Genomic DNA, 114,322 nt, shown 5'->3' with positions numbered 1-114,322 from the left:
GGCCCACCAGGTGACCGTCGTCCCGGTCCCCTCCGCCTCGTCGAGGGGGCGGACCTGGCGCAACGGGTAGTCGGGCACGCCGAGGGAGAACTCCTGCTCCCACAGGTAGCCGCGGTTCTTGACCTGCAGGTGGAGGCGGTCGGACAACGCGTTGACGACCGAGGAGCCCACGCCGTGCAGGCCGCCGGAGACCTTGTAGCCGCCGCCGCCGAACTTGCCGCCGGCATGCAGCACGGTCAGGGCGAGGGTCGCCGCGGGCAGCTCCTGGCCGGGGGCGGTGTCGGTCGGGATGCCGCGACCGTTGTCGACGACGCTGACCGAGCCGTCGGCGTTGAGACACACCTTGATGGTGTCGCAGAAGCCGGCGAGCGCCTCGTCCACCGCGTTGTCGACGATCTCCCAGATCAGGTGGTGGAGACCCCGCTCGCCCGTCGAGCCGATGTACATGCCGGGCCGCTTGCGGACCGCTTCGAGACCTTCGAGGACCTGGATCGCGGAGGCGTCGTACTCCGGAAACACGTCGGGTGTCGCCCCGGAAAGCTCGGACACGACCTCGGGGGACTGGTCGTCAGTGGACACGCGGTACCTCATTCACTTGGTCGTTCGCGGACGCCCTGGCCCGACAGCTGTCGAAGGCATGGCGAAGGCCGAGTCGTGCGTCCCGAGACGCGCTCCCGGCCGATAACCCATTCTAGCCACCTGAGGGCCTCAGGACACGTCTGATGGCGCCGTCCTGGGGACAACACCGGATGAAATAGGTCCCTAGGCGGCTCAGAAACGGCGATCGGAGCGCCGCGGAGGGGGTCGGATGAGTCCCCGTACGTCGCGAGGGGCTCCGTCGCCCCGGCCGGCAGCGTGTCGCCCGGCCCGGCCCGACCGCGCTCAGCCGTAGGTGTCGCGGGGACCGCGACTGCCCGGCGCCTTGCGCCGGCCGTGCTTCCAGCTCGGCGCGTGCGGCCCGAGCACCTCCACGATCATCACCGTCCCGTCGCCGAGCTCCTCGTTGAGGCGCTTCACCACGGACGCAGCGAGCAGCTTGAGCTGGGTCGCCCAGGCGCTGGAGTCGGTGCGGACGACGAGGGTGCCGTCGGTGAGCGACTCCGGGGTGCTGTGGGCGCCGATCTCGGGGCCGACGATCTCGGTCCAGCGGGCGAAGACGCCGCGCACCTTCAGGTCAAGCGCCCAGCCGCGGTCGCTGATCAGCCGGCCCAGCTCGGAGGTGAGCGCCTGGGGGTCGCGGCCGTCGGGGTAGGCACCGCTGAGCTGGGGCTCACCCCGGCCCCCGCCACGGCGCCGGAAGGCCTTGCGCTTGGCGGCGTCGGAGCCCACCCGCGGGATCCGGCGCGCGGGCGTCGTACTGGAGCCGGCGGTGCCGAGCGTCAGGGACCGGGCCAGGTCGAGTCCGTCGGGGCGGTGCTCCTCGGGCTCCTCGGGCCCCTCGACCGGCTCGGTCTCCTCGGGCAGGTCAGCCACGGGTCACCTCCCCCGCGGCGACGTGGAAGGTGACCCCGGACAGCTCCGCCGGCACGTCCTCGGCGACCGCGGCGGTCACCAGGACCTGCTCGGCACCCGCGACCAGCGCCGCCAGCTGCGCCCTCCGCTCGGAGTCGAGCTCGGCGAACACGTCGTCGAGGATCAGGATCGGGTCGTCGCCGTCGGCCCGCAGCAGGTCGTACGACGCCAGCCGCAGCGCGAGCGCGAAGGACCACGACTCGCCGTGGCTGGCGTAGCCGCGCACCGGCAGCCGGTCGTCGTCGCCGGGACCGAGGCTGAGCACGAGGTCGTCGCGGTGCGGGCCGACCAGGGTGACCCCGCGGCCGATCTCGTCGGACTGGCGACGGGCGAGCTCGGCCCGGAAGGACTCCGCGGTCGGCTCGGGCACGGTCGGCTGGTACTCGATCCGGGCGTCGTCCCGCGACGCGCCGCGGGCGACGGCCTCATAGGCCTTGCCGACGTACGGCGCCAGGTCGGCGGTCAGCGCCAGGCGGGCGGCGTAGAGCTCGGTGCCGGTGGTGACCAGGTGGTCGTCCCAGACCGCGAGCGTCGCGAGCGCGGCCTCCCGGCTCGACCCGCGGGCGGCGTACAGCGTCTTGAGGAGGGTGTTGCGCTGCTTGAGCACCCGCTCCTGGTCGGCGATCACCCCCGCATAGCGGGGCGTGCGCAGCACCAGCAGGTCGTCGAGGAAGCGGCGCCGGCCGCCCGGGTCGCCCTTCACGAGGGCGAGGTCCTCGGGGCTGAACACGACCGTGCGGACGATGCCGGCGAGCTCGCGCACCCGCGGGAGCTGCGAGCGGTTGATCCGCGCCCGGTTGGCCCGGCCCGGGTTGAGCTCGACCTCGAGGACGGCGGTGCGGCCCTCCCGGACCACGGCGGCGCGGACGATCGCCTGCTCGGCGCCGGCCCTGATCAGCGGGGCGTCGGTGGCGACCCGGTGCGAGGACAGCCGGGACAGGTAGTCGACCGCCTCGACCAGGTTGGTCTTGCCCTGACCGTTGCGGCCGACGAAGGCGGTGACCCCGGGCTCGAGCTCGACGTCCACGTCGGCGTAGGAGCGGAAGTCGTGGAGGCTCAGTCGCGCGACATGCACTCCGCCCACCTCCTTCGACGCGTCCTCGTGACGATTGTCCCCCGAGAACGGTCTCGGGAGTGGTTTGCGGGCCGCGGGAAAACCCTAGGCTGAGCCGCATGACACAACCACCCACCCCTCCCTACGGGGCACCCGAGCCCTACCAGCCGCCGCCGGGCTACGGCGCCCCGGCCGGCGGCTCGTTCTACATCAGCCACCTCGGCCAGGAGCAGGGACCGCTCGACATGTCCACGCTGGCGCAGATGGCGCTCAGCGGGCAGATCCGGTCCGACACCCCGGTGCGCACCGCCGAGAGCCCCCAGTACTTCGCGGCGAAGGACCTGCCCGGTCTCTTCTCCGACAAGGACTGGACCACCACCCTGATCCTGTCGATCCTGCTGGGCCAGCTCGGCGTCGACCGCTTCTACCTCGGCCAGGTGGGCCTCGGCCTGCTCAAGCTCTTCACCTGCGGCGGTCTCTACATCTGGTGGATCATCGACATCGTCTCGGTCGCCACCCGCAAGATGCGCGACGCCCAGGGCCGTCCCCTGCGCTGACGATGCCCGACCTCCACGCACCCGCCGCCCGGCGGCCGCGGACCACCGAGGTGGTCGCGGCCGTCGGCGTCGCCGCCCTGGGGGTGAGCCTGTTCCTCTCCCCCGAGCACATCGAGGACGGGCCGATCATCTGCCCGTTCCGCCGGCTGACCGGGCTGCCCTGCCCCGGCTGTGGCCTGACCCGCTCGTGGGTCTATCTCACCCACGGCTGGTGGCGCGAGTCCTTCCTCGCCCACCCCTTCGGCCCGCTGTTCGCGACGGTCATGGTGGCGCTGGCCGTCGTCGCCGTCCGGGCGCGGGTACGCCGGAGCGCGACGCCGTCGCTCGATCGGCTGGTCCGGCACCCGGTCGCGGTCGTCGTCCTCGCCGCGTGGCTGGGCTTCGCGCTGGTCCGGGCTGTGCTCGCGGCCTGACCCGGTTGCCCACGCACCGACCAGAATTGTCGTCGTCGGGCGCGATCCGCGACGAATCCGGTAGGTGGGCCGTGGTTCAGGCGTCCGGGTTGGCCTCGCCGCCGGGCGGCGGATCGGTGTGCACGGCGTGCCCGCCGAACTGGTTGCGCATCGCGGCGATCGCCTTCATCGCGGGGCTGTCGTCCTGCCGGGACGTGAAGCGCGCGAACAGCGACGAGGCGATCACGTGCATCGGCACCGCGTTGTCGATCGCGGCCTGGACGGTCCACCGCCCCTCGCCGGAGTCGTCGGCGTAGCCGCGCAACTGGTCGAGGTGCTCGTCGTCCTCGATCGCCTCGGTGAGGAGGTCGAGCAGCCAGGAGCGGATGACCGTGCCGTGGCGCCACGACTCGAAGATCGCCGGCACGTTCTCGACGATGTCGACCTTCTCGAGCAGCTCCCAGCCCTCGGCGTACGACTGCATCATCGCGTACTCGATGCCGTTGTGGACCATCTTGGCGAAGTGCCCGGCGCCCGGCGTCGGGCCCGCGTGGACCGCGCCGCCCTCCTCGGGCTTGAGCGCGTCGAAGGCGGGCTGGACCTTGGCGATGTCGTCGGGCGCGCCGCCGTACATCAGGGCGTAGCCGTTCTTCAGGCCCCACACCCCGCCGGAGACGCCGCAGTCGACGAAGCCGATGCCCTTCTCGGCGAGCGAGGCGGCGTTGACGGCGTCGTCGGTGTACTTGGAGTTGCCGCCGTCGACGACCAGGTCGCCCTCGCCGAGCAGGTCCTTGAGCTCGGCGATCGTCGAGCGGGTCGGGTCACCCGCGGGGACCATCACCCACACGACCTTCGGCGAGGGCAGGGCCTCGACCATCGCGGCCAGGGTCGCGACGTCGGCGAGGTCCGGGTTGCGGTCGTAGCCGACCACCGTGTGGCCGGCGTCGCGCAACCGGGTGCGCATGTTGCCGCCCATCTTGCCGAGTCCGACGAGTCCGATGTGCATCACGCATCTCCCTCTTCGATCGCTGGCGGGATTGGGCCGGCCGGTCCGTCTCGGGCCGATCAGCCTCAGCTGAGCAGGCGGCGCGGCATCAGCAGGTAGCGGAAGGAGCCGGTCTCGGCGTCCTCCGCACCCTCGTCGGCCGTGCCGCTGATCACGACCGGCTTGGACGGCTGGGTGAAGGCGAGCTCCACGACCGCCTCGTCGATCGCGCCGAGGCCGTCGAGCAGGAAGTTCGGGTTGAAGCCGGTGACCAGCTCGTCGCCCTCGATCTGCGCGGCGACCGACTCCGAGGCCTGGGCGTCGTCGCCCGAGCCGGCGTCGAGGATCAGGGCACCGTCGCGGAAGCTCAGCTGGACCGCGGTGTTGCGGTCGGCGACCAGCGACACCCGCTTGACCGACTCGATCAGCTCCTGCCGGTCGATCTTGGCGACGGTCAGCTTCTCCGACGGGAACAGGCTGCGGACCTTGGGGAACTCGCCGTCGAGCAACCGCGTGGTGGTCCGGCGTACGCCGCCGGGGCCGGTGCCCTCGAAGCCGATGATGCCGTCGCCCGAGCCCGAGGCGGACAGCGCGATGGTGACCTCGGGTCCAGCAGTCAGCGACTTCGCGGTGTCGCCGAGGACCTTGGCCGGGACCAGCGCGGCGACAGTGGCGTCGGGCGTGCCGGGGTTCCAGGTGAGCTCGCGCTGCGAGAGGCGGAACCGGTCGGTCGCGAGCAGCGCGATCGTCGAGCCCTCGATCTCGAGGCGGACACCGGTGAGCACCGGGAGCATGTCGTCGCGGCCGGCCGCGGTGACCGCCTGCGCCACCGCGTGGGCGAAGGCCTCGCTCGGCACGGTGCCGGTCGCGGCCGGCATCTCGGGCATCGTCGGGTAGTCCTCGACCGGCAGCGTCTGCAGGGAGAAGCGCGACGAGCCGCAGGTCAGCGAGACCCGCGCGCCGTCGAGGGCCAGGTCGACCGGCTTGTTGGGCAGGCTGCGGCAGATGTCGGCGAGGAGCCGGCCGCTGACCAGGGCGCGGCCCTCGTCGCTCACCTCGGCCGCGAGGGTCGCACGCGCGGAGGTCTCGTAGTCGAACGTCGAGAGCACCAGGCCGTCGTCGCCCGCCTCGATGAGGAGTCCGGCGAGCACGGGCGCGCTGGGCCGGACGGGCAGGCTGCGCGCAGCCCAGGCGACGGCGTCGGCGAGGACGTCGCGGTCGACACGGAACTTCACGTCGTCGTACCTCTCACGTGGTGGGTGGGAGTTGCATCCTGCCACGTCGTCCCTGAGGGCGGCAGTGCGGCCGGTAGGCGAGGGAATGATCCACAGATCGGGGGTCCGGAGGAGTTCCTGCGATCGAGGTCCGCATGTCCTCAGGGAGTGGTCATAGCGCCGGTGGAAACTGTGGAGAACGTGTGTTTCCGCAGGTGAACCGCATGATGGCCGGTGGATGACGGTTGTGGACGAACTCGGCGTTCACAGGCGCCGCTGTGGATGACCGGGGCCGTGTGGAAAGCGGCGTACGTGCCTCCACGGAATCCTCCCCGTGTAGTTCGCACAATTCCACCGGACTTCTCCACAGGCTTCGGCTCGGTGCGTGGCAGCGTGGCGCATGCCGGTGGAGTCGGATCGAGGTCGGGCGTGGGCCGTATGCGCGGCAGCGTGGCGCACGGCGGCGGAGCCGCATCGACGGCGAGCGTGGGCCCGAAGGGTCCGCGCGCTGCCGCCGATATGCGACCCGCTCGCGCCGATCAACTCTGCCGGGCCTGCATCTTGACCCGGTTGGTCAGCTCGCTCACCTGGTTGAAGACGGCGCGACGCTCACCGAGGAGCTGGTTGATCTTCCGCTCGGCGTACATGACCGTCGTGTGGTCGCGGTTGCCGAACTGGGCGCCGATCTTGGGCAGGGACAGGCCGGTGAGCTCGCGGCACAGGTACATCGCGATCTGCCGGGCCATGACCAGGTGCCGGCCGCGGCTGGGGCCGGTGAGCTCGTCGATCGAGAGCCCGAAGTACGCCGCGGTCTGGGCGATGATCAGCGACGCGGTGATCTCCGGCTCGCCGCCCTCGGGGATGAGGTCCTTGAGCACGATCTCGGCGAGCGTCATGTCGACGTCCTGCCGGTTGAGGTTGGCGAACGCGGTGACCCGGATCAGGGCGCCCTCGAGCTCGCGGATGTTGGTCTGGATCTTGGAGGCGATGAACTCGAGCACGTCGGAGGGCGCGGTGAGCCGGTCCATCGCGGCCTTCTTGCGCAGGATCGCGATCCGGGTCTCGAGGTCGGGCGGCTGCACGTCGGTGATCAGGCCCCACTCGAACCGGTTGCGCAGCCGGTCCTCGAGCGCCTCGAGCCGCTTCGGCGGGCGGTCGGAGGTGAGCACGATCTGCTTGTTGGCGTTGTGCAGCGTGTTGAAGGTGTGGAAGAACTCTTCCTGGGTCTGGGTCTTGCCCTCCAGGAACTGGATGTCGTCGATGAGGAGCACGTCGATGTCGCGGTACTTGCGCTTGAACCGGTCCTGCCGGTCGTCGCGGATCGCGTTGATGAACTCGTTGGTGAACTCCTCGCTGGAGACGTAGCGCACCTTGGAGCCGGCATAGATCGTGCGCACGTAGTGGCCGATCGCGTGCAGCAGGTGGGTCTTGCCGAGGCCGGACTCGCCGTAGACGAGGAGCGGGTTGTAGCTGCGCCCCGGGGCCTCGCTCACGGCGACGGCGGCCGCGTGGGGGAACCGGTTGGACGAGCCGATGACGAAGGTCTCGAAGGTGTACTTGGGGTTGAGCCGGGACTCGCCGCTGCGCGTGGCCGACGGTCCGGCCCCCGTGCCGCTGAGGTCCTGGCCGCCCAGCGGCGGCATCGACGAATCGACAAGGGGATTTGTCGACATGGCGACTTGTCGATCCGGGAGTGCGTCGACGGGGGCGTCATCCTCCCGGGGGCGCTCGAAGACGGGTGGCGTGTCGAACGTGCCGTACGTGCCGACCGGCTCATAGGTGGGGCCGGCGTCGTAGGAGGTGGACGTCGGCTCCTGCCCGAGCTCGTGGCGCAGTGAGCCGTCGACCGTGACCGCGAGCTGGACGTCGTGGCCGAACCGGTCGCTCAGGGCGTCCTCGAGCTCGCCGCGCAGCCGGCCCTCGAGGCGCTTGCGGGTGAAGTCGTCGGGCACCGCGACGATCGCGGTGGTGCCGTGCAGGGTGACCGGGCGGCTGGCCTGGAGCCAGGCCCGTTGGTGGGTCTGCAGATCGCCGACGACCAGCGTCCACTCCTGGACGAGGCGCGCGGTGGCCGGATCGAGGGGCGGGGCGTCCGGGGCGGGACTGCCGGTGCTGCCGGTGCTGCGGGGGGTGCTCGTCTCGTCCTGGGGCAGATCCGGGTTGCCGGTCACGCCACTCCCTCTCGCTGGTCGGGTCTGGCGGAGTCGCGACCGAACCGTTCCCGGTGCTGGCTCCACAGGTTTGTCCACAGGTTGTGAACTCTTGCATCATCACGGTGACGATGCCGAACCGAGGCCTGTCCGACCGCCCGTGGAAGCACTGTTTGCGCAGGTCAGAGGAGCGTTCCCGAGAAGGAACGGGCCACTGCGCGACGTACGTCGACCACGAGGTCGGCACCGGCGGGGAATCCCGGATCCGTCGAACCTAACCGCCCAGGTGCCCGGGGATCAACCCGCTATCCACAGGTTTTGACCTGCCGCGCAGGGAACGTCCGATCAGGGCCGGGGGCCACGTCGGTTTGACCCCCGATCCGGCGTCCGCGTACCGTTGATTGGTCAACCGGTGTCGACCGGTGCCGCATGTCCACGACGCCCCCGGGCCCGCCCGGTCTTCGTGGCTGCGCGGTGCCGGCCGACGTGCTGTGCGGGGTCCCGATCGGACTCCGTTGCCGGCTGCCGGAGACCCTTCCCGACATCTGCATCATCTGAGAGGCCGATCGTGAGCAAGCGGACGTACCAGCCCAACAACCGACGTCGCCACAAGGTGCACGGTTTCCGACTGCGCATGCGTACCCGCGCCGGTCGCGCCATCCTGGCGAACCGTCGCCGGAAGGGCCGCTCGAGCCTGTCCGTCTGAGGACGGACCAGCGTGTCCGCCCAGCGGTTCCCGTGGGGCTGACGTGCTGGCTGCCGACCAGCGGCTGACCGAGCCGGACCTGTTCCGGGCCGCCAGCCGTCGGGGTCGTCGTGCTGGTTCGCGCACCCTCGTCGCCCACCTGCTGCTCCCTGAGGAGCGGCAGGTTGTCGGCATGTCCGGGGCAGCCGCGCCGGTGCGGGTCGGCTTCGTCGTCAGCAAGGCCGTCGGCAAGGCCGTCGTCCGCAATCGGGTGAAGCGCCGGCTGCGGCACGCCGTGCGGCCGGCGCTCGCGGGCCTCCCGGCCGGATCCGTGCTCGTGGTGCGGGCCCAGACGGCCGCGGCTGCCGCGTCGTACCCGGAACTGCAGGCCGACCTGGCCCGTTGTCTGGATCGCGTGGGCACGCAGGGTCAGGAGGCACGATGAACCCGGTGACGTGGGTGCTCGTCGGTCTGGTGCGCGGCTATCAGCTGCTGGTCAGCCCGCTGCTGGGACCGACCTGCCGCTACTACCCGTCGTGCTCGGCGTACGCCGTCCAGGCGCTCCAGGTGCACGGAGCGCTGCGCGGCAGCTGGCTGGCGGTACGCCGGCTGCTCCGCTGTCACCCCTGGGCGCCGGGCGGGGTCGACCACGTGCCGCCGCGCCGGGTGCACCCGCACGACGAGGACCCCGGCACCCGCGCCGAGCGCGACTCCGAACTTCGCCCGGCGACCGCCGCGCGCTATCCCTTCCAGCAAGGAGCCTGATCAGTGGGCATCATCGGCGACATCGGCAACTTCATCATGGTGCCGCTGTACTACATCATCTCCGCGGTGCTCATCGGCTGGCACGAGCTGCTCTCGGCGATCGGGCTGGATCCGGCCGGCGGCCTGTCGTGGGCGCTGTCGATCATCGGCCTGACCCTGGTCATCCGCGCGGCGCTGATCCCGCTGTTCGTCAAGCAGATCAAGTCCAGCCGCAACATGCAGCTGCTGCAGCCCAAGGTGAAGGAGCTGCAGAAGAAGTACGGCCACGACCGGCAGAAGCTGGCCGAGGAGACGATGAAGCTCTACAAGGAGGCCGGGACCAACCCGTTCGCCTCCTGTCTGCCGATCCTGCTCCAGATGCCGATCTTCTTCGCGCTCTTCCGGCTGCTCGACCAGGCCGCGCGCAGCGGCAAGGCGCACGGCTTCCTCGACGTCGAGCGGGCCAAGCAGTTCGGTCAGGCCGACATCTTCGGGAAGATCCCGATCGCCGACTCCTTCTGGGGCTCGCGCACCTGGGGCGAGGACCCCAACGGCACCGTCATGGTGGTCGCGCTGATCCTGGTGCTCGCGATGACGGCGACGACCTTCTTCACCCAGCGCCAGCTGATGGCCAAGAACATGCCGGCCGAGGCGATGAGCGGCCCGTACGCGCAGCAGCAGAAGATGCTGCTCTACATCCTCCCGGTGGCCTTCGGTCTCGGTGGTGTGGCGTTCCCGATCGGCGTCCTCCTCTACTGGACGACCTCGAACCTGTGGACGATGAGCCAGCAGTTCTACGTGATCCGCAACAACCCCGCCCCCGGCACCCCGGCGTTCAAGGCGAAGGAGGAGCGGGACAGGGCCAAGGCGGCCCGGCACGGCCACGGCGCGACCGACACCATCGTCGAGGACGCGGAGGCCGAGGAGGAGCGCCGCCCGTCGACCCGGCAGCAGCCGCGCCGACAGAGCCGCTCCCAGCGCAAGGGCGGCCCCCAGAGCAAGCCCGGCGGGCAGGCGAACCAGACGCCGCCCGCGGGCCAGGACGAGACCACGAACGACGAGGGAGACACCAAGTGAGCGCCGAGATCGAGACCGATGTCGTGAGCGAGGCCGGACCCGAGGCCGGGACCGACGAGGTCGCCGGTGAGACCAGCGAGGACCGGACCGACGAGGACCGGACCGACGAGGACCGGACCGACGAGGACCGGACCGACGAGGACCGGACCGACGAGGACCGGACCGACGAGGACCGGACGGACGAGACGGAGCCGGCGGACGCCGAGCAGGACGCGGCGTCCGGGGGCGGCGACCGGGTGAGCCGCCTGGAGCAGGAGGGCGACATCGCCGCCGACTATCTCGAGGAGCTCCTCGACATCGCGGACCTCGACGGCGATCTCGACATCGACGTGGAGGCGGACCGGGCCGCGGTCTCGATCGTGGGCGCCGACCTGAGCCAGCTCGTCGGTCGCGACGGCAAGGTGCTGGAGGCGCTGCAGGAACTCACCCGGCTCGCGGTCTACCGGGAGACCGGCGAGCGCTCGCGCCTGATGCTCGACGTGTCCGGCTACCGCGCGGACAAGCGCACCAGGCTGACCCAGCTGGGCGCTGAGACCGCGGCGGAGGTCGCGAAGACGGGCGAGCCCGTTTCCCTCGACCCGATGTCCCCGTTCGAGCGCAAGATCGTGCACGACGCCGTCGCAGCGGCCGGTCTCCGCTCGGAGTCGGCGGGCGTCGAGCCCCGTCGCTACGTCGTGGTCCTGCCGGCCTGACGGACACGACCATCCTCGACGGTCGACGTTTCACGTGAAACACGACGACACCGCACCCCCGGTGTCCCCCGGTCCCGAGGACCGGGCGGACCCGGGGGTGCTGCGTGCTGCCCTCCCCGCTCCCCCGGCAGTCCTGGCGGAGGTCTTCTCCGCCGACCGCCTCCCGCTCGTGCAGGAGTACGCCGAGCTGCTCGCGACCGACGGCGTCGTGCGCGGTCTGATCGGCCCCCGCGAGACGCCCCGGCTCTGGGAGCGTCATCTGATCAACTGCGGCCTGCTGGCCGCTGCCCTGCCCGCCGACGCGACGGTCGCCGACGTCGGCTCCGGAGCGGGGCTGCCCGGCCTGGTCCTCGCGATCGCCCGCCCCGACCTGCAGGTGACGCTGATCGAGCCGCTGCTGCGCCGTACGACGTTCCTCGAGGAGGCGGTCGCGCAGCTCGGTCTCGACAACGTCACGGTGGTCCGCGGCCGCGCCGACGCCCTCCACGGCGTCGCGACGTACGACGTCGTCACCGCGCGCGCGGTCGCACCCCTCGACAAGCTGGCGACCTGGTGCCTGCCACTGGTGGCGCCGCACGGCGCGCTACTGGCCATGAAGGGCAGCAGCGCCGCCGACGAGGTCGCCGCGGCGGCGGAGACCTGCCGCCGGCTGGGCTGCGCGCCGGCCGTGGTGGAGGAGCTGGGTGCCGAGCTCGCGGCCGAGGGTGCCGTCGAGCCGATTCGCATCGTCCGTCTGTCGTGGGCCGACCCGGCCCGCGTATCGTTGCCGCTTCGTGGCCGGCGTGGTTCTCGGGATCCACGCGGAGGCTCGTCGCGAAGGAAGAGGAGGAAGTCGTGAGCGACTCATGGGGTCCCGGTTCCGGGTTTTCCACCGGTCCGGAGGCAGGTGCTGAGCGTGAGTCTCCACAGAACCTCCCTGGTTATCCACAGGGCACCCCGGCGCCGGGCTCGCCGGGCGACGACTCGGTTTCACGTGAAACCGGCGCCCGCGCCGACGACGTTTCACGTGAAACGGCCGTGGTGACGGGTGGACCGGTCACGGCTGCGCAGCTCGCCGAGCGTGCCGCCGGCTTCGACGACGACCTCACTCCCCTGGCCCGGGCTGCGCAGGCGACGGTGATGGTGCGGGCGGGCATCCCCCAGGAGGAGCTGGACCGACCCGCCGAGACCCGGGTGTTCGTGGTCGCCAACCAGAAGGGCGGCGTCGGCAAGACGACGTCCACGGTGAACCTGGCGGCCGCGCTGACGCAGCTCGGCCAGCGGGTGCTGGTCATCGACCTCGACCCCCAGGGCAACGCGTCGACGGCCCTCAACATCGAGCACCGCCAGGGCACCCCGTCGTCGTACGAGCTGCTCGTCGACGGTACGGCGATCGCGGATCTGGCACAGGCCTGCCCCGACGCCGCCGGCCTCTGGGTGGTGCCGGCGACGATCGACCTGGCCGGTGCCGAGATCGAGCTGGTCAGCGTGGTGGCCCGGGAGCAGCGGCTGAAGAAGGCGCTCGACGCCCACCCGCGGATCGGCACCGCCGCGGCGGTCGGCCCGGACCGCTTCGACTACGTCTTCATCGACTGCCCGCCCTCGCTCGGCCTGCTTACCCTCAACGCGCTCGTGGCGGGCGCGGAGATGCTCATCCCGATCCAGGCCGAGTACTACGCGCTGGAGGGTCTGGGACAGCTGCTCGCGACGGTCGACATGGTCCGCGCGCACCTCAACCCCGAGCTCGCGGTGTCGACGATCGTGCTCACCATGTTCGACGCCCGCACCCGGCTCGCGGCCGGTGTGGCCCACGAGGTGCGCGAGCACTTCGGCGACCAGGTGCTCAAGACCGCGATCCCCCGCTCGGTGCGGGTGTCGGAGGCGCCGTCGTACGGCCAGACCGTGATGACCTACGACCCGGGCTCCCCGGGCGCCCTGAGCTACCTCGAAGCCGCGCGCGAGATCGTCACCCGAGGGAGCATGACGTGAACAGCAATGCACCTCGCCGGGGTCTCGGTCGCGGCCTCGGCTCGCTGATCCCGACCGGACCGCCGGCCACTGTCCCCGAGCCGGCTGCGGGCGAGGATGTCAACCGCGGCGCCCAGGATGCGGACTTTGCCGCTGGAGCGACTTCCGGCGCACCGGCGGACCCGGGGTCCACGGGGCCGGCGAACGGCGCTCAGATCGCGGATTCGGGTCTGCGGCCCGTCGAGGGTGCCTACTTCGCCGAACTCCCCGTCGAGCAGATCGCGCCGAACGCGGTCAACCCGCGGACCGTCTTCGACGAGGAGGCGATGGCCGAGCTGGTCCATTCGGTCAAGGAGATCGGCCTCCTGCAGCCGGTCGTGGTCCGCAGGACGGGTCCCGACAGCTACGAGCTGGTCATGGGCGAGCGCCGGTGGCGGGCCACCCAGCTGGCCGGGCTCACCGCGATCCCCGCGATCGTCCGCGAGACCGACGACACCGACATGCTCCGCGACGCGCTGCTGGAGAACCTCCACCGCAGCAACCTCAACCCGCTCGAGGAGGCGTCCGCGTACCAGCAGCTGCTGGAGGACTTCTCCTGCACGCACGACGAGCTGGCGCAACGGATCGGGCGCTCGCGTCCGCAGATCAGCAACACGCTCCGGCTGCTCAAGCTGTCCCCCGCCGTCCAGCGGCGGGTGGGCGCCGGTGTGCTGTCCGCCGGTCACGCCCGTGCCCTGCTCGGCGTGGCGGACGCGGAGCAGCAGGATCGCCTGGCCCAGCGGGTCGTGGCCGAGGGCATCTCGGTGCGCGGCCTGGAGGAGATCGTCGCGGTCGGCGACGGCGTCGGCGTCCCCGCGTCGCGTCCCCGCCGGGCGCGGCCGAAGGCGCCGGGCCTGAGCGAGCTCTCCGAGCGTCTGGGCGACCGCCTGGAGACCCGGGTCAAGATCGACCTCGGTAAGGCGAAGGGGCGGATCAGCATCGAGTTCGCCAACACCGGCGACCTGCAGCGCATCGTCGACCTGATCGACCCGCGCAACCGCGACGACCGCCCGATCTGACGAGCGCCGACCGGCGCGGCCAGGGCGCGACCCCACCGGGTCGCGCCCTGTTTCACGTGGAACGCCGGGCGGGCGGGGGAGCCGCTGCAACACGCCGTCCACTGGACTGGTCGCCGGTTCTCAGCACAAATCCCCCGAATTCGCCGGGTCCGCTGCGGAGAACGGCCGGGTAGTCCGGCGGACGGCGTGCTACTTGCCCCGGCAGGCGACCCGGCCCGCAAGCGACATGTCGACAAAACGACAAGGTGACAAAGCGATATATCGGTACGTCGCCCGGGAGGTCGGTGGTGACTGTGAGGGTCCTGTGACCTCCGTGCCGGCCTGGTGTGAGGCGGACCCGCGATCCTGGTCGGGCCGGCGACGTCCGCCGGTCGAACCAGCAGAACGAGCAGAACGGACGACGATGAACCACACCCGCACCCGCCGTACCGCCGCCCTCGCCGGCAGCGTGCTTCTCGCCCTCGGCGCCTTCGCCGCCTGCGGCGTGGAGGACGACGAGCCGGTCACGGCGAAGCCCGGTGCCGGCTCCGGCACCGAGTCCGGAGCACAGACCGATCCTGCCGTCGCCGCTCGCGCCGCGGTCACCTACATCCTCGACTGCGTCGGCGAGCCGGTGGCCAGTCCGGCCACCTTCACCGTGGCCTGTGCGGACGGCAACCAGAGCCTGACCGACCTGGCGTGGGCCGACTGGGGCGCCGACGAGGCGACCGCGACGGGCACCATGGTCGCCAACGACTGCGAGCCCAGCTGCGCCGAGGGCAGCGACGTGTCGGTGCCCGTGAAGGTGCTGGTCTCCGACATCGTGCTCGGCGAGGCGACGGTGAACTACGGCGCGCTCACCATCCGGGTGCAGGGCGACGTGCCCGAGGGGATGGAGGCGACCCAGACCTACCCGCTCAAGACGGTCGACCCGGTCGACCCGGAGATGGGTCCGGGGTCCTGAACTCCACGCTGACCTCCGCGCCCCCGCCGTCCGGGTTCGCCATGGTCACGCTCGCCCCCATCGCCCGTGCCTGACCGTGCACGATGGTGAGCCCGAGCCCACTGCCCTGTCCGGTGCTGTGGAACCGGATCGCGCCCGCCGCGAGTACGTCGGCCGGGAACCCCGGCCCGCCGTCGCGTACGACGACCCGCGGGCCGTCCACGACCAGGCCGGTGACGCCGCCGCCGTGTCGCTCGGCGTTGGCGACCAGGTTGCCGACGATCCGCTCGACCCGGCGGGCGTCGACCAGCACCTCGGCGTCGTGGCGCACCTCTGCCCCGGGGACGAGCGGCCCGAGCGGCTGGGCGGTGAGGGCGACCTCCTCGGCGCCGCTGTCGAGGCGGGCCACCTCCAGCAGGTCCTCGACCAGATGCCGCAGTCGGGTCACCAGTCCCCGCAGCAGCTCCGTCGCCTCGCCGGGCGGCAGCAGCTCGCTCGCGCTGACCAGGCCGGCGACGGGCGTCCGCAGCTCGTGGGCGACGTCGGCCGAGAAGGCCTGCTCCACCCGCAGCCGGCGGTCCAACGCGTCGGCCATCTCGTCGACGGCCCGGGAGAGCGCGGCCACCTCGTCGCGCCCGCCGACGGTGCAGCGGGCCGCTCCCCCGCCGCTGATCACGGCCGCGGCGGCCGCCGCCCGGCGCAGCCGCCGGCTCAGCCCGGCCCCGACCACCAGGCCCAGCAGGGCGGTGAGCGGCAGGACCGCGACCGCGGCGACGAGCATCCGCTCCCGCAGGGACGACCGCGCCTCGCGGACGGGAGCATCGTCGAGGGCCACGCTGGCGATCCGGTCGGCGGTGATGCGGCGGGCGGCCCACATCCGCCGGTCGGCGTAGTACGTCGTCGCCGGCTCGTCGGCGAAGCCGGGCTGTGCGGCCGGCAGCGCCGCCCGCAGCTCGGCGGGCACCCGCTCGGGGTCGAGCGAGAGGCCGTAGCGCAGCGTCGAGGTCACCTCCAGGACCGCGATCCCGGCGTCGAGCTCGGTCAGGGCCTGGACCCGCAGGCGTTCCCGGGCGTCGGCGGCCGACTGGTGGTCGACGACGATGCCCACACCGAGCAGCGTGGCCAGCGAGGCGCCGACGACGGCCACGGTGATCCGGGTGCGCAGCGAGTGGCGCCAGCCGGACGTCGCCGCGGGTCGCGGGGCCGGCACGGTCAGGCCCGCGCCATCTTGTAGCCCGCGCCCCGCACGGTCTGCACCCGGTCGGCGCCGATCTTGGCGCGCAGCCGCTGCACGGTCACGTCGACCACGTGCGGGTCCCCCCAGCTCGCACTGCCCCAGACGATCTCGAGCAGCCGCACGCGGCTGAGCACGACGCCGGCGTTGTCGAGGAACGCCACGAGCAGCCGGAACTCGGTCGCCGACAGATCGACCGGCACCCCAGAGCGCTCCACGGTCATCCCGTCGACGTCGACGCGCAGCCCGTCGTGGTCGAGGACCCGGGTGGCCGTCCCTCCCCCGCGGCGGCGCAGCAGGGCGCGGATCCGGGCCTCGAGCACGTCGCCGTCGAACGGCTTGACCACGTAGTCGTCGGCGCCCGCGTCGAAGCCGACCACCTGGTCGCGCGGCAGGTCGCGCGCGGTGAGCAGCAACACCGGCAGCTCACCGTCGGCGCGGATCCGCTCGGTCAGCCGGATGCCGTCGAGCTCGGGCAGCACCACGTCGACGACGGCGAGATCGACCGGCTGGGTGAGGTACGCCGTCCAGCCGGCCTCGCCGTCCGCCGCGGTCACCACCCGGAACCCGCGCGCCTCGAGGACCAGGCGCGTCGTCGTCCGCAGGTCGTCGTCGTCCTCGACCAGCAGCACCAGCGGCGCGTCCACCACGGACTACTCGCCCTGGCCCGCCTTCTTGGCAGCCGCCTTCTTCTCCGCCGCCTTGGCGGCTCGCTTGGCGGCCCGGGCGCGCAGTTCCTCCCGGTCGAGGCGGTCGGCCTCGTCGGGCGTGGGCGCGGAGCCGCCTAGGCGGGCGGGGGTCCACCAGCTGCCGGGGGCCTTCTCGGCCTCGGGGTACTCGGCGAGGACCTCGTCGAGCAGCCGCTTCATCGCGACCCGCAGCGCCTCGGTCTCCGCCGCGGTGTCCTCGCCGGTGGGGTGCAGCGGCTCGCCGACCTTGACGATGATCGTCTTGGGCGAGCGGGAGAAGTCGCGCGGGTGGTCCTTGGTCATCAGCCGGTGCGCGCCCCAGACGATCACCGGGATGAGGGGGACGCCGGCGTCGGCCGCGATCCGCGCGGCACCGGACTTGAGCTCCTTGATCTCGAAGGAGCGGGAGATGGTGGCCTCGGGGTAGATCCCGACGACCTCGCCGGCCTTGAGATAGGCCAGCGCGTCCTTCATCGACTGCACGCCCGAGGCGCGGTCGACCCGGATGTGGTGGAAGGAGCGCAGGAGGTGACCGACGCCGGGAGCGTCCATCATCTCCTTCTTGATCATGAACCGGACCAGGCGCTTGCGGGGCTCGGCCCCGGCGCCGGCGTAGATGAAGTCGACGTAGCCGGTGTGGTTGATCGCCAGCAGCGCCCCGCCCTTGCGGGGGATGGACTCCGAGCCGCTGACCACGACCCGTTGGCGCATCAGCTTGAAGAGCACCTTCGCGGTGACGATGACGGGCGGATACGTGATGTCGAGCACCGGTGCAGTCTGACAGGCCGACCCAGCACGGTGCGACTGCGTGTCACGCAGACCTACCCTCGAAAATTGCCTCCGGCGAACAAAAGCCACACCGACCCGGTGCGTTTGAACGCGCCGGGTCGATGGTCGGATGACTCAGCGCCGGGTCGCGAGGAAGTCGGCGATCCGGCCGATCGCCTCCTCCAGCACCTCCACGTCGGGGAGCGTGACCAGGCGGAAGTGGTCGGGGGCCGACCAGTTGAAGCCGGTGCCGTGGGTGACCAGGATCTTCTTGGCCCGCAGCAGCTCGATGACGAAGGCCTCGTCGTCCTCGATCGCGTAGACCTCGGGGTCGAGGCGGGGGAAGCAGTAGAGCGCGCCGCGGGGACGGACCGAGGAGACGCCGGGGATCTCGTTGAGGAGCTTGTCGGCCAGCATCGCTTGCTCGTAGAACCGGCCGCCGGGCACGATCAGCTCGTTGATCGACTGGTAGCCCCCGAGCGCGGTCTGGATCGCGTGCTGCGCCGGGACGTTCGCGCACATGCGCATGTTGGACAGCGTCGTCAGGCCCTCGAGGAAGTCCTCGGCGAGCTCCTGGGGACCGGAGATCATCACCCAGCCGGCGCGGTAGCCGCAGACCCGGTAGGCCTTGGACAGGCCGCTGAAGGTGAGGCAGAGGACGTCGTTGCCGGCGGCCTCCGCGGCGTGGTGGTGCACCGCGTCGTCGAACAGGATCTTCTCGTAGATCTCGTCGGCGAAGACCACGAGGTCGTGCCGCCGGGCAATGTCGACCAGCTGGGCGACCATCTCCTTGCTGTAGACCGCGCCCGTGGGGTTGTTGGGGTTGATGATCACCAGGCCGTGGGTGTTCTCGGTGATCTTCGACTCGATGTCCTCGAGGTCCGGCATCCAGCCGTTCTCCTCGTCGCACCGGTAGTGGACCGGCGTACCGCCGGACAGCGACACGGCGCCCGTCCACAGGGGGTAGTCCGGCGACGGGACGAGGATCTCGTTTCCGTCGTCGAGGAACGCCTGGAGGACCATCGAGATCATCTCGGAGACGCCGTTGCCGATGAACACGTCCTCGACGGCGGTGTCCTTCAGGCCGCGTGCCTGGTAGTACTGCGCGACCGCGGTGCGGGCGGAGTAGATGCCGCGGGAGTCGGAGTAGCCCTGGGCGTCGGGCAGGTTGTGCACCATGTCGGCCACGATCGCCTCGGGTGCCTCGAAGCCGAACGGTGCCGGGTTGCCGATGTTGAGCTTGAGGATCTTGTGACCCTCGGCCTCCAGCCGCTGGGCCTCGACGAGGATCGGCCCCCGGACGTCGTAGCGGACGTTGCGGAGCTTCTGACTCTGGCGGATCTTGCGCACGGACGCCATTCTCTCAGGTCCGCGCCACCCCCTTTCCGGCCGCTCACGCGGCGTACCATCGAGGCGTGGCCCGGACCACGGTCCCCCTCACCCTGGACCTGCTCGACGCTCTGTTCCACGACGCGGGCGCGCCGTGCCGGACCTGCCTGTTCTGGGAGCGGGAGCCCGTCCACCGCCAGCGTCTCGAGCCCGGCGAGCTGGCGAGCGAGAAGGAGGCGTGGGTCTCCGAGCTGCTGCGCGAGTGGGGCTCGTGCGGGCGGGTCGCGATGATCGAGGGCCGGCCGGTCGGCTACCTCGTCTACGCCCCCGCGTCGTATGTGCCGGGGGCCGCCGCGTTCCCCACCGCCCCGGTGTCCGCCGACGCCGTGCTGCTGACGACCGCCTGGGTCCGACCGGAGTACGCCGGCGGGGGGATCGGCCGGCTGCTCGTGCAGGGCATGGCCCGGGATCTGGTCGGCCGCGACGGCATCCGGGCGGTGGAGGCCTTCGCACGCACCGGCCGAGCGGGACCGGGCCGGGTCCCGGAGTGCGTGGTGCCCGCGGACTTCCTGGCCCGGACCGGGTTCAAGACCCAGCGCGCGCACCCGCGGACGCCGCGGATGCGGATGGAGATGCGCTCGCTGGTGACCTGGCGCGGTGAGATGGAGGCGGCCTGGGAGCGGATCGTCGGCGCGGTCCGCCGGCCCCGGCACGTGCCGCGACCGGTGCCGCGGGAGGCGGACCCGCCGCGCCCCTGACGTCCTGGACCGCGAGCACGGTGCGGTGCGGAGATGACGAGAGCCCCCGGCCGGGGCCGGGGGCTCTCGCGGGTGAGGTCGACCGCCGAGGCGGATCGTCCCGTCGGCTCAGATGAAGTCGGCGAGCTCGTTGAGGATCGCGGCCTTGGGCCGGGCGCCGACGATGGTCTTGACGACCTCGCCGCCCTGGTAGACGTTGATGGTCGGGATGCCCGTGACGCGGTACGACGCCGGGGTGACTGGGTTCTCGTCGACGTTCATCTTGAGGAACGTGATCTTGTCGCCGTGCGCACCGGCGAGCTCGTCGAGGATCGGGGCGACCTGACGGCAGGGGCCGCACCATTCGGCCCAGAAGTCCACGAGGACCGGCTTGTCGGACTTCAGGACCTGCGCGTCGAACTCGGCATCGGTGACGGCGGAGATGTTGTCGGCCACGGTGGCCACCCCTTCGGTTGGTTGGACGAGACGTCTGTGTGCTTGAACCTACGCGCCGGCGCTGGCATTCCCGGCGAGGGCGTTCCCGGCGGTCGCGGCCGCGTGGTCGAGCCCGGCGAGGTAGCGCTCGGCGTCGAGAGCGGCGGAGCAGCCGGTGCCGGCGGCCGTGATGGCCTGACGGTAGGTGTGGTCGACCAGGTCGCCGGCGGCGAACACGCCCGGGATGTTGGTCGCGGTGGAGCCGGGCCGGACGAGGACGTAGCCGTCGTCGTCGAGGTCGACCTGGCCCACGAGGAGCTCGGAGCGCGGGTCGTGGCCGATGGCGATGAACAGTCCGGTGGCCGGCAGCTCGCTGGTCGCCCCGGTGACGGTGTTCTCGAGGGTCAGCGACTCCAGGGAGTCCGCGCCGTTGATCGACCCGACCACGGAGTTCCAGACGATCTCCAGCTTCGGGTCGGCGAAGGCCCGCTCCTGCATGATCTTCGAGGCGCGCAGCTCGTCGCGGCGCACGATCAGCGAGACCTTGGAGCCGAACCGGGTGAGGAAGGTGGCCTCCTCGACGGCCGAGTCGCCGCCGCCCACGACCGCGATGTGCTGCTCGCGGAAGAAGAACCCGTCGCAGGTGGCGCAGTACGACACGCCGCGTCCGGAGAGCCGCTCCTCGTCGGGGAGGCCGAGCTTGCGGTAGCCGGAGCCGGTGGACAGGATCACGGCGCGGGCGGCGTAGGTGTCGGTGGCCGTCTTGACGATCTTGACGTCCCCGGTCAGGTCGACCTCGACGACGTCGTCGGCGACCAGCTCGGCGCCGAACCGCTCGGCCTGGGCCCGCATCTCGTCCATCAGCTCGGGGCCCTGGATGCCGTTGCGGAAGCCGGGGAAGTTCTCGACCTCGGTGGTGTTCATCAGCGCACCGCCGGCGGTGACCGAGCCCTCGAAGACGAGGGGGTTCAGCTGCGCCCGCGCGGCGTAGATCGCGGCGGTGTAGCCCGAGGGCCCGGACCCGATGACGATGACCTCGCGAATGTCGTTGCGGACCTCGGACGTGGCGGACTCGGACATGGAACTCCCCGGGTGGATCTGGTGGTGGGCGGCTGCGGTGGAGGCGACCGGCGGACACCTGGACAACGAGATCGTAGGCCGCGAGATTCCCGGGGGCGCGCTCCGGTCCGGCGGCGGGCACCGGAGCGGCGGTCAGCCGGTGGCGGTGAGGGTCGTGGAGTGGATGACGTCACCGGTCCCGCAGGCGAGCACCTCGGCCTCCTGGGTCGACCCGACGGGCCTCCGGAACGCGACCACGGCGGGCTTGCCGTCGTAGAGGACGCCGACGAGGTATCCGCGGCCGAAGGACGCCGGCTCGCAGATGAAGCCGGCCGGGATGGTGAGCGTGGCGCCGGCGTAGTCGGCGGCGGCCGGGTCCGGCAGGGTGACGTGTTGGAGCGCGACCAGGTCCTCGCGCAGGTGGTCGGCCCGCACCTCGCGGACCGGCTCGTCGGTGGGGACCCGCTGCGGAGTGACGTACGGCTCGGCGAGCTCGGGCGACGACGCGGCCGTCGGCGCCTCCGCGGGAGGGGCGGCCTTCGAGCCGCTGTCGGCGGCGTCCCCCTGGCCCCCGGCCACGGCGCTCTCCCGGGCGGAGTCGTCTTGGGCGAGCCGGTGGGCGGTGGCCAGGTCGTCGTCGCCGGGCCCGGGGTCGGACACGACGCCGACCCCGACGGCGACGGCCGCGGCCGCGGCGGCGGCGCCGAACAGGAGCCGGACCCGGCGGCGGCGGCGCAGGGCCGCCGGGTCGAGCGGGACGACGACGGCAGGCGCCTCGGGATGACTGTGGTGGACGCCCCCGGGTGGGAGCGAGGCGGCGGTGCGCTCGGCGGCGAGGTCGGCGATCACGACGTCGAGCCGCTCGGCGACCTCGCCGGGTATCGGCACCGGTCCGCCGGCGTCCGCGAGGACGCGGCGGACCGCCTCCTCCTCGGCGGAGGTCGGCGGCGTGGCGGCCGGCTCGGTGGCGTCGTTCATGTGGGAGTTCCTGGCACGGAGGCCCGGTGGGACGGGCGAGGCGGGGTGATCAGTCGACGGTGGTGCCCGCGGGCGGTCCGCGCGGCGTCATGGATCCGACGTCCGGGGTGCCGGACGGGTTCCCCGCATCGTCCACGGGGCGGCCGGCGGTGTCCAGGTCGTCGGCCGCGGCGAGGTCCAGGACGTCGGCGAGGAGGACGGCCAGCCGGGCCCGGCCGCGAGAGCATCGGCTCTTCACCGTGCCCTCGGCGCAGTCGAGGATCTGGGCGACCTCGGCGACCGGGTAGCCCTCCATGTCGACCAGGACGAGTGCCGCCCGCTGCTCCTCGGGCAGGGTCGCCAGCGCGGCGAGGACCCGCTCGCGGCGCTCGCGGACCAGACTGTGCTCGACCGGGTCGACCGCCGGGTCGCCCGGCGTGCCGGCCGTGGCCCGGACCCGCCGGTGCCCGGCCTCCACGGTGTCGAGGTCGTCGGGCAGCGGCTCGGCCCGGCGTACCGACTCCTTGCGCAGGCGGTCCAGGCAGGCGTTGACGACCACCCGATGCAGCCAGGTGGTCACCGCGGCGTCACCGCGGAACGAGCCGGCGCGACGGAACGCGGACACGAGACCGTCCTGGAGGCCGTCGGCCGCCGTCTCGGGGTGGCCGCAGGTGCGCAGCGCCACCGCCCAGAGCCGGTCGCGGTGCCGGGTGACGAGGACGCCGAACGCCTCGGGGTCGCCGGCGACGTGCGCGGCGAGCAGCTCGCGATCACTCGACGTGTCGCGGGCCTCGCGCACCTCACTCACCACGGACCACCACCTCGGCGACCTCGGCCCGGAAGTCGCCGTCGACCTCGGGCAGAGCCGTCCACCACAGGACAAGGTAGCGAGCCTGGACCGGATCCGTCGCCGCGAGGGTCAGGATGCCTCCGCCCGTCCGGGTGGCGACGGGGGCGCCGGTCGGCGCGCCGGTGGGGGCGGTGGTGCCCGGGACGGCATAGAGGGACACCTGGTTGGGGTCCATCGAGCCCTCGTCGACCATCCGCACGGTGACGCTGTCGACGGAGCGGACCTCCCCCACGTCGATCACCAGTCCGACCCCCGTCTTGAGGCCCGGCGGCGGACCCAGCTGGTTGTCGTAGTAGGTCTGCGTGCTCCAGGTCGTGCGTGCGTCGCCGTCGACCAGGTTCGGGAGCGACCCGGGGTCCTCCTCGCCGTCGCCCAGGGGATCGAGGTCGTCGAGCGTGAGGTCGTCGATGACCGCGGCCCGGGCGAGGCTGGTCTCCTCGGTGGTCGGGGTCTCCTCGGGGTCACCGCCGAGCGCGGTGCGGCCCCGGCCGAGGTTGAAGGCGATCGCGATCGCGACCAGGAGCAGCACCGCGAGCGCGACCGCCATGGCCAGGCGCAGCCAACTGCGGCCCGGCACCTTCTCGAGGTTGTCGGTCGAGCCGCCGTCGTCCGGGCCGGTGCCGGTGTCCCAGGGCCAGAAGCCACCGGGCGCCGGCGCGCCGGGGGCCTCGCCCGACGGGACGGGTGGCAGCCGTGGGCGTCGTACGCCGCCGGGCGGGTCGGGCGCGAACAGCGGGCGCTCCGGTGGTTCCTCGAACGGTGGTGGCGGTGGTGGCGGCGTGCTGCGGGTGCGCAGCCAGGTGACGTCCTCCTCGCCGAAGACCGGCATGCCGGCCTCGGTGGGCAGCTCGGTCACCAGGGGGATGGGCGGTTCGTCGGGGTCCGGGTCGGTGGGGGGCTCCGGCTCGGGGCCGATCCCCGCCTCGGGACCGATCCCCGCCTCGGGACCGACCGGCTCCTCCGAGCCGGCCTCGGTGCCGGCCTCGGGGTCGGCTGCGGCGCCGGTGCCGGGCGAGGCCGGTGGCACGACGGGGATGTCGTCGCGCGACGCGTCGTGCGGCAGCGGGTCGGCCAGCGCCGGGAGCCAGACCGGCCGCAGCTCGTTGATGGGCGGCACCGCCCGGGCCAGCTGCTCGGGCATCCCGGTGGGGTCGCCGACGAAGGCGACCAGCTCGGCGGCGATCGACGCGGCCGACGACACGTCCGGGTGGTCGCTGCCGCGCCGTCGGCGCCGCGACGGAGCGGGCGCCCCCGCGCGCTGGTCGAGCTCGCGCCACAGCATGTCCAGCGGCTGCGGGACGCCCGCGACGACCTGGCGGGGACTGAGGGTGGTGTCGTTCTCGCGGGGCGCGGCCGGGACGATCGAGCCGGACGGGCCGGGCCAGGTCGCGGTGAGCGCGCAGTGGAGCAGCCCGCCCAGGTCCTCCAGGTCGCCCTGGACGTCGCCGGGCGAGAGGCCGTGCAGGGCGGCGTCGACGCACATCCCGATGATCCGCACCGCGCCGTACCGGTCGATGAGGACGTTCTCGGGGTTCAGCCGGCCGTGGGTGACGCCGGCCGCGTGGGCGCGGGCCAGGGCGTCGGCGACATCGGCCACCAGCCAGGCCGCGTTGCGCGGTGCGAGCGGCCCGTCGTGGGTGACCAGGATGTCGAGGGAGATGCCGGTGCCCCACTCGTTGACCACGAAGCAGCGGCCGTCCTCCTCCTCGGCGTCGAGGACCCGCAGGATCCGCGGGTCGAGGACGCGCGCGGAGGTGCGGGCCGCCTCGACCAGCTCGTGGGCGCGGGCGTCGTCCTGGGAGATGACGTGCAGGGCGACGAAGCGCTCGAGGATCCCGTCGTGGGCGCGCCAGAACCGCCCGCCGCCGCTCTCGCTCAGCAGGTCGATCAACCGGTAGCGGCCGGCGAGGACATCGCCCGACCGCGTCGACGTCGCCACCTCGACCCCCTGCTCGCCCTCGTGTCCCTCAGCTGTCCCTCTGCGTCCCTGTCCCTCCGGGTCACCTTAGACCGGCTCAGCGCCGCCGCAGCCGCCCGGCGACGGTGTCGGCGACGGAGGTCACCTCGGTCAGCCGCAGCGGTCCGGCGACGGCCAGCAGCATCGCCCCGGCCCCGGCGCCGACGAGGGCCACCTCGACCGCCGCCAGGGTCCAGTGCGGGTTGCTGCCGACGAGCTCGACCACGGTGTCGGTGACGACGATGTCGAGGAACCGGCCGACCACGAACACGACGACGCTCGCGACCAGCAGGCGCAGCACGAACCCACGCCAGCGGCGTACGGCGCCGCGCGGCGCGCCACCGCGGCGCAGCAGCCGGACCAGCACCACCGAGGAGAGCGTCGCGCCGACGGCGTACGCGCCGCCGTAGGCCAGCACCAGCATCGGCGAGGTGTCCCACGGGTCGACCCGGGACACGAAGAGGACCGCGAGGCCGATGTTGGTGGCCGCGATGACGCACTGGACGTAGAAGACCAGCCGGTTGAGCTCGAGGGCGTAGAAGCCGCGCAGGACGAGGTAGTGCACGGTGAAGGCGACGACCGCGAAGCCGAAGAGCACCATCGACGACTCGAACCGGTAGAAGTACGCGGCGGTCGCTCCGTGCCCCCACACCACCTGGGCCAGCGGGAGCGCGATCGACGGCAGCAGGGCGGCGAACGGTACGACGACGACGAGTGCCGTGCGCAGGGTGCTGCCCAGGGTGGCGGCCAGCCGGCCCAGGTCGGCGTCGGCGGCCGCGGCGGACAGCCGCGGCAGGATCGCGGTGGCCAGGGACACGGTGATGATCGAGTGCGGCACCATCACCACGAGCATCACGTTGGAGTAGATCGTGATGCCGGTGCCGTCGTCGGCCGCGGCGGTACCGCCGGAGGCCAGCCGCACGACGACGACGTACGCGATCTGGTTGACGATCACGAACAGCACGGTCCACAGGCCCAGCCGGAGGGTGTGGCCCAGGCCGACGCCCCGCCAGTCGAAGCGGGGCCGGATCCGCACGCCGCAGCCGCGCAGGTACGGCACCAGGACCAGCAGCTGGGCCGCGATCCCGACGGTGGAGCCGATGCCGAGCAGGCGCTCCTGGCCGGGCGAGAACGCCGCCTGCTGCTCGGTGGGGCTGGCCGGGCCGAACGCGACGAGGTAGGTGACCAGCACCGCGATCGAGATCAGGTTGTTGGCGATCGGCGCCCACATCATCGGCCCGAAGCGGCCGCGGGCGTTGAGCACCTGCCCGAACAGCACGAACATGCCGTAAAAGAAGACCTGCGGCAGGCAGAACCGCGCGAAGTCGATCGCGGACTGGCGCTGCTCGGCGAGGTGCGGCGCGTCGTAGCTCGGCACCAGGACCTGCATGACGAGCGGCGCGGCCACCACCAGCAGCACCGTCACCAGGCCGAGGAAGCAGGCCGCCAGCGTGACCACCCGGTTGACGTACGCGGCGCCGTCGTCGGCGTCGTGGGTCATCGCCCGCACGATCTGCGGCACCAGCACCGCGTTGAACACGCCGCCGGCGAGCAGGATGTAGAGCATGTTCGGAACCGTGTTCGCCACGGTGAAGATGTCGGCGTGCAGCGAGATGCCGAGCGCGGCCGCGAGCAGGGTGGAGCGGATGAACCCGCTGAACCGGGACACGACGGTGCCCGCGGCCATCACGGCGGTGTTCGCGAGGATCCGACGCTGCTCGCCGGCGGCGGCGCCCTCCGTGCTGTCGCCGTCGCTCACGAGGAGGCCTCGCCGCGCGCGGCCCGGAACCGGCGGACCAGGCGGATGCCGATGGCGACGAAGAGGATGCCGGCGCCGGTGGCGATGATCGCCCAGATCACGACGCCGACCTGGCCGGAGCGGATCGGGAGCTCGTCCTCGGCGCCGAGCGGGGTGCCGTCGGCGTCGGTGAGACGCAGTCGGATGTTGTGGACGCCGGTGCCGCTCATGTCGGCACTGACCGGTACCGACGAGCGGCTGTTGGCCGCCAGCACGATCGGGTTGGCCACGGAGATGGTCGCGCCGTCGTCGGTCGCGACCTCGATCCGCACGGTCACCGCGTGGTCGAGCGTGTTGCTGACCGCGACGTTGAAGCTGCCCGAGCTGCTCGACAGGGTGACCCCCTGCGGCGCGTCGAGGTCGACCTGCCCGAGCTGCTCCTCCACCCACGCGCGGGAGCGACCCAGACGCGGCCCGGCGTCCGCGTCGTCGCGCATGGCGTACGACGTCCCGGCCAGTGCCTCGCCGACCACGGTGTCGCCGATGGCGTAGCCGTCGCCCAGGATGCTCTGCAGCGACCGGCCCGCGCGGATCAGGCTGCCCGCCTCGTTGAACACGGTCGCGTCCAGCTGTGCGGCGAGCTGGCCCTGGGGGTAGGTGAGGTCGTCGGGGTCGAGCTGGCGCTCGGCGGCGTCGTCGGTGTCGGTCGCGAGGTCATTGGTCCGGGTGACGGTCGGCAGGTCGACCAGCGTGACCAGGTCGTCGTCCAGGCCCGCCCAGAACTCGCGGGCGCCGGCGGCGTCCAGGCTCGACGGGAGGACGACCACGAGCGGGTCGGGGCGCGCGTCGCCGGCGCGCAGGATCCGGATCACCGCGTCGCTGAGCAGTCGCTGCCGCAGCGCGACGGGCGCCAGGGCCGGGTCGGGGCCCGGGCCACCGCGGGCGGTCGCGGTGCTGGTGGCCACGATCGGGCGGTCCCCGACCAGGCCGCCGACCGGGGCGCCGTCGGGGAAGTCCTCGGCCGGGAACATCTGCTCGCCGAGCAGCACGGTCGCCGCGTCGTCGACGTCCCCGATCGCCGCGGCGTCGAGGTAGCCGTTGCGGGACGCGACGACCGGGGTCGACTCGATGCCCCAGGCGGCCAGCGTCGGCGACGCGTGCTTGCGGGCGGTCGCGTACAGGCTGGGCAGGGACCGCGCCGCGGCGGCGAGATCGGGGTCGCCGTACGGGAGGGCGGCGACGGTGTCGTCGGGCAGCACCGTGGCGGCCCGCTGGAGCCAGGTCTGGGCCGCGCGGACGAGCGGGTCGTCGGGGTCGAGGGTCGTGGTGCCGACGTCGGCCGCGTCGTCGGCACCCTCGCCGGCCCCGTCGGACCCGCCCTCGTTCGCCGACCCGCTCGGCGACGGGTCCTCGCTCTCCGACGGCTCGCCGTCGGGCGCGACCGGCGTGATCGCGCGGACCGGGTTGCCGGCCGCGAGCTGGTTGACGGCGTCGGCGACCGCGGGGTCGAGCAGCCAGGTCAGCGGGGCGGTGGTGCTCGCCGCACCGAACGCGAGCGGGCCGCCGAGGACGCCCTCCGGGGAGAGCGCCTCCTCCCACCAGTCGGTGCGGCCGAGCTCGCCGTCAGCCGAGTGGGCCACCCGTCCGCGCAGCGGTACGACGACCGCGGTGTCGACCCGGGCGGAGGTGCCCGGCGCGACGTACGGGAGGAAGGTGCGGGCCCGGCCGTCGGCCAGGGTGTCGCGACCGTCGGGGTTCTCGCCGAGAGCATGCACACCGAACCAGTAGACGCCCGTGGTCGGGTTCGCGAACACCTCGCGCAGCACCCGCTGCGGGATGCGGAGCGAGAAGGTCTGGGACTCGCCCGGCCCGAGCGTCTCGATCTGCGCCTGCACGGCCGGCTCGTCGGTCTTGCGCACGCCGACCTGCGCCTCGGGGTCGGTGGCGGCCGCATCGGCCAGCTCGTGCTCGGTGGTCATGGCCGGCGGGCAGCCGACGCAGTCGTCGCCGGCACCGAACATCGGGTAGAGGTTGATCCGCTGCCACGTCTCGAGGTCGACATTGGTGACCTGACCGCGGACCACCAGCGGGCCCTTCCGGGGCAGCACGCCGGGCGTCAGCTCGTCGATGGTCACCTCGAGCGGCGGGTCGTACTCCGCGTTCTTGGGTGCGGCCGCCGGCGCGGGTCCGGCCGGGGTCGCGGACGCGGCGGGTGCCCCGGCCAGCGCGGGTGTGGCGAGGCCGAGGAGCAGAGCGGTCGCCAAGCCTGCGCGCAGGCGGGAAGGACGGCGGACCACGCACCGAGGGTAGTGGGGGCGCCGGCGGCGGCCGTCCCCGACGACGGAAGAGGGACGCGAGAGGGCGCTGCATTTCAAACAGGCTAGAAGTTTTCCGCTACCTCTTGCGCTAGACAGGCTTACAGTTCAATATTCATGAAACGCTGGTGCTCGTGGCGCCGGTCAGCCGATCGCCCGGAGCGACCATCCCCAAGTGAGGTGCCTGTCATGGCCCATCAGCCCACCACGGCCACGTCCTCGTCCTCGTCCGACGCCGCGCCGATCCTGACGGTCGGTTTCGAGGAGCGGCTGAGCGTCCCGAGAACCGGACTGTTCGGCGTGCAGCACCTGCTGGCCCTGACCGGCATCTGGCTGTTCCCCAGCATCATCGGGGCGACGCTCGAGCTCTCGGCCGAGGAGACCGGCTGGATCACCCAGGGCTGCTTCTTCATGACCGGCCTGATCACGGTGCTGCAGTCCTCGCGCCTGTTGCGCCTGCCGATCGTGCAGGGCCCGACGGCCGCGTTCATGCTGGCGATCGTCTCGTCGGGGCTGGCCTTCGGCCTGGACACCGCCTTCGGCTCGATGGTCGTCGCCGGCCTGATCTTCGCGCTGCTCAGTCTTCCCAGCCGGCGCTTCGGTCTCTTCGGCCACGTCGCCCGGCTGGCGTCGGACCCGATCCTGTTCGGCACGCTGTTCGTGATCATCGGTGCCCAACTGGCCGCGATCGGGCTCAGCGGCTGGTTCGGCACCCCCGGCGCGGACGGCTTCGGCATGCCGTACTTCCTGATCAGCGTGGTCACCGTGCTGGCCGTGGTCTGCTTCACCATCTTCGGCCGGAACACCGTGCTGCGCCGGGCCTCGATCTTCTTCGGCATCGTCGTGGGCACGGTGGTGGCGGCGCTCGCCGGCCAGTGGGACCTGCCCAGCCTCGGGGGCGCGTCGGTGGTCGGCACTCCCGAACTCCTCGGGTTCGGCTTCGACGTCGAGTTCTCCGTGGTCGTGCTGATGCTGCTCGCCTTCTTGCAGGCGGGCACCGAGTCGGCCGGCATGTACCAGATGATCGGCGGCTGGGGTGGCCAGCGGATCAGCGTCGAGCGCACCAACCGCGGCGTGTTCACCGAGGTGGTCGGGACCTCCGTCGGTGCTCTCTTCGGCGGCATCGGCACCACGTCGTACCCGGAGAACGCCGGCATCGTGCGGATGTCGGGCATCGGCAGCAGGTTCGTCACCATGACCGCCGGCATCACCGCGATCGTGCTGGCCTTCCTCCCCAAGGTCGGCCTGTTCGTGGCGAGCCTGCCGATGCCCGTCCTGGCCGCCGCCTCGACCATCCTGTTCGGCATCATCGCGATGTCGGGGGTGCAGATGATGGCGACCGTACGCTGGGACGAGCTGAACATGATGGTGGCGGCGCCGGCGTTCATCGTCGCCCTCGGCACCCAGTTCCTGCCGGCCGAGATCGTCGACGACCTGCCCGAGGAGGTGGCCAGCATCGTGACCTCGCCGATGATGGTGGGCGTGATCCTGTTGCTCGTGCTGCACCTGGTGATCAACTACGCCATCCGGCCGCTCCTGGAGAGCGGGTCGAGGGCGTGAGCGTGATCCGGCTCGGTCTGGCCCAGGTGGAGGCCTCCTTCGGCGACCAGGAGCAGCAGAACCTGGTGCGGGCGCTGGACCTGGTCCGCCAGGCCGGCGAGCGGGACGTCGACCTGCTCGCCTTCGCCGAGAACTTCCCGGGACCGTTCACCGACGCGAACCGCTACGAGGTCGCCGAGCCGATGGCGCGCGCGGCCCGTGAGCACGGCGTGGCGGTCGCCTACGGCACCTCACTGCCCGACCCGGACCGGCCCGGCTCCTTCAACATCACGACCGTCGTGGTTGACGACCGCGGCGAGGAACGGGGCGCCTACCGGCGCACGCACCCCGTGGGCCCCTACATCTACCGCGACAGCCCGGAGTGGAACTTCGACTACGTGGCCGCCGACGACTTCCCGGTGATCGACATGCCGTGGGGGAAGCTGGGCATCTCCATCTGCTCGGAGGTGCACCTGCCGGAGGTGACCAGGATCCTCGCGCTCCGGGGGGCGGAGGTGGTGCTCTACCCCAGCGGCCTCCTGATCGACGAGCTCGGCTACACCGAGGCGTGGCAGACGCTGGTCCACGCCCGGGCGATCGAGAACCACCTCTACACGGCGACCCTGGTGAACCTGATGAGCCGCAGCGTCGCCGAGCAGTTCGCGGGCGAGAGCTTCGAGAGCTCCGGCCCGGGCCTGACCCGCGGCATCGGCATGGTCGCCTCTCCCGAGGGGATCCTGGCGCGGTCGCCCGAGCCGGGGATCCTGGTCGCCGAGCTCGACCTGGAGCGGACCCGCTACCTGCGGCGCACCACCGAGGAGCTGATCGTCCCCGCGCCGTATCGCACCATCCCCGGTCACCTCGACTGGCGTCGCCCCGAGCTGTACGGCACCCTCCTCGAGGCCGCCCGAGAAGCCGCTCCGTCCGCGCGTCAGGGGTGAGGTGGCACCGCCGGGTACCGCGTCCGGCAGTTGACGACTTTCACTCTCGCTGAAAGTCTTCGACGGCACGCCACGGCCACGCCACGACAGGAGACCCCGGGATGGCATCCAGCAACGACGCTCGGACGGCGGTCGCCGCCGGCGATGCCGCGGACCAGGCCATCGCGCAGATCGGCGCCCGGGTGCGGCTGCTGCGCTCACGGCAGGGCCTGACGCTGAAGGAGGTCGCGTCCCGCACCGGCGTCAGCGTCTCGATGCTGTCCATGCTGGAGCGTGGGGTGGCCAGTGCCTCGGTCGGCACCCTGGTCTCGGTCGCCTCGGCGCTGGGCGTGCACATGTCCGACCTGTTCGACCGCGACGAGCCCGAGCACTCCGATCCGGTCCGGCGCCTGGCCGAGCAGCCGTCGGTGCGCACCAACGAGGGCGCGCGGCGGCGGGTCGCGCACAACGACGTCGAGTCCGGTGTGGAGCTGGCGGTCAACGAGTACGAGCCCGGCGGCGCCAGCGGACCGGTCGCGACCCACCACGACGGCCGTGAGTTCGGCATGTTGATCTCCGGCACCCTCACCGTCGAGCTCGACGGCCAGACGCACACCTTGAAGCCGGGCGACCTGATCGCCTACCCGTCCGACCGGCCGCACCGGATCATCAACAGCGGCCGCAAGAAGGCGGTCGCGGTCTGGGTGAACATCGAGGGACCGTGATCCACCGGTCGAGCGGGTGGGTGTTTCAACCGCATGAAGACTCGATGAACTAGTTCAATCTCGTTGACACTGTTTCAATCACAGTGCACGCTGGGGCTCCCGAAACCCTCAAGGAGCCCCCGATGAAATCCTGGCGAACCTTGGCCGCGACAGCCGCAGCCGCCTCGTTGATCCTGACCGCGTGCGGCAGCGAGGGGTCGGCGACGAACGACGACGGCGACCTCCTGGTCATGCTGTCGTACAAGAAGTCCATCTACTGGCTGCCCCTGCTGGTGGCGGAGGAGAAGGGCTTCTTGGCGGACGAGGGAATCAGCCTGGACCTGGAGGAGACGAACGGCTCGGGCTTCGTCACCCAGCAGCTCCTCTCGGGCAACACCGCCGTCGGGTGGGCCGGTGCGCCGGACACGGTGGTGGCGTACTCGAAGAACGACGAGGTCCGGGCCCTGATGTGCAACCCGCCGCAGAACATCTTCCGCATCGTGGTGCCCGAGGACTCCGACATCACCACGGTCGCGGACCTGAAGGGCAAGACCCTGGGCATCGCCGAGGCCGGAGGCGGCGAGGAGCCGATCGTCAACGCCTCCCTCGCGGACGCCGGACTCGAGCGCGATCGCGACGTCACCGTGCAGCCGATCGGCGACGCCGGTCCGGCCTCGCTGAACGCGATCCTCGACGGCCAGGTCGACGCGTACGCCGGCAGCTACCCCGACATCTCCACCCTCAGTGCCGACGGACGCCTGGTCACCCGCGACATCACCCCGTCGGAGTACAACGCGATTCCGGGCGACTGTCTGATCACGACCGCCGAGCACCTGGCGGACGAGGAGACCCGCGGGCAGCTGGTGGGTCTGGCCCGGGCCTGGGCGAAGGGCGCGATCTACGCCGCGGCCCATCCCGAGGAGGCCACCGACCTCGCCTGCGCGCAGGTGCCCCAGGAGTGCGAGGACATGGACTTCGCCGCGCAGTACACCAAGGACACGATCGCGCTGTCCGGCGTGACGGCCGAGGGCGACGAGCCCTTCGGCGCGGTTCCCGTCGAAGCCTGGGAGACCACCATCCAGGTTCTCAAGGACTCCGGCGCGGTCAGTGGCGACCTCGACGGGGAGAGGCTCGGTGGCGGCGAGACGGTCGCGGACTTCGTGGCCGACTACTCCGACTTCGACGTCGCCGAGCTCCGGGCGGCCCCGTGAGCGCGGCGGCCACCCTCGCGCAGGACACCGAGCAGGGGATCAGTGTCCGCGGGGTCAACAAGCTCTACGACACCGCTGACGGTGGCCAGGTGCAGGCGCTGGTCGACGTCGATCTCGACATCGCGCCGGGAGAGTTCGTCTCGTTCCTCGGGCCCAGCGGCTGCGGGAAGTCGACCCTCCTGCACATGGTCGCGGGACTGCTGGAGCCGACCGAGGGCGTGATCGAGGTGCGGGGCACGCCCGCTGCCGCGGGACGGCCCGACCTGGCGATCATGCTCCAGTCCCCGGTGCTCTTCCCCTGGCGCAGCGTGATCGACAACGTGATGCTGCCCGTGGAAATCCTCCGCCTGGACCCCGTCGCCGCGCGTCGCCGTGCCGAGGACCTGCTCGAGCTCACCCACCTGACCGAGTTCGCGAAGAAGAACGTGTGGGAGCTCTCCGGCGGTATGCGCCAGCGGGTGAGTCTGGTCCGCGCTCTGGTCACCGACCCGCCGCTGCTGCTCATGGACGAGCCCTTCTCGGCGCTCGACGAGTTCACCCGCGAGCGCCTCAACGTCGAGCTGGCGAGCATGCACGACCGTCTCGGGCGCACCACCTTGTTCGTCACCCACAACATCGCCGAGGCGGTCTTCCTCTCCGATCGGATCGTGTGCATGCGCCCCCGGCCGGGCGAGGTCATCGACGTCATCGACGTCCCGCTTCCCCGTCCCCGCACGCGGGGTCTGGTCGGCGCCGCCGAGACGGTGGCGCTCGAGGGCCGGGTCCGCGCCGCCATCGCCGAGTACATCTGAGACGAGGGGACACCATGACGACCACCACCGCCACCCCGGCCCGGTCCGTGCGCACCGCCACCACGAAGGCGCGCAACCGCCGCCGCCGGGCCGCCGGCGCCGTCGGCCTCCCGGCCCTGGTCCTGGCCATCTCCGTCGGCATCTGGGAGGCCGCCGCCCGCGGCGGCCTGGTCAACGAGATCATCGTGCCCGCGCCCAGCGACGTCGCCGTGGAGCTGTTCGGGATGCTCGACGAGCAGTACTTCTGGGACGCCACCTGGGTCACGCTGGCCGAGACGCTGGCCGGCTTCGGCATCGGCGTGGTCCTGGCCTGGGTGCTGGGCACGCTGCTCGGGATGTTCGGCTGGGCCCGCACCGCCTTCTATCCCCTGGTGGTGGGCTTCCAGATCACCCCGCGCGTCGCGCTCGCGCCGCTCTTCCTCACCTGGTTCGGCTTCGGCCTCACCTCCAAGATCGTGATGGCGGCGACCATCTGCTTCTTCCCGGTCCTGCTGAACGTGATGGTCGGCATGAGCGGTGTCGACCCCGCCGCGCGGACGCTGATGCGCTCGCTGGGCGCCAGTCGCTGGGAGGAGTACGTCAAGCTCACCCTGCCGTCCTCCCTCCCCCTCATCTTCGCCGGCATCAAGAACGCGATCACCCTGGCGCTGATCGGTGCGATCGTCGCCGAGTTCGTCGGCGCCTCCCGGGGCATGGGCGTGCTGATCAAGTCCCTCAACTTCCAGCTCAACGTCGCTGCCGGCTTCGCGGTGATCGTCGCCCTGATGATCTTCGGTCTCATCCTCTACTGGCTGGTGGAGCTCCTCGAGGCGCGCATCGTGCGCTGGCGGCACCACGCGGTGTGATCCGGCGTGGACGCCGGCGGCCGGGGGCTGCCGGCGTCCACGCGACCCCTTTCCGGCGGCGGACGGGCGGAACTCGCGTCGAGCGAGTACAGTATGATTGAAATCAAGTACGACACTATTGAAGGTAGATACCACCGTGACTGAGACCCACTCCCCGGCGCCCGCCGTGGCCGGCCTTCGCGTGATCTCTCCCGAGCAGTGGGGCCCCGACCTCGGGCTCGTACGGGGCGGGACCTTCCGCGAGATGGTCGGGCCGGCCTCGGGTGCGCAGCGCCGGAGCATGCACCACGTGCGGATCGACCCCACCGGGACGACGGTGCCGCTGCGTCACGACGGCGAGGCCGTCTACTACGTGGTCGAGGGCACGCCGGTCGTGACCGAGCTGCTGCGCCACCGGCGGGACAGCCACCGGCTCGGCCCGGGATCGATGATCCACCTGCATGCCGGCGCCACCTACACGATCGAGGCCGACCAGGGGGCGGTGCTCATCGGTGGGCCGTGCCCGGTCGACCCCGCGCTCGGCGCCGCCGCGGCGCCGTACCTCGAGGAGTCGGGGCTCTCGCTGTACCACCGCGACCGCCCGGGCCTGATGGTTCCCTTCATCTCCCGTGACGCCCGGCTCGTCGTGTGGCTGGGAGCCGGCGCGGTGGACGCCAACATGAACTACGTCGTCCTCGAGCCGGGCGAGCGGAACAAGGAGCACGTGCACGCCGAGTCCGAGGACACCATCCACATCCTCGAGGGCCGCGGCACGGCCGAGAACGTCAGCACGGGCGAGCGCTTCCCGATCGGTCCCGGCGACACCGTGCACATCGAGATCGGCACCTGGCACGCCGTCGCCGCCGACCGCGGCGAGCGGGTGGTCAGCGTCGGTGGCCCGTGCCCGGCCGACACCGACATGCTGCGCGCGGCCGGGGTCGACGTCGCGGACATCATGGAGAAGATCGGTCGATGACCTCCGTTTCCGACAGCGTCGTGATCGCGCTCGAGCAGGTCGAGGTCGTCCCCGGTCGCCCCGAGCAGAACCGCGATCTGTGCCTGCGGCGTGCCGAGTCGGCCTTCGCCGCAGGCGCCGATCTCGTGGTGCTGCCGGAGCTGGCCATCGGCGGCTACGTGGTCGATCCCGGCCGGGCGCGGGAGGTCGCGGAGCCACTCGACGGGCCGACCACGGCCGCGTTCTCCACCCTCGCGGGGCGGACCGGCGGCATGGTCGCCTACGGCTTCTGCGAGTCCGCCGGATCCGGTCGGCAGGACACGGAGCTGTTCAACACCGTGGTGGTGGTCGACGGCGACGGTCCGGTGCTGCACTACCGCAAGCTGCACCTGTTCGACCGCGAGCTGGAGGCCTACACCCCGGGCGACCGCGGTCTCCCGATCGCCCCGACCCGGTACGGAGTCCTCGGGGTCTGCATCTGCTACGACCTGCGCTTCGTCGAGGTGCTCCGCGCGATGTCCCTGCGCGGCGCCGAGATCGTGCTGGCGCCGGCCGCCTGGGTCGGTGGGTACGACGCGCGGGTGCCGACCGTGGGTGCCACGCGGCACGCGGAGTCGGTGATCGCGCAGGCGAACCTCGACCAGGTCGCCGTCGTCGCGGTCTCCCAGGTGGCCGGGGCGGGCGCCGGTGGTCCGGCCACCCTCGGCGGCTCGGTCGCGGTCGACGCCTACGGCGAGCTGCTGGCCGGACCGTTGTCGCGCACCGGTGCCGACGCGGCGGTGGTGCGGGTGGACCTGGCGGCCGTCCGCGCGGCCCGGGTGCGGAGTGCGACGATCCGACCCAGGGAGGATCGCCGTACCGATGTGTACGCCGTGCAGTACCGAGGGGAGACCTGGTGAAGCCCGCAAACTTCGAGTACGTGCGTCCGGCGAGTCTGGAGGAGGCTCTCGTGGAGCTGGCCAAGGACCCGGACGAGAGCAAGGTCCTCGCCGGCGGGCAGAGCCTGGTCCCGATGATGAACTTCCGGTTGGCCCGCCCCGAGCGACTGATCGACATCAACCGGATCCCGCTGCTGGAGGGCGTCGAGTCGGTCGGGGACCGCGTCGTGATCCGCGCCCGGACCCGGCACCTCGCGTTGCAGAACCTCTCGATGTCCACCCCACTGGGCAGCCTGCTGCGCACGGGCGCCGCCCACGTCGGACACCTGCCGATCCGCACCCGCGGCACCTTCGGCGGATCGATCGCGCACTGCGACGCGGCGTCCGAGTGGTGCCTGGTCGCCGGGCTGCTCGACGCCGAGATGACGGTGCGCAGCCAGGCCCGCGGCACCCGGACCATCCCGGCCTCGGACTTCTTCTGGTCGATCTTCACCACCGCCATGGAGCCGGACGAGATCCTCACCGAGGTGTCGCTGCCCGCCCTCGACGACAGTTACCGCACGGGGATCGCCGAGTTCGCGCGGCGGGCCGGCGACTTCGCGATCGTCGCGGCGACCGGGGCCGTCCAGGTCGTCGACGGCGTGGTCCGGGACGCTCGCGTCTGCCTGGGCGGGGTCAGCGAGGTGCCCTTCCGCAGCGCGGCGGCCGAGCAGGTCCTGCTCGGCCAGGAGTGGAGTCCGCGCCTGCTGCGCGACGCCGCCGAGGCGGCCGCCGACGAGGTGGACCCGCCCTCGGACAGCCATGGCGACGGCGAGTACCGGCGCGACCTCGTCCGAGCACTCCTGCCGCGTGCGCTCGCCGGAGCGGTGAGATGACAGCCGTCGAGCCGCCGAGCTGGACCGGGCGGAGCCTGCCCCGGGTCGAGGATCCCTCGATCCTGCGCGGCCACGGGCGCTACGTCGCCGACGTCGCGTCCCAGGACCGCTGCTGGTACGCCAAGTTCGTCCGCAGCTCGATCGCCGCGGGGCGGATCGTGGGGATCACCGCTCCGCCGGGCGTGCGGATCTACACCGCAGCGGACCTGGACGGCGTGGGTGAGATCGTCGCGTCCCTCGCGCGCCCGGACTTCGTCACCACGAGCCAGCCGATCCTGGCTCGTGACGTGGTCCGGTTCGTCGGCGAGCCGGTGGCCATGGTGCTGGCCGAGACCGAGGCCGAGGCGGAGGACGCGCTGGAGCGGGTGGTCGTCGAGATCGAGCCGCTGCCGGCGGTGCTCAGCGTCGCCGACGCCACCGCCGACCAGGCGCGACTGGTGCACGACGTCGACTTCCCCGGCGACCCCAACACGGTGGTCGACGGGCGGATCCACACCCCGGGCTTCGACGAGGTCTTCGCCGCCGCGGCGCACCGGGTCAGCGTCCAGGTGGGGTCGGCCCGGCAGAGCGCGATGCCGCTCGAGGCCCGGGCCAGCCACGCGGCCTACGACCCGGCGACGGGACGCACCACGCTGCACGTCACCACGCAGATGCCGCACGTGATCCGGACCGGCCTGGCCGACGTCCTCGGCATCCGGGAGGACGACCTGCGGGTGATCGCTCCCGACGTCGGCGGCGGGTTCGGCGCCAAGATGGCGCTCGCGCGCGAGGACGTCATGGTCGTCCACGCCGCCCGTCGACTGCGTCGCAACATCGCGTGGATCGAGACGCGCGAGGAGAACTTCATGGCGGCCTGGCACAGCCGCGAGCAGGTCTACGACGTCGAGGGCGCCTTCACCGAGGACGGCGACCTGCTGGCCGTGCGGGCCGACCTGCGCTGCGACGTCGGCGCCTACAGCTGCTACCCGGTCACCTACGGCGTCGAGCCGCTGATGGCGATGGCCGAGCTCACCGGCCCCTACGCGGTACGCGAGTACTCCGTCCGCTCCCGCGCGGTGCTCAGCAACAAGTGCCCGATCGCCCCGTACCGCGGCGTCTCACGCCCGGTGCAGGTGCTCGCCATGGAGCGACTGATGGACGTGGCCGCCCGGCAGCTCGACATCGACCCCGTCGACCTGCGGATGCGCAATCTGGTGCACGAGTTCCCGCACCGGATCCCCAGCGGCCTGGTGCTCGACAACGCCTCGCACCGCCAGACCCTGGCGGTCGCCGCCGAGATGGCCGACGTCGCCGACTTCCGCCGGCGCCAGCGGGCCGCGCGGGGCGAGGGGCGGCTGCTGGGCATCGGGTTCTCCTCCTTCGCCGAGCGCACCGGCTACGGCACGCCCGCCTTCGCCGCCCGCTCGGCGCCCTTCGAGCTCAAGCCGAGCGCGGTCGCGGACGTGATCACCCCGGGCTTCGAGCGGGTCGTGCTGGCCATGGACAGCTCCGCCGGCGTCACCGTTCGGATCGGCGCATCCCCGCACGGGCAGGGGCTGCGCACCGCCCTGGCCCAGGTGATCAGCGACGAGCTGGGGGTGTCTCCCGGCGAGGTCCGGGTGATCCACTCCGACACCGACGCGACGCCGTACGGCTGGGGCAGCTTCGCCAGCCGGGCCATGGTGCTGGCCGGCGGCGCCTCGATGCTCGCCGCCAGGGAGCTGGCGGGCCGGCTGCGGACCCTGGCCAGCAGTCGCCTCGGCGGCCTGCCCGGCGACATCGACCTGAGCGACGGCGAGGCCCGCCACCGGGAGACCGGCGAGTCGGTGCCGCTCTTCGTGCTCGCCCGCGACACCTACCACTCCTCCCACCTGATCCCCGACAAGGGCGAGCCGGCGCTCGAGGCGACGGCGACCTACGATCCGTCGGGCACGTTCGCCAATGCCTGCCACGTCGCGGAGGTCGAGGTGGATCCCGCGACCGGCGCCGTCGCCGTCACGAGATTCCTGGTCGCCGAGGACGCGGGCCGGCTGGTCAACCCGGCCATCGTCGACGGCCAGATCCAGGGCGGGGTCGTCCAGGGGATCGCCAACGCCCTCTTCGAGGAGCTGATCTACGACGACCGCGGGGTGCTGGTCACCACGTCGCTGATGGACTACCTGCCGCCGACCCTGCACGAGGTCCCGGACATCGAGATCGCCCACCTCGAGACCACGTCACCGCAGTCGGTGACCGGTGCCAAGGGTGTCGGCGAGGGCGGCACCATCGGAGCGCCGGCGGCGATCGCGAACGCCGTCTCGGACGCGTTGGGCCACCTCGGCATCGCCGTCGACCACATCCCCGCCACTCCCCACCGCCTCCGCACGGCCATCCGATCAGCACAGGCCGCGCAGGCCGCCGACAAGACCGACAGAGAGACCGCCTCATGAGCCAGACCGTGCCCGTCCGTCTCTACGTGAACGGCGATCGCCACGACATCGACATCGAGCCCCGTCGTACCCTCGCCGACGCGCTGCGCGACGACTGCGGGCTGACCGGCACCCACCTCGGCTGCGAGCACGGGGTGTGCGGCGCCTGCACCATCCTGGTGGACGGCAAGCCGGTCCGGGCCTGCCTGATGTTCGCGGTCCAGGCCGAGGGCACCTCGATCCGGACGGTCGAGGGCCTCGCGCCCGACGACCAGCAGCTGCATCCGGTGCAGCGGGCGTTCTGGGAGAAGCACGGCCTGCAGTGCGGCTTCTGCACGCCCGGCTTCCTGATGCTCGTCGCCGGTCAGCTGGAGGAGAAGCCCGAGACCGACGAGGAGGAGATGCGCGACGTGCTCTCCTCCAACCTGTGCCGCTGCACCGGCTACCAGAACATCCTGAAGGCGTCGATGGCGGCCGCGGAGGAGATGTCGGGATGATCGGGGCCCGGGCGCTCCGGCTCGAGGATCCCGTCCTCCTGCGTGGAGCCGGCCGCTACGCGGCCGACACCTATCACGCGGGCGAGCTGCACATGCGGGTCGTGCGCTCGCCGGTGGCACACGGCCGGGTCCGCGCGGTCGACGTCGCCGACGCGCTCCGGCTCGACGGGGTCGTCGCCGCGTGGACCTACGACGACGTCGCCGACCTGCCGGCGATCGGGTTCCGGCTCACGCCGCGCGAGGAGCTGCTCCCCTACCGCCAGCCGGTACTGGCCCGCGGTGTCGTCCGCTACGTCGGCGAGCCGGTCGCGGTGGTCTTCGCGACGTCGGCCTATCTCGCCGAGGACGCCGCGGAGCGGGTGGTGGTGGAGATCGACCAGCTGCCGGCGCACATCGACCCGGACGCGGACCCCGTGGCCTGGGTCGACGCCGAGCAGGCCACCTGGGCCGCCGGGCTCGGCACCCCGCTGCCGGAGCAGGACTCCGAGGCCACCCGCTTCGTGACCGAGTACGGCGACGTCGAGGCCGCCTTCGCCACCGGGGCCGGGCGGATCATCGAGCTGGACGCGGTCATCGGCCGCCACACCGGCGTGCCGATGGAGTGCCGCGGTCTGGTCGCCCACTATGTCGAGGCCGATCAGGAGCTGGTCATCGACGGAGCCGCCAAGGTGCCGTTCTGGAACCGGGACGCCATCGCCGACGTGACCGGCCTCGCGCCCTCCCAGGTGGTGGTCCGCGAGACCCACGTGGGCGGTGGCTTCGGCCCGCGCGGCGAGCTCTATCCGGAGGACGTCCTGGTGGCCCTGGCCGCGATGCGGCTGCGGGCACCGGTGAAGTGGATCGAGGACCGCCAGGAGCACCTGCTCGCGACCAACCACTCGCGCGGCCAGCACCATCGGCTGCGGGCGCTCGTCGAGGAGGACGGGTTCATCCGGGCCCTCGACGCCACCTTCACCCTGGACCAGGGCGCCTACGTCCGCACCCACGGGGCGACGGTCGGGTCGCTGACCTCCTCGATGCTCCCGGGCCCGTACGTGATCCCGAACTTCCGGGTGGAGGCGCACGTGCGGCTCACCCACAAGACACCGCACGGGACCTATCGGTCCCCGGGACGGTACGAGGGCACCTTCGCCCGCGAGCGGCTGGTCGACAAGATCGCCGCCGAGCTCGGCCTGGGCCGCGAGCAGGTCCGGCGCCGCAACTTCATCGCGGTCGAGGACATGCCCTACGAGCGGCCGATCCAGGCCATGGGCACCTCGATGGTCCACGACTCCGGCGACTACCGGCTGCTGCTGGACAAGATGAGCGAGGGCTACGACTTCCCCGGCATCCGCGCCGAGGTCGCCGCCCGGCGCGCGGCGGGCGAGGCGGTCGGCTTCGGGTTCGGCTACTTCGTGGAGAAGAGCGGGATCGGCCCCGTCGAGGGCGCCCGGATCTCGGTCGACACCCGGGGCCGGGTGAGCGTCACCTGCGGCGCGTCCTCGGTCGGTCAGGGCGTCGACACCGTGCTCGCCCAGGTCGCCGCCGAGACGCTCGGCATCCCGCACGACGAGATCCGGGTCGTGCGGGGGCGCACCGACCGGTTCGGCTACGGGCGCGGCGCCTTCGCCACGCGGCTCTCGGTGATGGCCGGCTCGGCCGTCGCGAACGCGGCGGCGGCGCTGCGGGACAAGGCGGTGCGGGTCGCCGCGCACGAGCTGAAGGTCAGCGTCGAGGAGCTCGAGCTGGCGGATGGCGCCGTGCGGCTGGTGGCCGATCCGGGCAGGGGCCTCTCGCTCGCCGAGATCGCCCGCCTGCTCGAGCCGGTCTGCGCGGTCGAGATCAAGGAGGACCCGGGTCTCGACGCCGACGGGTGGTTCCGCTCCGACCACATGACCTATCCCTACGGGCTGCACGCGGCTGTCGTCCGGCTCGACCGCGGCACGGGTCAGACGGTGGTCGAGCGCTACCTCGTCGGGTACGACGTGGGCCGGGCGCTCAACCCGACGCTGGTCGAGGGACAGATCGCCGGCGGTGTCGCCCAGGGCCTGGGCGGTGCGCTCTACGAGGAGTTCCTCTACGCCGACGACGGCACACCGCTGTGCACCACCTTCATGGACTACCTGATCCCCACGGCGCACGAGGTGCCGCCGATCGAGATCCTGATCACCGAGGACGCCCCGAGCCCGATCAACCCGCTCGGGGTGAAGGGCGCCGGGGAGGGCGGCGTGACGGCCGTCGCCGCCGCGATCGCCTCCGCCGTCGACGACGCCCTGCAGCGCCCGGGCGCGATCACCTCGGTCCCGATCCGCCCCCAGGCGGTCCACGACCTGGCCGCCCGGGCCACCGGCTCCCGGGCCACCGGCTGACGCGACCGCCGGTCCGCCGTACGTCCTCCACCCACTCCCACCGAGCTCGTCCACCCAGAAGGAGAACACGCAATGCGCATCGTCGACCTGACCCATCCCTGGGGCATCCACACGCCTGGCTGGGTCGGCTACCCGGGCGGGAAGCTCTACTACACCCAGAACCTGCAGACCAACCAGATCGTCTCGCAGAAGATCGAGACGTCCCTGCACTCGGGCACCCACCTCGACGGCCCGATGCACGGCACGGACGGTGGCCTGGACATGGCCTCGCTGCCGCTGGACAAGCTGATCCATCCCGGCGCGATCGTCGACGTGTCCGACACCTGCAAGGACTGGGACTTCATCGAGCCCGAGCACATCACGTCGAAGGTGGAGGTGAGGAAGGGCGACATCCTGATCATCCACACCGGGTTCATCGACTACTACCAGGGCATGCCGAAGCAGGACCTGGTCCGCTACTTCACGATGCACCCGGGCGGCAGCCCGCGCCTGGCCGAGTGGATGGCCGACATGGAGATCCGCTGGTGGGGCATCGACGCCGGCTCCGGCGACCACCCCATGAACACCACGATCCGCAACATGCGCCCCGACCTGCTCAAGAAGTTCGAGGAGCACGTGGGCATGCCGTACCAGGAGTTCCTGGGCGAGTACTCCTACACCCACCACCTGTCCGGTCGCGAGATCACCTCCGACATCTTCCCGATGCACCACCTGGCCTTCCAGGACGGCTGCATCCACGCCGAGAACGTCGGCGGCGACCTGAAGACGGTGCTGAACCAGCGCGCGATCATCGGCGCCTTCCCGTGGAAGATCGAGGGCGGCGAGGCCTGCCCGTGCCGGATCATGGCCTTCTTCGACTGCGGCGCCGACGAGGTCATCGAGGGCTTCGCGGGTGCGGGGAGCTGACATGCTGCTGCAGAACGAGTTCGAGATCGACGCGGACCTGGAGCGCACCTGGAGCCTGCTCACCGATCTGGAGCAGGTCATGCCGTGCATGCCCGGGGCGACCCTGGAGGGTCGCGAGGGCGAGAACTACCTCGGCGCGGTGAAGATCAAGGTCGGTCCGATCGGCGCCCACTTCCGCGGCACCGCGCACTTCGCCCACCAGGACGACGCCGCCCACTCCGCGGTGATCGCCGCCGCGGGCACGGACCCCAAGGGACAGGCCACGGCCAGCGCCCAGATCCAGGCCCGGCTCGAGCCGGTCACCGGCACCCGGACCCGGGTCGTCATCGACACCGACCTCGACATCACCGGCCGGATGGCCCAGTTCGGGCGGGGCGCGATCGCGGATGTCAGCAACCGGCTGATGGGCCAGTTCGCCGCCAACCTGGGCGAGCTGCTCAGCGCGCCGGGCACCGCGGCCGAGCAGGCGACCGACCTGCCGAGCGTGCCGCGGCCCGCCGCGTCGCGCCCCGCGGCCGCTCCCCTCCGGCCGGCGGCCGGGGGCGACGAGGCCGGCATGGACGTCCTGGCCCTGGTGCTGCCGATGGTGCGGGAGCGCTACGGCCAGGCGATCGCCGGCGGCCTGATCGGCTTCGTGCTGAGCTGGCTCGCCTTCGGCCGGAAGCGAGGCACGCGGTGAGCGCCCGCCTCGCCTCGCTGCGCCCCGAGGACCTCGACCCGGACCAGCGCGCCGTCTACGACGCGATCGCCGGCGGCGATCGGGCCAAGGGGGTCCAGCACTTCCCGCTGGCCGCGGACGACGGATCGCTGAACGGGCCGTTCGGGATCGTGCTGCACGCCCCCGGGGTCGGGGCGGTGCTGCAGGAGCTCGGCGCCACCATCCGCTACCGCACCGACCTGACCACCCGCGCCCGCGAGATCGCGATCCTGCTGGTGGCGCAGGCGAGCGGCAGCGAGTTCGAGTGGTGGGCCCACGAGCGGGTCGGACGTGCCGCCGGGCTGACCGACGAGGAGCTGATGCAGCTCTCGATGGGCCGCTTCGCCGGCCCGGACCCGACCGAGAACGCGGTCGCCGCGTTGTCCGTCGTCCTGCTGACCTCCGCGACCGTCACCGACGAGGAGTACGCCGCCGCGGGGGCGGTCCTCACCGAACGCCAGATCGTCGAGGTGACCACGCTCGTCGGGTACTACCGCCTGCTCGCGCAGCTGATGACGGTCTTCGACATCCGGGTGCCCGGTGGCGAGCAGGACCCCCCTCCCGCACACCGGCACGCCCACTGAACCGTCCACTCCCCGAGGAGCACGCCATGCCACGCGCCGCCGTCCTGACCGAAGGCCGACTCGACGTCCGGGACCTGCCCACCCCCGAGCCCGCCGCCGGTGAGGTGCGGGTCGGGGTCATCCTGGCCGGAGTCAACTACTGGGAGATCATGCAGCGCGACGGCCGGGTCCCCGCACCCGAGCGTCGGGTGCCCGGTCGTGAGGGCGTCGGCGTCGTGCGCGAGCTCGGGCCCGGCGTCGAGGGACTCGTGGTGGGACAGCGGGTGGCCTGGTCCTCGGTCGGCGGCAGCTACGCCGAGGAGGTGACCGGGCCCGCGGACGGCTTCGCCCCGGTGCCCGACGGCCTGGCCGACGAGACGGCCGCCGGGCTGCTGTTCCAAGGCGTCACGGCGCACTACCTGGCCACCGACGCCTGGCCGCTGGGCGAGGGGGACGCGGCCGTCGTGACCGCCGCGGCGGGTGGTGTCGGGCTGCTCCTGACCCAGCTGCTGACCCTGCGCGGGGTCCGGGTGACCGGTCTGGTGTCGACCCCGGACAAGGCCGCGGTGGTGCGCGCGGCCGGCGCCGTCGACGTACGCGGGTACGACGACGCCCTCGCCGAGCGCAGTGTCGCCGCGGTGTTCGACGGAGTCGGTGCCGACGTCCCGCGACGACTGTTGGCGTCGTTGCGGCCGCGCGGCGCGATGGTCCTCTACGGCGCGACCTCGGGTCGGGAGTCCGACCTCGGGACGTCCGATCTGGGCCAGGGCTCGTTCTTCCTGACCCGGACGGCGGGCCGCGACTACCTCGGCGACGCCGCCGCCCGTGCCGCGCGGGCCGATGAGCTGCTCCGGGCCGCGGCCGCGGGATCGCTCACCGTGCATGTCGGCGGCCACTGGCCGCTGGCGGACGCGGAGGGCGCCTGGGAGGCGATGGAGTCGCGGGCCAGCAGGGGCAAGCTGCTGGTCGGTGGCTGAGGCCGGTGCCGCCCCGGCTGCGCGCGGAGCCGACCAACTAGACTCGCCCGCCGTGACCGAGTCCGCGGATCCCGCAGCCGACGCCAGCCGAGTCCGGGCCGGCGAGCCGCTGCGCCTGGTCGACGTCCAGGCCGCGGTCGCCGCGGAGCTGGACCGGATCGCGCCGGTGATCGACGACCTCGGCGCCCGGTTCGCCGCGGCCGGCCACGAGCTGGCCCTGGTCGGCGGACCGGTGCGCGACGCGATGCTCGGCCGCCGCTCCAACGACCTCGACTTCACCACCTCGGCCCGCCCGGAGCAGACCGACAAGATCCTCAAGGCCTGGGGCGACGCCTGGTGGGACATGGGCCGCGACTTCGGCACCATCGGCTGCCGCAAGGGCGACTGGGTCGTCGAGGTGACGACCTATCGGTCCGAGTCCTACGACCCCGACTCCCGCAAGCCCGCGGTCCAGTACGGCGACGCGCTGGCCGGTGACCTCGGCCGCCGCGACTTCACCGTCAACGCGATGGCGGTCCGGCTGCCGGGCCGCGAGCTCGAGGACCCCTACGGCGGGGTGGTGGATCTCGCGCACGGGGTGCTCCGCACGCCGGGGACCCCCGAGCAGTCGTTCTCCGACGACCCGCTGCGGATGATGCGCGCGGCGCGGTTCGCGGCGCAGCTCGGCTTCGCCGTCGACCCGTCGGTCGTCCGGGCGATGACGGACATGGCGGACCGGATCACGATCATCTCGGCCGAGCGGGTGCGCGACGAGCTGGTGAAGCTGGTGTGCGCGCCGTACCCGCGGCGGGGCCTGGAGCTGCTGGTCGAGACCGGGCTCGCCGACCAGGTGCTGCCCGAGCTGCCGGCGCTCAAGCTCGAGCGCGACGAGCACCACCGGCACAAGGACGTCTACGAGCACACCCTCACCGTGCTGGAGCAGGCGATGGACCTGGAGCCGCGGCTCGCGGAGCGGGCCGAGCTCCCGGCGCCCGACTTCGTCTCCCGGTTCGCCGCGCTCATGCACGACGTCGGCAAGCCGAAGACCCGCCGCTTCCAGGACGACGGCGTGGTGACCTTCCACCACCACGACGTGGTCGGCGCCAAGCTCACCCGCAAGCGGATGAGGGCGCTGAAGTTCAGCAACGACCAGATCGACGCCGTCGGCGACCTGGTCGAGCTGCACCTGCGCTTCCACGGCTACGGTTCCGGCGAGTGGACCGACTCCGCCGTGCGCCGCTACGTGCGCGACGCCGGCGACCAGCTCGAGCGGCTGCACGTGCTCACCCGCGCCGACTGCACGACCCGCAACAAGAAGAAGGCCGACCGGCTCCGTCGTACCTATGACGACCTGGAGGCCCGGATCGACCGGCTCTCCGCCGAGGAGGAGCTGGCCTCGATCCGGCCCGACCTCGACGGCAACCAGATCATGACGATCCTGGGCATCGGCCCGGGCCGCGAGGTGGGCGAGGCGTACAAGTTCCTGCTCGAGCTGCGCCTCGACAACGGCCCCATGGCCGAGGACGCCGCGGCTGCCGCGCTCCGGGAGTGGTGGGCCGCCCGCGGCTGAGGCCGTCCGGACGGGGGCTCCGCGCTACCAGGGCACCGGGCCGTCAGCATCGAAGAAGCCGCCCGACGGGCCCGCGTCGTCCAGGAGCGCGGCCCGCACCACGACCTTCGCCGCCTCCTCGGCCGCCGTCGGCGCCGCCGCGCGGTTGTCCGCGCCGCCGAGGTCGGTCTGCACCCAGCCCGGGCACACCGAGTTCACCTTGACCCGGGTGCCCGCGAGCTTCTTCGCGAGCGCGACGGTCAGCCCGTTGAGCGCCGCCTTCGAGGACTGGTAGGCCGGCACCACCAGCGCGTGGTACGGCGACGCCGGGTCGAGCTGGTCGCTCAGCGAGCCCATCCGGCTCGAGACGTTGACGACCCGTCCTCGCTCGGAGTGCACGAGCAGCGGGAGCACGGCCGCCGTCACGGCGACGGCACCGAGCACGTTGGTGCGGAAGGTGCGCAGGAAGAGATCGGGGTCGAGCGGGTCGAGGACCTGGGGTGCGGTCGCCTCCGGCAGGATGCCGGCGTTGTTGACCAGGATGTCGAGGCGGCCGTGCTCGCGGCGGATTCGCTCGGCCGCGGCGCGGGTGCTCGCCGCGTCGTCGACGTCCAGCGGAACGGCGCTGGCCCACACGCCCTCCGCGCGCAGCCCGGCCACGGCGGCGCGGGCCAGGTCCGCGTCCCGCGCGCCGATCACCACGGTCACGCCCTCCCGTCCGAGGCGCCGGGCAGTCGCAAGACCGAGGCCGCGGTTGCCGCCGGTGACGAGGGCGACGCGCGGGTCGCTCTGGGGGTCGTGGTTCGTCCGGTTCCGCTGCTGCGTCGTGGTCATGCGCCCAGCCTGGCGGGGTCCGACCCCCGTTGCTGGCGGCAATCGGACCTCGCGTCCGGCCCGTCCCGCCCGTGTGTGTCTGTGACCGGGGTCACGTACCATCGGTACGCTACCTGCCGGTAGGTTGCCGGGAACGACCCTGTTCCCTCCGGAAGGCACCGCCATGGCCGACACCTACGAGAAGCTCCTCGAGGACTCCATCGAGATCGCCGCTCCCACCGACAAGGTGTGGAGTCTGGTGACCGACATCCCGGCCATGGCCAAGTGGAGCCCCCAGGTCGTGAAGTCGACCGTCAAGGGCGGGGTCGTCAAGCAGGGCGCGATCTTCAGCAACCTCAACAAGCAGGGCATCAAGCGCTGGCCCACGGGCGGCAAGGTCGTCCGGTTCCAGCCGCCGAGTGGGTCGACCGCGGGGGACTTCGCCTTCCGGATCCGCGAGAACCGGACCGTCTGGTCCTTCCAGCTCGAGCCGACCGCGGACGGCGGGACCCGGTTGACCGAGCGCCGCGAGACCCCCGACGGCGTCTCGGGCGTCTCGATGGTGCTGACCAAGCTGGTGCTCGGCGGCCAGCGGCCGTTCACCGACGAGCTGCGCCGAGGCATCCGGCAGACCCTCGAGCGGATCAAGGCCGAGGCCGAGGCCTGAGCCGATCGGCCGTACCGCCGGCACCACCGGCCCGGCTCCTGAGGCCGACCGGGCTCCCGGTTCAATAGGCGCGTGACCGAGGGCAGCCGCGCGACGAGGATCGCGACCGTCGCGGTGGCGATCGTCGTCCTGGTGGCGGTGGCACTCGTGCTGCTGCTCCAGGACCCGAGTGGACCCCCGGACGGCCCGGGCGGGGGGCCGGGCGAGCCGACCACCGTCCCACCGCCGCCCTCGTCGGGCGCGACGCCGACCCGGACCGAGCCGCCTCCCCCGCCGCCCACCCCCACGGCACCGCCCACCTGCCCGACGCCGGCGCCGATCCAGCTGACCGTGCTGACGTTCAACATCCACTTCGGTGCCGGTCACGACGGGCGCAGCGGATTGGACCGGATCGCCGAGGAGATCACCACCTGGCAGCCCGACATCGTGCTGCTGCAGGAGGTCGACAAGGGCCGCCCCGTCAGCGGCAACGTCGACCAGGCGGCCGTCCTGGGCGCGAAGACCGGCCTCCACCACGTCTACGGCGGCAACTCGCGTAACACCGGCGCGGGACCCCGGGGCAACGCGATCCTCAGCCGGTTCCCGATCGTCGCGTCGGCCAACACCCACCTGCCGATGGCGGGCGGTCGGGAGCTGCGCGGTCTGCTGCACGCCCAGGTCGACGTCGGCGGCGTCCCGGTCAGCGTCTACGCCACCCACTTCGACCACCGCTCCCGCCAGGCCCGGACGGTGGCGGCGCGGACGGTCGTCCAGCTGATGGCCGCGGACCCGCTGCCCAAGGTCGTCGGGGGCGACCTCAACACCGGCCCCGACGCCCGCGCGATCGCGATCCTGCGTCGCTCCGGCCTCGGCGACGCGTGGGCGGTCGGGAAGGGCAAGGGAGCCACGGTGCCCGCGGACCGCCCCGGCAGCCGGATCGACTTCATCCTCCACGACGGCTGGTTCACGCCGCTCCAGGCCGAGGTGCTCTTCTCCGCGGTCTCCGACCACCGCCCGGTGTGGACCCGGATGCAGCTCCAGCCCCCGCCCGCCTGCTGACCCGCCGCCCGCCTGCCGACCGCCCGCCTGCGGACCGCGGGGCACTCAGGCCGCGGCCGGGACCAGGCGCGCCTGCAGCGGGGCGGACCACCGCCGGACGAGCACGACGAGCACGACGCCGCCCAGGAGACCACCGAGGGCGACCGGCCACGACTCCTCGAAACCGTCGTGGAGGAGCAGCCACGCCGGCAGCGCGGCGGTGAGCACACCCTCGACCGCCGCGACCGCCCCGGTGATCGGGCCGAGCGCGGCGCGGTCCAACCCCAGCAGCAGGAAGAACAGGGTCCACAGGACCGCCCAGGACAGCCAGATCACCCCGAAGACGGGGGCGTCGGCGCGGAGGCTGTCGATCCCGTGCCCGGCCGCGAACACCGCCACGAACAGGGAGAACCAGCCGAGCCCGTGCCCGGGCAGGCCGGCCAGCGCGTTGATGCCGACCCACAGGTAGGTGAAGCCGAACAGGTACAGCGCGGAGGCGCCGAGGATCGCCGGCGGGTCGCCGCCCGCGGTCATCACGAGGTACGTCGGCGTGATCACCTGCATCGCGCCGACGAAGAGGTTGAGGGGCGCGGCGGCGCGCGGGGTCAGCCAGCCCAGCAGCATGACGCCGTTCACGATGAGCACCGCGCCGACGTAGAAGAGCCCGATATCGCTCATGGTCGATCACCTTTCGAGGGAGCGCCGCCGCCCGCCCGGCGCGGGCGGGCGGGCGACGGGTCGGTCACTTCGGCTGCGGCAGGATGTCCTGGTCGAAGATGTCGAGCGGGATCTTCAGGACGACGGCGGCGTTGGGGATGTCCACGACGCCGCCCACGTGCATCTCGCAGGGCGCGACGGAGATGATCGTGTAGGCCTGCTCGGGGCTGTAGCCGAACTTGCCGAGGTACTCGATCGCCTGCTCGACGACCTGGGTCACCGCCATGGTCGTGTCGAGGTAGCGCTGCTCCTTGCCCCCGGCGGAGAGACCGGTGAAGGAGAGGTACCGGGTGCCGAACTGCGGGTCGACGGGCGAGGGCCGGAACATCGGCGTGCGGACGCCGTACCGGGCCATGCCGTCCTTGATCACGCCGAAGCGGTACCAGCCGACACCGTCCATCTCGATGGCGTTCCAGGTGATCTCTCCGTCGCCCTCCGCGAAGTGGAAGTCACCGCTGGAGAAGAGCGCGCCGTCCACGAAGACCGGGAAGTAGACCCGGGAGCCGCGGGAGAGGTTCTTGATGTCCATGTTGCCGCCGTTCTCGCGCGGCGGGATGGTGCGCGCCGCGGTCTCGGCGACCCGGGCCCACTCGTCGCCCTCCAGGTCGCGCAGCACCGCGGTGTCGCGGGCGTCGGCGCGCGGGGCGGCGAGGCCGTCGGCGATGAACGGGTCCTCGCGCTCGTTCCAGGTGCGCAGCAGGTCGTGCGACGGCGCGACGCCGATGATGCCCGGGTGGCTGATCGCGGGGATCTCGACGCCGGGGATCTGCCGGCTGGTCGCGAACAGGCCGTGCAGGTCCCAGACCGTCTTGTAGCCGTCGGGGAAGGAGGACGCCAGCGGCCCGCCCATGCCGGGCAGGATGTTGGAGTAGCCGACGCCCGAGAGCGGCTGGACGTCGAGGATGTCGACGACCAGCAGGTCGCCGGCCTTGACCCCGTCGACCTTCACCGGCCCGGTGAGCGGGTGGGTGCGGGTCAGGTCGAAGGTGTGGATGTCCTGGTCGTCGTCGACGTCCCGGAGCTGGTAGTCGTCGTAGCCGCCGCTCTCCAGGATCAGCTCGTCGCCGAGGCCGACCTCGATGAGCGGCGGGATGTCGGGGTGCCAGCGGTTGTGACCGAGGTGCTTCTGCTCGGCCAGCGGTACGCCGACCTCGCAGCGGAACCGCTGGACGCCGAGGTCGCGGTCGGGGAATCGGGATACGCCGGACCGGGTGAAGTCGGTGCTGTCGGACATGGGCTCGTGCCTCCGTTCGTCGGGTGTGACGCGGAGCACGTTACTTCCATTTGGAATTAAATCAAGAGGTGCGCGTCAACAACCCGCGCAACGCCTCGCGCTCCCAGTCGGCGAGCTCGGTCAGCTCGGCGGCGATCGCGTCCTGCACGGGCACGCGCAGCTCGTCGTACGTCGTCCGACCCCGGTCGGTGAGCCGGACGAGCACCCGTCGCCGGTCCAGGCCGTCGAGGGCGCGGTGCACGAGGGCGTGGTCGACCAGCCGGTCGACACTGCGCGTCAGCGTCGGTGCGGGCAGGCTGACGGTCTGGGCGAGGTCCGTCATCGTCTGCCCGTCGGGCCGTGTCTCGAGCGCGGCGAGCACCAGCCAGTGCGGGGTCTTGAGGGGGGTCCCGGCGAGCGCGGCGCCGATCGCGCGCTCCAGCCGCGACGCGCGCCCGATGAGCAGCGTGGCCAGCTCTCCATGCCCGGTCGTCATCGGCGCCTCCTGTGTCCCTTGACCCCTCCGGGGTGACGATCCATACTCCCAGAATATTCCATTCGGTGATATTGGCGCGGGCTGGCCGGAAGAGAGGTGCGGTGTGGACACGTTCCGCGTCGGGCTGGCGATCCCGCTGCAGGGACCGGGCGGGATCTTCGGGCCGTCCTGCGAGAAGGTCGCGGAGCTGGCGGTCGCCCAGCTCAACCAGGGGGCCGGCATCCTCGGCCGGCCGGTCGACGTCGAGGTGCTCGACGCCGGCGCGCCGCTCGAGCAGTTCTGTGACAGCACCGCGGCGGCGGTCGCCGCCGGCCGGATCCACGCGGTCGTCGGGTGGCACATCTCCTCGGTGCGCCAGCACATGGCGCCGGTGCTGGCCGGCCTCGGCGTGCCCTACGTCTACACCTCGCTGCACGAGGGCGCCGCCCGGGAGGCCGTGCTCTGCCCCGGCGAGACGCCGTCGCTCCAGGTCGCGCCCGGCCTGCGCTGGCTGCGCGAGCACCTCGGCGTGCGGCGCTGGTCGATCGTCGGCGCCGACTACGTGTGGCCGCGCCGTACGGTCCGGGCGATCCGCACCTACGCCCGGGCGACCGGCCTCGACATCGTCCACGAGCAGTTCGTCAGCTACGGCTGCCGGGACTTCCGCGGCGTCCTCCAGGACGTGCGCGGCAGCACCGCGCAGGGCGTGATCATGCTGTTGGTGGGCCGCGACGCCGTGCTCTTCAACCGGCAGTTCGCGGCCGGGGGGCTCCAGGACCGGCTGGTCCGGTTCAGCCCGCTGATGGAGGAGAACATGCTCCTCGCCTCCGGCGCGGGCGCCACCCGCGACCTCTACGTCGCCGCCGCCTACTTCAACAGCCTGGTCACCTCGTCGGCGATCGACTTCACCGGCTCCTACGCCGACCGGTTCGGTCCCGGCGCACCGGCGCTCAACAACGCCGCCGAGTCCTGCTACGAGGGCATTCTCGCGCTCGCCGCGGCGGCCAGCGCCGTCGGCAGCGCCGACCCGGCCCGGATGCTCGCGGCCATCGAGGAGCGCGGTGTCACCTACGACGGCCCGCGCGGCACCGTCCGGCTCGGCGCCGGGTCGTCGTACCAACAGGTGCACATCGCGCGGGCCGAGGACTACGAGTTCGACGTGCTCGGCCCGCTCGCCCAGGACTCGCTGGCCGGCTGAGCCCGGCCGTTCCGCCCCGGACGCGACGAGACCCCGCACCCGAGCGGGGTGCGGGGTCTCGCGTGAGCTGGGCTCAGACGCCCTTGATGAAGGCCTCGAGCTGCGCGCGGCCCTCGGTGTCCTCGATCTGCACCGGCGGGCTCTTCATGAGGTACGCCGAGGCGGGGATGATCGGGCCGCCGACGCCGCGGTCCTTGGCGATCTTCGCGGCCCGGACGGCGTCGATGATGATGCCGGCCGAGTTCGGGGAGTCCCAGACCTCGAGCTTGTACTCGAGGTTGAGCGGGACGTCGCCGAACGCGCGACCCTCGAGGCGCACGTAGGCCCACTTGCGGTCGTCGAGCCACGCGACGTAGTCGGACGGGCCGATGTGGACGTTGCGGTCGTCGGCGCCGACGCCCGCCAGCGGGCCGTTGAGGTTGGAGGTCACGGCCTGGGTCTTGGAGATCTTCTTGGACTCCAGGCGCTCGCGCTCGAGCATGTTCTTGAAGTCCATGTTGCCGCCGACGTTGAGCTGGTAGGTGCGGTCCAGCGTCACGCCGCGGTCCTCGAACAGCTTCGCCATCACGCGGTGGGTGATGGTGGCGCCGACCTGCGACTTGATGTCGTCACCGACGATCGGGACGCCGGCGTCCTCGAACTTCTTGGCCCAGACCGGGTCGGAGGCGATGAAGACGGGGAGCGCGTTGACGAAGGCCACGCCGGCGTCGATCGCGCACTGGGCGTAGAACTTGTCGGCCTCCTCGGAGCCCACCGGGAGGTAGGAGACGAGGACGTCGACCTGGGCGTCCTTGAGCGCCTGGACGACGTCGACCGGGTCGGCGCCGGACTCCTCGATGGTCATCCGGTAGTACTTGCCGAGACCGTCGAGCGTCGGGCCGCGCTGGACCTCGACACCGAGCGTGGGGACGTCGGTGATCTTGATGGTGTTGTTCTCCGAGGCGTTGATGGCCTCGGACAGGTCCTTGCCGACCTTCTTGTCGTCGACGTCGAACGCGGCGACGAACTCGACGTCGCCGACGTGGTAGTCGCCGAACTGGACGTGCATGAGCCCCGGGACGGTGCTCGCGGCATCGGCGCCCCGGTAGTACTGCACGCCCTGGATGAGGGACGTGGCGCAGTTGCCCACGCCGGCGATCGCTACTCGAACCGAACCCATGGGGTTTCCTTCCTTGCTACTCATGACATCTCGTGAATGATCAGGTGGCTGACCTGTTGGGTGCTGCGGTGCCGGTCAGGACGGCGTCGACGGGGCCGCCGGCGTCTCCGGTCCGGGTGCTGCCTGTTGCACGCTGCGTTCGGCGTTGATGAGCTCCGAGAGCCAACGGACCTCACGCTCGACCGACTCCACGCCGTGACGCTGCAGCTCGGCGGCGTACCGGTCGGCCTCGGCCTGCGTCATGGCCAGCTCGCGCTGGACGCGGTCGAGCCGCTCCTGGAGCCGCGAGCGACGTCCCTCGAGGACGCGCAGCCGGATCTCCATGTCGGTGGAGGAGAAGAACCGGAACCGGATGTCGAAGTTGTCGTCCTCCCAAGCGGTCGGACCCACCTCCGACATCAGGCGCGAGAACTCCTCGGTGCCCAGGTCGGTCACCTGGTAGACGATCCGCTGCCGGCGGGTCTGGGGACCCGAGGGCACGGTCTCCTCGATGAGGTTGCCGCGGAGCATCTTCTTCAGCGCGGGATAGAGCGAGCCGTACGACAGCAGGCGGCCCCAGCCCAGCATCAGGTTGAGCCGCTTGCGCAGCTCGTAGCCGTGCATGGGTCCCTCGTGCAGCAGTCCGAGGACTGCGAGCTCGATGGTGTCCCCGCGCCGTGCCATGCGACCTATCGTAGCGATATATCCGCGGGACGTGAACTTCCGATGGATCGAGGGTGTCGTGCGGTGGTCGAGGCAACCGATCGCGGGGTTCCTACGTAGGAGGGTCATGAGCACCGACGTGGAGCACCTGATCGCCACCGCCTTCGAGGCCGGGTACGACGACGAGCCGGCTCCGCGTACCGCGGACGGCTACGTCGCGGCCGGTCGCCGTCGGGCCCGGCAGCGCCGGCTCCGCGTGACCGCGGCGGTGGTCGGCGTGGTCGGCGCGGTCGCGGTGGCCGGCGCCCTTGTCGCCGGGGGCGCCGGTCCGGTGCGGTCCACTCCCGACCGCACGCCGGTCGCCCAGTCGCCCTCCCCGACCGCGGGTGCCACCCCGGCACCCGCGCCGGACCCGGCCCCGACCCAGCGGATCTCCGACGTGCTGAGCCCCGGTCAGCACGTCGGCTACGACGGGCGGGGTGCGGTGGTCCTCCGGCCGGGCTGGCGGATCGTGCGCGAGATCCCCAACCCGCTGCACCGGGTCGCGCCGGAGGCGTCCGTCGGGCTGGTCGTCACCAAGGGCACGGCCTCGTTCTGGTACCTCCTCGACCACAGTCCCGACGGCGGGAGTGCGTCGTGGGACCCGGCGGGCAAGGCGTACCAGCGCTTCGAGCAGTGGCTCGACGTCATGGTCGACCTGGACCGCGGGGAGGAGCCGGAGCCCTATGTGCGGTTCGCCGGCGAAGGCGACCTGCTCGAGGCGGGTGTCGGCGTCCGGATCCTGCGTCAGTGGGCGGACCCGGACGTCCCCGGCTTCGCGGCACCCGGCGACGACACCGCGGTCGCGAAGGTGGCTGCCGACGGCCGGGTCTACTTCGTCCTGGCGCGTCGCTCCCCCGGCGGGCCGACCGACACCCTGCCGGTCGACGCCGGCGTGCTGCCCGCGCCGACGCTGGCCGCATTCCTCGCCCACGCACGCGACCGGTACGCCTCCGGTGAGGGCCTGCGGTGACCTCCCGCCGGGAGCGCGAGCGGCACGACGCCGCGTTCACCGCCTTCGTGGCCGCGCACCAGGTCCTGCTGCGCCGGATCGCGTACGCCGTGTGCGGTGATTGGAACCGTGCCGAGGACGTGCTGCAGACCGCCCTGGCGAAGCTCTACGTGAGCTGGTCCCGCGTGCACCGCACCGGCACCGAGCTGGCCTACGTCCGCCGGATCATCGTGAACGCCGATGTCGACGACCGCCGTCGGCCGTGGCGCCGCGAGCGGCCCGGCCTGGACGGTCACGACCCCGCCGCGCCGGCCGGGATCGGGCCCGACGAGCGGGCCGACCTCTTCGCCGCCGTGCGTGCCCTGCCCACCCTCCAGCGCCGCGTCGTCGTGCTGCGCCACTGGCTCGGGCTCTCGGTCAAGGAGACCGCGGCCGAGCTCCGGATCGCGGAGGGCACGGTCAAGAGCCAGTCGTCCCGGGCGCTGGCGACGCTGCGCGCCCAGATCACCGGAAATCGGGTCGGCTGACCAGGGCGCCGTACCCTGTCCTGCGTGGTTCAGGGAAAACGGAAGTCCGCAGCGAGCTCCGCGGGGTCGAAGGGCCGCGCGAAGTCGCGCCCGAAGGACCGTACGCCGCGGACCTGGAAGCAGCGGCTGAAGAGGTTCACGATCTGGGGTCTCGTCGCCTGCGTGGTGATGGCCCTGCTCGGTGCCGCTGCCTTCTTCGTGGCCTACCGCTCGATCGACATCCCCGACCCGAACGCTGAGTTCCTGACCGAGACGACGCAGGTCTACTACTCCGACGGCAAGGGACAGCTGGGCCAGTTCGCCGTCCAGCGCCGTGACTCGATCGACTACGACGAGATGCCGCAGTACGTCAAGGACGGCGTCGTCGCCGCCGAGAACCGGACCTTCTGGACCGACAACGGCATCGACCCCAAGGGCATCCTGAGCGCGGCGTTCAGCAACGCCCAGGGCAACACCACCCGCGGTGCGTCGACGATCACCCAGCAGTACGTCAAGATCCTCTACCTCACCCAGGAGCGCACCTGGAAGCGGAAGCTCAAGGAAGCGATCCTCTCGCTCAAGGTGAAGAACCAGCTGAGCAAGCAGGACGTCCTCGAGGGCTACCTCAACACGATCTACTTCGGCCGCGGCGCCTACGGCATCCAGGCCGCCTCGAAGGCCTACTTCGCCAAGGACGCGGCGGACCTCAACCTCAAGCAGTCCGCGGCCCTGGTCGCGATCCTCAACAATCCCAACGGGCTCGACCCGGACAACGGCGACGCCTCGGCCACGGCGCTGCTCGGGCGCTACCAGTACGTGCTCGACTCGATGGAGGAGACCGGCACGGCCGAGGCCGGCGAGGTCTCGCAGGCCCGGACGGCACTGCCGAAGTTCCCGGAGATCAAGCAGAGCGAGCAGTACGGCGGCCAGCGGGGTCACGCGTTGACCATGGTCCGCAAGGAGCTCGTCCGGATGGGCTTCAGCGAGCAGGAGATCGACGGTGGTGGTCTCCAGGTCACCACCACGTTCACCAAGAAGGCGATGACCGCCGCGGCCCAGGGCGTCGCCGAGCAGCGGCCCGAGGGCTTCGGCCCCAAGGACCTCCACGTCGCGGTCGCCTCGGTCGAGCCCGGCACCGGCGCCGTGCGCGGCTTCTACGGCGGCCAGGACTACCTCCAGTCGCAGATCAACTGGGCCGTCGCGGGCGGCCAGGCCGGCTCGACCTTCAAGCCGTTCGCGCTCGCGGCCGGCATCGAGTCGGGCTTCGAGCTCAAGGACACCTTCGACGGCAACTCGCCGTACGACCTGCCCGGCGGTGGCCGTCCCATCGAGAACCAGGGCGACCAGAGCTACGGCCGGGTGGACCTGATCCGCGCGACCGAGGACTCGATCAACACCGCCTACATCGACCTGACCCTGGCGATGCCCGACGGACCGACGCAGATCATCGAGACCGCCAACGCGATGGGCATCCCGCCGGAGAAGGCGGCGCCCAAGGCGTACGGCATCCCGACCTCGAGCCCGGGCCTGCAGGCCAATACCGGCGTCTCGCTCGGCTCGCAGACGGTCAGCCCCATCAACATGGCCAACGGCTACGCGACGATCGCCAACCGCGGGGTCGCCGCCGACGCCTACATCATCGAGAAGGTCGTCGACCGCGACGGCGTCGTGCGCTTCACCCACGATGCCGACGCCGCCACGCACGAGGCGATCCGGGAGGGCGTGGCCGACGACGTGGGCTACGCCCTGCAGCAGGTCGTCCGCTCCGGCTCCGGTACGGCGGCGCTGGGTCTGCGGCGTCCGGTCGGCGGCAAGACGGGCACGGCCACCAACGGCCTGGGCGAGGTGTCCTCGGCCTGGTTCGTGGGCTACACGCCGCAGCTGTCGACCGCGGTGATGTACGTGCGCGGCAAGGGCAACGAGCAGCTCAAGGACTGGCTGCCGTCGTACTTCGGCGGCGCCTATCCGGCCGACACCTGGACCGCCGTGATGACCCGCGCGCTCGACGGCGAGGACGTCGAGGACCTGCCGCCCGCGGCGTGGGTCGACGGCGAGGCGCCGTCCGACGGGCACGACAAGCTGCCGCCCCCGCCGCCGCCGAAGCCGAAGCCGACCAAGAAGCCGAAGAAGGAGAAGACGAAGGAGCCCCTCACGGATCCCCTGCCGCCTCCTCCCCCGGTGACGACGGAGATCCCGGTGCCCCCGACGACGCCTCCCCCGTCGACCCCGCCGGTGACCACCCCGCCGGCGACGACACCGCCGGTCGTTCCCCGTCACCGCTGACCCAGTGCCGCGGTGACCCGGTGAGCGACGAGGCCCACGTCCACCCGACCCGCGACGACGCCGTCGTCGCGGCCCTGAGCGAGGTCGTCGGCGGGCCGATGGGCGAGCGGGCGCGCCCGCACCGGTGGTGGACCCCGACCCGGGTGCTGCTGCTGCTCACCGCGGTGGTGTTCGCGGCGGGTCTGGTGCAGAAGGCGCCGTGCTCGCTGGCGCAGGGTCGTGACCAGAACTGGGTCTACTCCCACATGTGCTACACCGACCTGCGCCCGCTCTATGTGCCGCGGGGCCTGGTGGAGAAGGCCTGGCCGTACTCCGACGACGAGCAGGTCCGTGACCGCTACGACGTGATGGAGTACCCCGTCGGCATCGCCTACTGGGCGTGGGGCACGGCCTGGGTCACCCAGTGGCTCAACGGCTCGCCGGATCTCGACCAGCGACAGCGCACCCCCGTCGACCTGCTGTACGGCGATCCGGAGGTGGAGGACGAACAGACGATCTTCCTGCTGGTCAACGCCGTCGGCTTCGGGGCGTTGGCGCTGTTGGCCACCTGGCTGCTGGCGGGCGTCCACCGCACCCGGCCCTGGGACGCCGCGGCGTTCGCGCTCTCACCGGCCCTGCTGCTCACCGGCCTGATCAACTGGGACCTGCTCGCCGTCGCCCTCGTCGCGGGCGCGCTGTGGGCGTGGTCGCGTGACCGGCCGGTGCTGACCGGCGTCCTGATCGGGCTGGGGACGGCGGCCAAGCTCTACCCGCTGTTCCTGCTCGGCGGGTTGCTGGTGATCTGCCTGCGCCGCCGGCAGCTCGGCCGGTTCGCGATCGCGGCGGTGTGGGCCGCGGCCGCCTGGGCGGCGGCCAACGCGCCGGCGTACCTCACCGGTCCGGAGCAGTGGAAGGTGTTCTGGTCCTTCAACTCCGAGCGCACCGCGGACCTCGGGTCGCTGTGGATGCTGATCGACCAGGCCGGCGACATCGGGTTCTCGGCGCACACGATCAACCTGTGGTCCTGGATCCTGTTCGGGGCCTGGTGCGTCGTCGTGTTCGCGATCGGCATGACCGCCGGGCGACGGCTGCATGAATCCCCGGTCAGCCGGCGATTCATGCACTTAGTGGGGGTTGCAAACCCCGACAAGTGCATGAATCCCCGGTCAGCCGGGGGTTCATGCAGCTTCGTCCCCCGCCTCGCGCAGCTGGGCTACCTGATCGTGGTCGGCTTCCTGCTGGTCAACAAGGTCTACTCGCCGCAGTACGTCCTGTGGCTGCTGCCCCTCGCCGTGCTGGCCCGGCCGCGCTGGCGCGACCAGATCGTGTGGCAGGCGAGCGAGGTCTTCTACTTCTGCACGGTGTGGTGGTACCTCGGCGGCTACCTCGCGCCCGCGGGCGGCGGGGACGCCGGGTTCTACTGGGTCGGCATCGCGGTGCGGGTGCTCGGCGAGCTCTACCTCGCGGCGGTCATCGTGCGGGACCTCTATCAGCCCGCGCACGACCCGGTCGCGATCGAGCGGATCGAGCCGGGCGGCCCGCGCGGCGGCGCTCAGCCGGCGACGACGACCCGGTCGAACGACGTGGCGGTGTAGCGGACCCGGACGTCGACCTCCTCGCCGACCTCGGGCACCCGCGCGCCGTGGGGCAGGAACAGCATCGAGGCCTGCATGTGCGGCGGCTCGGCGAAGAGCCGCAGCTTGGCGTCGATGGAGTACGGCGAGCGCACGAAGCCGACCGCGTCGAGGCCACCGCGGGCCAGGGTCGCCGCGCGGGCCTTGATCGACTGCTCGCCGGTGGGCGCCTCGAGCCCGATGCCGTGGGCGGTGCCGCCGCTGACGACGAGCACGTGGCCGGGCTTGGGCGCGGTGCGGCCGCGGTAGCCGAACGCCTCGCCGCGCTCGACCGGATGCACGTCGAGGACGGTCGCCGTCACCCGGAGCGCGCCGCGGTCACCGAGCCACAGGCCGGTGCCGATCCGCGGGCGGACCGTGAAGTCGCCGTACCGGCCGCGCAGGGTGGTCAGCTCGGCATCCGTCAGGTGGCTGACCCACACCTCCGGTGTGCCGCGGGTCGGGATCTCCGCGCCGACGAAGTCGTTGACCAGCCGGGTGACCTCACCCAGGTGGGTGCCCTGGCCGAGCGGCAGGTGCAGGGCGAGGCCCTCGACCCGGGCGCCGGGGTGCTTGCGCAGCAGGTCGCCCGCCTCCCACAGCTCGCGCGCGGCCATGCCGTGGCGGCGCATCGACGTCATCCGCTCGAGCACGATCCGGGCCGACGGGTCGCGGTGGAGCAGGTCGCGCAGGTCGGCCAGCCGGCTGACGGTGTGGATCAGGCGCTTCGCGACGGCCGGCTCGGGGTGCGTCACCCAGGGCCGCCACGGCGTGAGGACCAGCAGGTCGCCGTGCCAGCGCTGGACGACCTCCGGGAGCTCGTCGTAGGTGCCGACGGCGAGGGTGCGCACGTCGTGGCCGCGCCCGGCCAGCCACTGCGCCTTGCGGGCCAGCCGACCGAGCGTGAAGCCGTAGCCGTTGCCCTTCGCGACCGGCACCAGCCCGGCGTGCGCGTCGGCGACCGACTCGAGGTGGGCCCGCCAGCGCGGCCCGTCCACGGTGAGCGTGAGGCTCATCGGATCACCCCCTCCGCTGCAGGTAGAGCTGGAACGCCTTGTACAACGGGCGGTTGATCGGGAGGTCCCACTCACCGGCGTACTCGACGGCCTCGCCGCCGGTGCCGACCTTGAACTGGATCAGGCCGATGTGGGAGTCGTCGGCGTCGAGCGTCTCGGTGATGCCGCGCAGGTCGTAGACCGCCGCGCCGGCCGCGATCGCGTCGCGGATCATCGCCCACTGGATCGCGTTGGAGCCGCGCACCTCACGCTTCTCCGTGGACGAGGCGCCGTAGGAGTACCAGGCGTGCTCGCCGACCCGGATCGCGATCGTCGAGGCGACCAGGTCGCCGTCGTGCCGGGCCAGCCAGAGGGTGAGCCGCTCGTCGCTGTCGGCCTGCAGGGCGTCGTACATCGTCTCGAAGTAGCGCAGCGGGCGTGGCGTGAAGTGGTCGCGCTCCGCGGTGTGGACGTAGAGGTCGTGGAAGGCCTTCAGGTCCGCGCGGTCGCCGCGGGAGACCTCGACGCCCTCCTTGGCGGCCTTCTTGATGTTGCGGCGCCAGAGCTGGTTCATGCCCTTGAGGACGTCGTCCTCGGAGCGCTGGGCGCCGTCGGCGTGGCGCAGCGGGATCTGGAAGACGAACTGGGGCTGGCCGGCGGCGAACCCGCCCTCGACCCCCTGGTGGCGCCAGCCGAGCTCGTGGAGCTGGGCGACCACCCGGGCGCCGGCGGGGGTGCGCTCCGCGGGCGGGATCTCGCCGAGGAGGCGGACCGCCGGATCGGCGATGCCCTCCTTGACCTGTGCGGTCGTCCAGCGGCGGGTCACTACCGGCGGCCCGATCCGCACGGCGAACGCGCCCTGCTTCCTGAGGTGGGCGACCATCGGGGACAGCCAGCCGCGGAGGTCGTCGCCGCCCCAGTCGATGACCGGTCCCTCGGGCAGGTAGGCGAGCGAGCGGTTGAGCCTCGGAAGCCTCCGGTACAGCACCAGCGCGGCCCCGACCTGCCGTCCGGCGTCGTCGAACCACCCGAGTGACTCGCTGCGCCACTCGCTCTTCACCCGCGCCCAGCCCGGGGTCTGCAGGAAACTGGCCGAGGGCCGGGAGGAGAGGTACTCGCGGTGCTCGGTCGGGGTGATCGGGCGCACGCTGGGCATGCGGCCAGGCTATCGGGCGCGGGTTCCCCCGGGAGATCCAGTCATCGGCCGGTGGCTCCGAACGGGCGGCCGCGGTCCACCGGCTCCACCAGAGCGGCGTAGGTGTCCGGACGTCGAGTGGTGAGGAACGGGAAGAGCGCCAGCCAGTCCTGCCGCTGGTCGAGATCGAGGTCGGTCACGAGCACCGCCTCCTCGTCGCGGGGGGCCTGGACCAGCACGCGGCCGTACGGGTCGGAGATGAACGAGGAGCCGTAGAACGTGAGGTCGCCTTCGGTTCCGGTCCGGTTGGGGACGACCATGAACGTGCCCGCGGAGATCCCGTTCCCGACGATGACCTGCTGCCAGAGGGGCCGGGTGTCGAAGTCGGGGTGCTCCGGCTCCGATCCGATCGCCGTCGGGTAGACGAGGACCTCGGCCCCGGCGAGCGAGTAGGCGCGGGCCAGCTCGGGGAACCACTCGTCCCAGCAGGTCGGCAGGCCGATGCGGCAGCCGGCGAGCCGGGGGATCTCGTAGACCGGGTGCGGGTCGTCGGCCGGGCCGGGGTGGAAGTAGGTGTCCTCGTAGTAGCCGTCGGTGACCGGGATGTGGAGCTTGCGGGTGCGTCCGACCATCGCTCCGGAGGGGTCGACCAGGATCGCGGTGTTGTAGCCCAGCGCGCCGCCGTCGTCCGCTCGCTCGTAGAGCGAGGCGTGGACGAAGATGTCGAAGGTCGTGGCGGCCTGCCGGGCGAACGTCGCGGTGGGTCCGTCGGTCAGCGACTCGGCCTGCTCGCTCGCCGCGGGGCCGCCGCGCACGAAGGCCGGGTATCGCTGCAGGGTGAGCTCGGGCAGGAACACGACGGCGGCGCCCGCTTCGGCCGCCTTCCCGATGGCGGCGTGCAGTGTCGAGCGCAACCGGGCCGGGTCGGGGTCCCAGCGATGCTGGACGAGGGCGACCCGTAGTGCCGGCCGCGCGCTCGGTCGCGTGCGGGCCGGTGACGGGGGCAGGTCGTCGACCCGGCTGATCAGTCGCACGGGGGTCACTCCTCCTGAAGAACCGGAACCAGACGGCACCGTACTGGTGATAGTCCGATCATATACTACCGGTACTTCAACGGTGGACCGGTCAGCGGAAACGACGCAGGATGTGCACGTTGACCGACTCCACGTGCTCGCGCATGGCCCTCTCCGCGCGCGCCGGGTCGCGTGCCTCGAGCGCCTCGAGGATGACGCCGTGCTCGTCGAAGGACAGCTTGTAGCGCCGCTGGTCGTTGCCGATGAGCTCCTTGATGCCCCGGTTGACCTGGTTGCGGACCGTGGCCAGGATCTGCTCCATCTTGGCGTTGCCGGCCGCCTGCAGGATCGCTCCGTGCAGCAGGCCGTTGAACCGCTTCATCGCCTCGATGTCGGCGACATGATCCTGTCCGAGGGCGGCCTCGGTCTGCGTGAAGACCTCGCGCAGCTCGCCGAGCGCCACGTCGTCGATCCGGTCCGCCGCCAGCATGGCGAGATATCCCTCGATCGCCTCGCGCACCTCCAGTGCCTCGCGCAGCTCCGAGTACGACAGGTGGGGGATCAGGTAGCCGACGTGCGGGATGGGGGACACGAGCCCCTCCGACTCGAGGCGGAGCAGGGCCTCGCGCACCGGCGTCTTGGACATGCCGAGCGTCGTGGACAGCTCGGCCTCCGACAGCCGGGACCCGGCGGGCAGGTCGGACACGACCAGCTCCACGAGGCGCTCGTAGGCCTGGTCGGCCAACCGCGGCTTGGCGACTCGGGCGGCGGGCGTCTTGGCGGTCTGTCTCGGCATGGTGGAACTCCCTGGTGCAGGCGACGTGGCCGCAGTGCCGCGAGCTGGTGCCGCTCTGCGTTCCTCGCCGTTCGGGCCGCGCGGCTTCGCGCTGGCGATCCAGGATAGCGGCTCGACATCACCGGCCTATCAGCACCCACGCCGGCCGGTCGTGGACCACCCGAGTCCGCGCCGCGGGTAGGCACTCGAGGACCATCTGTCCGACATGTAATACACCAGTGACATACCACTCGCCTGATGGCTATATTCCACCTACACCCCTGAGAGGAAGCTCACGTGTCCCACTCGTCGCAGTCCGGCCGATCGCTCGGCAACGCCTTCCCGTCGCAGGGCATGTCCCTGGATGACGTGGCCGACAGGCTCGACTCCCTCTACGCCCAGGTCCCGCCGATCCGGCAGGGCAGGTTCGGCATGTTCTCCCTGCGGGGCAACGATCAGATCCAGGAGGCGGCTCGTCGCGGCTACGAGCGGTTCTTCAGCATCAACGGCCTCTTCGCCCGCGTGCTGCCCAGCCTGAAGACGATGCACGACGAGGTCCTGTCGTCCTGGGCCGCGGAGCTCCACACGACCGCGGAGTGCGGCGTGCTGACCTCCGGGGGCTCGGACAGCATCTTCAACGCCGTCCACTCCATCCGCGAGTGGGCCTACGAGCGTCGTGGCATCCCCCGCGGCGAGGTGGAGATCATCGCGCCCTTCTCCGCGCACGCCGCGTTCACGAAGGCCTGCCACTTCCTGGGCGTACGACTGGTCCGGGTACCGCTGACCGGGGAGTACCGCGTCGACCTCGACGCGATGGCGGCCGCCATCACCGACCGGACCGCGGGCCTGGTCGCCTCGGCGCCGTCGTGGCCGCACGGCGTCTACGACCCGATCGAGGCGGTCGCCCGCCTGGCGAGCGAGCGTGACCTCTGGCTGCACGTCGATGCCTGCGTCGGGGGTTGCCTCACGCCGTTCGCGCGTGACCTCGGGTACGACGTGCCGTCCTTCGCCTTCGACGTCCCCGGCGTGTCCTCGGTCAGCGTCGACCTGCACAAGTACGGCTACGCGCCGAAGCCCTGTTCCACGCTGTTCTACGCCGACCTGGATCTGCGGCGGTTCCAGGGCTTCGAGACCGAGGACTGGTCCAACGGCCTCTACCGGACCGACGCGTTCGTGGGCTCCCGTCCGGCCGGCGCGATCTCGGGGGCCTGGGCGGTGCTGCGCTACCTGGGGCGTGAGGGCTACCTGGACACCGCGCGTCGCACGATGGCCGTGCGTGACCGGGTGATCGCGGGGGTCGAGAGGATCCCCGAGCTGCACGTCGTCGGCAGCGAGATGTCCCTGGTGGCGATCGGCGCCAAGGACCTGGACATCACCGAGATCGGCAAGGGTCTCGCCGGGCGGGGCTGGTCGGTCTTCGGGGTCGCCCATCCGCCGCTCGTCCATCTGACCTGTGACGCCGTGGACGACGCGCTGGTCGACGAGCTGCTCCTCGACCTGGTCGCCGTCATCTCGGACGTGGCGCACGGGACCGGCGTCGCCGACGGCGACATCGGCTACACCTGACCGGCCGCACGGGCCGTCAACGCATCACCGACCGGTGTCGAGCCGACCCCGCTCGGACCACACGAGAAGGCGGAGGTTTCCGTGAGCAACAACGATGACGTGAGCACTGAGGTGCCTGGGGCCGTGCTGTCGCGGCGTTCCATGCTCTTTCGCCTGGGAGTCGGCGGCGCTGTCGTCGCCGGTCTGCCCACGCTGCTGGCCGCCTGTGGCGACTCGGGATCCTCCGGGTCGAGCTCGTCGACCCTTCGGATCGGGTTGACCTCGGAGATGGACTCGCTCAATCCCTTCGTCCAGCAGAGCGCCGCGGCGGTGATCGCGACCCACATGCTCTACCCCACGCTGCTGCGGTTGGAGGGCGACGACTTCACGGTCGAGCCCGACCTGGCCGACGACTACGAGGTGAGTGCCGACGGCACCTCGATCACCTTCCGCCTCAAGACGAAGGCCGCGTGGTCGGACGGCAAGCCGGTCACCGCGCGCGATGCGGCCTTCACCATCAACACCCTGGTCCAGCACAGCGGATCGGCCGCCGCCCTCCTGGCGCAGTACGTCGTCGGCATCACCGGGGCCGAGGCGCCCGACGATCGCACCCTGGTCGTCCGCTACAGCGAGCCCATCGCGAACGCCCTGGGCCTGCTCACCAGGGTCGTGATCCTGCCCGAGCACGTCTGGACCGAGCCCGCGTCGGGCGACGGTGCGGGTCTCAAGACGGTGGCGTACGACGAGGGCACGGTGTGCGGCGGACAGTTCGTCCTCACCAAGTACACGCCCAAGGAGATCGTGCTGCTGAAGGCGCACGCCGACTGGTACGGCGAGAAGCAGTCCATCTCGACCCTCGGCTTCGTGACCTACGGCGCCCCGGACGCGATGATCAAGGCCCTGGAGGCCAGTGAGATCGATGCGGTGGCGCTGCTCTCCCCGAGCACCGTCGGTGGCAGCCTGGAGCGGCTCGCGGACCGCGGGCTGCGCACCCAGCAGGCTCCCGGGTTCGTCATGAACAACCTGTACTTCAACGTCAACCCCAAGAAGACCCAGCACCGCGAGCTGCTCGACCCGCAGGTGCGCCGAGCCCTGTCGATGGGCATCGACCGGGCCCGCATCGTCGAGGTCGTCCTGTTCGGCATGGGCGAGGTCGCGGGGTCGCTCGTGTATCCCGCGATGGGTGCGTGGCACGACGACAGCGTGGTGCCCGACGCGTTCGACATCGCGGCCGCCAACGAGATCCTCGACGGCCTGGGCCTGGCCCGCGGGTCGGACGGCGTCCGGACGGCCGGCGCGGAGAAGATGTCCTACAAGGTCAATCTCGCCAGCGGCCTGGCGGGCGGGGACCGGATCCTGCAGATCATCAGTGACGGCTGGAAGCAGCTCGGCGTCGAGGTGAAGCCCAACACGCTGGATGCCGCCGCGATGATCGACGCCATCAGTGCACCGGACGGCAAGTACCTCACCAACGACATCGCCGTGTGGGGCTTCCTGCCGGCCTCGCCGGATCCCTCGGCGGTGCTGGATCACTTCATCACGGACTCGATCGGCGGCTTCAACAACTGCCACTACTCCGACCCCGACTTCGACCGGGCGTACGTCGAGCAGAACGCGACCCTCGATGTCGACGAGCGCCGGAGCCTGGTCTACGACATGCAGAACCGCTTCTTCGAGGCCCGGGCCATGCTCGCGTTGGTCTACGTCAACGCGCTGGCGGCGTCGGGCCCCAAGCTGACGGGGTACCAGATGTCCGGCTTCGGTCCGTTCAACGCAGTGTCGCGTGACCAGGTCACGCAGCTGCGCCTCGCGTAGGGGACCGGGCGGTGGCACCTCTGCGCGTGATCGGCAGACGACTGGCGGGAGCCGGTGTCCTGATCTGGCTGGCCGTGACGTTCGACTTCTTCCTGTTCCGTCTCGCGCCCGGCAATCCGGTCGACCAGATGAGCCGGATCCCTCAGGGCAGTCGGCAGCTCCAGGACCAGCTGACCCGTGAGTTCGGACTGGACCAGCCGATGGTGGTCCAGTACGTGCGCTACCTCGAGCAGCTGTCCCAGGGGAACCTCGGCGTGTCCTTCGTGAACCGTCAGCCGGTCACCGACAACCTGATCGATGCCATCGTCAACACCCTGCCGCTGGTCGGGCTCGGGCTGCTGATCGCGATCGTGCTGGGGATCGGGCTCGGGATCCTCGCCGGCGCCTACCGGGGCCGGCCGATCGACCACGGGGCGGTGACGCTCGCGACGTTCATGTACTCGCTGCCGCCGCAGTGGATCGGCATGGTCCTGCTCTTCCTGTTCGCCGGCACGCTGCCCACCGGCGGCATGGTCGACCAGTTCCTGATCGACCCGACCCCGACGCAGTACCTCGCCGACCTCGGCCGGCACCTCCTCCTGCCCGCGCTGACACTGGGGCTGGTGATGTTCGGCCAGTACACGCTGATCATGCGCTCGTCGATGGTCGAGACGCTGAGCGACGACTACGTCCTCACCGCTCGCGCGAAGGGCTTCCGGCCGCGCTACGTCCTGCGTCGCCACGCGCTGCGCAACGCGCTCCTCCCGACGGTGACGCTCATCGGGCTGTCCATCGGGGCGATGGTGGGAGGGGCGATCCTGATCGAGGTGGTGTTCTCCTGGCCCGGGGTCGGGCGGACCATCTACGACTCGATCGTCGCGCGGGACTATCCGATGATGCAGGGCGCCTTCTTGGTGTTCACCGTCTCGGTCGTGCTGTTCAACCTGCTCGCGGATGCCGCCTACAGCCTGCTGGACCCGCGGGTCCGCAGGGCGGGGGCGGCCCGGTGAGCGCGGCGGCCGAGGTCCTGGCCCGGGGCCGGCGCCGGACCCGGCGCCGGACCCGGCGCCTGCCGTCGCCCGGGCTCGCTTTCAGCGTCGCCCTCCTGGGGGTCTTCGCCGTCGGCGCCCTGGCGGCACCGGCGCTGTTCCCGGACGGATCGGGTGCCCAGGTCGGGGCGCCCTACGCGACCCCGTCCGGGGCACACCTCCTCGGGCTGGACGACGCCGGGGCCGACGTCGTGGCCGAGCTGCTCTGGGGGGCGCGGGTGTCCCTGCTCGTGGGCGTGCTCGCCGGGGTCATGACCGTGATCCTGGGGGGCGTGGCCGGGCTGGTGAGCGGCTACTTCGGCGGGTGGTTCGAGGCGCTGCTGATGCGCGTCACGGACTTCTTCCTGGTGATTCCCGTGCTGCCGGTGATGATCGTGGTCGCCGCGCTCTACGGCACCCGCCTGGTCAACACCATCGTGATCATCGCGCTGCTGTCCTGGCCGGGTACGGCACGGGTGGTCCGGTCCCAGGCCAAGACGGTGCGCCAGCGGCTCTACGTCCGCCGCGCCCGGGCGATGGGCGCCAGCCACGGACGGACCCTGGTCCACCACGTCCTGCCGCAGGTCGCGCCCCTGCTCGGCGCCAGCACGGCCCTCGCGATCGGACACGCGATCTTCTTCGAGGCGGCACTGCGGTTCCTCGGCCTGGCGGACCGGAACACCACGTCGTGGGGCCAGATGATCGCGGACTCCTTCGAACGGGGCGCGATCACCGCCGAGGCGTGGTGGGTCCTCCTGCCTCCGGGCCTGGCCATCGGCCTGGTCCTGCTCAGCACCACCGTCATCGGACGGCGTTTCGAGCAGCGGACCAACCCCCGGCTGGCGGTCTCGCACCTCGGCCTGCGCTCCTTCCGCCGCGCGGCCGCAGCCAAGGAGGCATCGTGAGCACCACGACGACCGGGTGTCTCGACGTCCGCGGGCTGGACGTGACCCTGCGGTCGGGGGAGGGACGCGACCTCCACCTGGTCCGCGACGTCACCTTCAGCGTGGGCAGCGGTGAGCGGTTCGGCCTGATCGGCGAGTCCGGCTGCGGCAAGACCACGACACTGATGTCGCTGATGGGCCTGCTCGGTGCCGACGCCACCGTAGGTGGCGAGGTCCGCATCGACGGCACGGAGATCCTCGGCTCGGGGGAGCGGGACGTGCGTCGCCGTCGGTGGAGCGAGATCGCCGTCGTCTTCCAGGGGGCTATGAACTCGCTCAACCCGGTGGTGACGATCGGACGCCAGATCGCGGAGGCGGCCCGACGCGGTGCCGGGTCCGGCTCAGGGGTGCGCGAGCGGGTCCACCGCGTCCTCGAGCTCGTCGGCCTGCGCGCCGAGGTCGCGCGGCGCTACCCCCACGAGCTGTCCGGCGGCATGCGCCAGCGAGTGGCGATCGCGATGGCGGTCGTGTGCGAGCCGCGGGTGCTGCTCGCCGACGAGCCGACCACCGCGCTGGACGTGATCGTGCAGGCGCAGGTCCTCACGGCCCTGGAGAACGCGTGCGCCGAGACCGGGGCCGCACTGGTGCTGGTCTCCCACGACATGGGGGTCATCGGCGAGGTGTGCGACCGAGCAGCGGTGATGTACGGCGGAGAGATCGTCGAGACCGGACGGATCGAGACGCTGCTGCACGAGCCTGCTCATCCGTACACCCGGCTCTTGGTCGATGCCAGCCCCCGGCTGTCGGACCCAGGACGAGAGCTGGCCTCGATCCCGGGCGCACCGCCTCGGCCCGGCGTGGACCACGCGGGGTGCGGCTTCGCCCCACGCTGCCCCGATCGCTTCGAGCCGTGTGGTTCGCACGGCCCGGCCCTGTTGCCCGTGGCGACTGCTCTGCAGCAGGCCCGATGCCACCTTCACCACCCCCCGGCCGAGGAGGCTCCGTGAGCGAGGATGCGCCGGCGTTGGCGATCGACCGACTCGATGTCCGCTACGGCGCACGCAAGGCGGTCGACGACGTCTCGGTCACCGTGCGGGGCGGCGAGCTGGTCGCGGTGGTCGGTGAGTCCGGATGCGGCAAGACGTCCACCGCGATGGCGGCCGTCGGGCTGGTCAGACCGGCGGCCGGCTCGATCCGGGTGAACGGCGTCGACCTGGTCGCCACCCGGGGACGGCGGCGCCGCGAGCTGCTCCGGTCGATCCAGCTGATCTGTCAGGACCCCTACGAGGCACTCGATCCGCGCTTCACCGTCGAGGACGTGGTGAGTGAGCCGTTGCTGGTGCACCGGGTGACCACGAGCGGGGCGGAGCGCCGGAGGTTGGTCGTGGCCGCGCTGGAGCGGGCCGGCATCCCGTCCGCGGACAGCTATCTGGGGCGCTATCCCCACCAGCTGTCGGGCGGTCAGCTGCAGCGGGTCGCGATCGCCTCGGCGATCGTCCTCGAGCCGGAGGTCCTGATCGCGGACGAGCCCGTCTCCATGCTCGACGTCTCGATGCGGGCCGGCGTGCTGCGCCTGTTCGCGGACCTGCGGGATGCGGGCATCGCCATCGTGATGATCACCCACGACCTCATCACGGCCGCGCAGTACGCGGACCGGGTCGTGGTGATGTACGCGGGGCGCGTGGTCGAGGAAGGGCGCCCGGACGTCGTCCTCTCCTCGCCGCTGCACCCGTACACGCAGGCTCTGCTGGCTGCCGTGCCGGATCCGGAGCGCTCGCGGGACACGGCTCGGCCCGCGCTGCCCGGAGAGCCACCGGACCTGGCGGCGCTGCCGCCGGGGTGCCGCTTCCGCCCGCGTTGCGCGGCGGCGATCGATGCCTGCGCCACGATCGACCCGGAGCTGGCCCCGGCCGGTCAGCGAGCGAGCCGCGATCTCCATCGGGTGGCCTGCATCCGCGTCGAAGCGGCTCGGAGCGAGACCGCGTCGGGCCGCGCCGGTGCGGCGCCCGCCGAGGCGGACGGGACCCGGCCCCGGCTCCCGGTGCGCTCGACGGAAGGACCGGTGTCGTGAGCCGGGATCGGCCGGCCCTGCGGGCCGCTCGCCACGCGCCCGGCGACGGGTCGATGCCGCGCTATGAGCACTACATCGCGGGATGCTGGACGCCACCGGAGCAGGGTGAGTATCTGGCGAGCACCGATCCGAGCACCGCCGAGCCGTGGTACGAGTTCGCGCGGGGCCGCGAGGGTGACGCGCACCGCGCGGTGCGGGCGGCCCATGACGCCTTCCACGCTCCGGCGTGGCGTGAGCTGTCCCAGGCGCGACGTGGCGCGTTGCTGCGCCGTCTCGCGACGCTCGTCGCCGAGCACGCCGAGTACCTGGCCGGCATCGAGACCTGCGACAACGGCAAGCTGCTCGCGGAGATGCGGGGACAGCTGACGGGCCTGCCCGAGCACCTCCACTACTACGCCGGTCTGGCGACCCAGCTGGGCGGGGAGACGATCCCTGGCCCGCACCCGGCCGTGCTCAACTACACGCTGCGCGAGCCGCTCGGTGTCGTGGTGGCCATCACGCCGTGGAACTCGCCCCTGCTCCTGACCGTGAGCAAGATCGGCCCGGCGCTGGCGGCCGGCAACACGGTGGTGGTGAAGCCGTCGGAGCACACCTCCGCCTCGGCGCTGGAGCTCGCGCTGCTGGTCGAGGAGGCCGGATTCCCGCCGGGCGTGTTCAACGTCGTCACCGGGTTGGGGGCGGAGGCGGGCCGGGCGGTGGTGGAGGACGCCCGGGTGGCCAAGGTCAGCTTCACGGGCGGCACGAGCACGGGTGCCGGACTGGCCCGGAGCTGCGCGGGCCGCTTCGTGCGTACGACGCTCGAGCTCGGTGGGAAGTCGCCGCACCTCGTCTTCCCCGACGCCGACCTCGATCAGGTGGCCACCGGGATCGTGGCGGGAGTGTTCGCGGCCGCCGGCCAGAGCTGCGTGGCGGGCAGCCGGGTGCTGGTCGCCCGCGCCCTGCACGACGAGCTCGCCCATCGGGTGGTGGAGCGGGCACGGGCGATCAGGGTCGGCGATCCGCTGGAGGCGACCACGCAGCTGGGCCCGCTCGCGACGGAGCAGCAACGTGTGCGCGTCGAGGAGTACGTCGCGCTCGGCATCGCAGAGGGTGCGCGTGTCCTGACCGGTGGGGGGAGGGCGTCGGTACCCGGTCTCCCGGGCTACTTCGTGGAGCCGACGGTCTTCGTCGGAGGTGACAACGCCATGCGGCTGTGCCAGGAGGAGATCTTCGGGCCGGTCGTCGCCTTCCTGCCCTTCGACTCCGAGGAGACGGCGGTCGCGCTGGCGAACGGCTCCCGGTACGGCCTGGCGGCCGGTGTCTGGACCGCGGACCTGTCCCGGGCCCACCGCGTCGCGGCGCGTCTCGATGCCGGGACGGTCTGGATCAACAGCTATCGGTCGACCTCGCCGATGTCGCCCCGCTCGGGCTTCAAGGACAGCGGGATGGGCATCGAGCACAGCCGCCACGTGATGGCGGAGTACACCCGCCTGAAGAGCGTCTGGGTCGAGACGCGCGCGGGGCACGTCGACGATCCGTTCATCCTCCGGACATGACCTCGATCGCGAACCGGTATATGAGTAGTATCCTAATTCAAGCCATTGGAACACCTGTAGTACTTCACCGTGAGGAGCAGTTGACGTGTCATTGAGCCAGAGTCCGGACGTCGTGGTGGTCGGTGCGGGGGCGGTGGGCACCTCGTGCGCCTATCACCTGGCGGCAGCCGGCCTGAAGGTGATGGTGGTCGAGCAGGATCGGGTGGCCGCGGGCTCGTCGACCTGTGCGACGGGAGCGATGTACTCGATCTCGGCCGACTTCGACGACGCGGAGTACCTGCGCTGGGGAGTGCGTGGCCACCACTCGACGAAGGCGATCGTGCCGGTGCTGGAGGATCTCTCCGGCGTGCGGACCGGCTACCAGTGCCGCCCGGCGATGCGCCTGGCCATCGACGACGAGGAGGAGCGTCAGGTGCGCGCCGACCTCGAGTGGCAGTCCGAGGTGATGAGCGTGCGCTGGCTCGACCCCGACGACGTGCGGGCGATCGAGCCGTCGATCACCCGCGACGTGCGCGGCGCCGCGTTCGAGCCCGAGGCCCTCCAGGTGCCGGCCGACCGGCTGTCCCATGCGTTCATGCGCTCCGCCGAGCGATTCGGCGCCGCTCTGTTCCCGACGACCATCACCGGTCTGGCCCGGCGTGGCGACCGGGTCGTGGGCGTGACCCACAAGCAGGGCACGATCGCCTGCGACAACGTGGTGCTCGCGATGGGCGCCTCCGCCGCGCTGGCCTCGGAGTGGACCGGCTACACGGTCCCGGTGCGTCCCCTGCGCGGGGAGCGCCTGATGCTGCGCTGGCCCTCGCAGCCGCTGCAGGCGATCTTGTCGACCCCCCGCCGGGGACACCTGATCAGCCGGGTCGACGGGTTCCTCAGCATCGGCAGCACCGGTGGCCGCGACTTCGACGATCGCGAGAACTGGATCGTCGACCAGAACGAGGCGGTGGCCGACCCCCATCCGCCCCCGAGCCCGGAGGCGCGCGAGGAGCTGCTGCGCCAGGCCACCGAGGTGCTGCCGACGGTCAAGTTCGCGACCGTCGGCCAGCACATCACCGGCATCCGTCCGCTCTCGCGCGACACCCGGCCGCTGGTCGGAGCGGTGCCCGGCCTGCGCGGCGCCTACCTCGCGACCGGTCACACCCATCGCGGGATCCACCTCGCCGCGGCCACCGGCGAGCTGGTGCGTGACCTGCTCGTGCACGGTGGGTCCCTGCAGCCGAGCTGCGATCCGGCCCTCTTCGATCCGGCTCGTTTCCTGTGAGATCCCCGGACAACATGCTCAGGGCGGCCGTCGAGGGCTATGTCGGCGGTGGGCGGAGCTTCGTGGCGGGTCAGACCGTGCGGGTGCACTGCAGCGCGGAGCGTTCGCACTTCGACGTCCAGATCGCCCGTCGCGGTGCCAACCGCCGGGTCGTGTGGGCGCGCAGTGGCATCGAGGGCCATCGCCGCGAGGTGCCCGACGACGTCGGGGAGCGTGGCTGCGACTGGCCGGTCTCCTTCGAGATCGAGGTCTCGCCCGACTGGACCCCGGGCTACTACGAGGTCCGGTTCAACTGGGCCGACAAGTCGCTCGACGAGCTCGATCAGCCGGCGTACTTCGTGGTCCGCAGCGCCGAGCCTCCGGCCACGCGTCCCCGCACGCTGATCCTGCTGACCGACACGACCTACAACGCCTACAACGACTGGAACCACAGTCGCAGCCTCTACACCGGCGGGGTACGGGTGTCCTGGGAGCGACCCTTCGCGCCCGGCTTCCTGGCGCGCCCGCCGGACATCCAGCTGCGCGCCGCGACGGCGATGGGCCGCTACGACCCCGACTTCGACGAGCAGAGCGGGATGGTCGACGCCTATCGCGTGTCCGGGTGGTGCTACGGCTCGGGATTCCACCAGTGGGAGCGGCCCTTCATCTCGTGGGCCGAGCGTGAGGGCTTCGCGTTCGACTACGCGGTGAGCTCCGATCTCGAGCTGCGCCCGGAGATCCTCCAGGGCCGGCAGCTGGTGCTCAGCGTCGGACACGACGAGTACTGGTCGGCGGGCATGCGCGACACGATGGAGGACTACATCGCGGGCGGCGGGAACGCGGCCTTCCTGACGGGCAACGCGGTCTTCTGGCAGGTCCGCCTCGAGGACGACGGTCGCGCGATGACCTGCTACAAGTACGCCGCCCCGACCGCCGACCCCGAGCGGGGCACGCCGCTGCAGAGCGGGATGTGGTCCGACCGCGTCGTCGGCCGGCCGGAGAACCGGCTGACCGGGGTCAGCTTCACCCGAGGCGGCTACGTCCGCGCGGGGCAGGCGACCCCGCGCGGCTCCGGCGGGTACCACGTGTGGCGACCCGGGCACTGGGTCTTCGAGGGGACCGACCTGAGGTACGGCGACCTGCTCGGTGCCAAGCACGGGGTGGTCGGCTACGAGGCGGACGGGTGCGAGCTCACCTACGGCCCCGACGGGCTGCCCGCCCCCACCCATGCCGACGGCACGCCGACGTCGTTCGAGGTGCTGGCGACCTCGCCGGCCCGGCTCTGGGCCCAGCGCGATCTGCCGCCCACCACGCAGGGTGTCAACGGCGGGATGTCCGACCTCGCCTACACCCGTTGGCGCGTGCTCGGCGTCGACCCGGAACGGGCCGAGGAGGACGACGACCCGGCGGCCGCCCGGTTGGGACACGGCCAGGCGGTGATGGGGGTCTATACGGAGGGAGGCACGGTGTTCACCACCGGCTGCACCGATTGGGTCCACGGGCTGGAGGGTGGCGACCCGCTGGTGGCGCGCATCACCCGCAACGTCCTCTCTCGGCTCGGCGGCAGCGATGGCTAGCGCACCGAGGTCGCGCCAGCTGGGTCTGCTCACCTCCTCGGTCGACCCGGTGCTGGTCGACTCCGTCGCGCAGGCCGGCCTGGACTTCCTGTGGCTCGACGCCGAGAACACCGGACTCACGCCGGTCCAGGTCGGTGAGGTGGTCGGCCGTCTGTCGGGCAGCGCCACGCGGACCGTGGTCCGCGTGCAGAACCACGAGCCGGACGTGTTGTTGACCTTCGCCAACATGGGCGTGGACGAGATCGTGGTCCCCCGGGTGCGTACGCTGCGGGAGATCCAGCAGGCGTGCGCCTGGCTCACCTACCCCCCGGCGGGGAGGCGACCGCGCCAGGTGATGCCGGCCACGGCGTGGGGCACCTCCTACGCGCGGGAGCCCGCGGTCAGCGTCGTCGTCGAGACCATGGACCTGGTCCGGTCCCTCGAGCAGGTCGCCGCCGCGCGGTGCGTGACGACCTTCTGGCTGGGGCCCAAGGACCTGCGCGACGACTACGAGCAGGAGGGCGGCCGGCCCGACGGGTTCGACGAGGTGATGCACGACGTGATCACCAGGCTGGCGGGACTCGACGTGGCCTTCGGCTGGGGTGTTCCCGATCCCTCCGACGTCGCGTCGGTGTGGCAGGCCGGAGCCAGCTGCTGCGCGCTGTACTGGGACGTCCATCTCGCCCGTCATCTGAGCAGGTCGGCCAGGACCGTGCTGACCGCCGATCCGCTGCCGTCCCCCGTCCCCCTCCCGGACGGCGGCCTGGCGGGTGGGGCGTAGGCATGGGCGCGTCCACCCGCCGGCACGTCGCCCTGGCCGACCGCTACGAGCGGCGATCGGGCGAGCTCCACCTGTCGGGCCTGCAGGCGCTGGTCCGGATCCCTCTCGACCAGCACCGCATCGACGCCGCCGCCGGTCGTGCGACGCGGACCCTGGTCGCCGGCTACGAGGGCTCACCCCTGGCCGGCTACGACCTCGAGATGGCCAGGCGCTCCTCCCTCATGGAGGCGGCGGGCGTCGTACTGCGGCCCTCGGTCAACGAGGAGCTCGCGGCCGACGCGGTCCTGGGCTCCCAGCTCGCCTCGGCCTCGCCCGACCGGACCGCCGACGGCGTCGTGGGGATCTGGTACGGGAAGGCGCCCGGCCTGGACCGGGCCACCGACGCGCTGCGCCACGGGAATCTCGCGGGTGCCGATCCCGACGGTGGCGTGCTGGTCCTCGTCGGTGACGACTCGATCGCGAAGTCGTCGACCGTGCCCAGCGCCTCCGAGGTCGCCATGGCGGAGATCGGGATGCCCGTGCTGGCTCCCGCCGACCCGCAGGACATCTTGGACCTGGGTCTGCACGGGATCGCGATGTCGCGGTTCTGCGGCCTGTGGACCGGCCTGAAGCTGGCCACCAATGTCGTCGACGGGGCCGCCACGGTCCGACTGGGCGAAGCTCCGTTCCAGCCGGTGGTCCCGAGCCGGGAGATCGACGGCACCGAGTTCGTCCACGAGGTGTCCGCGCACTTCCTGCAGCCGCAGCTGGGCCGGCTGGAGCGGTCACTGATGAACGAACGGGTCGAGCTCGCCCGCCGCTACGCGGCGGCCAACGGGCTCGACGTGATCTCCGGCGATCCGGACGCGCGGGTGGGCATCGTCGCCGCCGGGGCGACCTACCTGGACGTGTGCCAGGCCCTGACCCTCCTCGGCCTGGACCCCTCGGACCTCGCCGGCACCGGGATCCGCTTGCTCAAGCTCGCCATGATCTCCCCGCTGGAGCCGGGGATCGTGGAGCGGTTCGGGCAGGGGCTCGACGAGCTCGTGGTCGTCGAGGAGAAGCGCTCCTGCATCGAGGCGGCCGTCAAGGATCTGCTGTACGGCCGTGCGGATGCTCCGCGGGTCAGCGGCCGCAGGACCCCCGAGGGAGCGGAGCTGTTCCGCGCCCATGCCGACCTCCCACCCGCACTGATCGCGCGGGTGCTGGCTCCCCGGCTCCCCGGCGACCGGCGGATGCCGGTGGCCGGCGGCCCCGCGGGCGGCCGTCCGCTGCTGCCGATGGCCAGCCGCACGCCGTACTTCTGCTCGGGATGTCCGCACAACCGCTCGACGCAGGTGCCCCCGGGCACGCTGGTGGGGATGGGGATCGGCTGCTCGGCCCTGGCCGCGCTGATGCCCGAGGAGCGGGTCGGCACCGCCATCGGCTTCACCCAGATGGGTGGCGAGGGCGCGAGCTGGATCGGGATGGCTCCCTTCGTGCGACAAGGGCACCTGATCCAGAACGTCGGCGACGGCACCTTCCACCACTCCGCCAGTCTGGCGATCCGGGCCGCGATCGCCTCCGGCGTGCGGATGACCTACAAGATCCTCTACAACGACGCGGTGGCCATGACCGGTGGCCAGGAGGCGGTCGGCGTGATGTCGGTCCCGGACCTGGTGCGCTCGCTGGCCGCCGAGGGCGTCGCCAGGACGGTCATCACCACGGACGATCCCGCGAAGTACCGACGCAGTCGCCTGCCGCGTGATGTCGAGGTCGTGCACCGGGACAGGTTGGTCGCGGTGCAGGAGGAGCTGGCCGGCGTCGACGGTGTCACCGTGATCGTGAACGACCAGGAGTGCGCGACCGAGCTCCGCCGCAAGCGGAAGCGAGGCCGCGTCCCCGAGGCGACGACGCGGGTCATGATCAACGAGCGGGTGTGCGAGGGCTGCGGCGACTGCGGGGTCAAGTCGAACTGCCTGTCGGTCCAGCCGGTCGAGACGGAGTTCGGCCGCAAGACCCGGATCCATCAGGCCTCGTGCAACACCGACCTCTCCTGCCTCGACGGGGACTGCCCGTCCTTCATCGGCGTCAGGCCGGGCTCCTCCGGCGGACTCCCGGCGTCGGCTCCGGGCTCCTCCGGCGACCTCGCGGCGGAGTCCCTCCCGAATCCCCAGGTGCGTGTCGGGGTGAGCCGGTTCAACCTGCGCATCACCGGGATGGGCGGCACGGGCGTCGTCACCATCGCCCAGGTCATCGCCACCGCCGCGTCCATCGAAGGCCTGTACGTGCGCGGTCTCGACCAGATGGGCATGGCGCAGAAGGGCGGTGCCGTCGTCTCCGACGTCCGCCTCGGGCTGACCCCCTTCCAGGGGGCCAACAAGGTGGACCCCGGGCAGTGCGACCTCTATCTGGGCTGTGACCTGCTCGTCGCGGCGGACGACGCCCACCTCGAGGCGGCCGCCGTGGACCGCTCCATCGCGGTGCTCTCGACGTCGCGGGTGCCGACCGGGCGCATGGTGAGCGACCCGAGCTCCGCCTTCCCCGAGATCGGCGCCACGGTGGAGCGCGTGCTGAGCCGGACCCGCCGCGAGCATGCCGTCGTCGTCGATGCCCGGGAGGCGGCGCTCGCGCTGCTCGGTGACGACCAGTATGCGAACGTCTTCCTCGTCGGAGCGGCGGTCCAGGCCGGTGCGCTGCCGATCAGCCCGGCCACCATGGAGCAGGCCCTCACGCTCAACGACGTCGCGGTCGCACGCAACCTGCAGGCGTTCCGGTGGGGGCGGCGCTATGTCGCCGATCCGGACGGCGTCCGCGCGGCGATGACCGCCAGGGCGAGGACCCCGGAGCGGGAGGCGCTGATGCCACCCGACGACCCGGGCGACGACGACCTGGAGCGACTGCTCGACGCGCGGGTGCGGGATCTGACGGCCTACCAGAGCAAGGACTACGCCGCCCGCTACCGCCACGACGTCGAGAGGGTGGCGCGAGCGGAGCGGGACGCCTTGGGCACCACCGGGCGGCTCGCCTACTCCTACGCCCGTCAGCTGTACAAGCTGATGGCCTACAAGGACGAGTACGAGGTCGCCCGGCTCTCCCTCGACCCCGAGCTCGCCCAGCAGGTCCGGGAGACGTTCGGTGCGGACGCACGCTTCACCTACCGCCTGCATCCGCCGATCCTCCGAGCCCTCGGCGTGCGGCGCAAGATCGCGGTGGGACCGTGGTTCCGGGTCGTCTTCCGGGTGCTGTACGCGCTCCGGGGCCTGCGGGGCACCAGCTTCGATCCGTTCGGACGCGGCGAGGTGCGACGGGTCGAACGGGAGCTTCCCGGGCTCTATCGTGACCTGGTGGAGCGGGCCGTGGTCCAGCTGCGGAGCTCCACGTCGGACGTCGTCCAGGAGCTCGTGGACCTGCCCGACGGCATCCGCGGCTACGAGCAGATCAAGCTGGACAGCGTCGCCGGCTTCCGGTCCTCCGCGGCGGCGCTCGAACGACGGCTCGACCTGATGACCGGCCGGTGACGACCGGACAGGCTCAGACCCGCTCGCGCAGCCAGGCGAAGTCGGCGACGTGCTCCTCGGCACCGCCCGGGGTCTCGCACACGACGGGAGCGCCGGCGTCGCGGACGACCTGCGCGAGCAGGTCGGGGTCGATCCGGCCCGTGCCGAAGTTGGCGTGCCGGTCGGCCCCGGAGTCGAACGCATCACGACTGTCGTTGGCGTGGACCAGGTCGATCCGGCCGGTGATCGCGCGGATGTCGTCGACGATCGTCTCCAGCGCGTTGCCGCCGGCGTGGGCGTGGCAGGTGTCCAGGCAGAAGCCGACCAGGTCGGCGCCCTCGGCGGAGGCGATGGCGTCCCAGGTGCCCTTGATCCGCTCGAGGTAGCGGGTCATCGCGTTGGTGCCACCCGCGGTGTTCTCGATGAGCAGCGGGATCTTGAGGTCGGTGGCCTCGATGGCCTTGCGCCAGTTGTCGAAGCCCTTCGCCGGGTCGTCCTCGTCGGTGACGTGGCCGCCGTGGACGATCAGTCCCTTGGCGCCGAGCTCGGCGGCGGCGTCCATGTGCTGCTGCAGCAGCTTGCGGCTGGGGATCCGCTGGCGGTTGTTGGTCGTGGCGACGTTGATGAGGTACGGCGCGTGCACGTAGAGGTCGACGCCTGCCGCCTCGGCGGCGGCGCGGAGGGCGGCCGGCCCGCCGTCGTACGACAGGACGGGGCCCTTGTAGGACTGCGGGTTGCCGAGGAAGAACTGCACCAGCGGCGCGTCGCGGGCGACCGCCTCCGCGACCGGATCGGCCTGGTCGACATGGGCTCCGATGCGCAGCTCGCTCATGGTCGCCACCGTATCGACCGGCGCAGACACTCGTGGATCGGGCGTCCGGGGCATTACCTTCCTCGCGTGAGCACCCTCCACGTCTCCGCGGGCGACCGGACCTGGTCCTTCGACGAGCCCCGCGTCGTCACCATCGGTCGCGACGCCGGCGCCGATATCCTCCTGACCGCGCCCTCGGCGTCCCGTCGGCACGCCGAGCTCCGCTCGGACGGCTCCGGCTGGGTGCTCGTCGACGTCGGCTCCAGCGGCGGGACCTTCCTCCAGGGCAACCGGGTGACCGAGGTCCGGCTCAACGGCCCGATCGTGGTCCGGTGCGGGGGCGTCAACGGCGAGGAGCTGACGCTGACCCCGGCAGCGGCCCCCCGCCCGGTCGCGCCCGCCCCGGTCATGCCGCCGCCCGCCCTGGAGCAGACGATGCTGCCGGGCGCCGTCGGCCCCGTCGGTCCGGGCCCCGGCGGTGCCCCGGGCTTCGGCGGCGGACCCGGGCTGCTCGTCCGGGCCGGCGGCACGTCGCGCCGGTTCCCGCCCGGGGTGGTCGTCCGGATCGGGCGCGACCCGGGCAACGAGGTCGTGATCGACGACCCGTCCGTCTCCCGCCTGCACGGCGTGGTCGAGGGCCGCCCCGACGGCTGGTGGTACGTCGACCGGTCGAGTGCCGGCACCTTCCTCGAGGAGGACCGGGTCACCCAGCGCCGGCTCGAGGACCCGACCACGCTCATGCTCGGCCACCCGACCGCGGGCGCCGAGGTCGAGGTGGTCCCGATCGTGGCCGCCGGCGCCGCGCAGAAGTCCATCGCGAAGAAGAAGCGCCGGCGTACCGCCGCGGTGGTCGGCGGGGTGGTCGCCGCCCTGGTCCTGGCCGGCGGCGGCGTCACCGCGGCGGTCCTGCTGGGCGACGACGAGTCGGGCGGCGGGGGCGGTCCGTCCGAGACCGCGGGACTGAGCACCCAGGAGCTCGACCGGGCCAAGCTGGCGAGTGTGCTGATCATCGCCGTCGACGACAGCGGCGATCCGCTCTACACCGGCTCCGGCACGATCATCAGCGAGGACGGCCTGATCCTCACCAACGCCCACGTCGGCAAGCCCAGCGCCCCGGGCCAGCTGCCCCCGAGCGACGACCCGGCGGGTCTGCTGGTCGCGCTCACCTCCGCCGAGGACGACAAGCCCGCCGCGCCGTCGTACACCGCGGAGGCGATCGTCGCCGACGGCGTCCTGGACCTCGCGGTCCTCCGGATCACCGCCGACGCCGACGGCAAGGAGATCGACGAGCAGGACCTCGACCTGCCCACGCCCGTCCCGCTCGGCGACAGCGACGACCTGCGCACCGGCGACGAGCTCACCGCGCTGGGCTTCCCCGCGGTGGCCCACGTCGCCTCCGGCGACGGACTCGACCGGGCGCTCACCGTCACCCGGGGCGTCGTGTCGACCTTCCTCACCGAGGCGGCCGTCCCCGGCAACCGGGCCTGGATCGACAGCGACATCCGGATCGGCTCCGGCAACTCCGGCGGCGCCTCGATCAACGACGACGGCGAGCTGGTCGGCGTCAACAGCGCCGTCGTCACCGAGGCGACCATCGGCGACAGCGGCGAGGGGGGCGCCTTCACCGGCGGCTCGGCCCGGATCCGGCCGGTCAACCTGAGCGGCGACATCGTCCAGATCGCCCAGGATGGCGGCGACCCCGACTACGTGTCGCCGTACCTCGACGACCTGCCGGAGCCGCCCGCCGACCCGATGGGCCAGGCGACGGCCTCGCCCGCCGGCTGGAGCGCCGACGGCAACAGCGACTGCTCGACGACCAGCACCCTGGACGACCCGCAGGTGCTCAGCGGCGTGGTGCTCCCGACCACCCTGTACGCGCACTTCGCGGTCAGCGGGCTGCCCGACGGCACACCGTTCACGATCGAGCTCTACAACCCCGCCGGGGAGCTGCTCGGCTCGCTGGACGGCGCCTGGGACCTCGGCTCCGACGACGTCTGCGCGGCGGTCTCCCTCGACGTACCCGAGGGGTTGGCGGGCGCGGTCGCGGTGCTCGTCATCGACGACTCGTCGATCCGCAACCCGGTGCTGTTCGGGTAGGCCCCGCCGGCCCGCGACCCGGCGCAGATTGAATCTCACATCGCACCGACCCGGCGCGGACTGAACCCGAGAATGCACCGACCCGGCGCGGACTGAACCCGAGAATGCACCGACCCGGGCACTAAGCGGACGCTGTTCGAGTTTCATCTGCGCCGGGTCAGCGTGTGTTGCCACTTCATCTGCGCCGGGTCGGTGGCGATTCGGCCCCGTTGCCCGCGCGCTGTTAACCTCTCCTGTCCGGTGCCGCTGGCGCCGTACCGTCCGCTGGGCCGAACCAGCGGGCAAGCAAGGCCCTCCTGCCGTGGAAAGTCCGCGGCCGCCTGAGTCCAGAGGAGGTGGAGACCGCTTTGCGCAACTATGAAGTCGTGGTCATCCTCGACCCGAGCCTCGACGAGCGGACGGTCCAGCCGTCGCTCGACAAGTACCTGAACGTCGTCCGCAACGACGGCGGCACGGTCGACAACGTCGACGTGTGGGGCAAGCGTCGCCTGGCGTACGAGATCAAGAAGAACGCCGAAGGCATCTACGCGATCATCACGCTGACGGCCGCTCCGGCGACCGTCGACGAGCTCGACCGCCAGCTGACCCTCAACGAGTCCGTCCTGCGGACCAAGGTCCTGCGACCCACCGTCTGAGGCAGCCCGGCCCCTTTCCTGTGGAACGCGACTGTTCATTGTCGGAACCACGGGACACCATGGGGGCCGTTGCCCGGGACTGACCCGGGCGGGCCACTCGAACCCACCCTCACAGGAGACCACCATGGCTGGCGACACCGTCATCACCGTCATCGGAAACCTCACCGACGACCCGGAGCTGCGCTTCACCCCGTCGGGTGCGGCCGTCGCCAACTTCACGGTGGCGTCCACGCCGCGGTCCTTCGACCGTCAGACCAACGAGTGGAAGGACGGGGAGACCCTGTTCCTGCGCTGCTCGGTCTGGCGCCAGGTCGCCGAGAACGTCGCCGAGTCCCTGCAGAAGGGGATGCGCGTCGTCGTCCAGGGCCGGCTCGTGTCGCGCTCGTACGACGACCGTGAGGGTCAGCGACGCACCGTCAACGAGCTGCAGGTCGACGAGATCGGCCCGTCGCTGACGTGGGCGACTGCCAAGGTCACCCGCGCGAGCCGCTCCGGCGGTAGCGGCGGCTACGGCAACCAGGGCGGTGCCCAGGGTGGCGGCCAGGGTGGCGGCAACCAGGGCGGTGGACGTCCCGCGGGTCAGGACCCGTGGGGCGGTGCCCCCGCCGGTGGTGGGCAGCAGCAGGGTGGCGGTTCCAACTACGGGGGCAGTGCCCCGGCCAATGACCCGTGGGCCGCGCCGGGCGTCGCGTCGAGCGACGAGCCCCCGTTCTGATCAAGCATCACAACCCAACCATTCCGGCCGTCGTTGACTGACGCGGCCGGGCTCTGAGGAGGAGCACCACAATGGCGAAGGCAGTCGTCCGCAAGCCGAAGAAGAAGGTTTGCCAGTTCTGCAAGGAGAAGGCCACCGGTGTCGACTACAAGGACACCGGCCTTCTGAAGAAGTTCATCTCCGACCGCGGCAAGATCCGCGCCCGTCGGGTGACCGGCAACTGCGTCCAGCACCAGCGGGACGTCGCGATCGCGGTGAAGAACGCCCGCGAGGTCGCGCTGCTGCCCTACACCTCCGCCGGTCGCTGAGCAGAGTCAGAGAAGGAGAGCTGAACTCATGAAGATCATCCTGACCCAGGAGGTCGAGAACCTCGGCGCTGCCGGTGACGTGGTCGAGGTCAAGGACGGCTACGGCCGCAACTACCTCATTCCCCGCGGCTTCGGCATCCGGTGGACCCGGGGCGCCCAGGCGCAGGCCGACTCGATCAAGGCCGCCCGCTCCGCGCGTGCGGTCCGCGACGAGGCCCACGCCGCCGACCTGAAGGCCAAGCTCGAGGGCTCGCCGGTCGACGTCAAGGTCAAGGCGGGCCAGGGCGGCCGCCTGTTCGGTGCGGTCACCCCCGCCGACATCGCGGCCGCGCTCGGTGACGCCGCCGGCGAGGCGATCGACAAGCGGACCATCGTCCTCGGCAACCCGATCAAGTCGCTGGGCAACCACGCGGTGTCGGTCAAGCTCCACGACGACGTGTCCGCCGCGGTGGCGCTCAACGTCATCCCGGCCTGACCTGATCGACGTACGACGGCGTGGCCGGTCCCCTCGGGACCGGCCACGCCGCTACTTTTGACCCAACTCCTTCCTTCCCCCTGCAACTCAGGAGCTTCCCCATGCGTGTACGACGGCTCTGGCCCGCTGCCCTCCTCCTGCTGACCCCGGTCCTGGCGGCCTGCGGCGACGACGACCCGGACGCGGACGACACCCCGACCGCCGCGTCCAGCCCGACCGAGGAGACCTCGCCCACCGAGGTGCCGCCGAGCGCGGCGCCCACCGCTCCGTCGACCCCCGCCTCGACCCTGCCCGCCGCGTGCGACGTGGTGAGCGCCGACGACCTGGCCGAGGCGTACGGCATGAGCTTCGGGGCGCCCGAGGTCGGCGGTGACGACTCCGACGAGCAGGGTCTGGCCTGGACGAGCGACGACTGCTCGTTCGAGTCGGCCGGGCTGGCCGAGGTCACCGTGAAGCTGACCGGCCCCGAGGACTTCACCCGGGGCGCCTTCGGGTGCCCGCAGCCGGCCGACGACGACGGCATCGTCGAGCCTGCCGCCGACATCGCTGGTGCGACCGGTGGCTGGTGGAAGGTGAGCAACCCGCCGGAGTTCGAGGGCGAGCTGCGGGCCTGCACCGACAAGGTCCTGCTGCAGATCGACCTCGACTACGAGGACGGCGTCCAGTACGAGGGCGACCCGCTCAACCAGTCGGTCGGCCTCGCCGAGCGGATCCTCACCGCGATCGCGGGCTGACCTCTCCAGCGGACCCGACGGACCCGGCGGACCCGACGGACTCAGGCCGCCGGGTCCGGCGCGGGCGGCGCGCCCGCCCAGGTTCGTCCGGCGACGACGAAGCAGAGGATCACGAGGGCGAGCTGGACCGCCTGGGCGGCGACCTCGCCGGCGGTTCCGACGCCGGTCCAGTCGGCGCCGAAGGCCAGCGGCGGCGCGGCGAGCACGAAGAGCAGCGTCAGGGCGGCCATGCCGAACGCGCTGGCGCCACCCGTGCTGCGCGCCCGCAGCGCCGCCTGGCTGAGCTGGTGGCACAGCAGCGCGAAGAAGCCGAACCGGGGGACGTCGGCCGCCCAGCCCAGCGACGGGTCGGTGGCGACCCAGCGCGCCACGGCCGGCACGACCAGCGCGACCGAGATGGCGAGGGCGAGCCCACCGAGGAACCGGAGGGCGGGCATCCGCCGTGCCTCGAGGGCGCCGTTCAGGCCGTGCAGGCCGATCAGGATCAGCAGCCAGCCGAAGGGGTCGGGCAGTGGGTCGAAGGTGCCCGGCTCCGCGTCGGCCGGACCCAGTGCGAGCAGCACGAGACCCAGCCCGACCGCTTGGAGCGGCTTCACGCCCCGGCCACCAGCCAGGCGTCGCCCCGCGCACGGCGCACCAAGGTGACCAGCCGGCCGCCCATGAACACCACGGAGAACACGACCCACAGCCAGGGCAGTCCGGCACCCAGCCCACTCGTCAGCAGCACGACCGGAGCGTAGCCCGCGAGCACGATCACGCCCGCCCAGGCCAGGTAGCGACCGTCGCCGGCCCCGATCAGGACGCCGTCGAGGACGAACACGACGCCCGCGACCGGCTGCGCGAGGGCGGCGACCAGCAGCACGGGCACGAGCGCGTCGCGGACTCCCGCGTCGGGCGTGAACAGGGCGCCGAGCCACGGGCTCGCCGCCGCCAGCAGCAGTCCGGTCGCGATGCCGCTGACCACCCCCCAGCCCACCATCCGCCGCGTGACCTCGCGGGTGCCGGCGACGTCCCCGGCCCCCAGGTAGCGGCCGGTGATGGCCTGCGCGGCGATGGCGATCGCGTCCAGGACGAAGGCCAGGAAGCCCCACAGGGTCATCGCCAGCTGGTGGGTCGCGACCGGGACCGCGGCGCTGTCGAGATCCGGGTCGGCGGTCGCGGTGAGGACGACGGCGTACGTCGTCACGAGCAGGGAGGCCCGCAGGGTGAGGGTGCGCACGATGAGGGGGACGCCGGCCCGCGCGGCCGCGCGCACGCCGGGCAGGTGGGGGCGCAGGGTCGCGCCCTCGCGGCGGGCGGCCCGCACCACGGTCAGGACCAGGGCGAGGGCCATCGCCGTCTGGGCGAGCACGGAGCCGAGCGCGGACCCGGCGATCCCGAGCCCCGGCACCGGACCGGCGCCGTACACGAGGACCACGTTGAGCACGATGTTGGCGACATTGCCCGCCACGGCGACCACGAGCGGGGTGCGGGTGTCCTGGAGGCCGCGCAGCACGCCGGTGCCCGCGAGGATCAGCAGGAGTGGGAGCAGGCCGAGGGCGGCGACCCGGAGGTACGTCGTGGCCGGCTCGACCACGTCGGGGGAGGCCCCGAACACGGCGACGAGCGGGTCGGCGGCCAGCGCGGTGAGCAGGGTGGCGGGCACGCCGATCAGCACGGCCAGCCACAGCCCGTCGAGGCCCTGGGCGAGGGCGGCGTCGCGGTGGCCGGCGCCGATCTGGCGGGCGACTCCGGCGGTGGTGCCGTAGGCGAGGAAGATGCACAGGCCCACGACCGTCGTCACCACGGTGCCGGCGATGCCGAGGCCGGCCAGCTCCGGGGTGCCGAGGTGGCCGACGACGACGGCGTCGCCGAGCAGGAACAGGGGCTCGGCGACCAGCGCGAGGAAGGCCGGGAACGCGAGCCGGGCGATCTCCCGGTCCAGCGCCCGTGCCGCGCTCACCACGGTCGCTCCCGCGCCGGTGGATAAGTGGGGTCCCCCTGTGGAAATGAGGGCCTTAGGTGTGGTAGCGGGACCCGTGCGGCGGGAGACGGCATCCGACCCCCCGATGGCCGGAAGGTGAACAGGATCACATCCCAGTTTTTTGCCATCCACAGGCGTGAATCGACGTTTCCGCAGGTCAGCCGCACATCGGGCCTCTCTGGCCGCTTCGCCTCCACAGGTTCCTCCCCACCCCGTGCACACCATGTCCGCGTGTCGTCCACGCCCTACCCCGAGTTATCCCCAACCCTTGTGGATAAGGCGCTTTCGGCGAGCCCGTCCGGCCCGTAGGTTGCCGCACTGGTGGCACGTGCGGTCGACCCGCTCGGCTGATTGTGTCGGACCCGGTCGAGACGCTGGGTACCGCACGACCCCGGGCGACCGGGCCGGAGCGAGACCGCGACGAGACGGTGACGAGATCAGGAGGTGGGAGGACCGTGAGTCTCACGGACGACCCGCCCGCCTGGACCGCCGAGCCGCCCAGCAACTGGGGCGACGGCCCCGCGTCGTACGCACCGGGCGAGGCGCCCAGCGGCGGCCGCACCCCGCCGCAGGACATGGCCGCCGAGCAGTCCGTGCTCGGCGCGATGATGATCTCCAAGGACGCCATCGCCGACGTGGTCGAGGTGCTCCGCGGGCCCGACTACTACCGGCCCGCCCACGAGGAGATCCACGAGGCGATCCTCGACCTCTACAGCCGCGGCGAGCCCGCCGACATGGTGACCGTCGCGGGCGAGCTGCAGCGGCGCGGTCAGCTTCAGAAGATCGGCGGCGCGCCGTACCTCCACACCCTCGCGGCCAACGTGCCGATCGCGGCGAATGCCGGCTTCTACGCCGAGATCGTCTACGAGAAGGCGATCCTGCGCCGCCTGGTCAACGCCGGCACCAAGATCGTCCAGATCAGCTACGCCGGCGAGGGTGAAGTCGACGGCATCGTCAACGAGGCCCAGTCGGAGATCTACAAGGTCACCGACCGCAACAAGTCCGAGGACTACGCACCGCTCAGCGACATCATGGACGGTGTCCTCGACGAGATCGAGGCGATCGAGAACCGTGAGGCCGGCATCTACGGCGTCCCCACCGGTTTCGCCGACCTCGACGAGCTCACCAACGGCCTGCACTCCGGCCAGATGATCGTCGTCGCGGCGCGTCCCGCTATGGGCAAATCAACGCTGGCTCTCGATTTTTGCCGCGCGGCCTCCGTCGGGCACAACCTGACCAGCGCCTTCTTCAGCCTGGAGATGACGCGCGCCGAGATCGTGATGCGCCTGCTCTCGGCCGAGGCGCGGATCCCGCTCAACCACATCCGCAACGGCAAGATGGGCACCGAGGAGTGGGACCGCCTGGCCCGCCACGTCGCGAAGGTCTCGGCCGCGCCGATGTTCGTCGACGACTCGCCCAACATGACGATGACCGAGATCCGGGCCAAGGCCCGCCGGCTCAAGCAGAAGCACGACCTCAAGCTGATGGTCATCGACTACCTCCAGCTGATGTCCTCGGGCAAGAAGGTCGAGTCCCGCCAGCTCGAGGTCTCGGAGTTCTCCCGGCAGATGAAGCTCCTCGCCAAGGAGCTCGAGATCCCGATCATCGCGCTCTCGCAGCTCAACCGTGGTCCCGAGCAGCGCGCCGACAAGCGTCCGGCGATGTCGGACCTTCGCGAAAGCGGCAGCATCGAGCAGGATGCGGATATGGTGATCCTTCTCCATAGAGACGACGTCTACGAGAAGGAGTCGACCCGCCCCGGCGAGGCCGACCTGATCGTCGCCAAGCACCGCAACGGCGCGACCCGCGACATCGTCGTCGCCTTCCAGGGTCACTACAGCCGATTCGTCGACATGGCGCACTGACGGCGACCTGTTGTTGTCGAGATGCAGCGAACTTTGACTTTGCCTACGACAGGTTTGACTGTCTGATTACGTCAACCCACACGGGCGGCCCTGAGTGTCGAGGCCGACGATCCTGGACGTCATCGCGAGCAACACCGCGCCCCGCGCCGAGTTCGCCTACATCGACGACAGCGGTGACCCGGGAAGGAAGTCGGGTTGGACGGACGCCCGGGTCCAGCGCTGGTTCGTCAAAGTTTCCTGCGGCGAGTTCGATTGAGATTTGCCTATGTGCTGTTTGACAACCTTGTTTCAGCGTGTCGGGGTGATCCGCGATACTCGATGCCGTGACTATCGAGCCTGAGATGGATGAGAACGGCCAGCCGATCTGCGAGCACGTCGGCTGCGAGAGCAACTCCGGCATGTTCGCTGTTTCCGGCGCACCCGGTCCGGAGCCTAAGCACCACTGCTGCGATGAGCACGGCTGCACACCCGCCTAGTGCTGCCCCTCGCGAGGCCGCTGAGGAGACGGGCCTCATCGAACTGCCGGTGGGTGCTCCGGTGTGGACTCGAGACCACACCTACAGATTGAAGAGTCGCTGCTCCATCGAGCCCGACACGTCGAGCCGGCTCCCCACTGACCTGATCGAATACGAGAGCAGGACCATCCGGCGATTCCTCTGATGGCCGATCGACGGCCTCGCCCCACAGCGGACACCGTCTTTCCTCCCCGGCTGCGCCATCGCGGTGCCTCCCTCCTCGCGAACGGGGCGCCTTCCACCCGATCGACAGCTCAGAGTGACGTCGCCGGATGTCGCAGCGCTCCTCGCCGCAACCCGCCAGTCAGCCTGACAAGCCGAGCTCGGCGCACTTTGGCTAGCCCCGTCTGGCGGGCCGGTCTCGTCAAAGTAGCCCACCGTGGGGTGCACCAATCTTGCTTGCATCTCGACATGTTGATCGTCGAGATGCAGCGAACCTTGACTTTGCCTACGACAAGTCAATCTGTTGCGTTACGTCAGCCTGTGGGTTGCCGTGCCCAGACCTGCAGCCTGGGATCTGGTACGGGCGAGGAGGATCAGCCGGCACCCGTACCCGAAGGGGGTCCGCGTGGTGAGGAGCCGCAGGACGACATGTTCGGTCGCACTTTCGTGATCACCGGTCCGGGCGGCGACCTGATCCGGACTTCTCCGGTGGCCTGACACACACGTCGGCCGGAAGTTCGACCCCGCTCTCCGGGCCGCACATCGCACATGCGGGCCGCCTGCGGCGGTGGTAGGCGAGGGCAGCCACGAACAGTGCCGCTCCCCAAACCGACCAGAACACCTCGGGCAGGGTAAGTGCCCAGTTCTCTGCCGTGAGGCCGTCGATGAGCACGATGCGCAGGTACATGAACGACGCCGAGGTCACCAGCACCGAGACGAACACGGCCGGCACGACGGCCATCATCGGCGGGACCCGTCGGCCGTGCAGGCCGACGATCCAGCGTGGGAACACCTCGCCCCAGCGCTGGATCAGCCCGAGCGTCAGTACCGCCCCGACGATGCCGAAGGAAGCCAGTGCGGCGCCCGCGATCCACAAGCCTTCCTCCTTGCCCTCCTGGTACGCCTCCGGGTCCATCCCGAGCGAGAAGCCGAGCGCCCACGCCCATCGGGTGCCGCAGTAGAGCAGCGGTGCTGCCACCGCGATCCAGACGGCGCGGCGTCCCCACCGGTCCACGACGGTGCGCTCGGCGGTGCCAGCACGCCCGCAGGATCCACACGCTCCGGCGATCCGGCGGCGGAAGGCGACCGCGAGCAGTGCCCAGCCCACCCCCGCGAGCAGGCACATCAGCAGGTTCAGCCGCGGCGCAAGGTAGAGATCGCCCCACCCACTGCCGTCCGGCCAGACCCCCAGGACCTTGCCGATCGCCAGGATCGGTGTGTACGCAACCACGATCAGCGTCCGGTAGTCCTGGATGCCGACGGTCAGTGCGGTCGCCAGCATCCAGGCGAACGCCGGCAGCAGGCGTCGAAGCCATCCCCGGACCGGAACGCGGGTCATCGCGGTCGCCACGACCGCGCCGGCGAGCCCCAGCACGGCGATGACCGGCCCGGCGACCTCAGGTGTGGTCCGCCCCAGCAAGGAGACCTTGAACGCCACGTCCGGCTCCGCCACCAGCTCAGGGTCGCCGGTCCCGAACGGGAACCCACCGCCACCGAGGGCCCACCACACGCCGGCCGCGCCGTACGCCGCCGACCATGCGGCCACGACGTATCCGATCCATGAAGCCCACGTTGTCGTCATGGTTCGAGCCTCGCCCCGCCCGACGTCGTGTGCCCAGATGCCGATCGGCACGTCGAGGCGGCTGCCTGCGCCCGGGCCCATGCCGATCGGCACATCGACCCCTCGTCGTTGAGCGCCTAGGCTCCGAGAAGTGGATGGACGAACGCTGGCTGCGGCCACCGCGGCCGCAGCCGGTTCGATCTCGATCGCCGTCACGGCGCTGAGCCGGACGACAGATCGGGCCATGACTGGTCAGGACCAGGACGCCGGGACGTGGCTGCTCGCCGAGCCACTCGTGCTCACTGCCCTGGTGTTCGTCGTCGTCCGCTGGTCGGAGCCCCGGCCAGCGGTTGTGTCCGGGGCACTTGCTGCCGCCGGATCGACGCTGTGGGTGCAGCGCTTCGTGCCCGACGAACCGGTCCTGACCGCAGCGGCGGCAAGCGCGGCCTGGCTCATCCCGCCCGTCGTCCTGGGAGCCGCAGCCCTGTACCTGCGTTGGGTCGCCGCCGAGCGAGCGCGGGCGATCACCACGGCGAGGACCGAGCAGCGACTGAGGCTCGCGGTGGATCTCCACGACTTCGTCGCCCACGACATCAGCGAGATCGTCGCGCGCGCCCAGGCCGGTGCCGCTGTGCTCCCCCTGGGCGATCCGAGGGTTGCCGAGCTGCTCGGACAGATCGAGGCTGCCGGGATCCGCGCCCTCGAGTCGATGGACCAGACCGTCCACGGCCTGGGCGACGACGGGGACCCGGTCCGCATCACCCGCGGCGGCATCGACGACATCGACGAGCTGGTGCGGAGGTTCGCCGCTGCCGGCGAGGTCCTGGCCGTCGTCGAGCGGACACTGACCCGGGAGGTCAGCGCGATCACAGGGGCCGAGGCATATCGCGCTGTGGTCGAGGCACTGACGAACGTACGACGCCACGCCGTCCGCGCCACGGCGGTGAGCGTGGTGCTGACGGAAGCCGACGGTTGGCTGGTGGTCTCGATCGCCGACGACGGTGACGGGCGGTCCGGGGCGTCACGCCGTGCGACCGCTGGGCTCGGTCTGGCCGCGATGACCGAACGTGCGCAGCGTCTCGGTGGCAGTGTGGAGGCCGGGCCGCGTCGATCGCGCGGCTGGGAAGTGACCGTCGCCCTTCCGTTGTCCCGCACCACAGAGCAAGGAGCGACGGCGTGACGACCCGGGTCCTGATCGCGGACGACCAGCCAGGGATCCGCGACGCCTTCCGCATGGTTCTGGATGCCCAGCCCGACATGACGGTCATCGCCGAGGCCCCCGACGGCAACTCGGCCCTCGACCAGGCGCGGCGCCTCCGGCCCGACGTGGTGCTCGCCGACATCCGCATGCCGGGTCTCGACGGCCTGGAGCTGACCAGGGCGCTCGCCGGTTCCGGGGTCGCCGAGCCCACGCGCGTGATCGTGGTGACGACATTCGATCTCGACGAGTACGTCCACACCGCCCTGCGCAACGGCGCGGTCGGGTTCCTCCTCAAGCGATCCGGGCCGGGGCTGCTCGTCGAAGCGATCCGCGCGGCCATGTCCGGAGACACCCTGATCAGCCCGCAGCTCACCGTCCGGCTGCTGCGCCACGTCGTTGCCGCGACCGGTCACAGCGCCGAGGGCCCGTCGCTCAGCGCCCGCGAGCTCGAGGTGGTGCGACTGGTCGCCCAGGGCCGGACCAATGCGGAGATCGCCGACGAGCTGTTCATCAGCGCCGGGACGGTGAAGAACCACGTGGCCAACATCGGACGCAAGCTCCACGTCTCGAACCGGGTCGCGATCGCGGCCTGGGCTTGGTCGACAGGACAGGCCAGCACGTAGACAGCGGGTCGGCATCAAGGACGCCACGGGTGCCGAACGACACGGCGCGCACCGGACTGACCACGGGAAGGCTCGGCTTCCGCCACCACTCGCCCGCCGAGCCGGGACAGCCAGCCTGGACGGTGAGCGGCGTAGGACGGATCACCTGCCTCACCGCGGCTGCGAGGTCGTCCTCCGAGTCGGCACCGAGGTCGACCGGGCGGACTATTTCCGGCGTGGTGAGGCCGTTTCCAGCGATCAGCCGACCGGGTCGCGGGCGTCGAGGAGGTCGTCCCAATGTTCGGAAGCCCACGCGCACCACACCTCGAGTTGGGCCAGGAGGCTCTCGCCCAGCGGCGACAGCGCGTAGGTCACCGAACGTCCAACAGCCGAACGTGACACGAAGCCGTCACGTTCCAGGCGCCGCAGGGACGTGGTCAGCGCCTTCGCGCTCGCCCTGATCGGGACCCGGAGCTCGGAGAAGCGACGAGGCCCCTCCTCGAGGCAACGGATGACCAGCGGGGCCCACTTGTCAGCCATGCGGAGCGGGACCAGGGTCGACGGGCAGATCTCATCGAACATGTCGGCTCGCAACGGCGTCATGGCCCCACTGTAGGTATCCGATCGGTAACCGACGGTCGATCTAGCCTCACCCCCATGGCAGCAACGAAGAGGATCGTGGTGATCGGCGCCCGCGGGCGCGCGGGGAGCGCCGCAGTGGCCGAGGCAGTGGCCCGAGGCCACGAGGTCACCGCGGTGGTGCGGGACCCAGCAGCGTACGAGGCCCCGGCGGACGTGACAGTGAGGGCCGGTGACATCACCGACCCTGCGACGCTGGCCGCTACGGTCAGCGGTCAGGATGCCGTGATCGCCGCCGTCTACGACGCGTCCAGCGACCCAGCAGTCTTCCTTCCCGCCGCCGCACAGGGACTGGCTGAGGTCGTGGGGAGTGCCCGGCTGGTCTGGGTCGGCCTCGCATCGCTGCTTCCGGACGCGACCGGGACACCGCTCATGGACACCTTCGAGTACCCGCAGGAGTACCGCTCGTTCTATCTGAGCCACCTCGCCGCCCTCGACGTACTGCGCGCGTCGGGCCTCGGCTGGGTGGCGATCAGCCCGAGCGGCGACTTCGATCATGGCGGCGCACCTACCGGCGGATACCAGTTGGCTCCCGGTGACGCCGCTGCGCGGATCACGTACGCCGACCACGCCATCGCCCTCGTCGACGAGGCAGTGGACGCGTCGCACCACCAGACTCATCTGGGGGTGGTCGCTCAGGCGTGACGGGGAGGAACGTACGCCGCGTGTTCGACGAGCCCGTCGCGCACGTCGACCCACTCAGCGGCGCGCTGCGGCTCACCGGAAGTTGGGATCGGTAGCTGGGGCCAGGGGATGGACTCCCTGCATGACGACGCCACTCGGGCGACGTAGTGAGAAGGGACAACCCATGAAGCTCAAGAACCTCCTGACCGCTGGCATCGCCGTCCTCGCTCTGGCCGGCACGATGACCGCCTGCTCCGAGGACGAGGGCGACACCACGACCGACTCCACCAGCCAGGGCAGCACCGAGGACTCCGGGTCGAAGGACGACGCACCGGTGGATGAGGCGGACGAGGGCGACGCCGCGGTGGACGAGGGCGACACGAGCGTCAGCTCCGGCGGCGACACCTCCGTCAAGGTCGAGGGCAAGGACCTCGAGGGCCTCGACCTCAGCACCGTCACGTGCGTCAGGCAGGGCGGCAAGATCACCATCGCCAGCGGGGCGGCCGGCGGTCAGCAGGGCCTCGGCATCGTGCTGACCGACGAGGACACACCGAAGGTGGAGGCGTTCTCGATGGTGGTCGACGGCACCGCGCTCGCGGTCTCCTCGATGGGTGGCATGGAGGTCGGCTCCGCCGAGGTCAGCGTCGACGGTGACACCTACACGCTCACCGGCGAGGCGGCCGGCGCCGACATGACGGACCCGACCGGCGAGATGATCACCAAGGCGTTCGAGATCACGATCAGCTGCACGTGATCGCGCCGCCCCTTCCGGCGCAGCCCTCCCCGGCACCGTGGCCCACGGTCGCGATGCCGGGGAGGTCGCCGTTTTCGCGACCCCTAGGTTGGAGCCATGCGTGCTGACCTGGATCGGGCCCGGCAGCTGGCCTTCGCAGGCAACGAGGAGGCCGCCCACGCCCTGCTGATGCCCCTCGTGCCGACGATCGAGGAGGCCGATCGCGACGACTGGATGTCCGCGGTGTTCGCCCAGCTCGGCGAGATCTTCCTGGTCCGCACCGCCCACGACCGGGCCGCCGACTGTGCCCGCCAGCTCGACCACGTCCTCACGCAGTACGCCGCCATCCTGGCCGGCACCCACCCCGACCCGCCTGCCGAGCTCACGCTGACGGTCCCGGAGATCCAGGCCATGATCGAGCAGTACGCCGGGTGGCCCCCCTATCTGGAGTCCGGCCTGGCCGCGGCCCGGGGCGATCACGACGGGGCCCGCGCCGCCTTGGCCGCGCTGGACGCCGTACCGATGACCGGGCACGCGCGCGAGCGCCGGCATCTGATGGCCCATGCGCGGATCCGGTGTGCCGACGCACTGTGCGAGGACGACCGATATGCCGCCGCGATCCCCTTGTGGGAGGAGGTGATCGCCATGGTGGAGGAGTCGGGGGACGACGACCTCTGGGGCGATCGCCTGCTGGTGAGCGCGGGCCTGGGCTACGGCCGCTTCTGCGTCGAGACCGGCCGTCTCGCCGAGGCCGAGCCCTGGCTGCGCCGGGCCGGGGCGCGCGCCGAGGCCCGCGGATGGCGCCTGGACGCCGCCCGCTCCCAGCTGGAACGCGGCATCATCCGGTGGACCGACGGCGACCTGATCGCCGCCGACCAGCTGTACGTCGAGTGCTACCCGGTGATCGCCGAGCACGCGCGCGCCCACGAGGTGTCGCGCGTCTGGTACCAGCGCGGGCTGGTCGCGCTGGCGTGCGGCCACCTGGAGATGGTCGAGCAGTGCTGGGACGAGGCGGAGCGGCACTGGCGTGAGGTCGACAAGTCGCTCCAGGTGCATCGCCTGTTGCTGCAGCGCAGCTGGGCGCCGATCTTCCGCAGCGACTTCCCGGCGGCCGTCGAGTACCTCGCCCAGGCGCGCGAGGTCCTCGACGGGTGGCCGCGCAGCACGTGGGTGCAGTACGCCCGGCTCGACTTCCAGCTCGGCATGGTGTGGCGCGCTGATGCCCTGGCCGACCTGGGGTTCGACCCCCAGGGCGAGCTCGCCGTCTACTCCTCGCGCCCGGGGTCGCGGATGCACCGGCGTGCCATGGGCAAGCTGGAGCAGGCAGCGGAGCTGATCGTCCCGGCCGCGCTGGCCGTCGACGCCGAACGGCACGCCATCGCGGACCCGGCGGCCCGCGCGCGATGGGCCACCAGCATCTCCGCGCCGATGTACGCCGGCGCGTTCGCCATCGCACACGCGTGGGAGAACACCGCCCTCATCGCCGAGCTGATCGAGCACCACGCGGTCCGTGGCGCCTTCGACACCGCCGAGCCCGAGCACGGTGGACCCGTCCCGGCGACCACCGACCTGCCCTTCGCCGTCCTCCCGGAGCACCCGGGCGACATGCTGACCACGTCCAGGAGATCGGTCTCGTTGACCCGGATCGGCCCGGCGCCCGCGTTGCAGATGGACCCCGGCGCGCCGCCGATCCTGCGCCACTACCGCGAGCTCGCCACCTCCCGCTACGGCCGCACCATCACGACCGACGAGCCGATGTGGCGGACCTGGCCATGACCGGGCCCACCGTCCTCGTCCTGCGGTACGCCGACGTGGGCGTGGCGACGTACGCCAGCCTGCGGGTGGTCGGAGCGCCCGAGCGCAGCGTCACCTGGACCCTCGAGGAGCCGCTGCTCCTCGCCGCGCTCGACGAGCTGGCCGACGCCCTGCCCGAGCCACGGGGAGGCGAGACCACCGCCGAAGCCGTGGCGCGTGCCCGCAACCACGGTGGGTTCAGGGATCCGGACGCCGAGCTCACGCTGGCCTATCGCCTCGCCGTACTCCTGATCCCGATGGAGGCGTGGAAGCTGGTCCTCGACTGCGTCGCCGAGCCGCGGCCGTCCCTCTTCGTGGCGCCCAGCGCCCGGCTGGGCCGGGTGCCGTGGGGACAGCTCGCCGTGCCCACGTCGGCGCCGGACTTCCTCTCGATGCTGCGCTCGAGCGCCGAGGCGATCACCACCGCCGGCACCGGCGCCGCCCAGATCGAGTGGCCGGACGCACGCCGGCACACCTTCCGCGAGCGGTTCCGGCTGATGGAGCTGGCCGACGTCGCGATGGCGGTGCCGGCCAACATCGCCGCGCACCACCGGTCGACGGGACCGGTCGACGAGGAGCGTCCGCTGCTGGTGCTCGACCCGCGGGTGCCCGGGCAACGCGCGGACGGCGCGCTCGGCTCGGTGCTCGGCCGGCCCGCTCCCGACACCAGACTCAGCCGCCACTACGCAGCGGCGGTCGCCCGGGCGGCGACCCTGCCCGTGGTCGCGGACCCGGTCGAGCTCTTCCGGCGCACCGACACCGATCGCCGGTGGCTCGCCGATCAGCTCGCGCAGCGCCCCAGCCGGATGGTGTTCGTAGGACACGTCAGCGCCGCCCCCGACGGAGGCGGTGCGGAGGGCACGGCGTTGCACCTGGCGTGCCGGGCCGACGTCGAGGGGGCGGCTGATCCGGTCGGCGAGCACCGGCCGCTCCAGGTGCGCGACCTGCTCGAGCTCGGCGCGCCGATCCCGCCGCGGGTGGCCCTGCTGGCCTGCGCGTCCGGTGGCGACTACCGCTTCGACGAGGCGGCCGGACTGGTCGCGGCGATGGTGCTCGGTGGAGCCGAGGTGGTGACCGCGACGTTGTGGTCGCTGCCGACCGCCGCCGGCTTCCGGCAGGCTGCTCCGGATCCGTCGGCGCTCCCGACCGCCGGCAGCGAGGACCTGATGTCCGAGCTGGTCGAAGCGGTCGACACCGCCCATCGCGCCGCCGATCCGGGGCGAGCGGTCAACACCTGGCAGCGGGCGCAGATGCGGCGCTGGCGGGAGGGGGACCTCCGGGTCAGTCCGATCTACTGGGCCGCAGTGGTGACCTACCGGTTCAGCGAGGGGGGCACTCGATGACTGCCCCGGCCCGGTCCCCGTCAGCGGTCCCGTCACCGGCGTCGGGGCTGCCCCGACGGGCCGTGATCGATGGCGCGTGGCGCGAGATCGGCGCCGGCGTCGAGGTGTTGAGCGGTCGCGACGGCGGACCGCTGAGCCGGACCGTGAAGCGGATCCTCGATCCGCTGGTGTTCCGGCTCCGGGTGCATCCGGAGTTCTCCGCGCCCCTGCTGAGCGCCGATGTCGCCCAGGACCTGCACACCGAGCTGCTCGCGCACGCCGACACCCTGCGCGCCTGCGCGGCCTGGTTCGCCGTCCTCAAGGCGCGTCGGCGCGCGCTGAGGATCACCGACGGGAACGCACAGGAGCTCTACTTCACGGTGTGCTTCGAGCTCGCCGTCACCCGCGGCGAGCCCCGCGGCGGTGACACCGACGGACCGGACGCGATCCTGCGCGAGGTCCACGGCGGCCGCGACACCCATGCGGTCGAGGCCCTCGACGCGCTCCTCGCCGATCCGGCCGGCCTCCGCGAGCTGGCCGCGCAGGTCGAGCGGGCCTGGGCCGACGTACGACCGGCACCGGCCGACGTCGACGGATTCCTCGACCGGTTGCGGGCGGTCCACGGCGACGCCTCCACGCGTCGGGCGCGCCACGAACGACAACAGGCGTGGAGCGCACTCGTGACCGAGGACGCCCCCTACGAGCTGGGTGTGCGGATCCGCACCGCGGGCACCGCGCCGTGGTCCGTCGTCGACCTGGGGCTCTGCGCCACCGCGCCCCAGCAGCGCCCCGACGTGGTCGACGATCGGTCGAACCGGCCGTTGGATCGCAGCGTCGCCGAGCGGGTCCGGGCCACCTTGCGCCGCTCGCGCGACCGCGAGCACCTGCCCGCGGTGCCCGAGCTGTGCGCCGAGGAGGCCGACCGGGCCTGTGCGCCGTGGGGCCTGCTGGCCGAGGACCTCCAGGCGACGATGGTCAACGGCGTCGTCGTCGGCGTGCAGCTGGCGCCGCTCGAAACGCACGCCGAGGCCGACACCGCACTGGTGGCGGGCATCCAGGCCCGGCTCCGCAAGGAGGCCTACGTGCTGCATGCGCGCCGTCTCCTCGCCGACGACCAGGCACTGCATCCCCGCCAACACCACGTGGTCACCGAGCTCGCCGGCTTCGTCCGGCCCTACCTCAGCCGCTTGTGGGCCCGGCTGCACGGCCGTGACGTGTGGCAGGAGCCCTGCACGGACGCCGCCGACATGTGCGCGCTGCTCACCGGGATCGCGCGGTCGGTCAGCCTGGACCACCGGCAGCAGATCAAGGCGATGCTCGACCCGGAGGCGGCATGAGGCTCACGGCGCGACAAGGACTCTGGACCGGCGGGCCCGACGTGGACCCACCGCCACTGGCTGCCGTGCTCGAGGTGAGCGGCGCCGTACTCGAGTGGACGGTCGACGAGCCGGACAGCCCGCCCCGGATCACCCTCACCGACCTCGACGCCGCGGACTGGCTGTGGCGCCTGGTCGGTGTGGAGGGCCACGCCCGGTTGCTCGAGGCCGACAGCAGCACGCCGCTCGAGGTGGACCTCGACCACCAGGCGCTGGCGCCGTTGCGCCGACTCGCCCTCGGGCACTGGATGAGCCGGTGGTGGCCGGCGAGTGCCCGCGACGGCATCGTCGCCCTGGACGGGGCGGTGCTCGGCGCCGAGCTCGCCGTCCTGACGGCCGCTCTCGAGGAGTACTTCGCCGAGGAGACCTTCGACTCCGACGTCGACGGGCTGCTGGCGGGACTGGCCGGCCTGATGTCGTACCCCGCCGACCCGCGGGTCGCCGACCTGCTCGACGCGTGCGCCGAGCTCGGCGACCTGCCGGACATCGGTACGACGCCCACCCGGTGGCGCGCCGACTTCGCGCTGGTCGCCGGCGGGGATCCTCGCCTCGACCCGTCCGCCGCCCTCGCCTCGGGCACCGACTCGGTGAGCTGGACCGCGGTCCCCCCGGGGCTTTTCGACGCAGCGGAGGACACCGTGACGTGGTCGGTCGCCATGACCGGACCGGCCGGGGAGGGCCTCGTCGCCCGGGTACGGGCCGCGCTCGCCGACCCGGCCGCCGGTCACCCGCTCAGCGCCGGCATCCGGGTCGCCCTGCGCAGCGGCGACGTCGCCGCGGCGGGCGAGCTCGGCGCCGGCGGGGACGCCACCTTGCCGCTGCCGCTCACCGAGTCCGCGGCGTGGAACCACGACTGGGCCGCGACCAGCATTCGGGTCGGGGTCGGCGACGGCGAGACCCGCGAGACCCGCGATCGGGTCCGCAGGTTCGTCCGCACGCGGCTGGCCGCACCGCCCGACGACGCCTTCGTCGCCGAGCTGCTCGCCGCGGACGACGACTTCTGAGCCGGATCGGCGATGTTGGGATCGGTAGCCCCGCCCCTGCGATGAACTTCCGTCGTACCGAGGAGCGAGGGAGCCGGGAGCGAGGACAACGATGGACGCGGACCAGATCGTCGCCGTCATCCTGTTCCTCGTCGCGGCGCTGGTCTGCCTGATGGTCTGGGGCTTCGAGATCGCGGCGTGGCGTGAGTTGAAGGCAGGCCCGCCCGCACCGCACGATCCCGCGAGCTACTTCGACGCCGTGGTCTCGCGCTGGGCGAGGGGCCCGATGGCGGTGCACGACTGGCTCGCCGGCGGACCCTATCCCGACGACCGCGTCTGTGCCGTCGATCCGGTGGTGGCCGAGCTCGTCGAGCTGCCCGATGGCAGCGGCGCGGACGAGACCGGGACCGTCCCGACGGCGTTGCGTCTCCGGCTTCCCGACGGGGAGCGGACGACGATTCGGCTGGATGCGAACGACGCCGTCAACCTGCGCCCGGGCACCTTCTTGCCGGTGTATCCGGAGCCACCGGGCTTCTCGGACCTGCGGGGCAACACCTGGCGTCCGGCCTGGCACCTGGATGCGGTCGCCGTCGCCCGGGTGATGTTGGGGCACCGTCGTGCGCTCGGCCTGCTCGACGATGGAGCCGAGGAGCTGCTGCGCGATCCCCACCCCGAGCGGTTCCCGATCTCGAGGATCCGGCCGACCGGCACGGTTCGCGCCGGTCAGGTGGAGGTCGTGGTCACCTTCATGCGTACCGGCTCCGCGCTGAGTGTCCAGGGCTTCCTGAGGGCCGAGGAGATCGCCGCCGTACGCCACTCCGGTGACGTGGTCGTGACCGAGCTGACCGTGCGGCGGTCGGGTCGGGATGGGCGCTGGGCGTTGTGGCCCATGTGGTTCTGATGAGCATCCCGCGAGACACCGGCGAGCCCGATGCATTCATGAAGGCGGTCCACGCGCGGCAGCTGCAGCGGGTCCGCCGGCGCATCCGCGTCGCACTGCCCCTCGAGGTCCTCACCGTCGTGGCGACCGTCGCGATCCTGCTGCTGACCGACGCGCACTGGTCGTGGGTGCTGTTCGGCGCCGCGACGGCGTCGAGCCTGGTCGGCACCGTGCTCGTCGTCTCCGACGACGACGCGGAGCGACCGCGACCCGGGACGGAGCTGGAGGTGGCCGTCGTGGTCGGGGTCGAGATCGCCGACTGGGGAAATGCCGGCGCGGACGATCAGCACCGGGTCCGCGTGATCGCCCGGCCTCTGGGATCGGCGACGTCCGAGCTGGTCCACGGCGATCACCGGTTCCGTGCGGGTGATGGCTGGTCGGCGAGGCCGGGGACCCTGATCGGCATCCGCAGGTTCCCGACCATGAAGCACCTGGTCCGGCTCGAGCGTGGCGCGGACCCGGTCGCCCTGGTCCGCCTCCGCGAACCGTTCCGGGGCGGCAGCGTGCTGGAGGACGCCGTCGTGGTCTCGCTGCGCGTCACCGGTGAGCCCGATGGCGACTGGTGGCCCACGGAGGTCACCGTCCGCACGACGGATCGCCTGCTCCTGGTGAGCGAGTGTCGGCGACTGCCCGAGGAGCTGGGCCCGCTCGAGCCGGGTGCAGCAGTCCGGATCGTGCGGGACCAGCGGGACCCGTTCACCCGGCCCACCCGCTGCGCCATCCTCCCCAGCGGCGACACGGCCTGAGCACGCTTCCTCGAGGCCCGGGCGGAAGGCCGCGCAGCGGCGTGAGTTCAGGACCGGCTACTTGACCTCCGAGCGGCGCAGCAGCACCAGCCCGACGACGAGCGGTACGACGATCCAGAGCATCGTGGTCGCTGCGAGCTGGACCCACTCCTGGACCGAGGAGGTCTCGCCCTCGAACAGGACGACCTGCGTGTGGTTCCAGTCGAGCCAGGGCTGGAGGTCGGTGAACCCCTCCCGTACCTGGGCCAGCAGCAGCAGGATGCCGGAGAGGACGAAGGACAGCACGAAGTAGCCGACGATGGCGGCTGCGGAGCTGCGCAGCACCACGCCCAGGGTGAAGCCGATGGCCATCCCCACCAGGTCGCCCAGGACGATCTGGGCGGCGTGGGCGGGCCCGATGTTCCACACCGCGTCGTCCCCGGCGAGGGCGGAGCCTACGACATTGCCGACGGCGCCGATAGTGAAGGCCACCAGCATGGACACGATCCCGACGACGATGGTCGCGATCGCCTTCGCGCCGATGACCCGCCCCCGGCTGGGGACGAGCGTGAACGTCGTCAGTCCGCTGCGCTGGCTCCACTCGCTGGTGACCGCGAGGATCGCGATCATGGGGAGGAGCAGCGTCATCGGAAAGCCGAGCGCGGTGGTGAGGGTCTCGTAGCTGAGGGAGCGCTCGGGGGCGAAGACGATGGCGGCCGCGGTCGCGACGACCGACAGGACGCCGATGCTCAGGAGCAGCCAGAAGCCGGAGCGGGTGTCGAACATCTTGCGCAGCTCGACGCCGACGATCCGGCTGGTCGGGATCGGAGGTACGGCGCGCCGGGCGGTCGCGGTGGTCGTGGCGGTCTGAGCGGCCTGGGTGGTCATGCTGCTGCCCCTCCTTCGGGAACGTTGCCGTCGCGCTGGGACTCCGCGGTGAGCTCCAGGAACATCTCCTCCAGACCGGCGCTGTCCGCGGAGCGCAGCTCGGTGAGGGCGATGCCGGCCGCCAGGGCGATCCGGCCGACGAGGTGAGGATCGGCGGGGGTGTGCAGCGAGCCTCCGCCCGAGGGTGACGCGCTGATGCCGGCGTCCGCGAGGGCGCCGGCGAGCCGGGTGTCGTCCGCGGACGAGACGACGGTCCCGGCCGTCGAGAGCAGGTCCTGCTTGCTCCCCTGGGCGACGATCCGGCCGTTGCCGATGACGACCAGGTCGTCGGCGACGACCTCGATCTCGTGCAGCAGGTGCGAGGACAGCAGCACGGTGCCGCCCTGGTCGGCGAAGTCGCGCAGCAGGTCGCGCATCCAGCGGATGCCGGCGGGGTCGAGGCCGTTGGCGGGCTCGTCGAGGATGAGCACCTCGGGGTCCCCGATCAGGGCCGTCGCGATGCCGAGCCGTTGCCGCATGCCGAGGGAGTAGTTGCGGATCCTGCCGTCGCCCTCCGTCTCCGTCAGCGACACGCGGCGCAGCATCTCGGGCACTCGGCTGGTCGGCAGCCCCATGGTGCGGGCCGCGATGGTGAGCACCTCGCGGCCGGTCCGGCCGGCGTGCTGGGCCGAGGCGTCGAGGAGTACGCCGATCGCGAGGCCCGGGTTCGGCAGGTCGGCGTACCGGCCGCCGAGGACCTCCACGTGGCCGGAGGTGGCCGGGCTCAGGCCGACCATGACCCGCATGGTGGTCGACTTGCCGGCCCCGTTGGGGCCGAGGAAGCCGGTCACCCGGCCCGGGCGGGCGGCGAACGAGACGTCGTCCACGGCGGTCGCGCCGCGATATCTCTTGGTCAGGTGGTCGACGGTGATCATGACCGGAAGCCTCGCGGCGCCCGGGCCTCCGCCACATCGTCATCGAGGCCGGACCCGTCTCGTTCTTTCGGCCGATACTCGACATGCCGGCGATCCCTAGGCTGGGTGGGTGATCACGACCGCCCTGCGCTCGCTCTGGGACGAGCCGCGTGCCGCCGACCCGCCCCCGCCGGCGCGGCGTGACCGGGTGCTGGTCGGCGTGCTGATGGTGGCGGCGCTGCTCGAGGGCGTCTTCGTCGAGGACGTCACCTGGCGCCCGGTCGCGACGGTCGTGGCGATCGCACTCGCACCGGTGCTGCTGTGGCGGCGTACGCACCCGTTGGCCTGCGTCGTGGTGGGCCTCGGCACCGGCCTGTTCCTGGGACTGGCGAGTCAGCTGGCCGGGGTCTCGGGGGTGGGCCTGACCACGATGACCTACGTCCTGGTGCTCGTCTACGCCCTGGTCCGCTGGGGATCGGGACGACAGATCGTGGTCGGCCTGGTGGTGGCCGCGGCGGTGTCGGGGTTCAGCGCCGTGACCGACTACACCGGGCCGGCTGAGCTCTTCGGCGGGCTCGCCGTCCTGGCCGCGGTCGTGGCGGGCGGAGCGGCGTTCCGCTACCGCGCCGAGAGCCGGCGCCGGGCGTTCGACCAGGTCCGCAGCCAGGAGCGGGTCGGCCTCGCGCGTGAGCTGCACGACTCGGTCGCCCACCACGTCTCGGCGATCGCGGTGCAGGCGCAGACCGGCCGGACGATGGCCAGGAAGCGACCCGAGGCGGCGATCGAGGCGCTGGAGGTCATCGAAGGGGAGGCGTCGCGGACCCTGGCGGAGATGCGGGCGATGGTCCGGGTGCTGCGCGACGGAGCGCCGGCGGACTACGCGCCCCGACCCGGCGTCGCCGACCTGAGGTCCCTCGCCCGCCGTGACCCGGTCCCGGTCGTCGACGTCGAGCTGGCCGGCGATCTCGCCGGGATCCGGCCCCAGGTCGACGCAGCCGGGTACCGGATCGCGCAGGAGGCGCTGACCAACGCGCTGCGGCACGCCCGCAACGCCTCGCGGGTGGAGATCAGGGTCGCCGAGGACGCCGGACGTCTGCGGCTCCGGGTGAGCGACGACGGCCAGGTCGACCCGGCGCGGCCGGCGAGCCACGGCTTCGGGCTGCTGGGGATGAGCGAGCGGGTGAACCTGCTCGGCGGTACGCTGCGCGCCGGGCCGGCGCCCGGGGGCGGGTGGGCGGTCGACGCGGAGCTGCCGGCGGAGGCAGAGCGATGAAGGTGGGCCGATGACGGTGCGCGTGCTGGTGGCCGACGACCAGGACCTGGTGCGCACCGGCCTGTCGATGATCCTCGACGACCAGCCCGACATCGAGGTCGTCGGCCAGGCCGCCGACGGCCGGGCCGCCGTCGAGCTGGCGCAGCGGCTCCGGCCCGACGTGTGCCTGGTCGACATCCGGATGCCCGGGCTGGACGGCATCGAGGTGACCGAGCTCCTCGCCGGGCGGGACGTCCCGGACCCGATCGCGGTGGTGGTGATCACGACGTTCGACCTCGACGAGTACGTCCACGGCGCGCTGCGCGCCGGCGCCCGCGGCTTCCTCCTCAAGGACGCCGGGCCGGAGCTGCTGGTGCAGGCAGTCCATGCCGCCGCCGTCGGTGATGCCCTGATCGCGCCGAACGTCACCCGGCGGCTGCTGGCGACCCTCGCCGCGGGAGCGCCGTCGAAACGCCGTACCCGACCGGTCGAACGGCTCACCCAACGCGAGGAGGAGGTGCTGAGACTGGTCGCGGTCGGCCGCACGAACGCCGAGATCGCCGCCGAGCTGTTCATCAGCCTGACCACCGCCAAGACCCACGTCGCGAGCCTGCTGACCAAGATCGGCGCCCGGAACAGGGTCGAGATCGCGATGTGGGCCTACGACACCGGCCGGGTGGGGCCGACCTAGTCCGCAGCCGGGGGCCGCCCGGCCAGCCGCCGGAACCCGACGACGAGGCCCATCGCCACGAGCACGCACAGTCCGCCGGCGACCACGTCGAGGAGGTAGTGGTTGGCGGTGCTGATCACGACGAGGACCTGCACGGTGGGGTAGAGCACGGCCGCGACCCGCCACCACGAGCCGGGGAAGCTCCACATCTGGATGGCGCACCACAGCGACCAGCCGAAGTGGAGGGAGGGCATGGCGGCGTACTGGTTGGTGGCGTCGCCGATGCCGCGCGGCGCCGACGCGGCGTCGCCCCACCAGCCGTAGTCGGCGTACGCGCGCATCACGTCGATCATGCCCAGGTCGGGCAGGAGCCGGGGCGGGGCGACGGGAAAGCGGGCGTAGATCACCAGCGCGATGGCGGAGGCGATGATCAGGGTCCAGTAGCCGCGCTGGTGGACCCAGCCGCCGAGGCGCCAGGAGCGGTAGAGGACCAGCGGCGTCGCGGCGTAGTGGAAGACGGCGTAGAAGTAGCAGGCCGGCACGGCGAGCACCGGGATCGACGCGAGCCAGCTGTTGGCCGGGCGCTCGAGGTGCTGGATCAGCCAGTGCTCGACGTCCGCGATCGCGCGGGAGTGGGCGAGCGCGCCGGCGACGTCTTCCCCCTGGGCCGCGCGGATGAGCGTGTAGGCCACGGCCAGGACCAGCAGCGCGCCGCCCTCGACGAGCGTGATGGTCCACCGCCCGGCGACCCGGGACCGCGTCGCGGCGGCCGCGGGCGTGGCGTCCGGCGCGCCCCTGCCCCCCGTCGCGAGGTCACGAAGTGTCATCGGCCGTGCGCCCTCCTGTCGTTGCCAGTCGCCACCGCAAACACTGTCCTACAGGAATGATTGCGCGTGCGCAATGAATTAGGTAGCGTCTCGGCCCGTGAGGGAGCGCGACGAGTTGTTCGAGGGGCTGGAGCAGTTCCTGCAGTCCCTGTGGACCCTCGCGGAGCGGGAGGGGCTCACCTACCTCGCCGATCGTGACCTCTCGCTGACCCAGATCCGCACGCTGCTGATGCTGACCATGGCCGACGCCCCCCTGCCCGTGAACCGGATCGCGGAGCGGATGGAGCTGTCCGCGCCCGCGGCCTGCCGCAACATCCACCGGCTGGTCCGGCTCGGCCTGCTGGAGCGGCGGGAGAGCCGCGAAGACCGACGGGTCCGGCTGGTCTCGATCACCCCCAAGGGCCGCGACCTGGTCGACCGGCACCAGGAGCCCCGCCGGGCGGCGCTGCGGATGTTCATCGGCCGGCTGCCCGACGCGGAGGTCGGGGAGTTCAACGCCGTGCTGCACCGCCTGCTCGCCAGCGCCGACGTGCTCGGCCAGGGCAGCACCCACGGGGCCAACGCCGACACCAACGCCGACACCAACGCCGACACCAACGCCGACACCAACGCCGAGATCGTTGCCCGCTGACGGCGCGGCCCCGGCCCAGGAAGCACCAGAGGAGACCTGATGAGCAGTACCGCCAGCGCGCCTGGAGGCCCGACCCCGGGCCTGGGCGACGAGGACGACCGGATCACGCCCGACATCCTCAAGGTCGCGGCCGTCGTGGTCCTCGGCTCGATCATGGCGATCCTGGACACGACCGTCGTCAACGTCGCGCTGCCGACGTTCCTGACCGAGTTCGAGGTCGACGCCTACTCGACCGTGGCCTGGACCATCACCGGCTACACCCTCGCGCTGGCCGCGATCATCCCGGTCACCGGCTGGGCCGCCGACCGCTTCGGCACCAAGCGGCTCTACCTGATGGCGCTGGTGCTGTTCACCCTCGGCTCGGTCCTGTGCGGCCTCGCCTGGAACATCGAGGCGCTCATCGCGTTCCGGGTCCTGCAGGGCCTGGGCGGCGGCATGCTGATGCCGCTCGGCATGATGATCCTGACCCGGATCGCCGGCCCGCACCGGCTCGGCCGGCTGATGGCGATCATGGGCATCCCCATGCTGCTGGGCCCGATCCTCGGCCCGATCCTCGGCGGCTGGATCATCGACAGCGTCTCCTGGCACTGGATCTTCATGATCAACCTGCCGCTCGGCGTGGCGGCGATCGCCTACTCGCTCTACGCACTGCCCAAGGACGCCCCGCAGCCGGGCGAGCGCTTCGACTTCGTCGGGATGGCGCTCATGTCGCCCGGCCTGGCCCTCTTCCTGTACGGCGTCTCCACCATCCCCGAGGAGGGGACGGTGGCGGCCACCAAGGTCCTCGTCCCGGGGCTGATCGGGCTGGCCCTCATCCTCGGCTTCGTGGCCTGGTCGTTCCGGCCCGAGCACCCGCTGCTGGATCTGCGACTGTTCCGCGACCGGAACCTGACGGTCGCCACCCTGGTGATGTTCTTCTTCGCCGGCTCCTTCTTCGGCGCGATGCTCCTGGTGCCGACCTACTTCCAGCAGGTCCGGGGCGAGGACGTCCTGCACGCCGGGCTGCTGGTGGCGCCCCAGGGACTGGGCGCGATGCTCACCATGCCCCTGGCCGGAACACTCGCCGACAAGTACCCGGTCGGCCGGGTCGTGCCGTTCGGCTTCATCGGCATCATCGTCGGCGTCGCCGGCCTCGCGTTCAGCACCGATCCCGACACGCCGTACTGGCAGCTCATCACCTTCCTGTTCATCATGGGCCTGGGCATGGGCGGCACGATGATGCCGGTCTTCACCTCGGCGCTGAAGACGCTCCAGTCCCACCACGTCGCCCGCGGCACCACCCTGATCAACGTCATCCAGCAGGTCGCGGCCTCCGTCGGCGTGGCCGTCATGTCGGTGGTGCTGACCAACCAGCAGAACGCGTCCGAGGCGCTCAAGGCGGTCCGGTCCCTGGCCGACGCCGAGCGGCTGGGCATCCAGCCGCCCGCCTGGGCCACGGAGACGATGCAGCGCCTCGGCGATGCGGCGCAGGGCCTGGCGCTGAACGACCTCGCCGACTCGTTCTCGTCGGCCTACGGGGTGGCGACGGTTGCGCTGGTCCTGACCCTGATCCCCGTCGCGTTCCTGCCGCGCCGGCGCGAGGAGTCCCATCTCCTCGACGACCAGGACGGGGCCGGACCGGGCACCACGGGTGCCCCGGTCATCATCCACTGAGCCGGCCCGGGGCACGGGGACTCAGCCCGGGCCGTCGGGGTGGGTGAGGTCCCAGGCGCGGGACACCTTGAGCGGCACGACCATCCGCCACGCGTCGACGACGAGCTCGCGGGCCTCGGCCGGCTCCAGGGCGGCCAGCTCGGCGTCGACCCAGTTGAACCGGAGGTCGGACTCCCCGGGCAGCCGGAACCGCTCCGGCGCGCCGGCGACGAGTGCGGCCCGCTCCTCCTTGGGGAACGCGAAGCCCATCACGGTCTCGTCGCGGGAGAACGCGACGTACACGAGCTGCCCGACCCGGAACCTGAGCCGGTCGCGGACATAGACGGGGTACGACCGCTCCAGCTCGTCGCCGAGCGACCGGACGTCATCGAGCACCGCCATGCAGGGTCGACCGGTACGGCGTGGCGGAATCATCGCTCACGTCTCGAGTCGCTCGATGCGGGTCCACCCCGCCCACCCGCGCTCGGCGAGGAGCTCGCGCAGCCGCCGGACGGGCGGGTGCTCGTTCGCCATCGAGTCCAGCAGACGGATGAAGGCGGAGTCGTCCATGAACTCGTCCTGCTGAGCGAGCTGGCCGGCCGCGGCGGCCTCCTCGAAGAGCTCCACGAGCAGGTCCGCCATCTCGTGCACGAGCCGCTCGTGGTCGGCGCCGTCGTCGCGGACCAGCTCGCCGATCAGCTGGTAGAACCGGACGTTCCGCTCGTCCTCCAGCTGGGCCCGCTTGTCGGCCATGAACGCGGGGATCTGGTCGGGGTAGCGGGCCGCGATCAGGATCCAGGCGTCCCGCTCGCCCTCGAGCAGCACGTCGGGCGCGCCGATGCTCCGCACCCGGTCGAGGTAGTCCGCGACCTCATCCGGCACCGCCAGGGAGTCGCCGGACCCCAGCTGGGCGATCCGCCGCCGGTGCTCCTGCAGCTCGCGGATCTCCGCGCGCAGCCGCCGGTCGATCTCGTCGATCGCGACGCTGAACGTCGCCGGGTCGGCGGCGAGCAGCTCCTGCACCCGGGCCAGCGGCACCCCGGCGTCGGCGAGCGTGCGGATCCGGATCAGCCGGACCACCGCGTCGGCGTCGTAGGACCGATAGCCGGACCGGTCCCGCTCCGGCTCCGGCAGCAGCCCCACCTGGTGGTAGTGCCGCACCGCGCGGATGGTCACCCCGGCGTACGACGCCAGCTGTCCGATCGTGAGCATGACTCCAGCCTGCCCTCAGGCGAACCGGCGGCGGTAGACCCGCGCCGCGATCCCGTACGCGAGCACCAGGAGGCCGACGCACCACGCCAGCGCGATCCAGGCGTCGTCGCCGACCGGCTGCTCGTCGAGGAGGCCGCGCAGCGTGTTGACGATCGAGGTGACCGGTTGATTCTCGGCGAACCAGCGCACCGGGCCGGGCATGCCCTCGGTCGGCACGAACGCCGAGCTGACGAAGGGCAGGAAGATGATCGGGTAGGCGAAGCCGCCCGCGCCGTCGGGCGACTTGGCGGCCAGCCCGGCGATCACCGCCAGCCAGGTCAGCGCGAGGGTGAACAGGACCAGGATGCCGGCGACCCCGAGCCAGGCGAGCACCCCGGCGCCGGACCGGAAGCCCATCAGCAGGGCGACGAGCACGACCAGCACGACCGACATGAGGTTCGCGACGAGCGAGGTCAGCACATGGCCCCACAGCGCCGCGGACCGCGCGATCGGCATCGACAGGAAGCGCTCGAAGATCCCGCCCTTGAGGTCCAGGAAGAGCCGGTAGGACGTGTAGGCGATGCCCGAGGCGATCGTCATCAGGAGGATGCCGGGCAGCAGGTAGTCGACGTACTCGCCGTCGCCGGCCTCGATGGCGGCGCCGAAGACGTAGACGAACAGCAGCATCATCGCGATCGGCGTGATCGCGGTGGTGATGATGGTGTCGGGGCTGCGCAGGATGTGGCGCAGCGACCGGCCCAGCAGGGTCCGGGTGTCGCTCACGACATGGGTGCTCATGACGGTCTCCTCAACGCTCGGCGCCGACGAGCGCGAGGAAGATCTCCTCGAGCGACGGCTGCTTCTCGACGTACTCGACGCGGGCGGGAGGGAGCAGCGCCTTGAGCTCCGCGAGCGTGCCGTCGACGATGATCCGGCCCTCGTGGAGGATGGCGATCCGGTCGGCAAGCTCCTCGGCCTCGTCGAGGTACTGGGTGGTGAGCAGGACCGTGGTGCCTCCCGCGGCGAGCTCCCGGACGGCCTGCCACACCTCGATCCGGCCCTGCGGGTCGAGACCGGTCGTCGGCTCGTCCAGGAAGATGACCGGCGGATCGCCGATCAGGCTCATCGCGATGTCGAGGCGCCGCCGCATGCCGCCCGAGTACGTCGCCGTCCGCCGCCCGCCCGCGTCGGTCAGGGAGAAGCGCGCGAGCAGGTCGTCGGCCACCGTCCCGGGATCCGGCAGGTGGCGCAGCCGCGCGACCAGGATCAGGTTCTCGCGGCCGGTCAGGATCTCGTCCACCGCGGCGAACTGACCGGTGAGGCTGAAGGACTCGCGCACCTCGGCCGGCTGGGTGGCGACGTCGTAGCCCTGGACGGAGGCCGTCCCGGCGTCCGCCCTGGTCAAGGTCGTGAGGATCCGGATCAGGGTCGTCTTGCCGGCGCCGTTGGAGCCGAGCAGAGCGACGATGCTGCCCGCGGCGACCTCGAGGTCGACCCCGCGGAGCACCGGCAGCTCGCCGAACGACTTCTCGGCGCCGGCGACCCGGATGGCGATCGCTTCGTGTCGTGTCATGGCTGTGCTTCCCTTCCTGGTGTGAGGCCGGACGGCCTCAGCACGAGGGTGCGGGGTTGACGCCGCGTCAAGGTCAAGCGTGAGGGCCAACGAGTTTCTGGTGAGCCGTCGTACCGTGCTCGGGTGACGGCCGCCCAGCGGCCACGGGTACCGTGAGCCCATGACTCGGGCACAGGGCTACGGAGCGCACTACGGATCGGCGACCCAGGTACAGGACCGGGACGGGTTCCGGACCTTCACGGTGCGTGAGCTCGTCGCGTACGCGCGGCTGATCGTCAACCGGGAGCGGGTCGACCCCGAGCAGGTCGTCCACGAGTTCATCCGGGCCAACCCGGACGTCGACCTCGACGCGCGCAGCACGATCACCGACTGGCAGGACGGCCACCGGCCCGGCGACACCGCCGAGCGCCCCGGCGGCTACTTCTGAGTCGACTGGTCGAGCGCGTCTTCGGCGCTGGGTAAGGCAGCAAGCTGCCGGAGAGCGCCTCTCGCCTGGGAGGATCGAGCCATGGACCTGGTGCGCTCGATCCCGCTGTTCGTGCTGGCCGCCGTCGCCGAGATCGGCGGCGCGTGGCTGGTCTGGCAGGGCGTGCGGGAGCACCGCGGCTGGCTGTGGATCGGGGCCGGCGTGATCGCGCTCGGCCTCTACGGGTTCGTCGCGACCCTCCAGCCGGACGCGCACTTCGGCCGGATCCTGGCGGCGTACGGCGGCGTGTTCGTGGCCGGCTCGCTGCTGTGGGGGATGGCGCTCGACGGCTTCCGGCCCGACCGGTACGACGTCACGGGCGCGCTGGTCTGCCTCGTGGGCGTGGCGATCATCATGTACGCGCCGCGCTCGGCCTGAGGCTCCTTGTGCGACCCGCCCTATCTGGATAGCCTGTATCCAGTTCAAGGGGAGGCGGGTCTCGTGCGGATGAACGAGGGGGTCGAGTGGGCGGCCCACGTCTGTGTGCTGCTGCACTGGCTCGAGGAGGGGCAGGCCGTCCCGGCGCCGGTTCCCGTGGCCCGGCTGGCCGAGGTCTACGACCTGCCGGCGCCGTACCTCGTCAAGCAGGTCCAGGCCCTCACCCGGGCCGGCATCACCGAGTCCGTGGCCGGCAAGAGAGGTGGCGTGCGGCTGGCCCGATCCGCCGACCGGATCACGCTGATGGACGTGGTCGCGGCGATCGAGGGTCCCGACGACGCGTTCGCGTGCACCGAGATCCGCCGCCGTGGCCCGAACGAGGGCCGGCCGGACCGGGAGTTCGC

General features: G+C 71.9%; 111 protein-coding genes (2 of these 111 cut by a window edge). 72 read left to right on the top strand and 39 right to left on the bottom strand.

Annotated elements, in window-relative coordinates; genetic code table 11:
• From gyrB to recF, 3 genes are all read right to left on the bottom strand, one after another.
• On the bottom strand, nt 1-591 hold the beginning of the coding sequence (gene gyrB / locus RB608_RS22690; RefSeq protein ID WP_392391037.1) for a DNA topoisomerase (ATP-hydrolyzing) subunit B. It extends 1,533 nt beyond the left edge of the window; 591 of the gene's 2,124 nt are visible here — the first part of the coding sequence; it begins with the start codon at nt 589-591; its stop codon lies beyond the left edge, outside the window.
• Between the two features lie 291 nt (nt 592-882).
• Entirely contained in the window at nt 883-1,473 is a 591-nt protein-coding gene (locus RB608_RS22685; RefSeq protein ID WP_308090339.1) for a DciA family protein, read from the bottom strand.
• The gene (gene recF / locus RB608_RS22680; protein WP_308090338.1) at nt 1,466-2,587 is read right to left on the bottom strand and encodes a DNA replication/repair protein RecF; all 1,122 of its coding nucleotides are present in this window, start codon (nt 2,585-2,587) and stop codon (nt 1,466-1,468) included. Before recF ends, RB608_RS22685 begins: the two co-directional genes overlap by 8 nt.
• 98 nt (nt 2,588-2,685) lie before the next feature.
• Here recF and RB608_RS22675 point away from each other — a divergent pair, with 98 nt between their 5' ends.
• Nucleotides 2,686-3,123, top strand: coding sequence for an NINE protein (locus tag RB608_RS22675; protein WP_308090337.1), 438 nt, complete (start codon nt 2,686-2,688; stop codon nt 3,121-3,123).
• 2 nt (nt 3,124-3,125) lie between these two features.
• Nucleotides 3,126-3,536, top strand: a complete 411-nt coding sequence (locus tag RB608_RS22670) for a DUF2752 domain-containing protein (RefSeq protein ID WP_308090336.1) — start codon at nt 3,126-3,128, stop codon at nt 3,534-3,536.
• Nucleotides 3,537-3,612: 76 nt separating this feature from the next.
• On the opposite strand, the gene gnd is transcribed toward RB608_RS22670, so the two are convergent.
• The 3 genes from gnd to dnaA form a co-directional block, all read right to left on the bottom strand.
• Entirely contained in the window at nt 3,613-4,521 is a 909-nt protein-coding gene (gene gnd / locus RB608_RS22665; protein WP_308090335.1) for a phosphogluconate dehydrogenase (NAD(+)-dependent, decarboxylating), read from the bottom strand.
• 65 nt (nt 4,522-4,586) lie between these two features.
• Entirely contained in the window at nt 4,587-5,735 is a 1,149-nt protein-coding gene (gene dnaN / locus RB608_RS22660; protein ID WP_308090334.1) for a DNA polymerase III subunit beta, read from the bottom strand.
• A 518-nt stretch (nt 5,736-6,253) separates the two neighbouring features.
• Nucleotides 6,254-7,756: a chromosomal replication initiator protein DnaA gene (gene dnaA, locus RB608_RS22655; protein WP_308090355.1), complete on the bottom strand. Its 1,503-nt coding sequence runs from the start codon at nt 7,754-7,756 to the stop codon at nt 6,254-6,256.
• Nucleotides 7,757-8,432: 676 nt separating this feature from the next.
• Here dnaA and rpmH point away from each other — a divergent pair.
• From rpmH to RB608_RS22610, 9 genes are all read left to right on the top strand, one after another.
• Complete coding sequence (rpmH, locus tag RB608_RS22650) at nt 8,433-8,570, top strand: 50S ribosomal protein L34 (RefSeq protein ID WP_075018668.1); 138 nt, start codon at nt 8,433-8,435, stop codon at nt 8,568-8,570.
• 43 nt (nt 8,571-8,613) lie between these two features.
• Entirely contained in the window at nt 8,614-8,994 is a 381-nt protein-coding gene (gene rnpA, locus RB608_RS22645; protein ID WP_308090333.1) for a ribonuclease P protein component, read from the top strand.
• Nucleotides 8,991-9,314, top strand: a complete 324-nt coding sequence (gene yidD, locus RB608_RS22640; protein ID WP_308090332.1) for a membrane protein insertion efficiency factor YidD — start codon at nt 8,991-8,993, stop codon at nt 9,312-9,314. The genes rnpA and yidD overlap by 4 nt, the downstream gene beginning before the upstream one ends.
• 36 nt (nt 9,315-9,350) lie before the next feature.
• Nucleotides 9,351-10,370, top strand: a complete 1,020-nt coding sequence (gene yidC, locus RB608_RS22635; RefSeq protein ID WP_392391042.1) for a membrane protein insertase YidC — start codon at nt 9,351-9,353, stop codon at nt 10,368-10,370.
• Between the two features lie 23 nt (nt 10,371-10,393).
• A complete protein-coding gene (locus tag RB608_RS22630; RefSeq protein WP_392391041.1) occupies nt 10,394-11,062 on the top strand; it encodes a protein jag in 669 nt (222 codons plus the stop codon).
• 100 nt (nt 11,063-11,162) lie between these two features.
• Nucleotides 11,163-11,900 carry a 16S rRNA (guanine(527)-N(7))-methyltransferase RsmG gene (gene rsmG / locus RB608_RS22625; protein ID WP_392391040.1) on the top strand — a complete coding sequence of 246 codons (738 nt, stop codon included), beginning with the start codon at nt 11,163-11,165 and terminating at the stop codon, nt 11,898-11,900.
• Nucleotides 11,901-12,082: 182 nt separating this feature from the next.
• Nucleotides 12,083-13,030: a ParA family protein gene (locus tag RB608_RS22620; protein WP_308090329.1), complete on the top strand. Its 948-nt coding sequence runs from the start codon at nt 12,083-12,085 to the stop codon at nt 13,028-13,030.
• Nucleotides 13,027-14,067 carry a ParB/RepB/Spo0J family partition protein gene (locus tag RB608_RS22615; RefSeq protein WP_308090328.1) on the top strand — a complete coding sequence of 347 codons (1,041 nt, stop codon included), beginning with the start codon at nt 13,027-13,029 and terminating at the stop codon, nt 14,065-14,067. Before RB608_RS22620 ends, RB608_RS22615 begins: the two co-directional genes overlap by 4 nt.
• Nucleotides 14,068-14,470: 403 nt before the next feature.
• A complete protein-coding gene (locus tag RB608_RS22610) occupies nt 14,471-15,010 on the top strand; it encodes a hypothetical protein (RefSeq protein WP_308090327.1) in 540 nt (179 codons plus the stop codon).
• Here the strand turns inward: RB608_RS22610 and RB608_RS22605 are convergent.
• From RB608_RS22605 to RB608_RS22590, 4 genes are all read right to left on the bottom strand, one after another.
• Complete coding sequence (locus RB608_RS22605) at nt 14,964-16,199, bottom strand: HAMP domain-containing sensor histidine kinase (RefSeq protein WP_308090326.1); 1,236 nt, start codon at nt 16,197-16,199, stop codon at nt 14,964-14,966. The two genes, RB608_RS22610 and RB608_RS22605, sit on opposite strands and share 47 nt — an antisense overlap.
• Nucleotides 16,200-16,201: 2 nt before the next feature.
• A complete protein-coding gene (locus tag RB608_RS22600) occupies nt 16,202-16,870 on the bottom strand; it encodes a response regulator transcription factor (protein WP_308090325.1) in 669 nt (222 codons plus the stop codon).
• 6 nt (nt 16,871-16,876) lie between these two features.
• On the bottom strand, nt 16,877-17,680 hold the full coding sequence (locus RB608_RS22595; protein ID WP_308090324.1) for a lysophospholipid acyltransferase family protein: 804 nt from the start codon (nt 17,678-17,680) through the stop codon (nt 16,877-16,879).
• Nucleotides 17,681-17,815: 135 nt separating this feature from the next.
• Complete coding sequence (locus RB608_RS22590; RefSeq protein ID WP_308090323.1) at nt 17,816-19,030, bottom strand: pyridoxal phosphate-dependent aminotransferase; 1,215 nt, start codon at nt 19,028-19,030, stop codon at nt 17,816-17,818.
• Between the two features lie 65 nt (nt 19,031-19,095).
• On the opposite strand from RB608_RS22590, the gene RB608_RS22585 reads away from it, so the two are divergent.
• Nucleotides 19,096-19,767 (top strand): GNAT family N-acetyltransferase, encoded by a 672-nt coding sequence (locus tag RB608_RS22585; RefSeq protein WP_308090322.1) that lies wholly within the window; start codon nt 19,096-19,098, stop codon nt 19,765-19,767.
• 108 nt (nt 19,768-19,875) lie between these two features.
• Here the strand turns inward: RB608_RS22585 and trxA are convergent, their stop codons facing one another.
• The 7 genes from trxA to RB608_RS22550 form a co-directional block, all read right to left on the bottom strand.
• Nucleotides 19,876-20,202 (bottom strand): thioredoxin, encoded by a 327-nt coding sequence (gene trxA, locus RB608_RS22580; RefSeq protein ID WP_282402072.1) that lies wholly within the window; start codon nt 20,200-20,202, stop codon nt 19,876-19,878.
• 48 nt (nt 20,203-20,250) lie between these two features.
• Nucleotides 20,251-21,261 (bottom strand): thioredoxin-disulfide reductase, encoded by a 1,011-nt coding sequence (gene trxB, locus RB608_RS22575; RefSeq protein WP_308090321.1) that lies wholly within the window; start codon nt 21,259-21,261, stop codon nt 20,251-20,253.
• A gap of 132 nt (nt 21,262-21,393) precedes the next feature.
• Nucleotides 21,394-22,218: a hypothetical protein gene (locus RB608_RS22570; protein WP_308090320.1), complete on the bottom strand. Its 825-nt coding sequence runs from the start codon at nt 22,216-22,218 to the stop codon at nt 21,394-21,396.
• Nucleotides 22,219-22,267: 49 nt separating this feature from the next.
• The gene (gene sigM, locus RB608_RS22565; RefSeq protein ID WP_308090319.1) at nt 22,268-23,005 is read right to left on the bottom strand and encodes an RNA polymerase sigma factor SigM; all 738 of its coding nucleotides are present in this window, start codon (nt 23,003-23,005) and stop codon (nt 22,268-22,270) included.
• Nucleotides 22,998-24,986, bottom strand: coding sequence for a protein kinase family protein (locus tag RB608_RS22560; RefSeq protein WP_308090318.1), 1,989 nt, complete (start codon nt 24,984-24,986; stop codon nt 22,998-23,000). The genes sigM and RB608_RS22560 overlap by 8 nt, the downstream gene beginning before the upstream one ends.
• Nucleotides 24,987-25,062: 76 nt before the next feature.
• Nucleotides 25,063-26,763 (bottom strand): murein biosynthesis integral membrane protein MurJ, encoded by a 1,701-nt coding sequence (murJ, locus tag RB608_RS22555; RefSeq protein ID WP_308090317.1) that lies wholly within the window; start codon nt 26,761-26,763, stop codon nt 25,063-25,065.
• A complete protein-coding gene (locus RB608_RS22550; protein ID WP_308090316.1) occupies nt 26,760-29,039 on the bottom strand; it encodes a DUF6049 family protein in 2,280 nt (759 codons plus the stop codon). The genes murJ and RB608_RS22550 overlap by 4 nt, the downstream gene beginning before the upstream one ends.
• A gap of 207 nt (nt 29,040-29,246) precedes the next feature.
• Between RB608_RS22550 and RB608_RS22545 the strand changes: the two genes are divergently transcribed.
• The 17 genes from RB608_RS22545 to RB608_RS22465 all read left to right on the top strand — a co-directional run bounded on the left by RB608_RS22545 (nt 29,247) and on the right by RB608_RS22465 (nt 47,678).
• Nucleotides 29,247-30,617, top strand: a complete 1,371-nt coding sequence (locus tag RB608_RS22545; RefSeq protein ID WP_308090315.1) for a solute carrier family 23 protein — start codon at nt 29,247-29,249, stop codon at nt 30,615-30,617.
• The gene (locus RB608_RS22540; RefSeq protein ID WP_308090314.1) at nt 30,614-31,537 is read left to right on the top strand and encodes a carbon-nitrogen hydrolase family protein; all 924 of its coding nucleotides are present in this window, start codon (nt 30,614-30,616) and stop codon (nt 31,535-31,537) included. The genes RB608_RS22545 and RB608_RS22540 overlap by 4 nt, the downstream gene beginning before the upstream one ends.
• A gap of 101 nt (nt 31,538-31,638) precedes the next feature.
• On the top strand, nt 31,639-32,241 hold the full coding sequence (locus RB608_RS22535; protein WP_308090313.1) for a cupin domain-containing protein: 603 nt from the start codon (nt 31,639-31,641) through the stop codon (nt 32,239-32,241).
• A gap of 122 nt (nt 32,242-32,363) precedes the next feature.
• Entirely contained in the window at nt 32,364-33,431 is a 1,068-nt protein-coding gene (locus RB608_RS22530; RefSeq protein ID WP_308090312.1) for an ABC transporter substrate-binding protein, read from the top strand.
• Complete coding sequence (locus RB608_RS22525) at nt 33,428-34,222, top strand: ABC transporter ATP-binding protein (RefSeq protein ID WP_308090311.1); 795 nt, start codon at nt 33,428-33,430, stop codon at nt 34,220-34,222. The genes RB608_RS22530 and RB608_RS22525 overlap by 4 nt, the downstream gene beginning before the upstream one ends.
• Nucleotides 34,223-34,236: 14 nt before the next feature.
• Complete coding sequence (locus RB608_RS22520; RefSeq protein ID WP_308090310.1) at nt 34,237-35,067, top strand: ABC transporter permease; 831 nt, start codon at nt 34,237-34,239, stop codon at nt 35,065-35,067.
• Between the two features lie 136 nt (nt 35,068-35,203).
• On the top strand, nt 35,204-36,022 hold the full coding sequence (locus RB608_RS22515) for a cupin domain-containing protein (RefSeq protein ID WP_308090309.1): 819 nt from the start codon (nt 35,204-35,206) through the stop codon (nt 36,020-36,022).
• The gene (locus RB608_RS22510) at nt 36,019-36,900 is read left to right on the top strand and encodes a nitrilase-related carbon-nitrogen hydrolase (protein WP_308090308.1); all 882 of its coding nucleotides are present in this window, start codon (nt 36,019-36,021) and stop codon (nt 36,898-36,900) included. Before RB608_RS22515 ends, RB608_RS22510 begins: the two co-directional genes overlap by 4 nt.
• The gene (locus tag RB608_RS22505) at nt 36,897-37,754 is read left to right on the top strand and encodes a xanthine dehydrogenase family protein subunit M (protein ID WP_308090307.1); all 858 of its coding nucleotides are present in this window, start codon (nt 36,897-36,899) and stop codon (nt 37,752-37,754) included. Before RB608_RS22510 ends, RB608_RS22505 begins: the two co-directional genes overlap by 4 nt.
• Entirely contained in the window at nt 37,751-40,162 is a 2,412-nt protein-coding gene (locus RB608_RS22500; RefSeq protein ID WP_308090306.1) for a xanthine dehydrogenase family protein molybdopterin-binding subunit, read from the top strand. The genes RB608_RS22505 and RB608_RS22500 overlap by 4 nt, the downstream gene beginning before the upstream one ends.
• A complete protein-coding gene (locus RB608_RS22495) occupies nt 40,159-40,638 on the top strand; it encodes a 2Fe-2S iron-sulfur cluster-binding protein (protein WP_308090305.1) in 480 nt (159 codons plus the stop codon). Before RB608_RS22500 ends, RB608_RS22495 begins: the two co-directional genes overlap by 4 nt.
• The gene (locus tag RB608_RS22490; RefSeq protein ID WP_308090304.1) at nt 40,635-42,986 is read left to right on the top strand and encodes a xanthine dehydrogenase family protein molybdopterin-binding subunit; all 2,352 of its coding nucleotides are present in this window, start codon (nt 40,635-40,637) and stop codon (nt 42,984-42,986) included. The genes RB608_RS22495 and RB608_RS22490 overlap by 4 nt, the downstream gene beginning before the upstream one ends.
• A 72-nt stretch (nt 42,987-43,058) precedes the next feature.
• Nucleotides 43,059-43,892 carry a cyclase family protein gene (locus RB608_RS22485; RefSeq protein WP_308090303.1) on the top strand — a complete coding sequence of 278 codons (834 nt, stop codon included), beginning with the start codon at nt 43,059-43,061 and terminating at the stop codon, nt 43,890-43,892.
• A 1-nt stretch (nt 43,893) separates the two neighbouring features.
• Entirely contained in the window at nt 43,894-44,571 is a 678-nt protein-coding gene (locus RB608_RS22480) for an SRPBCC family protein (protein ID WP_308090302.1), read from the top strand.
• A complete protein-coding gene (locus tag RB608_RS22475) occupies nt 44,568-45,173 on the top strand; it encodes a carboxymuconolactone decarboxylase family protein (protein WP_308090301.1) in 606 nt (201 codons plus the stop codon). Before RB608_RS22480 ends, RB608_RS22475 begins: the two co-directional genes overlap by 4 nt.
• Before the next feature lie 26 nt (nt 45,174-45,199).
• Nucleotides 45,200-46,129, top strand: a complete 930-nt coding sequence (locus RB608_RS22470; RefSeq protein ID WP_308090300.1) for a zinc-binding dehydrogenase — start codon at nt 45,200-45,202, stop codon at nt 46,127-46,129.
• Between the two features lie 109 nt (nt 46,130-46,238).
• Nucleotides 46,239-47,678 (top strand): CCA tRNA nucleotidyltransferase, encoded by a 1,440-nt coding sequence (locus RB608_RS22465; RefSeq protein ID WP_308090353.1) that lies wholly within the window; start codon nt 46,239-46,241, stop codon nt 47,676-47,678.
• Between the two features lie 24 nt (nt 47,679-47,702).
• On the opposite strand, the gene RB608_RS22460 is transcribed toward RB608_RS22465, so the two are convergent.
• On the bottom strand, nt 47,703-48,491 hold the full coding sequence (locus RB608_RS22460) for an SDR family NAD(P)-dependent oxidoreductase (protein ID WP_308090299.1): 789 nt from the start codon (nt 48,489-48,491) through the stop codon (nt 47,703-47,705).
• Nucleotides 48,492-48,654: 163 nt separating this feature from the next.
• Between RB608_RS22460 and RB608_RS22455 the strand changes: the two genes are divergently transcribed.
• On the top strand, nt 48,655-49,137 hold the full coding sequence (locus tag RB608_RS22455; RefSeq protein WP_308090298.1) for an SRPBCC family protein: 483 nt from the start codon (nt 48,655-48,657) through the stop codon (nt 49,135-49,137).
• A 72-nt stretch (nt 49,138-49,209) separates the two neighbouring features.
• Nucleotides 49,210-50,175 carry an endonuclease/exonuclease/phosphatase family protein gene (locus RB608_RS22450; RefSeq protein WP_308090297.1) on the top strand — a complete coding sequence of 322 codons (966 nt, stop codon included), beginning with the start codon at nt 49,210-49,212 and terminating at the stop codon, nt 50,173-50,175.
• A gap of 45 nt (nt 50,176-50,220) precedes the next feature.
• Here the strand turns inward: RB608_RS22450 and RB608_RS22445 are convergent, their stop codons facing one another.
• From RB608_RS22445 to RB608_RS22435, 3 genes are all read right to left on the bottom strand, one after another.
• Entirely contained in the window at nt 50,221-50,832 is a 612-nt protein-coding gene (locus RB608_RS22445) for an AmiS/UreI family transporter (RefSeq protein WP_308090296.1), read from the bottom strand.
• A gap of 64 nt (nt 50,833-50,896) precedes the next feature.
• Nucleotides 50,897-52,105: an acetamidase/formamidase family protein gene (locus RB608_RS22440; protein ID WP_308090295.1), complete on the bottom strand. Its 1,209-nt coding sequence runs from the start codon at nt 52,103-52,105 to the stop codon at nt 50,897-50,899.
• Nucleotides 52,106-52,166: 61 nt separating this feature from the next.
• Complete coding sequence (locus RB608_RS22435; protein WP_308090294.1) at nt 52,167-52,580, bottom strand: MarR family transcriptional regulator; 414 nt, start codon at nt 52,578-52,580, stop codon at nt 52,167-52,169.
• A gap of 103 nt (nt 52,581-52,683) precedes the next feature.
• On the opposite strand from RB608_RS22435, the gene RB608_RS22430 reads away from it, so the two are divergent.
• Nucleotides 52,684-53,757: a substrate-binding domain-containing protein gene (locus RB608_RS22430; RefSeq protein ID WP_308090293.1), complete on the top strand. Its 1,074-nt coding sequence runs from the start codon at nt 52,684-52,686 to the stop codon at nt 53,755-53,757.
• 73 nt (nt 53,758-53,830) lie between these two features.
• Here the strand turns inward: RB608_RS22430 and RB608_RS22425 are convergent, their stop codons facing one another.
• On the bottom strand, nt 53,831-54,916 hold the full coding sequence (locus RB608_RS22425; RefSeq protein ID WP_308090292.1) for an inositol-3-phosphate synthase: 1,086 nt from the start codon (nt 54,914-54,916) through the stop codon (nt 53,831-53,833).
• A gap of 75 nt (nt 54,917-54,991) precedes the next feature.
• Nucleotides 54,992-55,579 carry a PadR family transcriptional regulator gene (locus tag RB608_RS22420; protein WP_308090291.1) on the bottom strand — a complete coding sequence of 196 codons (588 nt, stop codon included), beginning with the start codon at nt 55,577-55,579 and terminating at the stop codon, nt 54,992-54,994.
• A 106-nt stretch (nt 55,580-55,685) separates the two neighbouring features.
• On the opposite strand from RB608_RS22420, the gene RB608_RS22415 reads away from it, so the two are divergent.
• From RB608_RS22415 to RB608_RS22400, 4 genes are read left to right on the top strand one after another with little or no spacing between them, the layout of a single operon-like run.
• On the top strand, nt 55,686-56,570 hold the full coding sequence (locus tag RB608_RS22415; protein WP_308090290.1) for a hypothetical protein: 885 nt from the start codon (nt 55,686-55,688) through the stop codon (nt 56,568-56,570).
• Entirely contained in the window at nt 56,567-57,076 is a 510-nt protein-coding gene (locus RB608_RS22410) for a SigE family RNA polymerase sigma factor (RefSeq protein ID WP_308090289.1), read from the top strand. Before RB608_RS22415 ends, RB608_RS22410 begins: the two co-directional genes overlap by 4 nt.
• A 24-nt stretch (nt 57,077-57,100) precedes the next feature.
• Nucleotides 57,101-59,338, top strand: a complete 2,238-nt coding sequence (locus RB608_RS22405) for a transglycosylase domain-containing protein (RefSeq protein ID WP_308090288.1) — start codon at nt 57,101-57,103, stop codon at nt 59,336-59,338.
• Nucleotides 59,339-59,358: 20 nt separating this feature from the next.
• Nucleotides 59,359-60,912 (top strand): glycosyltransferase 87 family protein, encoded by a 1,554-nt coding sequence (locus tag RB608_RS22400; protein ID WP_308090287.1) that lies wholly within the window; start codon nt 59,359-59,361, stop codon nt 60,910-60,912.
• On the opposite strand, the gene RB608_RS22395 is transcribed toward RB608_RS22400, so the two are convergent.
• The 4 genes from RB608_RS22395 to RB608_RS22380 form a co-directional block, all read right to left on the bottom strand.
• Complete coding sequence (locus tag RB608_RS22395; RefSeq protein WP_308090286.1) at nt 60,870-61,946, bottom strand: alanine racemase; 1,077 nt, start codon at nt 61,944-61,946, stop codon at nt 60,870-60,872. The genes RB608_RS22400 and RB608_RS22395 overlap by 43 nt on opposite strands.
• 4 nt (nt 61,947-61,950) lie before the next feature.
• The gene (locus RB608_RS22390) at nt 61,951-63,081 is read right to left on the bottom strand and encodes a peptidoglycan bridge formation glycyltransferase FemA/FemB family protein (RefSeq protein WP_308090285.1); all 1,131 of its coding nucleotides are present in this window, start codon (nt 63,079-63,081) and stop codon (nt 61,951-61,953) included.
• 41 nt (nt 63,082-63,122) lie between these two features.
• Entirely contained in the window at nt 63,123-64,094 is a 972-nt protein-coding gene (locus RB608_RS22385) for a nitrilase-related carbon-nitrogen hydrolase (RefSeq protein WP_308090284.1), read from the bottom strand.
• Nucleotides 64,095-64,185: 91 nt separating this feature from the next.
• The gene (locus RB608_RS22380) at nt 64,186-64,869 is read right to left on the bottom strand and encodes a GntR family transcriptional regulator (protein ID WP_308090283.1); all 684 of its coding nucleotides are present in this window, start codon (nt 64,867-64,869) and stop codon (nt 64,186-64,188) included.
• 276 nt (nt 64,870-65,145) lie between these two features.
• Here RB608_RS22380 and RB608_RS22375 point away from each other — a divergent pair, with 276 nt between their 5' ends.
• The 11 genes from RB608_RS22375 (at nt 65,146) to RB608_RS22325 (ending at nt 80,758) form a co-directional block, all read left to right on the top strand.
• Nucleotides 65,146-66,414: an aminotransferase class V-fold PLP-dependent enzyme gene (locus RB608_RS22375; protein WP_308090282.1), complete on the top strand. Its 1,269-nt coding sequence runs from the start codon at nt 65,146-65,148 to the stop codon at nt 66,412-66,414.
• An 81-nt stretch (nt 66,415-66,495) separates the two neighbouring features.
• Complete coding sequence (locus RB608_RS22370; protein ID WP_308090281.1) at nt 66,496-68,208, top strand: ABC transporter substrate-binding protein; 1,713 nt, start codon at nt 66,496-66,498, stop codon at nt 68,206-68,208.
• An 11-nt stretch (nt 68,209-68,219) separates the two neighbouring features.
• Nucleotides 68,220-69,197: an ABC transporter permease gene (locus RB608_RS22365; protein WP_308090280.1), complete on the top strand. Its 978-nt coding sequence runs from the start codon at nt 68,220-68,222 to the stop codon at nt 69,195-69,197.
• Entirely contained in the window at nt 69,194-70,120 is a 927-nt protein-coding gene (locus RB608_RS22360) for an ABC transporter permease (RefSeq protein WP_308090279.1), read from the top strand. The genes RB608_RS22365 and RB608_RS22360 overlap by 4 nt, the downstream gene beginning before the upstream one ends.
• On the top strand, nt 70,117-71,106 hold the full coding sequence (locus RB608_RS22355) for an ABC transporter ATP-binding protein (protein WP_308090278.1): 990 nt from the start codon (nt 70,117-70,119) through the stop codon (nt 71,104-71,106). Before RB608_RS22360 ends, RB608_RS22355 begins: the two co-directional genes overlap by 4 nt.
• Entirely contained in the window at nt 71,103-72,170 is a 1,068-nt protein-coding gene (locus RB608_RS22350; RefSeq protein WP_308090277.1) for an ABC transporter ATP-binding protein, read from the top strand. Before RB608_RS22355 ends, RB608_RS22350 begins: the two co-directional genes overlap by 4 nt.
• The gene (locus RB608_RS22345) at nt 72,167-73,705 is read left to right on the top strand and encodes an aldehyde dehydrogenase (RefSeq protein ID WP_308090276.1); all 1,539 of its coding nucleotides are present in this window, start codon (nt 72,167-72,169) and stop codon (nt 73,703-73,705) included. Before RB608_RS22350 ends, RB608_RS22345 begins: the two co-directional genes overlap by 4 nt.
• Nucleotides 73,706-73,790: 85 nt before the next feature.
• A complete protein-coding gene (locus RB608_RS22340; protein ID WP_308090275.1) occupies nt 73,791-74,963 on the top strand; it encodes an FAD-dependent oxidoreductase in 1,173 nt (390 codons plus the stop codon).
• Nucleotides 74,964-74,977: 14 nt separating this feature from the next.
• The gene (locus RB608_RS22335) at nt 74,978-76,519 is read left to right on the top strand and encodes a N,N-dimethylformamidase beta subunit family domain-containing protein (RefSeq protein ID WP_308090274.1); all 1,542 of its coding nucleotides are present in this window, start codon (nt 74,978-74,980) and stop codon (nt 76,517-76,519) included.
• The gene (locus tag RB608_RS22330) at nt 76,512-77,279 is read left to right on the top strand and encodes an aldolase/citrate lyase family protein (protein ID WP_308090273.1); all 768 of its coding nucleotides are present in this window, start codon (nt 76,512-76,514) and stop codon (nt 77,277-77,279) included. Before RB608_RS22335 ends, RB608_RS22330 begins: the two co-directional genes overlap by 8 nt.
• 2 nt (nt 77,280-77,281) lie before the next feature.
• A complete protein-coding gene (locus tag RB608_RS22325) occupies nt 77,282-80,758 on the top strand; it encodes an indolepyruvate ferredoxin oxidoreductase family protein (protein ID WP_308090272.1) in 3,477 nt (1,158 codons plus the stop codon).
• Nucleotides 80,759-80,771: 13 nt separating this feature from the next.
• Here the strand turns inward: RB608_RS22325 and RB608_RS22320 are convergent, their stop codons facing one another.
• The gene (locus RB608_RS22320; protein WP_308090271.1) at nt 80,772-81,569 is read right to left on the bottom strand and encodes a deoxyribonuclease IV; all 798 of its coding nucleotides are present in this window, start codon (nt 81,567-81,569) and stop codon (nt 80,772-80,774) included.
• Between the two features lie 66 nt (nt 81,570-81,635).
• Between RB608_RS22320 and RB608_RS22315 the strand changes: the two genes are divergently transcribed.
• The 6 genes from RB608_RS22315 (at nt 81,636) to RB608_RS22290 (ending at nt 86,512) form a co-directional block, all read left to right on the top strand.
• Entirely contained in the window at nt 81,636-83,645 is a 2,010-nt protein-coding gene (locus RB608_RS22315; protein WP_308090270.1) for an FHA domain-containing protein, read from the top strand.
• A 347-nt stretch (nt 83,646-83,992) separates the two neighbouring features.
• Complete coding sequence (gene rpsF / locus RB608_RS22310; protein WP_308090269.1) at nt 83,993-84,280, top strand: 30S ribosomal protein S6; 288 nt, start codon at nt 83,993-83,995, stop codon at nt 84,278-84,280.
• 124 nt (nt 84,281-84,404) lie between these two features.
• Nucleotides 84,405-84,995: a single-stranded DNA-binding protein gene (locus tag RB608_RS22305; protein ID WP_308090268.1), complete on the top strand. Its 591-nt coding sequence runs from the start codon at nt 84,405-84,407 to the stop codon at nt 84,993-84,995.
• 71 nt (nt 84,996-85,066) lie between these two features.
• Nucleotides 85,067-85,303 carry a 30S ribosomal protein S18 gene (gene rpsR / locus RB608_RS22300; protein WP_182378637.1) on the top strand — a complete coding sequence of 79 codons (237 nt, stop codon included), beginning with the start codon at nt 85,067-85,069 and terminating at the stop codon, nt 85,301-85,303.
• A gap of 28 nt (nt 85,304-85,331) precedes the next feature.
• On the top strand, nt 85,332-85,778 hold the full coding sequence (rplI, locus tag RB608_RS22295) for a 50S ribosomal protein L9 (RefSeq protein WP_308090267.1): 447 nt from the start codon (nt 85,332-85,334) through the stop codon (nt 85,776-85,778).
• Between the two features lie 101 nt (nt 85,779-85,879).
• A complete protein-coding gene (locus tag RB608_RS22290) occupies nt 85,880-86,512 on the top strand; it encodes a hypothetical protein (protein ID WP_308090266.1) in 633 nt (210 codons plus the stop codon).
• A 41-nt stretch (nt 86,513-86,553) separates the two neighbouring features.
• Here RB608_RS22290 and RB608_RS22285 read toward each other — a convergent pair whose 3' ends face one another.
• Together RB608_RS22285 and RB608_RS22280 are read right to left on the bottom strand one after the other, a co-directional pair.
• Entirely contained in the window at nt 86,554-87,108 is a 555-nt protein-coding gene (locus RB608_RS22285) for a hypothetical protein (RefSeq protein WP_308090265.1), read from the bottom strand.
• The gene (locus tag RB608_RS22280) at nt 87,105-88,454 is read right to left on the bottom strand and encodes an MATE family efflux transporter (protein ID WP_392391036.1); all 1,350 of its coding nucleotides are present in this window, start codon (nt 88,452-88,454) and stop codon (nt 87,105-87,107) included. The genes RB608_RS22285 and RB608_RS22280 overlap by 4 nt, the downstream gene beginning before the upstream one ends.
• Nucleotides 88,455-89,050: 596 nt before the next feature.
• Between RB608_RS22280 and dnaB the strand changes: the two genes are divergently transcribed.
• Together dnaB and RB608_RS22270 are read left to right on the top strand one after the other, a co-directional pair.
• Nucleotides 89,051-90,340 (top strand): replicative DNA helicase, encoded by a 1,290-nt coding sequence (dnaB, locus tag RB608_RS22275; RefSeq protein WP_308090352.1) that lies wholly within the window; start codon nt 89,051-89,053, stop codon nt 90,338-90,340.
• A gap of 94 nt (nt 90,341-90,434) precedes the next feature.
• The gene (locus RB608_RS22270; protein WP_308090263.1) at nt 90,435-90,596 is read left to right on the top strand and encodes a hypothetical protein; all 162 of its coding nucleotides are present in this window, start codon (nt 90,435-90,437) and stop codon (nt 90,594-90,596) included.
• 872 nt (nt 90,597-91,468) lie between these two features.
• Here the strand turns inward: RB608_RS22270 and RB608_RS22265 are convergent.
• On the bottom strand, nt 91,469-92,599 hold the full coding sequence (locus RB608_RS22265; protein WP_308090262.1) for an NYN domain-containing protein: 1,131 nt from the start codon (nt 92,597-92,599) through the stop codon (nt 91,469-91,471).
• 223 nt (nt 92,600-92,822) lie between these two features.
• Between RB608_RS22265 and RB608_RS22260 the strand changes: the two genes are divergently transcribed.
• Both RB608_RS22260 and RB608_RS22255 read left to right on the top strand, forming a co-directional pair.
• A complete protein-coding gene (locus RB608_RS22260; RefSeq protein WP_308090261.1) occupies nt 92,823-93,758 on the top strand; it encodes an ATP-binding protein in 936 nt (311 codons plus the stop codon).
• Nucleotides 93,755-94,402 carry a response regulator transcription factor gene (locus RB608_RS22255; RefSeq protein WP_308090260.1) on the top strand — a complete coding sequence of 216 codons (648 nt, stop codon included), beginning with the start codon at nt 93,755-93,757 and terminating at the stop codon, nt 94,400-94,402. The genes RB608_RS22260 and RB608_RS22255 overlap by 4 nt, the downstream gene beginning before the upstream one ends.
• Nucleotides 94,403-94,639: 237 nt before the next feature.
• Here RB608_RS22255 and RB608_RS22250 read toward each other — a convergent pair whose 3' ends face one another.
• A complete protein-coding gene (locus tag RB608_RS22250) occupies nt 94,640-94,984 on the bottom strand; it encodes a helix-turn-helix domain-containing protein (RefSeq protein ID WP_308090259.1) in 345 nt (114 codons plus the stop codon).
• Between the two features lie 54 nt (nt 94,985-95,038).
• On the opposite strand from RB608_RS22250, the gene RB608_RS22245 reads away from it, so the two are divergent.
• The 8 genes from RB608_RS22245 to RB608_RS22210 all read left to right on the top strand — a co-directional run bounded on the left by RB608_RS22245 (nt 95,039) and on the right by RB608_RS22210 (nt 103,538).
• Nucleotides 95,039-95,665, top strand: coding sequence for an NAD(P)H-binding protein (locus tag RB608_RS22245; RefSeq protein WP_308090258.1), 627 nt, complete (start codon nt 95,039-95,041; stop codon nt 95,663-95,665).
• A 163-nt stretch (nt 95,666-95,828) separates the two neighbouring features.
• Nucleotides 95,829-96,398, top strand: a complete 570-nt coding sequence (locus RB608_RS22240; RefSeq protein WP_308090257.1) for a lipoprotein LpqH — start codon at nt 95,829-95,831, stop codon at nt 96,396-96,398.
• A 96-nt stretch (nt 96,399-96,494) separates the two neighbouring features.
• Nucleotides 96,495-98,153 carry a hypothetical protein gene (locus tag RB608_RS22235; RefSeq protein ID WP_308090256.1) on the top strand — a complete coding sequence of 553 codons (1,659 nt, stop codon included), beginning with the start codon at nt 96,495-96,497 and terminating at the stop codon, nt 98,151-98,153.
• Nucleotides 98,150-99,514 (top strand): CHAT domain-containing protein, encoded by a 1,365-nt coding sequence (locus tag RB608_RS22230; protein WP_308090255.1) that lies wholly within the window; start codon nt 98,150-98,152, stop codon nt 99,512-99,514. Before RB608_RS22235 ends, RB608_RS22230 begins: the two co-directional genes overlap by 4 nt.
• A 62-nt stretch (nt 99,515-99,576) precedes the next feature.
• Nucleotides 99,577-100,830, top strand: coding sequence for a hypothetical protein (locus RB608_RS22225; protein ID WP_308090254.1), 1,254 nt, complete (start codon nt 99,577-99,579; stop codon nt 100,828-100,830).
• On the top strand, nt 100,827-101,873 hold the full coding sequence (locus tag RB608_RS22220) for a hypothetical protein (protein WP_308090253.1): 1,047 nt from the start codon (nt 100,827-100,829) through the stop codon (nt 101,871-101,873). Before RB608_RS22225 ends, RB608_RS22220 begins: the two co-directional genes overlap by 4 nt.
• A gap of 91 nt (nt 101,874-101,964) precedes the next feature.
• Nucleotides 101,965-102,753, top strand: a complete 789-nt coding sequence (locus tag RB608_RS22215; RefSeq protein ID WP_308090252.1) for a hypothetical protein — start codon at nt 101,965-101,967, stop codon at nt 102,751-102,753.
• Nucleotides 102,753-103,538: a hypothetical protein gene (locus tag RB608_RS22210; RefSeq protein WP_308090251.1), complete on the top strand. Its 786-nt coding sequence runs from the start codon at nt 102,753-102,755 to the stop codon at nt 103,536-103,538. Before RB608_RS22215 ends, RB608_RS22210 begins: the two co-directional genes overlap by 1 nt.
• A gap of 57 nt (nt 103,539-103,595) precedes the next feature.
• On the opposite strand, the gene RB608_RS22205 is transcribed toward RB608_RS22210, so the two are convergent.
• Nucleotides 103,596-104,405, bottom strand: a complete 810-nt coding sequence (locus RB608_RS22205; protein WP_308090250.1) for an ABC transporter permease subunit — start codon at nt 104,403-104,405, stop codon at nt 103,596-103,598.
• Nucleotides 104,402-105,319, bottom strand: a complete 918-nt coding sequence (locus RB608_RS22200; protein ID WP_308090249.1) for an ATP-binding cassette domain-containing protein — start codon at nt 105,317-105,319, stop codon at nt 104,402-104,404. The genes RB608_RS22205 and RB608_RS22200 overlap by 4 nt, the downstream gene beginning before the upstream one ends.
• A 109-nt stretch (nt 105,320-105,428) precedes the next feature.
• On the opposite strand from RB608_RS22200, the gene RB608_RS22195 reads away from it, so the two are divergent.
• Together RB608_RS22195 and RB608_RS22190 are read left to right on the top strand one after the other, a co-directional pair.
• Nucleotides 105,429-106,571: a sensor histidine kinase gene (locus RB608_RS22195; RefSeq protein ID WP_308090248.1), complete on the top strand. Its 1,143-nt coding sequence runs from the start codon at nt 105,429-105,431 to the stop codon at nt 106,569-106,571.
• Nucleotides 106,572-106,581: 10 nt separating this feature from the next.
• The gene (locus tag RB608_RS22190) at nt 106,582-107,241 is read left to right on the top strand and encodes a response regulator transcription factor (RefSeq protein ID WP_308090247.1); all 660 of its coding nucleotides are present in this window, start codon (nt 106,582-106,584) and stop codon (nt 107,239-107,241) included.
• On the opposite strand, the gene RB608_RS22185 is transcribed toward RB608_RS22190, so the two are convergent.
• A complete protein-coding gene (locus tag RB608_RS22185; protein ID WP_308090246.1) occupies nt 107,238-108,047 on the bottom strand; it encodes a phosphatase PAP2 family protein in 810 nt (269 codons plus the stop codon). The genes RB608_RS22190 and RB608_RS22185 overlap by 4 nt on opposite strands.
• A gap of 97 nt (nt 108,048-108,144) precedes the next feature.
• Between RB608_RS22185 and RB608_RS22180 the strand changes: the two genes are divergently transcribed.
• Both RB608_RS22180 and RB608_RS22175 read left to right on the top strand, forming a co-directional pair.
• The gene (locus RB608_RS22180; protein ID WP_308090245.1) at nt 108,145-108,678 is read left to right on the top strand and encodes a MarR family winged helix-turn-helix transcriptional regulator; all 534 of its coding nucleotides are present in this window, start codon (nt 108,145-108,147) and stop codon (nt 108,676-108,678) included.
• A gap of 39 nt (nt 108,679-108,717) precedes the next feature.
• Entirely contained in the window at nt 108,718-110,331 is a 1,614-nt protein-coding gene (locus tag RB608_RS22175) for a DHA2 family efflux MFS transporter permease subunit (RefSeq protein ID WP_308090244.1), read from the top strand.
• A 21-nt stretch (nt 110,332-110,352) separates the two neighbouring features.
• Here RB608_RS22175 and RB608_RS22170 read toward each other — a convergent pair whose 3' ends face one another.
• From RB608_RS22170 to RB608_RS22155, 4 genes are read right to left on the bottom strand one after another with little or no spacing between them, the layout of a single operon-like run.
• Nucleotides 110,353-110,712, bottom strand: coding sequence for a hypothetical protein (locus RB608_RS22170; RefSeq protein WP_308090243.1), 360 nt, complete (start codon nt 110,710-110,712; stop codon nt 110,353-110,355).
• A 36-nt stretch (nt 110,713-110,748) separates the two neighbouring features.
• Nucleotides 110,749-111,522: a MerR family transcriptional regulator gene (locus RB608_RS22165; protein WP_308090242.1), complete on the bottom strand. Its 774-nt coding sequence runs from the start codon at nt 111,520-111,522 to the stop codon at nt 110,749-110,751.
• Between the two features lie 15 nt (nt 111,523-111,537).
• A complete protein-coding gene (locus RB608_RS22160) occupies nt 111,538-112,299 on the bottom strand; it encodes an ABC transporter permease (RefSeq protein ID WP_308090241.1) in 762 nt (253 codons plus the stop codon).
• 10 nt (nt 112,300-112,309) lie between these two features.
• A complete protein-coding gene (locus tag RB608_RS22155; protein ID WP_308090240.1) occupies nt 112,310-113,074 on the bottom strand; it encodes an ATP-binding cassette domain-containing protein in 765 nt (254 codons plus the stop codon).
• Between the two features lie 160 nt (nt 113,075-113,234).
• Here RB608_RS22155 and RB608_RS22150 point away from each other — a divergent pair, with 160 nt between their 5' ends.
• The 3 genes from RB608_RS22150 to RB608_RS22140 all read left to right on the top strand — a co-directional run.
• Nucleotides 113,235-113,501 carry a hypothetical protein gene (locus RB608_RS22150; RefSeq protein WP_308090239.1) on the top strand — a complete coding sequence of 89 codons (267 nt, stop codon included), beginning with the start codon at nt 113,235-113,237 and terminating at the stop codon, nt 113,499-113,501.
• Nucleotides 113,502-113,582: 81 nt separating this feature from the next.
• Nucleotides 113,583-113,918, top strand: a complete 336-nt coding sequence (locus RB608_RS22145; protein ID WP_308090238.1) for a YnfA family protein — start codon at nt 113,583-113,585, stop codon at nt 113,916-113,918.
• A 69-nt stretch (nt 113,919-113,987) separates the two neighbouring features.
• A protein-coding gene (locus RB608_RS22140; protein ID WP_308090351.1) for an Rrf2 family transcriptional regulator crosses the window boundary here: on the top strand, nt 113,988-114,322 show its 5' portion. Its footprint extends 145 nt past the window's final position; only the first 335 of its 480 coding nucleotides appear in the window; the start codon lies at nt 113,988-113,990; its stop codon lies off the right edge, out of view.

The organism is Nocardioides sp. LHD-245 (genome assembly GCF_030929495.1).
GTDB lineage: Bacteria > Actinomycetota > Actinomycetes > Propionibacteriales > Nocardioidaceae > Nocardioides.
Note: the sequence above shows the minus strand (reverse complement) of the source record. Positions and strands in the feature narration are given on the sequence as shown.

Bases quoted from the DNA above. Each gene is read 5' to 3' on its own strand.
- RB608_RS22675 (WP_308090337.1), top strand. From the start codon at position 2,686: ATGACACAACCACCCACCCCTCCCTACGGGGCACCCGAGCCCTACCAG.
- RB608_RS22670 (WP_308090336.1), top strand. From the start codon at position 3,126: ATGCCCGACCTCCACGCACCCGCCGCCCGGCGGCCGCGGACCACCGAG.
- gnd (WP_308090335.1), bottom strand. From the start codon at position 4,521: ATGCACATCGGACTCGTCGGACTCGGCAAGATGGGCGGCAACATGCGC.
- yidD (WP_308090332.1), top strand. From the start codon at position 8,991: ATGAACCCGGTGACGTGGGTGCTCGTCGGTCTGGTGCGCGGCTATCAG.
- yidC (WP_392391042.1), top strand. From the start codon at position 9,351: ATGGTGCCGCTGTACTACATCATCTCCGCGGTGCTCATCGGCTGGCAC.
- RB608_RS22610 (WP_308090327.1), top strand. From the start codon at position 14,471: ATGAACCACACCCGCACCCGCCGTACCGCCGCCCTCGCCGGCAGCGTG.
- trxB (WP_308090321.1), bottom strand. From the start codon at position 21,261: ATGTCCGAGTCCGCCACGTCCGAGGTCCGCAACGACATTCGCGAGGTC.
- RB608_RS22570 (WP_308090320.1), bottom strand. From the start codon at position 22,218: ATGAACGACGCCACCGAGCCGGCCGCCACGCCGCCGACCTCCGCCGAG.
- RB608_RS22545 (WP_308090315.1), top strand. From the start codon at position 29,247: ATGGCCCATCAGCCCACCACGGCCACGTCCTCGTCCTCGTCCGACGCC.
- RB608_RS22535 (WP_308090313.1), top strand. From the start codon at position 31,639: ATGGCATCCAGCAACGACGCTCGGACGGCGGTCGCCGCCGGCGATGCC.
- RB608_RS22530 (WP_308090312.1), top strand. From the start codon at position 32,364: ATGAAATCCTGGCGAACCTTGGCCGCGACAGCCGCAGCCGCCTCGTTG.
- RB608_RS22520 (WP_308090310.1), top strand. From the start codon at position 34,237: ATGACGACCACCACCGCCACCCCGGCCCGGTCCGTGCGCACCGCCACC.
- RB608_RS22510 (WP_308090308.1), top strand. From the start codon at position 36,019: ATGACCTCCGTTTCCGACAGCGTCGTGATCGCGCTCGAGCAGGTCGAG.
- RB608_RS22500 (WP_308090306.1), top strand. From the start codon at position 37,751: ATGACAGCCGTCGAGCCGCCGAGCTGGACCGGGCGGAGCCTGCCCCGG.
- RB608_RS22495 (WP_308090305.1), top strand. From the start codon at position 40,159: ATGAGCCAGACCGTGCCCGTCCGTCTCTACGTGAACGGCGATCGCCAC.
- RB608_RS22490 (WP_308090304.1), top strand. From the start codon at position 40,635: ATGATCGGGGCCCGGGCGCTCCGGCTCGAGGATCCCGTCCTCCTGCGT.
- RB608_RS22485 (WP_308090303.1), top strand. From the start codon at position 43,059: ATGCGCATCGTCGACCTGACCCATCCCTGGGGCATCCACACGCCTGGC.
- RB608_RS22480 (WP_308090302.1), top strand. From the start codon at position 43,894: ATGCTGCTGCAGAACGAGTTCGAGATCGACGCGGACCTGGAGCGCACC.
- RB608_RS22470 (WP_308090300.1), top strand. From the start codon at position 45,200: ATGCCACGCGCCGCCGTCCTGACCGAAGGCCGACTCGACGTCCGGGAC.
- RB608_RS22460 (WP_308090299.1), bottom strand. From the start codon at position 48,491: ATGACCACGACGCAGCAGCGGAACCGGACGAACCACGACCCCCAGAGC.
- RB608_RS22455 (WP_308090298.1), top strand. From the start codon at position 48,655: ATGGCCGACACCTACGAGAAGCTCCTCGAGGACTCCATCGAGATCGCC.
- RB608_RS22445 (WP_308090296.1), bottom strand. From the start codon at position 50,832: ATGAGCGATATCGGGCTCTTCTACGTCGGCGCGGTGCTCATCGTGAAC.
- RB608_RS22440 (WP_308090295.1), bottom strand. From the start codon at position 52,105: ATGTCCGACAGCACCGACTTCACCCGGTCCGGCGTATCCCGATTCCCC.
- RB608_RS22435 (WP_308090294.1), bottom strand. From the start codon at position 52,580: ATGACGACCGGGCATGGAGAGCTGGCCACGCTGCTCATCGGGCGCGCG.
- RB608_RS22425 (WP_308090292.1), bottom strand. From the start codon at position 54,916: ATGGGTTCGGTTCGAGTAGCGATCGCCGGCGTGGGCAACTGCGCCACG.
- RB608_RS22420 (WP_308090291.1), bottom strand. From the start codon at position 55,579: ATGGCACGGCGCGGGGACACCATCGAGCTCGCAGTCCTCGGACTGCTG.
- RB608_RS22415 (WP_308090290.1), top strand. From the start codon at position 55,686: ATGAGCACCGACGTGGAGCACCTGATCGCCACCGCCTTCGAGGCCGGG.
- RB608_RS22395 (WP_308090286.1), bottom strand. From the start codon at position 61,946: ATGAGCCTCACGCTCACCGTGGACGGGCCGCGCTGGCGGGCCCACCTC.
- RB608_RS22390 (WP_308090285.1), bottom strand. From the start codon at position 63,081: ATGCCCAGCGTGCGCCCGATCACCCCGACCGAGCACCGCGAGTACCTC.
- RB608_RS22380 (WP_308090283.1), bottom strand. From the start codon at position 64,869: ATGCCGAGACAGACCGCCAAGACGCCCGCCGCCCGAGTCGCCAAGCCG.
- RB608_RS22335 (WP_308090274.1), top strand. From the start codon at position 74,978: ATGCTCAGGGCGGCCGTCGAGGGCTATGTCGGCGGTGGGCGGAGCTTC.
- RB608_RS22330 (WP_308090273.1), top strand. From the start codon at position 76,512: ATGGCTAGCGCACCGAGGTCGCGCCAGCTGGGTCTGCTCACCTCCTCG.
- RB608_RS22325 (WP_308090272.1), top strand. From the start codon at position 77,282: ATGGGCGCGTCCACCCGCCGGCACGTCGCCCTGGCCGACCGCTACGAG.
- RB608_RS22320 (WP_308090271.1), bottom strand. From the start codon at position 81,569: ATGAGCGAGCTGCGCATCGGAGCCCATGTCGACCAGGCCGATCCGGTC.
- RB608_RS22305 (WP_308090268.1), top strand. From the start codon at position 84,405: ATGGCTGGCGACACCGTCATCACCGTCATCGGAAACCTCACCGACGAC.
- rpsR (WP_182378637.1), top strand. From the start codon at position 85,067: ATGGCGAAGGCAGTCGTCCGCAAGCCGAAGAAGAAGGTTTGCCAGTTC.
- rplI (WP_308090267.1), top strand. From the start codon at position 85,332: ATGAAGATCATCCTGACCCAGGAGGTCGAGAACCTCGGCGCTGCCGGT.
- RB608_RS22290 (WP_308090266.1), top strand. From the start codon at position 85,880: ATGCGTGTACGACGGCTCTGGCCCGCTGCCCTCCTCCTGCTGACCCCG.
- dnaB (WP_308090352.1), top strand. From the start codon at position 89,051: ATGGCCGCCGAGCAGTCCGTGCTCGGCGCGATGATGATCTCCAAGGAC.
- RB608_RS22265 (WP_308090262.1), bottom strand. From the start codon at position 92,599: ATGACGACAACGTGGGCTTCATGGATCGGATACGTCGTGGCCGCATGG.
- RB608_RS22260 (WP_308090261.1), top strand. From the start codon at position 92,823: ATGACTGGTCAGGACCAGGACGCCGGGACGTGGCTGCTCGCCGAGCCA.
- RB608_RS22250 (WP_308090259.1), bottom strand. From the start codon at position 94,984: ATGACGCCGTTGCGAGCCGACATGTTCGATGAGATCTGCCCGTCGACC.
- RB608_RS22245 (WP_308090258.1), top strand. From the start codon at position 95,039: ATGGCAGCAACGAAGAGGATCGTGGTGATCGGCGCCCGCGGGCGCGCG.
- RB608_RS22240 (WP_308090257.1), top strand. From the start codon at position 95,829: ATGAAGCTCAAGAACCTCCTGACCGCTGGCATCGCCGTCCTCGCTCTG.
- RB608_RS22235 (WP_308090256.1), top strand. From the start codon at position 96,495: ATGCGTGCTGACCTGGATCGGGCCCGGCAGCTGGCCTTCGCAGGCAAC.
- RB608_RS22230 (WP_308090255.1), top strand. From the start codon at position 98,150: ATGACCGGGCCCACCGTCCTCGTCCTGCGGTACGCCGACGTGGGCGTG.
- RB608_RS22220 (WP_308090253.1), top strand. From the start codon at position 100,827: ATGAGGCTCACGGCGCGACAAGGACTCTGGACCGGCGGGCCCGACGTG.
- RB608_RS22215 (WP_308090252.1), top strand. From the start codon at position 101,965: ATGGACGCGGACCAGATCGTCGCCGTCATCCTGTTCCTCGTCGCGGCG.
- RB608_RS22210 (WP_308090251.1), top strand. From the start codon at position 102,753: ATGAGCATCCCGCGAGACACCGGCGAGCCCGATGCATTCATGAAGGCG.
- RB608_RS22205 (WP_308090250.1), bottom strand. From the start codon at position 104,405: ATGACCACCCAGGCCGCTCAGACCGCCACGACCACCGCGACCGCCCGG.
- RB608_RS22200 (WP_308090249.1), bottom strand. From the start codon at position 105,319: ATGATCACCGTCGACCACCTGACCAAGAGATATCGCGGCGCGACCGCC.
- RB608_RS22190 (WP_308090247.1), top strand. From the start codon at position 106,582: ATGACGGTGCGCGTGCTGGTGGCCGACGACCAGGACCTGGTGCGCACC.
- RB608_RS22185 (WP_308090246.1), bottom strand. From the start codon at position 108,047: ATGACACTTCGTGACCTCGCGACGGGGGGCAGGGGCGCGCCGGACGCC.
- RB608_RS22175 (WP_308090244.1), top strand. From the start codon at position 108,718: ATGAGCAGTACCGCCAGCGCGCCTGGAGGCCCGACCCCGGGCCTGGGC.
- RB608_RS22170 (WP_308090243.1), bottom strand. From the start codon at position 110,712: ATGGCGGTGCTCGATGACGTCCGGTCGCTCGGCGACGAGCTGGAGCGG.
- RB608_RS22165 (WP_308090242.1), bottom strand. From the start codon at position 111,522: ATGCTCACGATCGGACAGCTGGCGTCGTACGCCGGGGTGACCATCCGC.
- RB608_RS22160 (WP_308090241.1), bottom strand. From the start codon at position 112,299: ATGAGCACCCATGTCGTGAGCGACACCCGGACCCTGCTGGGCCGGTCG.
- RB608_RS22155 (WP_308090240.1), bottom strand. From the start codon at position 113,074: ATGACACGACACGAAGCGATCGCCATCCGGGTCGCCGGCGCCGAGAAG.
- RB608_RS22150 (WP_308090239.1), top strand. From the start codon at position 113,235: ATGACTCGGGCACAGGGCTACGGAGCGCACTACGGATCGGCGACCCAG.
- RB608_RS22145 (WP_308090238.1), top strand. From the start codon at position 113,583: ATGGACCTGGTGCGCTCGATCCCGCTGTTCGTGCTGGCCGCCGTCGCC.